Here is a 115,343-nt window from a genome sequence, read left to right as displayed (position 1 = left end):
ATAAGCGGTATGCGCCTGCTCCAAATGGCTTCCCAATGGGCGGAACACCGGTGTCTTCTAGATCCAGCTCATTGACACAAAACCCAATCGTTGTCTCGGTCGGACCATAGTGATTTACGTAACGACAACCTTTTTGGTCCGCCGCGCGTCGCAAACGACTGCGCAGCTCAACAGGAATTGACTCCCCACCGAAGAACACCCAGTGACACTGTGACTGCACCCGAGCAATGCCGTCTTCATCGCCCGTCAGCGCACTGAAGTGACTTGGTGTTAATTTCATAAACTCTATCTGCTGGTCCTGAATAAAGTTTAGGAACAAGTCTCGATCAAGCGACGTCTCTGCACTGGCAACCCGCAACGTTCCGCCCGTTGTCAGCGACATACAGATTGCGGTGTTACCCAAGTCCGTGGCAATTGAACTCAGCACCGCGTAGTTAAGTCCATCAGGAATGTCGAACTGCAGTTTTAGCCCCTGGACATAATGCGAGACATTAGCATGCGTTATAGCAACGCCCTTGGGCTTGCCGGTCGAGCCCGAGGTATAGATCACGTAACACAATGACGTTTCAGGGTCATAGTCAACACCCAGATTCGTGTCACTTAAGGCGCTGATGACGCGCATGGCGTCTAAACTGTCAAGACTGACACAGGGAACCAATCCGGAAATTGCCTTTGCTGTCCCAACGCTAGCAAGGGCGAAGCGAACCTGGGTATCCGAAAAAATGTGCTTAAGGCGCGCTTTCGGCGCGTCCGGGAGGAACGGCACATAAGCCGCACCCAACTTCATGATCGCCAACATCCCAAGGAAACTATCGGCCCGACGCTCGCACGCCAATCCAATAAGATCGCCTTGTTTAACCCCCTTAACTTTGAGAAAGCGTGCTAGTTGGTTAGCTTTTTGATTGGCTTCGTGATAACTCAGCGCAGTCGTCGAATCCGACACCGCTAAGCGCTGCGGCGTGTTGGCAGCGGTCTGTTCAAATGCATCAATCAAGCTATGGTAGCGTTGCTGGGTCGTCCCAATAATCTGACACTGTGGGAGCTTGCGAGTTGCCGGCAATGGAATGTCACGCAACACCGCTCCTTCATCGGCGTCAATTATCGATTGCACAACCAAAATCAGCGCATCCAGCATGCGTGTCATTGTTGTGTCTTTGAACAGCGCGGTATCGAAGTTAAACGCGATACGCAGTTCACTGTCTTCCTCAATGATAGCGATAGTTAAATCATACTTGGCTGATGTATCCGGCTGAGTGATTGGTGTAAGCGCCTCACCGTTTAACTGTAACTGAACCTGATCATTGGTATCCATGGTGAACAGAATTTGGAATAACGGCGAGACACCATTAATACGCTCTGGATTCAATTGCTCAACGAGGTAACTAAAGGGAATTGACTGATGCTGTTGCGCACCAACATTCACTTCCCGGATATGCTTTAGAAAGTCTCCGACGGTTTGGTTCTCGTCGCAGCACGAACGAAGCACCAATGTATTAACAAAAAAGCCAATCAGCGGTTCCACTAGCGGGTTCACCCGATTACTCACTGGAGTTCCAACAATAATGTCTTCGGCATTCGAGAAACGCGACAACACGAGTGTTAACGCAGCATGTAGCAACATAAAGCTGGTCACACCGTGTGCGGCTGCGCGTGACTTGAGCCTCGCGCTTTGTGCAACGTCTAACCGACTGATTATTGTTTGTCCGACTCGATTGGAACGCGTCTTGCGCTCACCATCAATTGGTAACGAATGGTTGAGGGGCATGCCCTCGAGCCGCTGGCACCAATATTGGCGCTGCGTCTCACACTCCGTACTTGCCAGCCAAGCGCGTTGCCAAACGGAATAGTCCAGATACTGAATTTCTAGCTGCGGTAACGACGCTGTACGCGACTCACACAACGCATCGTAGTACTCAATAAATTCGCGGATCAGAATCGCCTCAGACCACCCGTCCGACACAATGTGTGGCATACAAATTGACAATATACGCTTAGATGGAGCGGCCACGTACCGCACACTCAGCATGCGAGCTTGTGCGAAATCGAATTCGTGATAGCCGTGTTCGTTGACACACCTTGTCAGCGTTTGCTCGGTGGCATTCTGCGTTCTATCTAAGTCAATACGCTCTATCTCGAAATGCCAATCGTCCTCAACTGTTTGCAGCACCTCGGTACCGCGATAGACAACGCGCGTCCGCAGCACCTCATGGCGTTGAATAATTGCCTTGAATGCCGCTTCGGCGAGGTCAACATCGAACCCCTTGGAAACCTCAAATGCACCGAAGATATTATAGTGGTAAGATTCACCGGCAAGCTGATCGGTGAGCCACATACGCTCTTGGGCAAATGAGGCTGGATAATAGTGACCGGCGCTGCGTTCAACCCTGGGGATATCACGGGCAGCGTCCGCGTCGACAACCTGGCCTTGTTCTCGGTCTTGCAAGTAATCCAGCAACGCCGCCTTGTGCTCAGCAATACGCGCTTTGATCTCAGCCGACATCACACCATTGGCAGCACGCGCTTTAAGTCTTCCGGACTCGGAATAGAGCTCGATACCCGCATCAGCGGCCTCTTTGAGTATCTGATGAATCAAAACTCCACCTCCTCAATTTCATCCTTAGCAAGTTCCTGCATGGACACCATTGCTGCCTTTTGGCTCGCAATAAGATCAATCTGCGATGCCATAGTTTCGATTGTGCGGTGATCAAAAATGTCGCGGATTGGCAACTCAATGGTGAATGCATTATTAATCGCGCTCACTAGACGCACGCCTAACAAGGAATGTCCGCCAACAGCGAAAAAATCACTCTCAGCAAACAGCGTATCAAGCTCAATGCGCAATAAACTGGCCCACAGCGAAGCGAGTGTCAATTCGGTCTGTGTGCTGGGTGACTTGCCTTGGGTTGCGACTGCTGGAACCAGCTGTAGCAAGCGTTTGCGGTCAACTTTGCCATTGACGTTCAACGGCAAAGCATCGATCACGCAGATAAGATCTGGCACCATATAACTCGGTAACAGGGCCATGAGCCGACGACGAATCGCTTCCTGATCCGGAGCAATTTGACCCGACTGGGGCGTAACAAAACCAACTAATTGCTGCTGATGCTTCGCGGGCGCATGAACAATTACTGCGGCGTCACGCACACCATCAACCCGTCGTAGTGCGGTCCCAATGTCTTCCAATTCAATGCGTAGACCACGAAGTTTAACTTGGTGGTCCTTGCGTCCAAGGTACTCGATTTTCCCGTCCTCAGTGCGCCGCGCTAAATCGCCAGTTAAATAAAGCCGATCATCCAATGACCCAGTCGAGTATGGATTGCGAATAAACACACGATCGGTCAATTCAGGATCATTGATGTAACCATCACCGACGACTGGTCCTGAGACCGCGATCTCCCCAACCACACCAACCGGCACCAAGCCGTGGTTGGAATCCAAGATGTGCACTTTGGCGTTGGCAACTGGCCTCCCGATCGAAACTCTATCTACCGGCTGAGAAATCCGCTCGGTGGTGACATCATCTGAACACTCTGCGGGACCATACGCATTGATCAACGGAATGGCAGGGTATCGATCGAACCAGTCGCGCACCAGATCTGCGGTCAACGCTTCACCAGTCGGCAACACGACTCTGAGTCTAGGTAACGGTACGGGATTACTCAGTACCGCGCGCATCATCGACGGGACGGGCTCCCAAACATCGATATTGCGCGCATTGATGTGTGCCTGCAGGGCATCTGGATCATGCGTAATACAGGTCGGCACAATCTCAGTGCACGCCCCCAGCGTCAATGCCGTTAGAAATTGCCAAACCGAAATATCAAAACATTGGGAGGCGGTTTGTGCAATGGTGTCATGCTTGCTCAAACTCAAAGGGGCGACCTTCGCCAACATATTATTGACCATACCGCGATGGTTCACCATCACCCCCTTGGGCACTCCCGTGGACCCCGACGTGGTGATTACGTACGCCAAATCATTCATCGACCAGGCGATAGCCGGGGCCTGCTTGGTGGTTTGTTGCAGTAATGTGTCCAGCGACACCACCGTATCGAGGTTTGCAATGGCAGGATGTTTTAGCAACTCGGCATCAGTAACAACAATCACGTCGGGCTGCGTCTTTTCAAGCGTCAAGTTGGTGCGCTCTTCTGGGTGATTCGGATCCAACGGCAAGTACGCTGCACCCGAACGAAGAATGCCTGTGATCGCAGTCAATAGTGCTAAATTACGCTCCGAGTAGACTGCCACAATCTGGCCACGACCAACCGCTCGTTGATACAAGTTCAACGCCACTTGCTCACTTTGGGCAGAGAGCTGCTGGTACGTCACGGACTGATCTCGATAGCAGGCTGCCATTCTGTCAGGGTGTGTTGCAGCCGCCTCGACAAACAGTTCTGGCCAGGTCTTGGTTATGAGTTCGGGTTGTGCTGTCGCATTAAACTCCTCAAGCAACGCTACGCGCTCTGAGGCATGCAACATATCAACTTTGCCAACTTCCAAATCCGGGTTTTGACACAATTTCACCAACAGCCGTTCGAAGTGTTTTGCCAATCGCGCAATGGTCGACTCCTTGAACAAATCCGTGGCAAAGTTCCACGTTAACGTCAACCCGGCAGCGTTTTCATGTACGTCTAAACTGAGATCAAATTGCGACGCAATCGAGTCTGGATTAATCACTTCGGTCTCAAGCCCGTCGAGCGCCCAGTTTCCTATATCGTTATTCTCCAAGGTGAGCATGATTTGGAACAAGGGGTTGTATGCTGCAGAGCGCTTGGGCTGCAAAGCATCCACAAGGAGCTCAAACGGCAACTGCTGGTGTGCGTAGGCGTCCAGCGCGTTCTGCTTACACTGGGCCAGCAACTTGGTGAACGTGGTGGTTTCATCAAGTTGCGTTCGGTATACCAAGGTATTGACGAAAAAGCCCACAAGGGATTCGACTTCAGATTGCTCGCGATTCGCCACCGGTGAGCCAATCACGATATCTTCGTCACCGCTGTAGCGATGCAGTAACACACTAAACACCGCCTTCAACACCATAAACAGCGTGAGCTGACGACTCGACAGCAACTGGTACATACTTGCCAGTTTGGACGTTTCGATGTTCGTAACTAACAGCCCGCCGGTATGTGATTGCTGTGGTGGGCGAGCAAAATCAAGCGGCAGATTGTGCACCGCCGGTATCCCCGTTAAATGCGGCAACCAATACTCCATATGCTCATCAACCGCGTCGGCAACCAGTGTGTGACGCTGCCAATATGCATAATCGCGATACTGTACCGGCAGTTCGGTGAGCAGGGGAGTCTGGTCGCTGGCGGCATTATGGTGAGCGTACAATAAGGTTAGCTCACGCATCATAATGCCTTGCGACCATCCATCAGAGGCTATGTGGTGAACCGTCATAATCAACACCGACTCGGCCTGTTCGATTTGCAGAAGCACGCAACGCACCATCAGGTCGCGACTCAGATCAAATGGTTGTTCGACATACTGATTAATTCGCGCGTTGATAGCCTGCGCCTCAACCATGCGCTCGGAGAGAGGCACTACCTGCACCACCTCTGATGGCGGCGCGTTAACCACTTGCACTTGTTCGTCGCCAACTTCATGGTAAGTGGTACGCAGCACAGAATGGCGTGTGAGCAAGTCGATAAATGCGTGATCTAACGCCTCCACATTTAAATCGCCGCGCACACGAATGGCGACACTGGCATTGTACTCACTGCCGCCAGGCTCAAATTGATCAATAAACCAAATACGCTGCTGGGCATAGGACAACGGAATGGATACATCATTGGGTGCGCAATCAATGGTCTGCTGTTCAGCACTATTACTAGATTCAATATAGGCGGCTAACTCGGACAATTCTGGATGCGCAAAGACATGACGAATTTCAATTTCCACCGCCCACGTGGAGCGAATTGCTGCCACCAAGCGCACTGCGCTCAGTGAATGACCACCAATATCAAAAAAATTGGTGGTCGCGCCGATAGTCGACACGTCTAGATTGAGAATGTCAGCCCAAATCCCGGCCAACGCGTGTTGCTGGTCTGACCGCAGGTTCGCAGACACGTTCTCATCCGCCGTCACTACACGCTCCAATTGCAACGCAGCAAGCGCTTTACGATCAATTTTATCCGCTGCATTACGAGGCATTTCGGGCAGACAAAGGATGGCCTCTGGCACCATATGCTGCGGTAACTTGGTGGCGGCAAACTGACGAAGCTCCGCGACCTCAAGCGTCGCACCGGCCTTCGCGGTACAGTAGGCGGTTAACGTTTCATTGGCCTCTTCGCCTTGCAGTATTACCACCACGTCACCGACCGTCGGATACGCGGACAATGTCGCTTCAATCTCTCCTAGTTCCACACGATAGCCTCGAATCTGAACTTGGTGATCAGCTCGACCTAAAAACATCAACTGCCCATTCGTGTTCCAAGCCGCCAAGTCGCCGGTGCGATACATCACTGAGCCATGCACACCCGACGCGTGCGTGAACGGGTTGGCAATAAACTTGCTGGCCGTTTTTTCCTCATCTCCCCAATAACCCAAGCCGACACAGACGCCAGATACACACAACTCACCCGGCACACCAATTGGTAATAGCCTGTTAGTGGAGTCAACCACGTGCAGCGACGTGTTACTGATGGGTCGACCGATGGGTACCGCAGTGGCATCGTCCGGTAAAGCATGTTGTAACACCTGCACAGCCACATCATCCGAAGTCTCGCTAGGACCATACGCGTTCACCATTGGAATGTTGGGAAAACGCTTAAACCAATCGGCAACCAACGACGTTGACACCGCGTCACCGGTCGTCATAATCCAATTCAATGACGCCAGAGCAGCGCATTCGGCTGGGTGCTCGGAGAGTCGATCCAGCAATAGACGAATCACCACTGGCACACATTCGATTAACTCGACTTGTTCAGTTTCAATCACACGCAATAACGCGTCGATGTCCGACAAAGACTCGAAAATCACCGTCTTTCCGCCGGTCAAGACCGGCGCCACAAATTGCCACACAGATATATCTGACGAAGCAGACGCACTCTGCAAAAATGTCAACGGCGTGACGTCGTCGCCAACCATCAGGCCGAGCAAATCCAACATCGCATCAACATGGTGCACCGCACCACCGTGATGTACCACCGCGCCCTTGGGCCGCCCAGTCGAACCGGAGGTGTAAATGAGATAGGCTGGAGCCGCCGCATCATTGTCCTCAGCTTGATACTCATCATCGAGCATCGAATCCGCACGCGCGAGAATGTCATCCATGGAGACACATTGAAGGGGCGAGTAATTGCACGCAAGATGAGCGGTCGACTGATCAATTAATACCAACGATGGCTGCGCATCGTCCAACATAAACCGGATGCGCTGCTCCGGATTTCGCGGATCGAGAGGCACATACACCGCACCCAAACGCCAAATCCCGAGCATTGCGGCAAGAAACTGTGGGCTTCGGTCCGCATAGATTCCAACCAAACTTCCAGCACCAACCCCCTGCTCTTTTAACGCAGCTGCAATTTTGTTAGCGTGATTAGCCAGTTGACGATAGGTGAACTGGATCTCGCCGCCGGACACCGCAATCGCATTCGGTGTCTGCGAACACTGGTCTGCAAATCGCGCTGCGATGGTGTTCGAAAAGGCGTACTCGACGCTGGGCCCTGAGAAATCAGACAGCAGCATGTGCCGTTCACGCGGTGGAATACTGGATACCGAGTCGATGGCGCTGCTTACCGGCAACTCAGTGAACTGCTGCAAGATATGTGCCAACCTAGCGGCCAGCAACTCAACCTCAGCGACAGGCATGAGCGCCTGATGTGCGCTCAAGTACAGCCCCAGCGGTTGTACATCATCAAAGTCAATCATTCGCACATGCAATGCGGCTTGTTCCGTGCCACTGAACAGGTAATGAGCGATTAACTCTTCGCCTTCGAATAAATAGTTGGTTCCGCGATATTCGTAGTTGAATACCACGTCGGTCAACATCGCCCGACCAGGCGGCAGAATCGACTCGTCCCTGAGCAACTGCGCCAACGGAAAGTCCGTGTGGCGATAATTCTGGCGCAATTCCAACCGCACCTGCTCTATTAGCTCAGCGATGCTTAGACTGTGACTTGGATTAAGCCGACACGGAATGTCACCGGCCATGGTACCAAGCATATTCTTTTGATGGTGGTTCTTGCGACGGTGCACCGGCACCGCGATCATCATTGTTTGTTGGTCGTAAACATTGGAAAAATACGTTGCTAAAGCCGCAAGCCCCAAGTGTTGCAGACTTACCCCCAAACGCGACGCCAGCGCGCGCAGCGCTTGCTCAACCTTGGGCTCTAAGTTTAAACGATAGTGATGAGAGGCTTTAGACGGGTGTTGATACGAATCGAATATCAATTCGGGCAACGCAGTTAATTTATCGCGCCAAAACGCCCAATCTTTAGCAAATTTTGGCGATTGCAGGTAGTTGGCGTGACGATCGACCTCGGTGGAAAAATCAGTAATGCGCGCCAACTCCGTTGCATCACCATTACGAGCAACCACGTCATATGCGATACCCAGCAACCGACAAACACTGGCAATCGCGTAGCCATCGGCCAAGATGTGATGACTTTTGAGGACGATCCAACTGACGCCGTCTTGAAAACGATAATGCTGTACCACGAACAACCGCTCGGCCAAGATTTCAAACGGTTGCGTATAAAATGACTGGATACGCGCCCGAGCGCTCTCACGCGCCTGCGCGACCGGCAAGTCGGACATATCCGTGTGCGCAACCTCAACACGCTGCCCAGTACGTAGTGACTGAACACACTCACCTTGATCACCCAGCTGCAGCGTCATGGTCAGTGTATCAACCTTGGCACACAAGAGATCGAGCGCGCGTTGCAGTAGCTCGGGGTCAACGTGCTGACTCGTCTCCAAACTGACGCCAACATTATAAAAGGGCAAATCTGGTTGTCGGCTCTGATCGAAGTAGATCTCCGACTGCATGGATGTCAATCTCTGGAACATAACAATAGGTCACCAGTTAAGCTCACGAGCTCTCTACCAAGCTCGTGAATCAGGTTGGGTAAGAAAATCAAATAGAAGGGCGTCGTATTTAGCCGGTGATCGCCTGACCGATGGTGGTGTTCGCCAAACTGCAATCCTTGAGAATCGAAAGTCCCTGTGCCAACACATCGGACGGGATATTCAACGCAGGTAGTAACTTGACGACCTCACCATACGCCCCGCAGGTTTCAATGATCAACCCGTGACGAAACGCCGTCTCCGAAATCGCGTTTGCAATGTCGGCAGATGGACAAACCAATCCTTGAATCATGCCGCGCCCTCGGCGTTTAAATTCACCGCCGGACATCGCGACGATGCCATCAAGTGCGGTCGTGGTTTGCTCCGTCCGTTGCTTGATCGCTGTCGAAAAAGCATTGTCCTGCCAGTAGCTCAGCGCATGAGAAGCGGTGACAAAGGCAAGATTGTTGCCCCGAAAAGTCCCGTTGTGCTGGCCGGGCTGAAGTGCATCAATTTCGGGATTAATGAGGACCAACGCCATCGGCAACCCATAACCACTAATCGATTTTGAAAGACAAACCAAATCGGGCTGAATGTCGGCCATTTCAAAACTGAAAAAGTCGCCAGTTCGACCACATCCAACTTGGATATCATCCACGATAATCAATGCGCCAACACGCTTTGCGAGTTTCGCCAACGATTGCAACCACTCAGATGACGCTGCATTCACACCACCTTCCGCCTGAATTGTCTCAAGCAAGAATGCGGCTGGGGCATCATATCCACTGCTTGGGTCATCGATCAGGCGCGCAATCAAATCGACCGTATTCACATCTTTGCCGAGATAACCATCAAACGGATAACGATCTACATCCGGTAAGTTACATCCGGCTCCTGCGCGGTTGTAGCTATTGCCGGTGGCGGCGAGTGCACCCAAGGTCATGCCGTGAAAACCATTTGTGAACGCTGCAATGCGCTGGCGCCCGGTCGCCACACGCGCGATTTTCAAGGCCGACTCCACCGCATTCGTACCCGTTGGTCCGGAAAACATTACCTTGTGGGGAAGCTGTCGTGGCCGCAGTACCGAAGACTCAAACAACTCTAAAAACGACTGTTTTGCCGCGGTATGCAAATCCAGACTGTGACTGATGGAACTCAGTGTTAGGTACTCAATAAGCTTGTCACGCATTTCTGGATTATTGTGCCCATAATTCAGCGCCCCGGCGCCAGCAAAGAAATCGATGTATTGCTGACCAGACTCATCCCAAATGTGAGAGCCCTCGGCTTTGTCAAACACCACCGGGAAAGATCGGCAATAGCTTCGTACATTTGATTCTCGGCGGGCGAACACATTATTTATTTCACTTAACATGGTTAACTCTTTTGTAGGTTGGGTAAGCTCAATTGCGTAGGGTAAGAGCATGATTGAGAGAAAATATATCAGCCTAGATTTGGCCGAGTTTTGTCATAGAACAGGATTCCAATGGTCGACTGAGTGGCTCTTGGCTCGACGCTACTGGAATACTGATGCGGATTTGTGTTTGCGCCACTTCGCGCAGACTAAAGCCAAGTCCGTCTACCAATAGACAATCACCTCGATTCAATTGACGCTTAGGAGCATTTGGGCAAAATTGGGATAACGAGACCTGCTCTGAACACATAAGTACCGGTCGACGCCAATCAGGCTGATATTGACTGGTCGGAAGCCAGTCGAACAAACCAATATTTAGCGTCTGCTCGGGCAGAATTCCTTGATGCGTGAACGTGGCGTATAGGCCCGCAGGTACACGATAGATATCTTCCGCTTTGCAACGCTGTGCTGTTTGCGCATCGACTTCAACCGCCGCCATTTTTAAGCCCAACGCCAACTCGGTTAGATCCATAACGTCGCGCGCCACATATGTCGGTGCTCTGGTTGCGGCACTCGTTACACCCAAGGCACGTAACTTTTCACACAGCTGTAATGTGGCATCCCACAAGGTATGCTCGTACTGCGAAGACATATAGCCTTGGGCCAAAGAGCTAAGCAATAATCTTTCCGGCACAATATCGAGAGTTGGTGATACGGTTGCTCGACGCTTTGGTTTGGTGCGAATTGCGGGCGAAATTCGCTGCCCATAAAATTCGTTACGAAACTTGGCTGGCGCGACGCCAAACCATTGCTTAAATGCACGCGTGAAGTTCGCCTGGCTAGAGAAGCCAGAGATGAACGCCAAGTCATTGAGCTTTTCATAGGTACTCACTAATCGCTTTGCCGCTAGAAACAAACGATTCCTGAGCACAAATTCATAGAACGTTTCCCCTAAATACTCGGTAAACAAGGCCTGGAAATGTACTGGCGAATAAAAACTCATTGCCGCGGTTTCTTGCAGCGAGATCGTGTTATCTAGCGAATCGAGCACATGCGATACGGCACCATCCAAACGCCGCCGGTGCCGCATCTTCGTCTGATAATTTGCGTTGCAGCCCACAGTACACCTCCTGCTGGAATCAGTGGTTGCGAACAGGCAAATAACTAAACCTGTGTAAATTTACCTCTGATCAAACGTCAACCAGAGAATGCTTAATCGAAACGAGATTTGTATTTGAAAACTAAAGTAACGGAATTAGATGACACGAATATTAATTTTATTTGACAATTGTCTTATATTTTAGCAGCATCAGGCTAAGCAATTTGAAGAACATTGCTGCTATTGACTTCATCCTCGTCATCCAAGTGAAACGCGGTATGCAGCGCCAACACAGCGCGATCCATCTCGCTTTCATGCACCACCACAGAGATTTTAATCTCCGAGGTGGAAATCATCTTGGTTGTCACCCCTTGATCAACCAGCGTTTCAAGCAGCAGCTGCGCGATTCCGGTGTGTGATCGCATGCCGACGCCAATCACCGAAATTTTAGCTAGATCACTCTCACCTTCTATACGCTCAACGCCGAGCTTTTTACCAACCGAATACACAACCTCGAGGCACAGCCGATAATCTTCCGCAGCGACAGTGAAACTCAAATCAGTCGCACCATGCGCACCCAGGTTTTGAATAATGATGTCTAAATTGATATTTGCCTCGGCGATGGCAGCAAATACCACCTTCAGCGCATTTGGCGAACTCGGAATGCCAAGCAGCGACAGCTTGGCCTCTTTGCGCTGGAATGCAATGCCTGAAACTAAGGGTGATTCCATGTGAGACTCCTTTTCAGTACCCGAAATAATTGTTCCATCTCCCAGTTTGAAAGACGATAAAACGCGCAGTGGGACATGGTGTTTGCGCGCCATTTCAACAGACCGTAATTGCAAAACTTTGGCGCCCATGCTCGATAGTTCCAACATCTCATCATAGGTGATCTGATCTAATCGGCGAACCACGGGCACCACGCGCGGGTCGGTGGTGTAGATTCCATCCACGTCGGTATATATTCGACACTCATCCGCATTCAACGCCGCTGCCAGCGCGACCGCCGTTGTATCCGACCCGCCACGACCGAGCGTGGTGATATTGCCGCCGTCATCCACACCCTGAAAACCAGCGACGACAACGATGTAACCCGCACTGATGTCCGCGCGAATCTTGCTCAACTCGATTTCTCGAATGCGTGCTTTAGAGTAAGTGTCATCCGTCCGAATGCTGACTTGAGGCCCGGTATAGGAGCGAGCTTTTACCCCACGCTCATGCAAGGCCATGCTCAATAACGCGATCGTCACTTGTTCACCGGTCGAGAGCAGCACATCGTTTTCGCGCGGCGCGGGATTGGACGTGATTTGCCGCGCTAGGTTTACCAAGCGGTTCGTCTCGCCACTCATGGCCGAAACCACCACCACGAGGCTCTCCTGACGCTGATGCTTATCCGCCAAGTGATCCGCTACGGCATTGATTCGCTCAACAGTACCTACTGAGGTGCCGCCAAACTTTTCAACAATTAGTCGCATTTGCCCCCCAACGATGGGCGGCAAAACCGAGTCATCACACACATGTATCCAAACATTGCTGTGCTGGGTAAGGCAACAGCATCTCCAAACTGAAAGTGCTGAAAATTATACGAACGACAACTTATTTTTTTATTCCTAGACTAGGAATATTTCGATTCCATCAAATTGGCACTCTTCGCCCCATCGTGTCTGACTGAGCTTGGGTAAGTTTAGGCGTTGTTACCTGCTACGTAGCCTGATGACCAAGCCCATTGAAAATTGTAGCCCCCCAAGTGGCCTGTTACATCCAATACTTCACCGATAAAAAATAAGCCCGGTTGATGGGCGACTTGCATGGTCTGAGACGACAAACCACGTACATCCACGCCACCACGAGTGACTTCGGCGGTGCGATAACCTTCGGTGCCGGAAGGGGTAATTTCCCAGGCATGGCACTGTTCAGCCAAGGTTTGTAAACGCTCAAAACTGATTTCCTGCAGTGGCTTGTCCTGCAAACCTGGCCACCAGTGCGGTGCCAGTGCCTGCACCACGGATTTAGGCAGCCACTGTGATAACACAATCTGGAGTTTTTTTTGTGGTGACTCGCGCTTTGCCCGTGGCAAGGATTCTTGCAGATCGGTGTTTGGCAGCAAGTCGATCGTAACGGCATCGCCGAGATGCCAATAATTCGATAACTGCAACACAGCCGGCCCGCTCAACCCTCGATGAGTGAACAACATGTCTTCAAAAAATGAACGCGTATACGCGGATACACGAACTGGCAGCGCAACACCCGACAGTGATTCGGCCAGTTCATGCCAGACCCCGCTGAGGGTAAATGGAACTAAGGAAGCCTCAGTCTGATTGACCGCCAAACCGAATTGCTGTGCCAGACGGTAACCCAACCCCGTGGCGCCACCCAAGGTCGGTATCGATAAACCGCCTGTTGCCACAATTAGACTTTGACAAGCGAACTGACCTATGTTGGTTGTGACCTCGTACCGCTCATTGTGTGTGACTTCTGTGACATCACAGTTTAAATGCAGCCCCACGTTTACCGCTCGGCACTCATCCAACAACATGTTCAATATCAGTTTTGCAGATTCATCCGCGAACAACTGCCCGTGCGCCTTTTCATGATAGGCAACCCCATGCTTGGCCACCAGACCGATAAAATCCCAATTCGTGTATTGCGCCAGTGCGGACTTGACGAAATGCGGGTTTGGGCAAATAAAGTTGTCCGCACTGACATCAAGGTTGGTGAAGTTGCAGCGCCCTCCACCCGACATCAGAATCTTTTTGCCAAACTTATTACTGACTTCGAGTACGGCTACTCGACGCCCTCGCTGTGCGGCAATGGCCGCAGCAAATAAACCTGCCGCACCACCACCCAACACAACGACATCGACTGTGGTTTGTGTTGCCATGCTGACTCCAACCCCCTTAACGGAACTGTTTATACATCGACAGAACATGCTGCATGATGGGGCGTGAACGCCATGCGGCAACTTGCTCAGCCAAACGCGGCGGCAAGCTCAAGGTATCGCTGATAGGGTGTTGCGGCGGCAGCACATACGGTGCCAATAAGCTGGCGGCACTTAGATCGACCACACTCATTTGGTCGCCACCGAGTAAAAATCTACGCCCATCTGCTAGCAGTGAATCTAACCAGTCTAACTGTTCGGCCACAATATTACTGGACTCAACACCTTGCTCAGGGCCAAGGTCCAATCCGGAGATCATTTTGTTGCGAATCACCGACCATGCCAGCCAAAGCTTAATGCGATCACTGAAACCAACACCTCGCATAAACACGTGCCTTACACTGGATGAGTGCTCCACCAAAGCCTCGGAGTAATAATGCCGGCGAACATGGACACCAATTTTATGGTCAAGACGTTGTTCCATTTCCATCGCCTCAGTGTCATTGCAATTTAGCGAGACACCCGGCGCGGACCTGGCCTCTGCCCATCTCAAAATCCGGTCAGACCCTTGAATGATGTCATCGTCAGTCACGAGATACGGCAACGCGCCCCGTTTTAACCCGTGCTGTTTCGCTATCGCAATATGTTCACCTGGCAAGACCACCACGGCATCATAGTCAATCCCCAAGTACTCCAAGCCCCAGCGGGCTTTTTCGCAATAATGGGAGATAGTAAACAAGTAAAGTCGCGGCGCAGGCATATTCAGTTTTCCAGTCAATCAACGTGCTCGTATTGTGACACAAATGCAACACCGATGGCGGTACCCTCATGCAGCGATAACACGTACAATATTGCTCATGGACTCCATTATTTCTATTCAAGCGCTCTCCAAAGTTTACGACAATGGGTTCGCTGCACTCAATCACATTGACCTAGACATCAAACGTGGCGAGATTTTGGCACTGCTTGGCCCCAATGGCGCCGGGAAGACCACCTTAATCTCGACCATCGCCGGGATCGTTTCGCCATCAAATGGACGCATTTTGGTGGATGGACACGACAATGTCCGCAGCTACCGCGCGGCGCGTCAACAAATCGGGTTAGTGCCACAAGAGCTCACACTCGGTGCGTTCGAAACGGTATTCAATACCGTCAGTTTTACGCGCGGCTTGTTCGGCCTAAAACCAGACCCGGCCCACATCGACCAAATACTCAAAGACTTATCACTCTACGACAAACGACACAACCAGTTGCGTATGCTGTCTGGTGGCATGAAGCGGCGAGTCTTGATCGCCAAAGCCTTGTCGCATGCGCCTAAAATTCTGTTCTTGGATGAGCCGACAGCCGGAGTTGACGTTGAGTTACGTAAGGACATGTGGCGAATCGTAAATCGTCTGCGCGAGTCGGGTGTCACCATTATTTTGACCACACACTACATTGAGGAAGCCGAGGAAATCGCCGACCGTGTGGCGGTAATTCGACGTGGTGAAATTTTGCTGATCGAAGAAAAAGACCAATTAATGCAGAAACTTGGCAAGAAACAACTGATTGTCGAGTTTAAGCAGCCACTGGCTGAGATACCAAACACGCTGGACGGTTATGACATTAGCTTGTCAGAAAATCGCGAAGTATTGACGTACACTTTCGACGCCACCGCCGACGCAACAGGAATCACTAAGCTGCTGTTGCGTTTGAATGAAGCCGGTATGTCGCTAAAAGATGTACGCACAACCCAAAGCTCACTGGAAGACATCTTTGTCGATCTGGTCCATAACGAATCCCCCCCGCCGGAGGAAGTCGCATGAATTTCGCTGCTATTCGAGTCATTTATCGCGCCGAAATGCTGCGTGCGATAAATACGTTGTTCCAAACTCTGGCCTCGCCAGTGATTTCCACGTCGCTGTACTTTATTGTATTTGGTTCCGCAATAGGTTCTCGAATTCAAACCGTTGACGGCGTGCCTTATGGCCTGTTCATCGTACCAGGACTCACGATGCTGACGATTTTGACGCAAAGCGTTTCAAACGCGAGCTTTGGTATCTATTTCCCCAAGTTTAATGGCACGATTTATGAGATCTTGTCAGCGCCGTTGTCGTTTTTTGAAGCGCTTGTTGGGTATGTTGGGGCCGCGGCGACCAAATCCTTTGTGATTGGTATTGTGATTCTATTGACCGCGAGCTTGTTTGTGGATTTACGAATTGAACACCCGATTTGGATGCTCACATTCTTAGTCTTGACCTGCATCAGTTTCAGTTTATTCGGCTTTATCATCGGTCTTTGGGCAGACAGCTTCGAAAAGCTGCAAATCATTCCAATCCTGGTGATCACACCCCTGGTATTTTTAGGTGGTAGCTTTTACTCAATCGATATGCTGCCGCCGATCTGGCAGACCATCTCCCTGTTTAATCCTGTGGTCTATCTGGTGAGCGGTTTTCGCTGGAGCTTCTTTGAAGTATCCGATGTCAACGTCTGGACCAGCCTGACAATGATCTTGGTGTTTCTGGCGATCTGCCTCGTAATCGTATCGTGGATATTTAAAACCGGTTACAAACTCAAAGAGTAAATCAGCTCGCGGACTCCGATACTATCGCGCTCAACCCGCCGCAAAAAAAACGGCCATGACCGGCCGCAGAAAAACCGCTCAAGGTATCGCCATCACGCGCGACGTGGTGGTGTTCAACACCACGCCTGAGGCCAGCGCCTGGACCGAATCCACCACGTCGATGCATGATTCAGTCCAGTTGCTCGACCGTATAACCAGCACGTTGCATCAACTCAATGAGCCCGTCATCACCGGCCATATGCAACACGCCGACCAACATGAATTCGACTTCGGGTGACGCTAACATTTGTTTAATCTCGCTCATCCAACGCTTATTACGCGCCGCCAAAAAGACCTCATACATCGCCGGAAAAGCTTGTTTCATGCGAGCCACACCGATCTCGTTCAGTTTATCCAGATCTCCTTGACGCCAAGCACCAAGCAGATTGGGCCACATGGCTTTAGTCTGCTCTACCTCTTCCAGGCTCGACAGCACCAAGGTATTCGGCTCAAGTTCATTCAAACTGGCAATAAATCCGATCTGCTCGTCAATAGTTTCCAGATCGAGTCGGTCTTTGCCGTCTTTATTCGCACGATGATCAAAGTGCGCGTCAACCCCCGCGGTACCGTCTACCAGACCCAGACGTTGTAGCTCAAGGGTAGTTAAAGTGAGGCTTAACCCAGCTGGCGTCATGGTATCAAATGCCGCTACTGGCAAGCCGCGTTCAGCCAGGAACTCCGTCAGTCTTTGATAGGTCTCTCGAGTCAACACCTGTGACAAGCTGCGTCCATCTTGGTACATCATTACCGGCAAAAATTTAGCTTGCGTATCGAGTGACTTCATCGCCTCGGCATCGGTTTCTAACCAGATATCCTCGGCACCGTCATACGCGGTTTCAAACGCTTTGGGTAATGGGTAGTCATCCTTTGACAATAAATGAATAGTGCCACCAAGATACATATGTTGATCACCGTTGGTGATTTTCCATACAGGCACTTTCGCGTGCGCCGTGTGTATGCCAAAACTCGCAGCCAGGATACCAAGCGCAAATATTATTGGGTGTTTCATTAACGACTCTCTCGTGTTTCGTGTCGCCCATCAATGGCGACTCAGTTTAACATTTTGGGCGCAGTGAACTGCACCAATTCGGCACAGCCTGTGCACAGCTCAGCCCATGATTCCAAATCGCACGCCAGCTGTACAATTCCCGAGGTCGGCACATTCGTCAACGACTCATTCGCCAACCGATTCACCAATTCTGTGATCGCTGGGTTATGTCCTACCACAGCGATGCACTGCGTCGCATCCGGCAAACACTGCAAAACACCCAGCAGCGCAGCCGAATCAAAGGTGTACAAACTCGGCTCGGGCATTAATCGCAAACCGGATGCGTCACTCAAGGCGGCGGCGAGGGAGATCGCACGCGTCGCGGTGCTGGTGTAAATCGCATCAGGTCTGTCTGACAACGAGGTAAAAAATTCTGCCATACGATTTGTGTCGCGCTCACCACGCGCGTTTAACGGTCGATCATGATCCGACAAATTGGGATTGTCCCAGCTCGACTTGGCATGACGGATTAACTGTAACGTTTTCAAATATTCACGCCTCCCACCAAGTCCAGCTGATGTCGTTTCAACACCGACCTAAGCGGCAATACATAGCTCTTACTCGTGTTACCACCAATTAAAATGCCGACAATTTTCGGCGCATCATCGTGATCAGACACCACCAAAGCGCCCGAGTCACCACCAGCTGAAAAAGGCTCAACACCAATGGATTCGACTTCATATAACTGCGGATAATACACTGTTCCCTTAAACACCTGCGAGCTGGTCGGGCCATAGTAACTCACCACGTTATATTCGATGGATTCCGGCTCATTCACAATGCGCGTTATTTCTCCCCGCGTCAGATCGGTTGAGCGCCCCCATTTTTTCACCGTCATGCCTTCTCGAATACGAGCAAAGTTACTTGGCGTGTCATAGGCATCGGCACCCTGTCCCTGCATGGAGGTTAATAAGTTTTGATCCGTTAATTCGAAGAACGCAATATCGCAGTTGTCGGCGATATCGAACACTTGGGGCAGACCTTGACTCATCGACCCGGTTGAGTCATGGAGCCCGATAACAGTGATTTCGTGGTTATCTGGACTGACATCTAAAATGCCGGGCACGACAATGGGCGTGCCAACGCCGGCAGTATTACAGCCGCCGGTCACATGATTACACGAGATGCCCAGCAATTTCGAGGTTTCCTGGTGACGCGCCAATGCCGTTAACGTGCCAGCGTTACGCTGGTTACCCAGCCCCAACGACGAGCCACAGGCGATGCGGTCATTATGTAAATAAACTGGGTTATACGTTCCCTGAACTTGCTGGTCTACTTTGAACGGTTTTAGTACCACGACCTCCAACAGCACATTCTCGCCTTGAAACGCAGAGGCAAAGGTCGCGCTCAATGCTTCTCGCTTACGGCGCGCTATAGGCAAGCGAGTCGCGATCGTATACACCGTGGTCTTGCCGCGCGAGGTGGAAGCTATTTTTACAATTTTGCGGGTCTTAAAGTACGCTGCCTGCTCTGGCGTAAACGGGATACTGTTCGGGTCGCCCGCTAACGACACAGCATCCCGCATGGCGACATCCGCTAAAATGGCATAGCGAATCGCCCAAGCGTATAACGCTTTCAATAAGGTATCATCACGCATTGTGCCTCCCTGAATACGGCGCGGTCATCTAACTGTCCGCTACGGTGAACATGGTGCGCTGCGGATCGTCCACAGCGGTCGAACATACTAACTCATAGACTCCGGGCGACAGCTCCGTAACCACCTCAAAACGGACTTGTTCGACCTGAGCTTGGTCTATCTTAAGTTGAATAGGTGGCATGGCGGGGTACGCATGGCTACCCGCTTCCGAATCCATATCCAATCGCATAATTTGCAAAGTACAGCGTAGGTTTTCGCGTGGCTGTGTGAACGACAAACCAATTTCCACGGTGTCACGCGGTGCGTACTCTGTACGATCAATGCTCAACCCCACGGCGTCTGACGCACCAACCAAAACCGTGTCCGTGGCGGCTTGCGGCACCACATGGGCCGGTGCACCGAGCATTTTGTACAACTCAAAGCGGATTGCACGATCAGTAAATATCGACGTATGGTTTTTTTGCGAGAAACTGTGTGGTACCGAATACAACTGTGCCCCAGTGATCGGCACCGTGCCATCGCCACTGGATTTACTTTGCACTTCTCGCAACTCGCGTCCGTTCCACTCCATTCGGCTAAGTGTGCGATGCGCGCTGCCCAACACAGAAAAGTAACCAATATGATCCGGTCGGTTTGCGAGATCCAACGCTGACCAGAACCGCCGTGCGGTGAGAATATTTTGTTCCGACAACCGGTATGCCGCTACGATCCGCTGGTCAAACGGGTCCAAATTTTTTGCAATTTTATGGCGTAAACCTGCCGAGACGGTCATGCCGGAACCAGCCGCCGCTACCAGTTGGTAGGCCGCGGCGTAGCGAGGGTCATCCACCAATTGTTTAAGCTGGTCTTTTTTGATACCCACATTGTCCGCCAGACCTGCCACCATCTTCAATGCCGAGGCAGCCCCATAATGCGGCGTCCCCATGGTGATCAACTGTGTTATCCGCTCAAACCAAGGGCGCGTCGAATAGTCACCACTTTCGATCAGGTAGCGACAAATCAAGCCGCCCATCGAGTGCGCCAGCAAAACAATTTCATCCTCACTGGTGAGCTGATCGAGTTGTTCGGCAAGCCGCTCTGCCGACACCGCATTGTCTTGCCGCCAATCATAGGCAAAAAGAATCAACCGTTTACCCGTTACCCCATTCAGGGAGTAACCACAGGATTCGAGGTCACGCTGCAAACTACCGTATACGGGGTAAAAGCGTGCAATGTTGGCGATCGGTTTAACTGGCGCAAGATGCGGATCCAACAATGCCTCGGCGCGGAGTGACTTAGTCACAATCTGGGTCAAGGTCGGTGGCCACACCCGCGTATTGGTCTGCTGGTTGCGCAGCTCAGAGCCCATGATGCCGGGAACAAAGACCAGCGTTTTCATTTACGTGATCCCAGCGAACTCGGTCTTCCGGTCGAAATCCCTTTACCGTATGCCATGTTAGATCCTCGCGCTGCGCTTAGTAATGGTCACCCCAATACACACCGCACTAAATACCAACCCCCAGACCAGAGGCATCATCGTATGTGTCGAAAAACCAGTGATACGGTTAACCACCAGTGTCTCACTTACCGCCCCGTTAAGGAATAGTTTATCAACCCACACCAGCAATACTGGTGCGACGAAGGCGAGTAAAAACGGATTGCGTTTTGCGACCTGTGAACAAAGCAAGCACCACGAGATCGTTGGTACCATTGACCACAATACCACCTTACCAAGCGCCAGCAGAGAACGGTCAAAGTAGGACGTCAAATAGGTTGGCGCTTTAGTAGTTAAAAAAATGATGGATACCAGGGACTGAGTGATCAAGATCAGCAACGGAATGGCGACCAGGGCCACGAGCAGCTTGGACGCGATCGTCAGTGAGTCAGACACCGGCAACGAGCGCCAAAACAAAATACTGTTGTCCTGCCGCTCGTTGTACAGACAAGATAAGGTATAAAACACGGACACAATAAACATGGCCATCATGACCACGTAATTCATTGCGTCCAAGGCGCGTGCCATGGCCCCATCAATCACGCTGGTCACGGTGGGGTCAGACTCCATCCAACTTGGCACACTGAACTCGGTGGTCAAGTTCCCGAACATCCATGACATGCGCAGCAATATCGCAAAGCCCAACAGAATTAAGGGAACACGCCACAGATTCTTGTGTTCAAGCACCTCGCGCCAGAGTAAGGCGAGTAATTTCGTAATCATGCCTGACTCCCGGGCGTATTGATCGCCACAAACAGATCTTCAAGACTAGGCGTCACCACTTCGCCTTGGGTGGCCAGTCGCGAATTCACCCCTTCGCCACCCTTGAATATCAGCTCAACTCGGCCAGGCAATTCGCGGCGATGCACCAACTCCAACCCGTCTAATACCGGCGTCTCGCCGGTCGTGACAAGCAGCTTCGTGAAGCGATCTCGAAGCTCTGCCATTTCCAAATCCAAGGTAATGCGACCCTGATTAATAAACACCACCCGCGTGAGAATATTTTCGATCTCATCAACCTGATGCGTGGTGATCAGGATAGAACGCTGTTGATTATAAAAATCCTGCACCAAGCGGTCTTGGAAGTCTCTGCGCACCAGCACATCCAGCCCAATGGTCGGTTCATCCAACACCAGCAAATCGGTGTCGATGGCCAAAATTGTTATCAAATGCAGGCGCGTCTTCATACCTTTGGACAAAGTGTCCACGCGATCGTTCAAGGTAATATTGGTAGCCGACAGCAAAGACATCGCTTTATCGCGATCAAAGCGTGGATGCATGGCGTCGACGAAGATAAACAGATCTCGCACCTTCATCCAGCCTGGCAGTGATGCCACATCCGCAATGTAGCTCATGTGTTCCAACATTGCCGCACGCTGGTGAAACGGGTCGCGACCAAACACTTGCAATGAGCCCGAGTACGCCAACAGTCCCATAACGGCTGCCAGTAGCGTTGATTTTCCAGCGCCATTAGGGCCGATTAATCCGACAATCTCACCACGACCTACGGTTAGGTCGACCGCGTCGAGGGCTTTTTTGGCGCCGTAGCTTTTCGACAAGCCGGTGATTTCTATCATTGGCGCCTGACTCGGACTCTGCATGCGATTTACATCTCCCTGAATTACTAAAGTATCATTCTAAACTGCGACGGAGCGGACAACAAACCCAATCTAGTCAAGATAAGGTTGCAGCAGCTCGGAACAACGCATACGCGCGTCAAGCGTAGACACAAAGGTAAAAACGCCCGTAAGTTTACGCACAATCAACATAAACTCCGGCGGTGGAACGACGAAGCCTTTGACCAGCATACCATCGGAGCCGCGTTTCCCAGCGCGTGTGAGCAACTTGGACTGACGCCAAAGATAGTTGCCTTCATCGCTGACTGCGTGTTTTGGCCACTCATCGGCAGTTTGTGAAAATGGCTCCAGAATGAACTCGCAAAAAGATACGAACGATTGTTTCACTGCCGGCGAATCGTCGGCCCGCAAACAGCGTAACGCGATTAAGCCGTCAATCGTGCCCTGTCGATCTCGACGATGGGCCGACGTGATAGTGGTTCGCAGAGCCTTGCAAAACCGATTGTCCAGCACTTGCACCGCGCCGAAATCCAGCAAGGCTATCCGATCGTTCTCGCCCTCAGGATCAATCATGATTTTGTAATTTCCGAAATTCGGATCCGTTTGCATCAAACCCCAATCAAACACTTCGTGAAAAAAAAGCGCAAGCATGTGTTTAGCCAGTCGATTGCGGCGCGCCTGGCTCAAGCCCTGCACCGCTGGATCAGTCACCTCCACACCAGACAAATACTCCATGGTCAAAACCCGATCCGAACTCCATTTGGGGTAATACGCTGGCACGCAATACCGTGCATCGCTTTTCAACAATCGAGAAAATTTTCCAGCAACACGAAGTTCTCGGGCGTAGTCGACTTCGCTCATCAGGTGTGTATGTAACTCTTTGGTGAGGTCTTGTAATTGCCTGCCTGATTTTACCCACTGTGCCAACGACAACATCTGCATGACATTCCGAAAATCATCTTCGATGGTATCGGCGATACCGGGATACTGAATTTTGACACACAAAGGGCGACGTACTCGCGGTGCGGATGCACGGTGAACTTGCGACAAGGACGCGGCCGCAAGGGGTTGCGGTTCAATTCGCAGGCCCTCTAACCCAGCACCCAATTGTGTGGCCACGGTATCCCAAGCCAAGGGTGGCGTGTTTGCTTCCAATGTATGCAGTGCGTCGGTCACCGGGCGTGGCAAAAGATGCTCACCGTATAAGGCCAGCATTTGCCCAATTTTGACGTAAGCGCCCTTAAGTTCACCAAGTTGCTGCACGAAGCGCTCTGCCTCGCGCTGTAAAGCTTGAGCCTGAAACGCGGCTCGATTCTCTGGCGCCACAAACAAACTTGCCGCTTTTGACGACAACAATCCCAATCCGCCTCGTGCGCCAGCTGCGCCAACCGCGAGACGCCGTCTCAACCCACCTTGCTTAATTTTCTTCACAACGCAATTTGAAGATCAATCACTAACATGGCGCTATTGTACCGCGTCCGAGAAACAGAAAGATGATTGTGACACTAGCGTTGGCGGAATGCCAAGCTGAGTTCGGAAAGGTAAGTCTCATCCATGAGTGAACATTTCCTTGCGATCAGGCTTCGACTCAAAAAGCCTGACAAAAACCACTAACCCAGTGGTAAACCAACAGAAGCCAGACCATGCGCTAAATTCGTCCTTGCGGTCAGGTTTTGGGTGCGCCCCTGGCTCTGTTGCCCCTTCAGTTCCGCTCGATGTTCCGAGCGAACCCCTCTGGACAATCAATGCTTCAACTCACTGAGTGCCCCGACATAGTGATAGTGTCGAGGCTGTTTGTTTTCTCCCACTAAAAAGACAAAAAAAAGCCAAGTTATTTAAACTTGGCTTTTTAACGTTTATCTATCGATCATGAGGGCCACCGGAACCCTCGTCTCCGTCTTCATAAGTCGAATATAGGATGTATGTGCCCTGTGAACCACAACAGCAACATTCACATTTGTCCTCACAGTCTCGTTCGTCTGCATTTGGAATCAGCTTAAACCGAAACACAGTTCGGTCCGCTTTAAAAAAATGAAAGCGCAGCAACAACTTGTCGATCGAACCCGCATTCGACTTATATTTAAACGATAAAGTCAGCTCATCGCACTGCGTTGCTTCAATTTTAACCGTGCCTTCAATCGGCACCAGTTCAAGCTTATTATCACCCTTCTCTCCCCGTACCACGACGGCATCAATGTCTTGTTTATCGCCGATAACAGTGAACGCATCTCCGGCTGATACTTTTCTTCCACGCTCGACATGGTGGACCAACCACGGGTGCTGTTTAACGGCAGATAAATAGGCTGCTGCAATTGTCATTCGATTTGTCTCCTAATCTAGTTAATATTCTGGATGGGGAAATTACATACAGGCGTCGGTATACCCACAATAATCCACTGATACTTCCTTGCCTTCGGGTGTTATGCCCATCAACGACAGCGCGACACCTGCGCGTGCAGCCTTGGGTGGAACTAATAACAAATGGTCACGAGAACCGCTTTTGAACGAGAAGTCACCGCTTTGCCACAACGCATCGCCATTCTCGGCGTTAAGCACTCGAGCCCGGTATTGAGGGTAGATCACCTCCGGCACCCGCAACATAATCGCTGCATAATTGCCGTCCGCGCTTAAATCCATCGCGTTACTGTTGAGTGCGCTGCGAACTGGGTTCACATCGAATCGAACCAGCTCGGCATTAACTGGGGCGTCCCAGACTAGTGCTGACTTGAAGGCCATGGGGGCCATAAGCACCAACAAAGCAGCCATCGCAAACGAGGGCGCTGGGCCGACAAACACTTTTTGCAAGAAAGACCATACCGAGGAGCTAGGCTTAGTGTTTTCCGCTGTACGTACAGCCGAAGCGAATCCCATCGGCACAGCCTGTTCAGCAGTATCTATTGTCGCCAACCCGATACTCAAGGATTGCGCAATTTCGACTTGCTCAGCGACCTCAGGACGACACAGGAAGTATTCCTCAAATTCGTTTGCCTGATCTTCGTTGAGCTGGCCTAAGACATACTGTTGTATGCGTTGTTGTAAATTTTCAGTTGTAATTTTCATGAGTCACCACCTTTGTAACAATGGTGCATACGACGAGTGGCTTCTCCCACCTGGCAGTCACATTTTTGCATTACTTTCTTGCCATAAGGTCTTAAATCGTTCACGAGCGCGGTACAAAACACGGTCAAAATGCGCCGGACTCAGTTCTAATTCGTCACACAAGGTGTGTTTGTCGTCGCCTAGCAGGTAGAAGCGACGCAACAGCTCACGATCTCGATCAACGGTTAACTCCTGCATTAATGCGGCGACGCACTGCCCCAATTGATGGTTAGCGACGGCGGTTTCTGGGGTCAGGCCTGTATCGGCGATCTCGCCAGCCTCATCTTCACTCACGTGTTGGTAGCGGTTTTGCCCACGTTGACGCATGATGAGTTGATTTTTAGCTATCTGGATGATGAATGCGGCAAGCTTTGACTGATCCCGCAGGTCATTGCTACGAATCTTCTGCAGTACCAGCAGCCAAGTGTCTTGCGCGATATCATTCGCCAGATCACGATCACGTGACCGATTAAACAGCATAACGGAGAGGCCGCGCTGGTAACGTTCCACCATCTCGTGTTCAGCGCGCTGATCGCCGCTTAATATGCGTGCCACCAGGTCGCGCGATACCTCAGCTTCGCTGGGTGTTTTTTTAACGTCCATACGCAAGAGTTTGCCAACCGCCTTGAAGTTGGAATCCGGCCCAAAAATACGGATCCCGCCAATCGTTTTCTGTGTTCGAATAAACCGCCAATTGCGCGCGTTGCAGCGCAATTGAAACGGCTAGCCTATCATTTAACAGATGAGAATAAAAACGACTTGTCAGCTCGGCAGTAGCTGCGTCCTGCACTTTCCACAAGGTACCAACAACATTATTGGCCCCCGCTTCAATAAATGCGCGACTCAAGCTCATCAGCCCCTCCCCTGCGACTTCGCGCCCAATCGAGCTTTCACAGGCGCTTAGCACCACCAGACCGGCATGGATCGGCGTACTGCTTATTTCTGGAGTTAGCCAATAGTTCGGTTCGCTCGAGTCTTTTGAAAACACCAATCCTGAGAGCGCTGGTGAGTGGTTGTTCAACAAGCCATGCGTGGCAAAATGTAAGATCGAATACTCATTGGCAATGGCTTTAATAGCCGAGCGCTTGGTCGCCGATGCTGCCATCAGTACCGCGGTGTTGCCCGGCATCAAACTTTGAATCTGCTGAGCCTCTCTCGCTGATTGAGGTAAACGCTCAAAGTTCGCGCCGGACGTCAAATCAATCGGGTCTGCCACCACCAGCAAGCGGGCTTCCGACATTGACGGGCGCTTGGCGGCGCGCTCCTCCAGCGCTTTTAATGCCTGAAACGAGGGCGCATAAGATAACGCAACGCGTGTCAACAGAGGCTTATCCTCTAGACGAGTTCGTAAAGGGCCAAATGCCAGCCCATGGATTGCGCCGTCTGGGATGACGGTTAAATTTTCAACTGCCGGATCCAATTTCTCCAATACCGGTGTCAGTAAAACGCTACCCAACTCTGCCAAGGCCATACGTTGTTGATAGGCGGTCACCTCCTGTCTTAGTGTCGGATGTTGCGAAATTTGCCGCTTCGCCGCGTTTATTTGCTTATCCAACTCATCCGCTGGTGGCAGATTGTGCAAGCTGATACCCTGCTCACCAATTATCCATAACCAACTGCGTTGCTCGCCGAGAAAATAATACGCGATTAACTCTCTTTGACCAATAACAGCCGGAGTTTCAAGATATTCGCCGACATGCAACATAGTAACCTGTTGTTCCAGGTAGTCTTGAATCTCAATTTCAATTTTTTCTAGCTCTGAACTGAGTGCCTGTGTGTTGGTTAGCAAACTAGGTTGTTGGCTGCCAGCGTTACCGTACCAACTCGTTGCGCTCTGTAAGATCTTGTCGTGTATGATTTGACGCGATTGGCGCATTGCAGGCGGGATAAGATCATCTTCACGAACCTGAGCAATAGTCTCCCTTAGTGTTCTGGCTTTAAATGACTCAACCAATCTTAGAGCATCAATGGGCTTTCCTTCGTCTACCAGCAACGCAACATTGAGCTCGAATAGCGATTTCTGTAACGCTAAGTAGCTCCGGCGTAGATCTCTACGACGTACTTTAGGCAAGGTCTGCTCAACGACCTCACGGGCTTCCGTTAGCAGCACACTGGCTAGATCATAAGTTTTTGCTTCGTAGGCATTCAATGCACGATGATAGGCGAACTGAACATAGACGTCGTCACGACCATGCAAACGCACGAAAGGACTGACGCGGGCGGCAAGGTGCTCAGCATCCGCTGTCGCCTTCATCTTAGTCAACAACAAAATGGCCTGGCTAAACCCTTTCGACAGTGACAAGTAATCCTCTGTCTGTGACAGCAACTTTAGGGCGCTCGCATTGTGATTCGATGCCATCACCCAATTTTTTTGAGATATCTCCAGCTCCGCGATTCTGAGGTGCGTTAAACTTTCAATTCTCGCTTGCCCAGTTTTTTTATAGTACGCCAAACCATCAAGAAGTAATTTGCGCGCATCTTCGAACCGCGATTCTGCGACAGCAATCTCACCATCAAGCAATTTCATTCTGGCCACATCTCTCGTATAGCCTAAATCTTGATACTGTTTGTGCGCTCCACGCACTGCATCACGTGCTGCCGTGTAGTCACCGACACGAATCAAACTCTGCGCCCGCTCACGCAACATATCTGCGTAGACGCGCTCATAATTGCGCTGTTCACTCTTTGACAATTTCATGAACCGCTCAAGCGCCTGATCTAAGAACTGGTCCGCTGCATACCTATCCCCCTGCTCTCCGTAGACAATGGCCATATTGTATAGCGCGCGAATTACCGACGTTTTCAGTGAATACTCCTCTGCCAGCAGCTTCTGCTGAGCAGCATAAGCAATCGATTGCGGTAAATTTCCAGCACGCTGATTTACCCAACTCAGATTGCTCAATGCGTAGCTCAACCCGTTGAAACATTGATACTCAGAGTAAATAGTGTAGACCTCCTTGAACATCGCGAGAGCCTGCTCAAATTTCGCTTCGCGCGTGAGACTAATCGCGAGGTAGTTTGCCCCTTTTGCATAAATCACCGGCTCATTTAACTGTTGCGCAATTGCCATACCTTGCCGGAATTTAGCTTGTTGCGCTTCGACACTCTCAATTTTTCGAGCTTGTTCATAGATCGCTTGTACTTTATACATCGAATGTTGATCACCATGTGCGGTGATCAATGATTCGGATAATGCCAAGACCTCGTCATTGTCACGCAGCATATTGGCAAGCTGCAGATTGAGAAACTCCGCATGCCGGGTATGCTGATTAAATGCCGTGGATTCGAGCGCACTTCGAACGATGGTTTGCGCCTGACGGAGCAGCGCCTCGTTTTCCTGATCTGAAGCCTGATCTGCCCGGTGATTCAATTCCCCTACTTTCGAAATCGCATCGAGCATGGCCACTTCTGCCTGCACGGCTGGAGAATTGCTATCCACCCTCAAGGTATTAACGACCACAAGGTATGGGCTGTGTTGATCAATTTTTGCTTCAGCTTCAATATATATTAAGCAATCACGGCACTCCGAAGGACGAATCAACACCATGTCATCAACCGCTTTGTGCGCCGACAAATCAACTTGTTTCACGAGGCTTTGGTCAGTCGAGTCGACTACTCGTACACGATAGTTGGCTGAGCGTTGTGACACAGACACCCAAACAATAGCGTCGCTCTCGATTTGAACTGGAATTTCAAGCGCAGTCGCCAGTCCCACACCACGAAAGGTCTGCTGCATTTCAGTCGCCGTCGCACTGCTAATGCCACCCGAAGATACAGCGACCAACAGAAGCGCACACGCAAGGCACCAATACCGCATAATTGTCTGCATTGGATTGAATTGAATCTAATTGTTGAAGTAGGGTTAGGAGTGAGAGTATCGCTATTTGTAAGCGCCGCGTCCAATATCTCGATGATAAGTCACTAAAATCGCACGGATTCCTAAGCCAGCAATCTACAAGCCACAAATTCGAACTGCTATACTCTGAACCACCGGATTTTTTATTAACCCCAAGGAAACTTTACCGTGAACCCCCCGATTAATGCGTTGAGTGACGACGCAAAAGTGCTGCCTGATCTATTAGGCGAAGTCATCAAAGAGCAAGAAGGCTCCGCTGTTTTTGATTCTGTCGAGTTGCTGCGACAGGGTTTTATTGGGCAGCGCCTGCAACCGGATGCCACCCAAAAGACGGAACTGTTAGCAGCCATCGACACACTGGACTATGAGTCACTGGACCGCGTCATTCATGCGTTCAGTACCTTTTTCCATTTGGCAAACATCTCAGAAGAACATGCGAATCAACAGGCTCGTGCTGAGATTGAGGAGTCAGGGCAAACTTGGCGAAACTCCTTCGCGGATACCATTGGCGGATTCAAACAACGCGGCATGAGCCTACAGGAGGTGTTGGACCTGGTCAGTGACTTGAACTATTACCCAACCTTCACGGCGCATCCAACCGAAGCCAAGCGCCCCATCGTGCTAGAAGCCCTACAGCGAATTCACGCACAATACCAGTCACTGACACAAAAGACCGTGTCTGACAGTGAATTGAGCGAAATTAAGCACAAGCTTAAGGCCATGATTCAAATCTTCTGGAAAACTGAGGCGGTGCGTCCTTCAAAGCCAACCGTCTACGACGAGATCGAGAACTCGCTGTATTACTTTAGAGAGAGCATCTTCGCCTGCTTACCACAGATTTACCGTAATCTGGAAAACGCGATCAAAGACATTTATCCGGAAGCCCGCGGACAATCACTGGAAATTCCTAATATAGTCCGTTTTGGCACTTGGGTTGGTGGCGATCGTGATGGCAACCCCTTCGTCACCCCCGAGATCACGCGTAACGCGCTGCGTCTACAACAAATTGAAGTACTCAAAGAGTATGCACGCCGAGTTGATCATTTGAGTAAGGTGCTCACACACAGTGCAGACCAGATTGAACTCTCCAAGGACTTTATTGATTCGATGCAGCGTGACCAAGTTCGGCTCACTAAGTACTTTGGGGACAAACACATAAAAGAACCGTATCGCCGAAAATTGTCCTTGGTAAAACTGCGCTTGGACAAAACGATCGCGCAAGTGGAAGCTCGGCTTGGCGACGGCAGCCCCTCCTACGACCCCTTGGCATTCAAAAATGAAGCCGAATTTGCGCAGGAACTTGAAGTCGTTAAAGCCTCATTGATTCACCACAATGAGGCTAATCTGACGCGTGGCAGCTTACGCGATCTGATGCGATTGTTGGATTCGTGTGGTTTCTATCTATCGAAAATGGATATCCGCCAAGAGTCAACGCTGCACTCACAGGCAATCCACGAAATCGCTTCCACCTTGGATCAGCCGATCGATTACTACGCGCTGAGTGAGGACGAGCGCCAAGCCTGGTTGACTGAGCAACTGTTGTGCACCGATGCGCTGGACTATGACCGTCGACAAATTACGATTCAGAGCGCCGATATCATCAGCGTATTTGAACTAATGAGCGATATGCGCAAAGAGGTGTCTGAAGATTGCTTTGGCAGTTACATCATCTCAATGACACATGAAGCGAGTCACCTATTAGAAGTCGCGCTATTAGCGAAAATGGCCGGTTTAATCAGTACCGACGCCGACGGCACCGTGCACAGTAAAATACATATTGCACCGCTGTTTGAGACGGTAAAGGACCTTGAGCACGCCGAACCCACGCTGGAAAGCCTATTTAATAACCCGGTGTATCGCCAGCTGCTACGTTTCACAAATGACACTCAAGAAGTCATGCTCGGTTACTCAGACTCCTGTAAAGACGGCGGCATTCTGGCATCGAGTTGGAACTTATATAAAGCGCAGCAAAACATCGTCGCTCTGACCGATCGGCATGGCATTCGCTGCCTGTTGTTTCACGGTCGAGGTGGCACCATCGGTCGTGGCGGCGGCCCAACTCACGAATCGATTCTGAGTCAGCCGAAAGGCACTGTTAAAGGCGGTATCAAGTTCACTGAGCAAGGCGAAGTTTTGTCGTTCAAATACAACTTTAAAGCCACAGCCAGTTACGAACTCACGGTCGGTATTACCGGTCTGATGAAAGCCAGTCTGCCGAATATTGTTGAAGACGATAAACCTGAGTACGTCTCTATGATGGAGAAACTGGTCGGGATCGGTGAACAGGCATACCGCGCGCTGACTGACGACAATGTGGCGACCATGCAGTATTTCTACGAGACCACACCTTCGGCCGAGATCGGGTTGTTAAATATCGGTTCGCGTCCGTCGCACCGAAAAAAGGCAGATTACTCGAAAAAATCGATTCGTGCGATTGGCTGGGTATTCGGCTGGTCACAGTCGCGCCAGAATATCCCCGGCTGGTATGGCCTAGGCAGTGCGCTGACCGACGCCATAGATCAGGGCGGTCTGGAAACGTTGCAGTCGATGCAGTCTGAATGGCGTTACTTTCAGAACCTGATGAGTAACTCACAAATGGTACTATTGAAAACCGACCAGGAAGTCGCCGAAGAGTATTCAAAACTGTGCTCCGACGCGGGCATTGCCGAGCGTACCTTTCACCAGATGAAGCATGAATACGATACCGCGATTGAACAAATCAAAGCCGTCACCGGCGTCGAACAATTGATGGCGGACTTCCCTGAAATTGGACAATCGGTGCGGTGGCGAAACGCCTACCTTGACCCACTGAACTACATTCAGGTTATGTTGCTCGGCCGTCTCGCGAAAGAAGAAGACAGACTGAATTCCCAGTGGCTGAAACCAGTACTGGACAGCATTAATGGTATTGCAACAGGCCTGCGTAATACTGGCTAAGTTAGCTTGGCAGGTCGAGTGTACTGATTTGGAAATTAATTTGTTTTGACTATGAATGCGATAAGACAATTCGCAGCCTCTAAGCTGTTTGATCGTATCATCATCGGGTTGATTTTGTTCACCGCCGCACTGATCGGCGTGGAGGCATTTCCGCAATGGATGAACCCCACGCTCGAGCATTGGTTTAACCTTGCGCACAAAGCTGTATTGGCGGCATTCATTATTGAAGCCGCCATTAAGCTACTCGCTCGTATGCCACGGCCCTGGGAATATTTCAAAAGCGGTTGGAACTGTTTTGACTTCACACTGATTGTGTTGTCTCTGTTGCCGATAGCTGCTGAATTCGCCATGTTAGGTCGAGTGTTGAGACTGCTTCGGGTATTGCGTTTGATCAATGCCTACCCTGAACTGCGCCTAATCGTCGAAACCCTGCTGCGTTCGATCCCATCCATGTTTCATATTACGATCCTGATGGGCTTGCTGTTCTTTATCTATGCAGTGCTCGGGTTTCACTTGTTCCACGAGCACGACCCGACACACTGGCGGGACCTGAGCTACGCAGTACTGACGCTGTTCCGGATCGTGACGCTGGAAGACTGGACCGACGTGATGTACAAGGCCATGGAGTTGTCGCCCTTTTATGCGGCCTACTTCGTCAGTTTTGTAATCATTGGTACGTTTGTGGTGATCAACCTCTTTATTGCGGTAGTGATTAACAACCTAGATGAAGCGAAGTACGCGTACCTGCGCAAACTCGAACATCCAGAGCTACACGATCAGCTGCTGCAAACGTTGGTCAGCACCAAGAGCAGTATTCAGGAGCTTGAGAAGCAACTGCAAACCTTGAAAGATAATGCAGGGACACATTCACAAGCGCCCCAACCCGTAAAAGGTACTGAGTTGGAACGATCAACCTAGTCTCTGCAAAGCTCGCTTATGCAAACCATCCCATTATTCAACCTTAGCCTGGTACTGATTCCCGCTCTGCTGGTAGTCTGGATACTCTGGCGTTGGTCTGCTGAACCGGGCTCAGCCCTTTATGCTCTGGCACGCATGGTGATTCAGCTAATTCTGATTGGTTTTGTGTTGACCTATTTGTTTGCGGCCGAGCATGCCTTAATGGTGGCAGCGATCCTCTCTGTCATGCTACTGGTTTCTGCGTGGATAGCCTTGCGCTCAGTACCTGAACGACGGACTACACTCTATTTCAAAGCTTTGCTGGCAACCGGCGCAGTCAATGTGCTGTTGCTAATTTTAATTACCCAGGCTGTACTCACCAGTGATCCATGGTTTCAACCTAACCAGGTTATCCCATTGGCGGGCATGATTTTTGCCGTTGGTATGAACGCGATCAGCTTATTCGCTGAACGTTTTTATGCGGAACTCGAAAGCAAGGCCAGCACCATCAAAGCACGCAACACAGCCTATCGGGCCACCTTGATTCCCACCTTAAATTCCCTGCTAGCGGTTGGCCTGGTGTCATTGCCAGGCATGATGACTGGTCAAATACTGTCCGGCGTATCCCCCCTGATTGCGGTGCGCTACCAGATCATGATTATGCTTGTGTTGTTTTCATCGTCCGGACTCACCGCGTTCGCTTTCTATTATCTAGCACGCCCAGAATTCTCTGAAGAACAGAACTGAGTTGTTGTTGCGCGCAATGCTTGCCGACGTTCTCAAGCTGTGCAACACTAAAACAACGTTGGGTAGTAAAATCATAATAAGAATCCATCTTCAACCCAGAGCTTGAGTCAGTAGAGCGTCCTTTATGCCAACTAAAACCGCCTTAATCGTCGACGATTCCAAAACGGCACAATTTAAGCTTAAGCGTATATTGCAGGCCTATGAACTGCGTATTGATCTGGCTTACTCAGCTGAAGACGCCTTGAGCTATTTGTCGTATCGCATTCCGGACATTATTTTTATGGATCATTCGATGCGCGGTATGAACGGGCTCGAAGCGGTCAAAATAATTAAAGCCAATCGAGCCACAGCCACGATCCCGGTCGCCATGTACACGGATGAGTCCGGCGATGATTACGTGCAACGTGCCAGAGAGGCCGGCGCAATTGACGTGCTTTCAAAAGCAGTAATGACCGAGAATGACATTGATCGTACGGTTAAGAGCATCGGCGCCACACTTAAATCGTATCAATCACCACCTGTTCAACATCACGAAACCGAAGAAGAAACGCACCCAAGCCAACACACCAGCGACTCCTTATTTCAAGTGCGTGACCAGGTCGCCAAATCACTCGAAATTCATCAAGGGCATGTACGACGAGAAATTCAAGACAATACCCGCGTCATGCTCGGGCGCTTCATGCGCGAGCTGCGGGAGATCAAAGACCAAATCACGCGCGATACAGCCGCCAGCACGCGCCCAACGGACGAGCTCAACAGTCCAACCCTGACAGTCCTACCTCAAGAGCAGTCGGCGGGCACCAAACCGCAGCTCAATTGGCAGCAAATCGCCATTGGCGCGCTCGCAGCCGTCGCGTTAATCAGCTTGATTATCAATTATCAAACGTTTTCAGAAAACAAACGCCTGCAAGCGCAGACTAACAGCTTGATCGAATTGGTAAGTCAATTGGAACCGGGGCTTAGCTCGGACTCAGTCGAAGCCGGTGAGCCGGTGGCAGGAACTAAACCGGGCGCAGAACCGAAAAGCCGCTGATATAAAGTTGTACCAAAGTAGCAAACACCACAGAGTGCGGGCGTAGCAAGCCGTTGAGATGGCGTCAGCACGCCTAGTGAAAATATGCGCTCGCCGGCATTAAGTCCAAAAACTCTTCTTCCGTCAAATACCCATTATCTGGAATTTCCTTGATTACCACGAGTTCGTCAGTGGCACTGGCGTTCTCAATGGTCGTTGTTTTTAAAGCAGCCGCTGATTCGACGCACCCTTGATCAAGCTCAAAGAGCCACCCATAACCCGCTTCATCAAATATTTCACGCACCACTTGTTTTGATCGTGGATTGTCGGTCTCGTTGAATAAACTAAGCAACGCTTTTACCGAAACACCTTCTTGACTGATAACAGCCCCTGCACGCTCAAAGCTCTCCAGTTCACCCAGTTCTACAACCAGGTTTGTCAGTTCATCGGTTACCTTCATGCCGTCTACTCCAGTTTGATTCAAATCATCCCGACCATACGAATGGCACACATCCTGTGATTCCATGCTGCAAAGCTACATGTTAAACATCAGCAGAGAACTGCCTTTAGCCAACCCTGCAAAATTGTTTGGAAATGCTCTAGGTAAAACGTTACTCGTCTCAACCATGAATAACAAGTGGACCATAGTCCAACAGAGATTGGGCTTAATACCCAAACTATGCTAAAAGTGTCGCTTATCTGCTACATAATGCTCTAAGGATACAAAACGACCCTCACCTGGCTTAGGCAGAACAAACCAACGAGATAAGCAGTAGATAAGCACGATGGAGCGGAATACCATAAAATTACCACTCCGTAATCCTTTGATCTTACTTTGTTAACCCCCATTTTATGAGCATGTCTCATCACCCAGCGTCAATGAATGACCAAAGCGGGTAGGTGTTGCCCTCATTACAATAACTACAGGAGTCCCTATGTTTGAAAACCTTCAGTTCATCGCTATTCTGGCGGTTATCGCTTCGGTTATCGTGCTACTAATTGGCCGCAATATTCCCGCGCTGAACCCAGTGCGCGGACTCGCGAAAACCATTATTGTGCCGGCGTTACTGCTATTTATTGCCCTCTTCTGCGTCCAACAAGTACCGGCTGGTCACGTCAAGGTCGCCACCTTATTTGGCGAGGTACAGGACACGGTTTACGAGGAAGGCCTGCATTTTCCGGTCAACCCACTCTATGCGTGGAATGAGTATGACGTGCGTCAAAAGACCTTAAAGTTCGACAAAATGGGTGTGCCGTCACAAGATCAGCTGATCTCCCATTTTGATGTGTCCTTGCAATACCGCTTGATGGGGTCCAAAGCACCTGAAGTGAAGAAAAACACCGGTACCGCGCAGGACGTCGTACAAATTCATGTGGTACCGTATTTTCGTTCACTGATGCGGGAGCAAGGCAAGACAGTTGCCAATGCCGAGGAGTTTTACTCCGAGTCGGTTCAAAACCGCATGCAAGAACACATGATGTCTGCATTGACTCAAAAACTTGAACCCGTTGGCATTCAAATGCAAGGCATACTGATTCGCAACGTCATCTTGCCGCCATTTATAGCCAAAGCGGTGGAAGACAAAAAACGTCGTGAGCAAGAAGCCGAGAAACAGAAAGCCGAACTCAAGCGCTTCAGTACCGAACAGGAGCAAAAAATCGCTACTGCCAACGCCGAGTTTGAAGCTGCCAAATTAGAAGAACAACGTATTCGACTCCTAGCGGATGCTGAGGCGTACAAGATCGAAAAGATCAACCAGGCCGCTCAACAGAGCCCTGCATATATTCAGTTGAAGCAAATCGAAGCGTGGAACGGCATCTTGCCGAAATACGTTGGCGGTGAAAACATGCCCATTTTAGACCTGCGCACCAATTGATACTGAGTGTCAGTTTACGCTTATGGGCAGTGGCACCATTGACGGTGCCAGTGAACCTTAAAACCGGTCGGGACGTCGTTGTTACGACGTCCCGATCTGCTTAACTCATTTTCGCCAGCATTCGCAGTGGCGCATATCGCATTAAGCGACACATAATGGCCCAAGGCCATACTGGCACGTAATAATTTGCACCTTCCTTCTCAATGGCTTTAAGAATCGCCTTACACCCAGTCTCGGTGTCGACGATAAAAGGCACTTTTTTGACTTTCTCGTTGATTTCACTACGAATAAAGCCCGGGTGAATCGTGGTGGCTTTGATCGGCGTGTCGAGTAAATCAATGCGGATGCCCTCGGTCAACGATGTTACTGCCGCTTTAGTCGCCGCATACACCGTCAATGCGCGCCGGAACCCTCGCACCGCACTCATTGAAGAAATTGTGACTAAATGACCGTGATTCTGTTTACGGAAAATCGCCAACGCCGCCTCACATTGCGCTATAGCGGAAACAAAATTGGTGATCGCTGTTTGCTTGTTGGCCTCAAAATACCCCGTTCCGAGACTCGCGCCTTTGCCCATCCCTGCATTCACGATGACACGATCAAGATGCCCGAGGTCCTGTTCAAAAGCGTTAAACACCTCAAACACTTGATCATGATCGTTCACGTCCAACTGGCGCACAGACACAGTCACGTTCGGGTTAGACTCGGCAATCTCAGCCTTTAACGCGTCTAACTTATCGACACGTCGGGCACACAATGCCAGGTTCCGCCCTTGCGCCGCGTACAGTTTCGCCATGGTGTAACCCAGGCCCGAACTGGCCCCGGTAATCAGAATGTTTTGTCGTTTCATAGTTCTCCTTCCGCCTACTCTAGGTGTAAGTTATTAGATGCTTGTTCTCTGCGCCCTCAAAGTGCGTGTGCTCATTCAAGGTTGATAAAAACACGCGGTCAGACGTTGAAACGAGCTTTGTGACCGCACAATTCATCAACGTCCAGTTCATGCGCATAATCTGTTCTGCAGGCACACCCAGCAGATGCTGCGCGACCACCGATATTGGGCCACCGGAGGTAAACACAAAGAGGTTTTTCGCGTTGGTGGATGCGTCAATAACACGTTGTAGTGCAGTCAACACCCGTTGTCGATAGTCCTGCCAACACTCAACATAGTCAGCATCAAACTGGCCACTGGTCCAGCGATCAATGGCAGCATTAAAATCCTGCTCGAACACCTGCTTGGGGTTCGTTTGCGACGCGATGAACTCGGTCATTCCGCCGGCAGTTTTATACTCCGGCCGTAACTGTGCGAGAATATCTTGATGATCATATTCATTCCAACCAGCATCAATGGTTGGATTACTGTCGGCCAAGCGTTGCGCATAGCCAGCCAGACAATTCTCAGCAGTCTGGCGATGACGTAACATGCCCCCCAGAACGACCTGATCAACCTTGGGTACGCGCTGAGATATCGACCTACCCAAATGCGCTGCTTGTTGTTGTCCCAGCTCGGACAGTTGGTCATAATTTTCTTGGCCAAATGAGGCTTGGCCGTGACGAATTAGGTAAATGCTGGCCATTATTGCTCCGCAAGTCTGATGGCTTGACGACACCGATGAATCAAATAATGTACAAACACCCATAGGTGCTTGAACGCTGGGTTCCGAGTTTGTTTGTGGTGATAGCGATAGTAGATCTGCTGCACAATTCCCGCCAAGCGAAACCAGCCGTAGACCTGATAAAAGGTAAAATCGGTCGCGTCCGTGCCAGTTTTATACAAGTAATAGTCGATTAACTCCTGACGTGTCAGCATACCGGGTAAATGCGTAGGCTGACGACGGGTTTTCTGCGCAAAAAAATCATCGTCGGCTTCTACCCAATAGGCCAGACTGTTACCGAGGTCCATTAACGGGTCACCCAGCGTTGCGAGCTCCCAGTCCAACACCCCGATCACACGCGTTGGGTCAGCGGCATCCAGCACCAGATTGTCTAAGCGAAAATCATTATGCGTTAAACAGATTGTCTCTTGTTCCGGCAAGTTCGACTGCAACCAACGCATGACCGATTTTGCGGCCGGTACATTCCAGGTTTTGGCTTTGCTATAACGATGGCTCCAGCCGTCGATCTGGCGTTTAGCATAGCCCTCACCCTTAGCGAAATCTGCCAATCCGGCTTTGGTGTAGTCCACCGCATGCAACTCAATCAAACTGTCAATAGCATGCAGACATAGGGCTCGATTCTGCACCGCGTTCATGGTCAAACCGCGCGGCATATTGGTCCGCGGAATCAGCCCCACGAGTTTTTCCATAACATAAAACTCAGAGCCAATAATGCTTGTATCGTCAGAGTAAGCCAGCATGGCTGGCACATAGGGATACACCGGTTTCAATAAAGCCTGCAAGCGGTACTCACGCCCCATGTCGTGCGCACCTTTGGCTTTGGTACCCGCGGGCGCACGGCGCACAATGAGTTCCCGCTCCGGGTAGCGTAAACAATAGGTCCAATTGGACGCGCCACCAGAGTACTGCGTTACCGATGGTGTGCCGCTCAGACCCTCGATCTGAGATTTAATCCACGGATCTAGCTGACTGAGGTCCAGCTCTTCACCGGGTCGAACTTTACCGGCGCGGTCCAAGCTTTGTAATGCTTCTGTGGTCACGATTTTTTAATAAAATGTTTGGTTCGTTTTTTCACCATAGCTAGGTAGCGCTCAATCGGCAAAAAGCGTTTGAATCGATACGCACTGCGACCCGCCTTATGTGTAATCACCATAAACTTCCGTGCACTGACTTGACGATAAATTTCATTGGCGATCCGATCGGCACTCACACCGGAGCGCTTGATCATCTTGTTCACCGTGGCTTGTGCACCAGGGTCATCGCTACGCAGAGACTCATTCAGATTGGTATCAAAGAACGACGGGCAAACCACGCTCACATGAATCCCCTCATCCGCCAACTCAAGATGGGCGGTCTCAGCAAAACTGACCATCGCGGCCTTGGTCACCGAATAGCTGCCCATACCCGGTGCGGGCGTAATACCCGCTTGTGAAGCAATATTGATAATGTCGCGTTCCGCAGCACGACTATTACGCAGCAACGGCAACATGGCTTTAGTGACACGCACCTGGCCCAGCAGGTTGATGTCCAAAACCCATTGCCATTGCGACAAGCTCTCCGACTCAATCGACCCGGCAGTTGCCACGCCCGCATTGTTTACGAGCATGTCCACCGATTGCCAACGCTCAGATAGCGCTGCCGCCAGCTTATCGACATCCCATTGCTTAGTGATGTCACAGGCCTGATAAAAAGCACTGCCACCTGACTGCGTGATTGTTTCGACGGTTTCATTCCCGCCTTGCTCATTAACATCTGCGACGCAGATTTGTGCACCTTCCGCACTGTAGCGCAGAGCGAGTGCACGGCCGAGACCTGAACCCGCACCGGTTATTACTACTTTTTTCATGTTCGATTCATATGTTTTTTAAGCTCAAGACGCGTGACCATGCCCATGTGAACCTCATCCGGCCCATCGGCAAGGCGCAGTGCACGCACACCAGCGGCAAAATGCGCGAGTGGAAAATCGCCGCTCATACCAGCGCCACCGTGTAATTGTACCGCCATGTTAACGACCTCTTCAGCCATCCGCGGTACCGCGACTTTGATCGCCGAGATCTCGGTCATTGCCTGTTTCACACCAACCGTGTCAATTTTCCATGCGGCATTTAAGGTCAACAAGCGCGCTTGATCAATGGCAATGCGTGCCTGCGCAATACGCTCGCCATTGCCGCCTAATTGCAGAATGGGTTTGCCAAACGCTTCGCGACTCAACCCGCGCTCAATCGCCAACTCAAGTGCTTTTTCGGCCAGACCAATGGTGCGCATACAATGGTGAATACGACCCGGACCAAGACGCCCTTGCGCAATGGCAAAGCCTTTGCCCATGCCCATAATCAAGTTTTCTTTCGGCACACGCACATTGGTCAGATGCATTTCACCATGGCCATACGGCGCATCGTAATCGCCGTAAGCGGTCAGCATACGTTTAATCTCCAAGCCTTCGCTGTCCAACGGCACAATGACCATGGCATGGCGGTTATGGCGATCGTTTTCGGGATTGGACAAGCCCATGAAAATGGTAAATTTAGCATTCGGGTGACCAAGACCAGTACTCCACCACTTTTTACCGTTAACCACAATCTCATCACCATCTTCTTCAATGGTTGCCTGCATATTGGTGGCATCCGACGAGGCAACATCCGGCTCGGTCATACCAAATACCGAGCGAATCTCGCCAGCCAGTAATGGCTTTAACCACGTGTCTTTCTGCGCTTCAGAACCAAAATGGTACAGCACTTCCATATTACCGGTATCCGGCGCATTGCAGTTGAATATCTCAGGGGCAAACAACATTTTGCCCATTTCTTCTGCTAGCGGTGCATATTCAAGCGTGGTCAAGCCGTGAGCCAGTTCGGCATCTGGCAAAAACAAATTCCACAGCCCAGCCTCGCGCGCTTCAACCTTCAGGGCTTCGACTCTTGGGTGTAGCTTCCAGTTGCGCCAATTGCCATCTGGATTCATCTCATGCATATCCTGATAAATCTGGCTTTCGAAAGGCGCAACTCGGTCGCGCATAAATTGTTTTACTCGGGCGATGTAGTCTTGGGCCTTTTGGCTGTGCTCAAAGTTCATACTGGCGTTCCTCAAACGTGATTTATGCACCAAGCATACGCCAAATTAAAATGAACAAGATGAAATATAAAACAGTGTATTATGAATAACATTCAGACTAAATCTACGATTTAACATGCCCAACCTGAAACGCATTCAACAGCTCGACCTCAATTTACTGCGCGTGTTCGAACAGCTTTACCTTGAGCAGAACATGACTCGTGCCGCAGATCAGCTCAATATTACGCCGTCGGCGGTGAGTCACGCGATTCGTCGTCTGCGCGATGTATTGGATGACCCGCTGTTTGTCCGCGCGCAACAGAAAATGGTACCCACACCGGCGTGTCAGCGTATGGCGCCGGCCATCATCGACACACTTAAACGCCTGCATCATATGCTGCAGCAATGGGGCGAGTTTGACCCGAATACCACGGAACAAGCCTTTCGCATTGGCATGCACGATGCCATGGAACCCGCCGTGCTGCCCGCGCTGTCGGCACTGTTTGCTAGGTCTGCACCCAAAGCCAGTCTAGCCTGCGTCAAAATCGATCGGAATAATCTTGCCAAAGAACTCAGTGCTGGGCATATCGATGTCGCGCTGGACGCCGCGGTGCAAGTCAAACCACCGATCTGCCATCACACCTTGTGGACCAGCGAATTCTGTGTGGTGATGCGTACCAACCATCCGCTACGCAATCAACTAACACGCGCCGCGTATCTCGAGGCCAACCACATCAGCGTGTCCAATCGCCCCACCGGTATGACCGGCGAAGACAGCTACTTCCAACATAAAGGATTGCACCGTCGCAGCACCATCCGCTGCCAGAACTACTTCGCAGCCGCCACCATCCTCAAAACCTCAGACCAACTCCTGACCACCACACGCGCCATGGCCCAACACCTGTTGGACGCAGAATTGGTTCTTCAAGACGTGCCCTACGCAATCCCCAAGCTCGTGACGCAACTGTACTGGCACGAAACCACCGAACAGGATGCTGCGCTAATCTGGTTGCGGGGGTTAATTGTGGAGACCGCGAGTAACATATAAACCGCACTTATAGTCTTTAGCAGTGAACAACAGCAACCACGGTTTATTACCAATACAAGCTTTTACCGGTTTATTAAAGAGTCGAAACGAGGTATCTTGTAGCTGGGTGGACAGGGGGCATAACTCCCCACAAGGGCATAGAACTCTAAGCTGGATTAATTGTTATGTTTCGTCCGCACGCATTTCTCGCCATCCTCTCTATTTTTCTTTACTCCGTAATAGCTACATCGGCGGCTCACGCGCAGGCGGCACAGACATGGTATCTAGAAGGAATCACATTCAGCAATGGTGCATACGCGCATGGGTCATTCGATTATGATGCCAGCAGTAATGTCTATTCCAATATCCAAATAATCGTATACGAAAGTCCGTCGCGCGGCACCACTCGGTATGGTGTGCCGAACCCCGCCTCATCGGGAGATGCAAGCACGATGATCCTGGTAGAAGAAGAGCTGACAAACATGGTTGGGGTCGAAGAGCTCGCGCTCAGTTTTGAATCACCACTCACCAATGCAGGCGGGACGATCAATATTGAGCCATACCCTGCGGGCTTCTCGGTCCAGGGTACCTGCAACGACGTCTCATGCAATGGCATTAGTTCACCCTTCGATTTTCCAACTGCCGGACGCGTCACCACCACTGCGCCGATCCCGACGTTGTCGTTGAGCGTCAGCGCTACCTCGATCAGCGAAAATGGCGGTGTCACCAACGCCGTAGTATCTCGCAACGGGTTTGCAGGCAGTTTAACCGTAAACCTCAGTAGCAGCGACCCTGGAGAAGCCACGGTGCCAGCAACCATTGTGATTGCGGATGGCGAGGTAGAGTCGGCACCCTTCAACATTACCGCAGTCGATGACGGCATCTTAGACGGTACGCAATCCGTCACCGTCACAGCCTCAGCAACGGGATACACGGGCGACACCGCCAATATCAGCGTGGTGCCGGAATGTGTTTCGGCTTCAGTGACGAACTTTAATGAGTTCACAAATGCATTGACGTTCTATTCAGCCAGCTGCGATGACGGCGATACCCTTGAAATTGATTTAAACGGTCAAACCATCGTCTACGCTGCCGATACCAGCAGCATCAACAACGCGAGCAGCGCTGTGTTATCTATTTCAAACGGCACGCTTGATGCCAATAGCGAAGGCTATGTGATGCGGGTATACGATGGTCATGTCGAGTTTGAGAATACGCTGCTCACCGGTGGTGCGGGACTTGATGGCGGTGCGATTCAATTGCGCCCGGGCGCAGAAGCCACCTTGGTCAACACCACGGTCACTGGTAATACCTCAGGGTCTGCGGGCGCCATTTTTAATGATCAAGGAACCCTAACGCTCACACACGTCACCATATCCGACAATCAAGTTTCCGCAGTCACTAGCGACCGCGGTGCCGTCTGGAATCGAAGTGCGAGCAATTCTGCCACTTTGAACCTGAACAATTCGATTATTGCCAACACCTACGACCCGAGTGGAACGCCTGTGGCCGACTGTGCGAATGAGGGCGGCTCCGTTAATCTGAGTATGGGGCAATCAAATCTATTAGAGCAGGATAGCCTTGGCTTGTGGTCGTGCAGTCCTAACTCGGCGAAGGTAATTTCAGCAGACCCGAGACTGAGCTCGTTGGCAGATAATGGTGGCAGTTCACGGACCATGGCACCCTACGTAACCAGTCCTGTTCTCGATACTGGCGATAACACCGTAGCTGTCGGATTACTGACCGATCAGCGCGGAACCGGGTTTACGCGTTTGCTAGGCTCACGTCCTGACCTAGGTGCCTTTGAAGGGGCCACTCCAGCACCGGTTCGAACCGTTAACCTGTCGCTCACGGCCAATACGGCAAGCGAAGCTTTAACCAATAGCATCACGGTCACCGCGACCGCATCTGATTTCGTATACGGTGATCAAACGGTAGACTTGACGGTTTCCGGAGTCGGCATCTCGCCAACTGACTATACGCTTAACACCGAGATTGTGATACCGGACGGCCAAACCAGTGGCAGTACCACATTTACCGTATTAAATGATTCGCTCGTTGAAGGTCTTGAGAGCGCCACACTGACGTTGACCAACCCATCCACCGGAGTCTTACTCGGCACCACTGTCTCGCAGAACATTGCGATCAGCGACGATGACTATGCGCAATTCTCCATTGCAACCACATCCAATGCGATAGAACCATCAACACACGGTCTATTTACTGTAAGCAGTACCCATCCATTACCGTCACCAGCGCTAGTCTCGATGACAATCACTGGAACAGCTACTGAAGGGGTCGATTTCGCTACCATAGGGGGAAGCTTTGTTTTTCCAACAGGCACCACAACGGTTACGATTCCGGTCAATGTAATTGCTGACGCCATCGTTGAAGTAAACGAAACAATCATTGTCACTTTGACGAATACAGATAAATCTTTCGCGCTGATTGGTGCCGAAAATTCGGCGACTGTGGTGATCGAAAACGTCCCAGAATCGTTGCAGCTCTCACTGGATGCAGCGTCCATCACAGAGGGCGGATCGGTGACAGGTACAGTTATTCGTGAGAACACCTCTCTAAGCGACGCACTGATTGTTCACCTGTCAAGTAGCCACCCTGACCGCTTGATGGTGTCCGCTACGGTTACGATTCCAGCCAGCCAGGCGTCAACCCAGTTCACGGTTTCAGGTATCGACAATTTGCTTGTGGATGCAGACATCAATGCAACCATAACGGCTGGTGCAACAGGATTTCAAGGCGCAGAGTCGATGCTCGTTTTATTTAATGACGACTTCGACTCAGATAACGACTTATTGTTAGATAGGTTTGATAATTGCCCATATACAGCGAACCCTGACCAATCGGATTTCGAGAGCGATGGCTTGGGCGATGCTTGCGATACCGATGATGATGGCGACGGAATGCCAGACGAATTTGAACTCGCCCATGGCTTAAACCCAAGAAACTCATTTGATCGTGACGCGGACGTGGACCGTGATGGCTTTACCAATTTTCAGGAATACGAGTTTCGCACCGACCCGAACACAGCGGATTCGGATGACAATAATAATGGCATCCCCGACAACGCGGAAAATCGCCCAACGTTCATAACACCGTTAATACAACTTCTGCTATCGTATTGAGTGCGCAGCTAACTCGATTCACCTCGTCTATGGCTTGGGCGCGATGATCTAGACCGGGGAACGGTTTGCTTCACCCGGTCTTAACCGATGTAGGCAGTGATTATTCACGGACAAGCGCTCGAGTGCAGACCATCAGGCTCAAGCGCAACGCTTTCTAATCCGGGCTAGGCACGACACAATCACTGCTTAGTTCGACACGGGTAGAACTTGTGTTGATGCAAATTTTGCTAAAAGCGTCTGGCGTTGCTAATTCCAATACGGAGTTGAAGACTTCCACCCATTTCAAGTTGGGGTTCGGGGTTGACGTAGAAACTTGCCCAGCCAACAGAACCTCACCAACTAGATAACTACCAAATACCTTCCGGTCAAACTGACTACTGACGCCGAATGCATCGATTTTAAACAATGTTCCATTCGTCACAACTTCACTGTCTCGTATCTCCAAGTCTGAGTCATTCTGAGAATCAACAACAATCGTGCTCTCTTTAGCCGTGCCAGTCACTCTCACTTCCGAGTTCCACATCTTAAGACCGGACGATATGTAGGAAAAGAGACCTTTAGCAGTATTGCCGGTGACCACGATTTTACTGTCAACAATGTATAAAGTGGCAGCTGCGGACTCCACGCCGATCACATTGAAGCCTGGCGCCGAAACGAGTAAGTCAACACTATCCAACGTAATTGAATTTATTGGTTGATCAGAACAGATACCACCATAAGGACTTGTTCCAGTGGTGCCGCTACTATTCCGTAAGCTTATGTTTCGAATGGCTGAAAAATCGCCCTCCACGAGCACCAGTGAGCGACCACATGCCGCGCCTGAGTTATTCAAGTTTTTGCCTTCTACGATGGTCGATCCGATACCTGCACCGACTAAGGATACATGGCCAGGTAATCTTAGCGCGCTATCTATGGCATATTCTCCGGGGCCTACGTACACCAGATATGGATTCTTGGGGCCAGCGTCCGAAATGGAATCCAGCGCTTCGCTGATCGAATCATAGTCACCACCGGACTTTGACACCGTGATCAAATTCGTCAGACTGCTCCCGCTCGCCAAACCCAGCTCGCTCTCAGTAAACATCGGAATTACAACCACTTTGTTTTGGGCGTAAACCCTATCACCGAATGACAACAAAAACACGAGTGCAACTGGTAATAACACACTCGCTTTCCTTTTAATTCCAACCTCTATGTTCATTTTTAAATCCTTAGTGAGTAAAAATCGAGTATCTAATCGTACCATTCATTCTCGACAGCGAGAATAAATTAACCATAGACTAAGGTTCTAAAACAAAGCTGTCAACCGTCTAGCAACACTGCCTTCCCTAAACCCAACTAACCCGATGCTCCAGCCACGCATCAATGGCGTCTGCGCTTTGGTCGAGGCCGGTAAACAGTTCGTTAAGGCCGTTTTCCACCAGCTCGATACAGTGTTTTTTATACACAATGAGCTCGTCCATCGACCCCATCTCAAGGTGCTCTAGTAGGCGGCTGAAATATTGGTCGCGCAGACTGCTTATCGGTTGGTCCGTTTTGCCTAACAAGCGCTCCCAAAGCTGTTGTATCCGCCAAAACTGAATCACCTCGGGCAGTTCTTCCAGACCAGATTCTTTCAGCGCATTGGCGAGTAACACGTCGAACTCCATACCCGATGCGCTGAGCCGGCTGCCATGTTTGAGAACCAAGCAGGAAGCCAGGTATTCGGCTTGCATCAAACCGCCGACTCGCAGTTTGCTGTTCATATCGTGCAACGCGGTGTCGTCAATACGGTGCTCACTGATGCGGGCCCACATTTTGAGTGCGTCACGCAGGAATTGAGCTTCGTCTCGAGGACGTGTCAACACGTCGGCTTTAAGCTGATTAATACGCGCACTGATTTCTGGCGCACCGTGGACCACTCTGCTTGGCACCAGCGCAATGTGCTCCCAAGTGTGCGCACGTTCCATATGGTGCGTGGCGTAACTGTCGATGCTCACGGTCGGCGCACCGGACTTGCCGGAGGGCCGAAGCCGAGTATCCAGTTCATACAGAATCCCTTCGCGCATTGGCGTCGAGATGGCGGTTTGCAGTCGACTCACAAACCGTGATGCCTGGTCGAGGCTCGCCGCCTGCTGGTCAAATACGAAGATCAGATCCAGATCTGACATCGGCGACATGCGCCGCATGCCCATTTTACCCATGCCGATAACCGCCACAGGCACGGAATCCAAACCCATATTAACGCGCACGGCTTGCATTGCGAGCTGGATCGAGTGCTCGGCCAGTTGAGTCAACGCAGTTTGAAATTCGATAACCGCAATCTCGCCTTGCAGAAAACGCAAATACAATTGATATAAGTGTTCGTTAACAAAGCGCCGCATGCGTTCAAGCTGGCCTTCGTAACTTTCGGCTTGCAACACATATTCGCTTTCGAACGGTTCAGGGTAACGCCAATCCCCTTGTACGTAGCAATCGATGATATGCGGTGACTGCTTCAACAAAGAGGTCATAGCCGGCGAATACAGTAGCGGCGGTACAATGCTGCGCAACAACGCAGGGGATTCTGCCAGCAAACGGAAGTACTGCTCACCACTCGGCAGAGCACGAAAAAAGTCATGCAATCGGACCACGGTGACACTGGGGTCCTGCCCACTGTGGCTGTTCTGTTCTGCCAAATAATTGGCAATACCACGCGTTAACGGCACCAGACGATGTCGCACTTGATTCGATACGCCATACAGATGGTAACCACTCTCCCAGGCTTCGACGATGCCATCGGCCTGCGCCGACAAGCCTTCTGGCCAAACGATGGGGTCATTATCCTCGGCAGCACGATCTGTAAAGAGTTCGGTGAAGTGACGACTCACCAACTGTCGAACCGCATTCAAGTCAGCAACCAGTGTCGACCAGTCGTGGATGCCTAACAGCGTTAACAGTTGTTGTTGACGAGTACCATCAGACGGAATCAAGTGCGTTTGCTGGTTGCCGAGTAATTGGATGGCATTTTCAATGCGGCGCAGTGTCTGATAGCCGCCGATCAATGCTTCTGCGTCGGCTTCTGGTATCTGATCACACTGCGCCAGTACCCGCAGCGCTTGTACCGTGTTGGTGACACGTAATTCGCGTCGCCGTCCGCCCCAAATCAACTGTAACGCATTCACCTTAAATTCAATCTCGCGAATTCCACCGGTGCCGAGCTTTACGTTGAATCCGCCAATTTCTTCAACGATGGGCTCGCGCCATTGTCGTTGCGAACGCAAAGCCGGATGCTCCAGGTTAATGCGCTGCTTAATCTCTGCTAATTCATCAAGTGCACGATAATCCAGATTTTGTCGCCAAATAAATGGCGTCATGTCGGTCAGAAACTGGGTGCCAATATCGACATCACCGGCAACCACGCGCGCTTTCATCATTGCTAAGCGATGCCAAGGAGAAGCACGATAAAAATAGTATTCTTCGGCAGCATGGCTCGACATCGCCAAGGTGGTAGCAGACGCATTTGGCCGCAGTCGCCAGTCGACACGCCAGACGAAATCATGCGTCTCGCCCTGAGTTAAAATACGCGTCAATTCCTGCAACACTCTGTGGCAAACATAGCTTTTGCCAAGCACTTCGGGGACGGGAACGACGTCGGGGTCAAAATAGCCGACCAGATCCACATCGCTGGAAAAGTTCAGATCGCCCCCTCCGAGTTTGCCCATCCCCAAAATGAACAATCCCGGCACACGCCCGTCAGTCCGCAACGCCACGTCTTGGACCTGCTTGTGTTCATTCGCCACGCGCAACCAAGCCAGTCGAAGCGCGTAGTCGATACTGAGCTCGGCAAATTGAGTCCACCGTCGCCCCCGCTCTTCGGGTGTCTGCCAACCCGCAAGCTCGGCATGTGCCCAGAGCCAACTGAACTCGGACTTTCGTAGCAGCAGCGTCGCCTCTGCCGCGTCTAGCTCGTCCGCTACCGGCGCACGCAACGCGTCGAACACCACCTCTTGTGCGGCTTCCAATACCGACGCATCCTTCGGAGTCGACAGCGCACAGCGCGCCCCTAGGCGGCTCAGGTATGGAGAAGCCGCTACCCTTGCAGCAAGTGACGCCATTTAAGCCTGCTGGCGCGCCTGCATACGTTTAGCCGCGTACCAACACGAAGTCCGGATATGATAGCCATTGTCTTCCGCCCAAGCGAAAGCATGATCGACCAACTGCGCCGCGAGGCCCTGACCGCGATAACTATCCGGCACAAAAGTGCTCCAAAAATCCACTTCGGACGATGCAGAACGATCATCCGAATGACGGTATTTGATGAAGGCACTTTGGCCGTCATCCAAAGGGACAAAAAATAGGTTTTGCTCTGGTTGGTGTTGGATTTGAAACTCTGGCATACACATACTCGATGAAGGGTGATAGCGATAGTCTACGCTAGAAATCGCGTTTTTGGTAACTGTGGTGAACCCAGATTGCAATCAGAAAAAGGCAATTGCAATTGGCCTTTAATGCCGCAGAATATGCCGCATTCCAACTCAGTCAAACAGGGTCACAGTCTGCGTGGGCTCCCAAGCGGGATATTTTTGCATCACATCGGTAAAATCCGAACTCACGAGAATGTGTTCAAACCATGACCTCAGTGCTGGCAACGGTAACGCGTCAAATCGCGTTTTATCCACCAAGGCAAATTGCCGCACGAATGGAAAAATCGCTGCGTCGAGCGCCGACATGGTCGGCGACGCAAGAAAAAACGGGCCCGCGACTGACGCAACCATCGCCTGATTCAACGCGTCCAAAAATGGCTGCGTTTGCTCAAAGTACCATTGTTGATCCGCTTCAGGGAAACGGTCAAAGTACTTGTAGCGATCTAGATAGTGTTTAAACTCGCTGTCGTTACGGGCTACTAATGGATGCGACAGCTCCGCAGAGGACCATTCGCTGCCCGGACGGTCAAGCGCATAACGCATGATATCAAGGCTTTCATCCAGCACCGATCCACCCAAATCAAGCACCGGCACCGTGCCTTTTGGTGACACTTCAAGTAACGCCACCGGTTTGTGTTTTAACACCACCTCGCGCAATTCACACGACAGCTTTGCGTGATGCACGGCCATTCTGGCTCGAATCGCATACGGACAGCGCCGAAACGAGTACAGAATCGGAAGAGACACAATTACTTTTTGGGTTCGTTATAGCCGAATAGTTTACGCTCAATAATCCGCTTGGCCACAATGTCCGGCACACATTTCTCCCAGTCACCTCGGCCCTCAGGGATCTGCTTGATCACTTCACGCGCGGAAATCTGCAGGTTGGCGACGTCACGAATATCCGCCGACACCATGGCACGATTGTGAATCAGATGTTTAAGCAGGTAACTCAGATCGTCACCAACATTCACGCTCTCCAGTGTGATGAGTTTACCCTCGCGAATACTGGGGTAAACATACACATTGGTGTTATCCGAGAACAACTTACCGAACGCCTCGAGAATACCGCCCTCAAGCCCTTCATAGTACTCTTCGGCAAATAGATAATCGAAGTCGAGCACACTGAGCACAATACCAATACGGTTTTTGGTGTAGCGCCGTATCCAGGAACGCAGACGGAAAAAGCGTAGGTAGTCGGAAATCAAGACTGAAAATCCAAGCTCATTCAATAAATCCACGCGCGCCAAGAAGTCCGAGTCCGCATCCTCGCCCTTCCCCGACAGCTCATTCATGGTAATCTCAGCGACCACAATAATCTTGTCTTCTTCGACGCCTTCCTCCTGAGCAAACGCTTTTATGGCCACATCTTTCATGTCCATATGAACTTTTGTAGGTGGCTTAAACGATCCGCGGATGACGACAGTATCTTTCTTCCGTAATGCTGATGCCGGAACGATCGATTCACCATTCGGTTCAAACATGACCGCACGACAAGACCAACTATGGATCAAATGCAGGTTCATCAAGCGGTTTTCAACTTGGGCAAAATCCGGACCTGAGAAATGAATCAAATCAATCTCAATACGCTTGTCATGCCCCATGCCATCTTGCAAATTATCGATAATTTGCTTCGGATTATCAGCGTGATAGTACGCGCCATGAACAAGATTAACACCCAAAATACCGAGCGCTTCTGACTGCTCGCGATTGGTGTCGTCTAGCATACGCACGTGCAGAATAATCTCGCTCGGTTCCGCGTTTGGCGTGAGTTGTCGACGCACACCAATCCAGCCATGACATTCGTTGCGTTGACTGTAACTGCGTGCCGTCACGGTTGCAGCATAGGCGAAGAAACTGCTTTCGGCGCCGCGTGATTCATCTAAGCGCCGCACCAGCAAATCGTACTCATGCTGCATCATTTGTTCGCAGCGCTCACGACTAACATACCGCCCTGCCTTGCCATACACATCATCGCTGACCTGCATGTCATAAGCCGACATAGTTTTGGCAACGGTACCCGCCGCCGCACCGGCACTGAAAAACTGGCGTGCGGTTTCTTGTCCGGCACCGATCTCAACGATAGTGCCGTAAATCTGGTTGTCCAGATTTACCTGCAATGCTTTCTCTTGCGTTAACTTGCGATTTTTACGATTTTCTAAATTGATTTCTGTCATTTTCAAGGAACTCATTTACAACAGCGGAACGCTCAACACGGGATTAATTGAACGTCAACAACACAACAGCATGCGCCTCTACCCCTTCCTGACGCCCAGCGAAGCCCAGCTTTTCAGTGGTGGTGGCCTTAATATTCACACGATTCAAATCGGTTTCCAGGTCACGGGCAATGTTGTCGCGCATTGTACCAAGAAAGGGCGACAACTTTGGCGCTTGTGCGACGATTGTCGCATCGAGATTACCAATATGCGCACCCTGCTGATGCATCAGCGTTACCACGTGACGCAGCAGCTCACGACTGTCGGCACCAGCGTAGGCGGCATCGGTATCTGGAAAATGCTGACCAATATCACCCAATCCAAACGCCCCTAATATGGCATCACAAATAGCATGCAGTAAAACATCAGCATCAGAATGACCAAGTAAGCCCAAGTCATGTGGCACGTCCACACCACCCAGAATTAATTTGCGGCCTTCCACCAGACGGTGAACATCGTAACCATGCCCAATTCTCATCTCACTTGTCCCATCCACTTCAATTAACTGTTTACCTCAGCATTGCTCAGCCAAAATCGCGCCAGCGCTAAGTCTTCAGGTGTGGTCACCTTGAGGTTGCGCGCATCACCTTCGACCAATAGTGGTGCGTATCCGGCCCATTCCACGGCGGATGACTCATCGGTCACACTTACCTTTGCCGCCAGTGCAGCTTGCAGGCTCCGATATAGAAGACCAAAGCGAAACATCTGCGGCGTCTGCGCTTGCCACACCTGTGTTCGGTCGATCGTGGCAGCTATTCGGTCAGCCCGCTCTTCAGCCTGCTTTAAGGTATCTTTGGCACGTATCGCCACAATACCACCAACGGCATGATTTGCCACCTGCACCATCAAGTGCCGGAGATCCTGAGCGCCAAAGCAAGGGCGCGCGGCATCGTGCACCAACACCCAATCGTCATCGGCGGCACGTGCTTGCAAGGCAGCAAGGCCATTCAATACGCTCTGAGCTCTGGTCAGACCACCCTGCGTGGTGATCAGCTTGCGCATGCCCTGGGTGTTTAAGCTGTGCTCAACTTGCGGCCAAGTTGCATCGCCCGGTGAAACCGCGACCACCACGCCATCAATGTCATTGGCAATTAAAAATGGTGTCAATGCATGTTCAATCACTGTTCGGTCGTTAATGCGTAGATATTGTTTGGGCACAACACTCTGCATCCGCGAACCGATTCCTGCGGCTGGAACAACACACCAATAACGAGCCATCGTTAACCTGCCGTATACGTACTAAGGTAGTCATCGATTATCCGATGACACTGGTCGACACGCACGCCAGTGAGCGGCCAATTATTGTCCACCGTGATATCCGCCACCGTCTCGTACAACGGAAGACGTTCACAATACAAACGTGCCATAGGGTGTTGCGGCAGTTTCGCCAACCCGCGGTTATGTACATTCGAAACCCGTCGTAACAGGGTCGGCAAATTGATGCGTAGATATACGCGCACGCCACCATTGCCCAGGTGCCTCATCGCCGACTTACTGTAGACTGCACTGCCCCCTGTGGCGATCACCGTCCGTGTGCAATCCAAAGCAAGCAGCACGCGCTCCTCGACCTGTCGGAGATAACGCACACCACGCAAATTGACAATCGCCTGAATTGGCAAGTTTTGATCTGCCTCGATGAGCTTATCGGTGTCCAAGAAGTTCAGCCCTCGTCGTTTTGCCAAGCGTTTACCTAAGGTACTCTTGCCGCTGCCCGGCATGCCGATCAGGACAATATTGCCATTATGTCTCATCGCCATCCGCCGAGGATTTAAGGGCCTCGGGTGGAATACGAGAATCGGTTACCCAATCAAGGTGCATGTCTTCACTTTCAAAACTGTTGCCATCTTTATCGACAAAAAAGCGGCCAAACGCCACCGAGTTCTTGACGATACTGGCCGAACCGATCCGTGTGTATTCAAAAATAATACTTTTGGAAATACGAGCATTCTCACGAATATGACAACCATGGCCGATCCAGGTTGGGCCAACGATCATGGCCCCTGGCTCAACACGAGTACCACTGCCGATGTACACCGGGCCTTGAATCTCACATTGGTCCCACTCAATACTGGTATTTAGACCAACCCAGACGCCTGGACGAACCTGCGTGCCCGGCATCGGAATCGTGCGTAATTCCCCTTTCATGATCTTTTGATTAGCTTCCCAGTAGTCACTGATACGGCCGATGTCAATCCAGTTAAACGGCAGGTCAATAGCGTGAAACGGCAAACCCGCTTCAACGATTTTAGGAAACAGGTCACCACCAATATCATAGGTTTCGCCAGCAGGGATCAGGTCGAGCACTTCCGGTTCGAAAATATAGATACCGGTATTCACTTTGTTTGACAGCGCTTCTTCCACACTTGGTTTCTCTTGGAACGATGTGATCTGGCCATTCTCGTCCGACACCACAACACCGTAAGCAGAAACCTCTTCCGGCTCGACCGCCAGCGTGCAAATACTCGCCACTGCGCCGCTACGCCAGTGCTCTCGCACTGCCTTGGTCAGATCCAGGTCGATCAAGGCATCTCCGCAAACCACCAAGAACGTGTCATCAAAGAAACCGCCAAACTCTTGGATGCGCTTAATACCGCCAGCGGAACCGACCGCTTCGGAGACGATTTCAGCATCTTCAATATGGCCTTCAAATGAATAGCCTATTTGGACGCCAAGTCGCTCACCATGGCCGAAATAGCTTTCGATTTTCTCTGGCAAATGGCTGACGTTAATCATAATCTCATCAAAGCCATGGCGAGCCAGCTCTTCAATCAAATATTCCATTACCGGCTTACCAACGATTGGAATCATTGGCTTAGGCATTTCATTGGTCAAGGGACGAACGCGGGTACCTTTACCCGCCGCCAGAATCATTGCTTTCATCAGTATCCGTACGCAGTCACGCAGTTAAATATGTGGATATTCTAGCGGGTTTCTATGACGATTGGCAGCGTCTTGACCAGCGGCTCGGGTCTGGCTGACATGAATACCACTCCATGCGGTGATAAAGAACGCGGTGTGAGCCTAGCTGTCCAACCGGCCTAACCGGTAGCCTAACGCTGCACCTTGTGAAACAGATCCAATGTTTCAGTGCTTCGTAGCCCACACGCCAGTTTCTGTGAGTTAACAACTCGGCAAAATTCGACATCTGCATCGAACTTCATGCCTTTGAGAACATCATAGCGTGTCGACGCGCGATAGCCTCGCCGTATGCCACACTCCGCACGTTGTGACGTGATCAACAGCTCGCCCTCGTTGTCGGCAAATGTGAAAGCTTGCTTACAAAGCAACCCGCGTGACTTTCTGGAACTCCCAACAACACTTTCTGAGTAGAATAAAAAGCGCCCTCGTGAATCCCTATCGCCAACAAAGCAAATTTGCAAATATGATCGGTTCTTTTCGTTTACCTGCCCCAAGTAGCAATCTGACGCAAGGTAAGGCTGCGGGCGATTGGCACAGGCCGAAGCACTGACAATCAACCCCACGATAACCACGATCCGGCTGATCATATTAATTCGGTGCACTCCTTAGGCAGTGACTAACTCCTTCAATCGGCTTTACCCATCAACTCAGTGAGTTTTTTCATCAAGTCAGGATCGCTAAATACCTTTGTGTAACCACTCTCCTCCATGCGTTTTTGCGACAATTCAATCACACCACAGGTATCGTTGGCTTGCAGCATCTCCCTGTCTGGAAGCGGTGCGGGCGCATCGAGCAGCGTCTTTAGATCATTGAATTCACGTTGCGCGAAGGCCTCGTATTCATCCAAATACTTTTCTGCGGCCTCCTTTCCAACAATACGCTCGATTTCTCCCAAATAACATGACATCGCGTCACGCATCGGCGCATCCCAAGTTGGGTCTGGCAGCAACTCTGCCAACTCAGGCGCCTGCGCTTCAAACAACGCGCGTGTCTTGTCCGAAATAGTCGTGGTGGCGCTTTCTAATCGATCAAGTTGGGAGTCCGCATACGCATTACACGCAGCCGTGAAAACACAGACCGCTACAGCTACTCGAGTTAGGTGATGTTTCATGTCCTGTCCTTAGTTTTACGTTTTGAGTTGAAAGTTCAAAGATCCGAGTCGCCTAGTTTAAATTGTTTGCTCCCTCGTTTCAAAATAAGGCAATGACGTCTTACCGACAAAAACCATAGACTTGACGAAACGCGACCGCTATCATGACAAGACTTACATTTGTAAGTGTAAACGCAAATATCCCCCCAGTTTGCATTAATAAAAACCACAGAAATGAGGCCAACAATGAAGAATCCTACTCTTCTGACGGCAATCCTGGGGAGCGTTCTGGCGTTTAGCGCCCCCGTGATTACTGCCAACGAGCTGTCCACAACCGAGACCCTGCAATTGCTCGAGCAGGAAAAATCCACCACGAATATCTATCGCGCGTATTACCCATCGCAGGCGCTAGCCCGCAAGGCAAGCATCACCTTTCACGGCCAGCTACTGGAGACCAATTCAGAAGGCGGGTTTCTGGTTCTGCAACTCGACCCTGATGATATTGAGCAGCTAGAGCACTTCGGATTCAAAGTTCAACATGCATCGAGCTACATCAAACGACGCGCACTGGAACTCGAATCTAGCCAACAACGAATGCGAAATTTGCAATCCTTTCGATCGGATCCGCCAGATGCTGGCCGCGCGACCACCGATGTATCGATTCAGGCGATTCCAGGCTACCCATGTTACGAAACAGTCGAGGACACGTTCACAGCTGCGCAAAACTTAGTCAGCACGTATCCGCAGCTGGCAGAATGGATTGATGTCGGCAACTCCTGGGAAAAAACCGTCGGTCTGGGTGGTTATGATATTTGGGTGTTGAAACTAACCAATCAAACCACCGTCGGCGACAAACCGATATTGTTCGCCAACAGTGCAATTCACGCCCGTGAGTACACCACCGCCCCACTTAATCTGGATTTTGCACGCTGGTTACTCGAAGGCTACGGCAATGATGCCGACGCCACATGGATACTGAATCACCACGAAGTCCACCTAATGCTGCAAACCAATCCAGATGGACGAAAATTTGCCGAGTCCGGCTTGTCCTGGCGCAAAAACACCAATCAAAATTTTTGCAGCCCTACCAGCAATAACCGAGGCGTAGACCTCAACCGCAACTTCACGTTTAGCTGGAACAGCACAAATGGCAACGGCTCCAGCGGCAACCAGTGTTCATTAACCTACCGCGGACCACAAGCGGGTTCAGAGCCCGAGATTCAGGCGATAGAAGGGTATATCCGAAGTTTGTGGCCCGATCGCCGCGGCCCGAATCGCAACGATGCGGCCCCCTCTGATACCAGCGGTATTCATATCGACATTCACAGTTACAGCGAGTTGGTACTGTGGCCGTGGGGCGACGTGAATCAAGCTGCACCGAATGGTTCCGCACTGCGGACACTGGGTCGAAAATTTGCTTTCTTTAACGGTTACACACCACAACAATCCATCGGCTTGTACCCGACAGATGGCACCAGTGACAGCGTGAGTTATGGTGAACTTGGGGTCGCTGCCTACACCTTCGAACTAGGCACGAGCTTTTTTCAGGCATGCAACACGTACGAGAACACCATCTTACCTGACAATCTTCCTGCGCTAATATACGCGGCCAAGGTCGTGCGTACACCGTACTTAACGCCCTCTGGTCCCGACAGCATCAACCTCGGACTCAGCAATAATGCGGCTAACGGCGGCGTGCTAGCAGGTACCCCGGTGGTGCTCACGGCGACCGCCACGGACACCCGGTTTAACAACAGTAACGGCAGCGAGAGCACACAAGCAATTAACGCTGCCGAGTATTATATTGATCTCGCCCCATGGGAAGCCGGTGCATCGGCCATCACATTGAGCGCAAGCGACGGTAACTTCAACCAAACAACCGAGAGCATTTCCGGCACCATCAACACCAGCGGTTTGAGCAACGGGCAACACATTGTGTACGTGCGCAGCCGCGATTCCGCTGGCAACTGGGGCGCCGTATCTGCCATCTTTCTAAACATCACCGATACCCCACCGCCAAGTTGTAGTTATGAGGACAACTTCACAGCGTCGACCGGCTGGTCAAACTCACCAAGCGCCACCTGCAGCACGGGCACCTTCATTCGCGGCAACCCGAATCAAATCACCAACGGCGGCGTGGTAACACAAGTCGGTGGTGATGCTGGCGCGGATGGCTTTGCATTATTCACTGCCAGTAACTCATCTGCCGGCGTAAACGACGTGGACGGCGGTGTGTGCATTGCTACCTCACCGTCGATTGCGGTCAGCGACGCATCCACCCTGTCATTCGACTGGTTCCATGGCCAGCGCGATACCGGTGACGACAGCTCTGGCGACTACTTTCGGATTGAGTACTCAACCGATGGCGGCAGCAACTTCAACTCGATCGTGAACATCGGCGACAGTCGCACTCAGGCACAATGGGCAACGGCCTCCGCCACCATTCCAGCAGGTTCAAATGTGGTACTCAGAATCAGTGCCAGCGACGGACCGAGTGCTGGCGACTTGGTAGAAGGCGGAATCGACTCTGTCTCAATTTGTCCTGACTAACACAGTAGATCGCTGAGGTCTGGTTCACGGATTGAGCCAGACCTATTTTAGAAGGATTTATGCAGCAAGCGCATTCCAAACGAGCTATAAACTGCGCTGAGATACCCCACTCGGCACGACCGTTTTTTGACGATACCAGCAACATTATAGTCGAGACCAATTATCAGCAGCGTCCTGCACTGGCGACTCATGCTTCCAAAATACCTCTTTGTTAATACAGGCTTGGACCGCACGGATCAAGCGCGGCTACCCGCTGTCTTTGGCAGTGCATGTACAACGCGCTACCGCCGCACGGCAATTTTTTAACCTTATCTAAGAAAATCTTAAACCAAAGAAAATATTACATGTAACACCATTGACAGATTTACATGTAATATATATTCTATTTACATGAAGAGAAAAACATCAGCAGACTATCAGCGAGAATACCGCAAAAGATTGCGAGAACAGGGCCTGGTTAAAAAAGAAGTCTGGATACTTCCAGAGAATGGCACTCAGCTAAACAAGGTTGAGAAAATGCTTCGCTATTCTCAGCTGAACGGCAGCACAGGATTAGACATAGGAGAACAAAAAAACATGAACAATAGCGTCGCACACCGCTGGACAACAGAAAGCCTTTTTACCGCCTTAAAAGATCGCCCCACATTCAGCAACGGCAGCTGCTCAATTGAGATCATTGATGGCATCGACTCGTCAATAGTAATCGCCATGCACGAATACGGAGATCTACCAATTTTCATCACAGCAGGTGGCGATCAGATACTGGCTGAGGCGGTTCTGTTCTCGGCCGACGATGTCAAAGACACCGCCAAATTCAACGAGTATGTGTTAAAGACACACAAGTATTTACCGCTCTCGACAATTAGCCTTGACCACGATGAAACACATGGTGACTACTACCACATGTTCGGCGCACTCAGCGCCACATCCAGCATTAATGACGTCGTGCACGAGATTGAAGTCCTTGCGGAAAACGTTATCCAAGCAACTGAAGCATTCAGAGCATTCTTAAAAATTTAACCTGCCAGGACGGCACTGAACTGACAACCATAGATCGGAGTCCACAATGAATATTTGGTCCAAAATGATAACTGCCCTTCGAGGTGGTGTGAACGAAGCTGGTGAAGCAATTGTCGACGCGCAAGCGCTACGAATTCTTGACCAGGAGATTAGAGATGCATCAGAGGAGCTGAACAAGTCCAAGGACGGACTGGCATCGCTTATTGCTCAGCAAAAGCTAGCTGAGGAGCGCGCATCATCGTTAAAAGCCGATATTAAGAAGCACGAAGGTTTTATTGAAAGCGCGCTCGAAAAAGGTGATGAGTCGTTGGCCGTCGAAATTGCAGAGCGTGTCGCCAATTTCGAAGATCGTCTCGAAGCGGAATCTGAAGCAGGCAAGCAATATAAGTCTCAAGCAGACGCCTTGAGAGACTCGATGAAAAATGCAGAACACCAGATTAAACAACTGAAACAGCAGACCGAGACTATCAAGGCAACAGAGGCCGTTCAGCGCGCGCAACGCGTGGTCGCAGAACGCCATAATGGTAGCAATTCCAAGCTTCGCACTGCACTCGATTCACTTGAGCGAATTCAGGAGAAGCAAAAACTGAATGCAGCGAAAATGAGCGCTGCGGCAGAAATGGCAGAAGAATCATCGAATTCATCGCTGGATCAAAAACTTCGCGACGCAGGTATCACCAGCGAGAATTCAGCGGATCAAGTACTGCAGCGCATCAAAGCTAAACAAAAGAAAAAGTAGTCATTCAGTTTGAAAATACCAGCCATGAATTGGCACGCCATTGATATAGTCTAGTGCCAAGCTCCCCGGGGTTTTCAGAAATGTGTTAAAACACCGACGAAAACCCCAATCCTGCGAAACTGGAGGATAGATGTTCGCGATATTTTTACATGAAAGCATGGACCCGTTTCATCAAACGGTGACTTCTTTCCCAACTGTGATATACACCTTTTTGTTGATCATCTGCCTACTCTACTGGATCGTGGCTGTATTGGGCATGGTCGATCTCGACATTTTGGATCTCGACTACGATGGCGATGTTGACGCTGCCGACTCAGCACAAGCACAAACGGGCATTGCCGGACTCTTGCTTAAGTTTGGTCTAGGTGGTGTTCCTCTCACCATCACACTCAGCATTATCTCACTGATTGGATGGATACTTTGCTACTACTCAAGCTATTTCGCGGGGCAGATTGTTCCAACCAAGCTACTAAATTTCATTGCTTGCATCGCCATTTTTTTTATTGCCACTTACCTCTCGGTTCTGACCACCGCACAGGTAATCAAGCCGATTAGAAAGCTGTTCGCCAAACTCGACATTGATGAAACTAAACATATTATCGGACAACAGGCCGTGGTGCGCTCTTCGGTGGTGAACCAACAACGTGGTGAAGCCTATATGAGCGATGGAGGTGCTGGCATCTTGCTCAATGTACGCGCAACCGGTGATGAGGAATTTCAAAAAGGCGATGAGGTCGTTGTGATTGAAAAACTAAGCAATACCAACTTATATCGCGTCATCGCCAAATCTGAATTTAATGGTGAGTAACTCACTAAACACTCAAATCAACTAACAAAGGGAATACGTCATGGCAGACCTCACCGTCTACTCGCCACTTCTGATCGGGGTTGGCATCTTTATTGTCTTTATTCTTGGCATGCTCATGCTTATCAAGAAGTTTTACATCAAAGTGGAACAAGGCACCGCGCTTATTATCAATACACTCCGCGCCAAGCCCAAGGTGACTTTCACCGGCGGCATGGTTTTACCCATCATCCATATGAGGGAGTTGATGAAAATCTCCCTCATCACCCTCGAGGTGGATCGTCGCGGCAAAGACGGCTTGATTTGTAAAGATAATATGCGCGCCGATATCACGGTTGCCTTCTATCTACGCGTCAATGAGACTGAAGAAGACGTTTTACGCGTCGCCAAAAGCGTCGGCACACAACGCGCCTCTGATACCAATGCGGTATACGACTTATTCGCTGCTAAATTTTCCGAAGCGCTTAAGACAGTGGGCAAGAAAGTCGACTTTGAGGAGCTATTTGAAGACCGACAACGCTTTCGTGACGCCATCGTAGACGCCATTGGAAGCGACCTCAACGGCTACTCTCTCGAAGACGTGGCGATTGACTACCTTGAACAAACCCCAAAATCAGCACTCGATCCACACAATATTTTGGATTCACAGGGCATCAAGAAAATTACTGAACTCACTGCCACCCAAAACATTCAAACCAATATCTTCGAGAAAGACGAAGAATTGGCTATTACTAAGAAAAATGTAGAGGCTCGTGAAGCCATGCTGGAACTTGAGCGCCAACAAGCAGATGCCGAGGCCAAACAAGCACGGGAAGTGGCGACAGTCATCGCCCGAGAGGAAGCTGAAACTCTGAAGATTCAAGAAGAAGAACGACTCAAAGCAGAAACCGCCTCTATCGAAGTCGCGCGCGATCTAGCAATTCAAACCGAGAACCAACAGCGTGAAATTGAAATAGCCAATGAAAATCGCCAGCGCGCGGTTGCGATCGAAGTCGAAAAAGTCGACCGCACCAAACGCATGGAGCGGGTCCACAGTGACCGCGAAGTCGAGCTGACCCGCATCGAAGCCGACAAAGACGTTGAACGTGAGAAGAAAGCCATCGCCGATATTATTCGCGAACGCGTCGCGGTTGATAAGACCGTTGCAATCGAGGAAGAGAAGATCAACGAAGTACGCGAAGTTTCTGAGGCTGATCGCGCCAAGCAAGTTCAAGTGAAAGCCGCTGAAGCGCTAGCCGAAGAAGAAAAGGTGCGAGAAGTGAAAGCAGCTGAAGCAGCCGAGACTGCTGCCAAACACAAATCGGTAGAGATCACTACGCTCGCCAGCGCCAATCTGGAAGCCGCAGATAAAGACGCCAATGCTAAAATCCGACTGGCAGAAGGCATTAAGGCACAGGAAGCCGCCCAAGGTCTAGCGCAGGCCGAGGTTATTCGTGCTACGGGCGATTCAGAAGCCGAAGTGATTCGCAAGAAAGGCGAGTCCGAAGCCGCTGCCAAATTACAAGTGGGCACCTCAGAAGCCGAAGTCACACTGCGACAATTTAAAGCCGAGGCCGAAGGTTTGACCGACAAGTTCACCGCCATGAATGCAATGAGCGAGGACGCGCGATCTCATGAAGAGTTCCGCATGACGCTTGAAACCGCGCTCAAAGAAACATTGGCCTCTATAGAAGCCGGTAAACTGATATCGCAAGAGAATGCTGAAGTGCTAGCCACGGCCTTGCGCGAAGCAAAAATCGACATCGTCGGTGGTGAAGAGCACTTCTTCGACACCTTCGCCAAGTCACTATCGATGGGCAAAGCGATCGACGGCCTCACTAATAAGAGCGATACCATCCAAAACCTATTGGGGCAACTCTCTCAGTTTATGCCCAAACCTGACGAAGTTCAGTAGTTATCTGATGATGGAGCGCCGAAGCCAGCTTCACAGGCTTCGGCGACTGCCCGCGACCAACCTGAAGGAGAAATGTTAATGAACAACTCAACTGATTCCGCTCGCGACCATGTTGAAATGGCATTAAAGGCGGCTGAAGCATTTGCCAATGACGGCAAACTTGATGCCAGAGAACTTACAGCGATTATTGATATCGCAGAACGTGATAGCGTGATTGACCAGGAAGAAATTCGTGTACTGCGAAACATTATCGCGCGGCTTGAACCGGCTGAAGTCACGCCTGCGCTACGCGCCAAACTGGCTGAACTATTCGACAAAGTAAACAATCAAGGCTAACCGCAAAGGGATTCAAGCATGCCGCAGACCGATACACAAGTTGTCGACAATGCCGTCGCACAAGCCGGTGCGTACGACATAATTCGCAAGCGTCTAACCGAACAAGGTCACACGCTTAGCACGCTGACACAAACTCTGAATAACGAACGCTTATCCGAGTTCGGCGGCGTTCAGTTCAACGCCATTGGACGCACACGCATCCGCACTGAGAATAACTGCATCGCACGAGACATCGTTCAGGTCGGCGACCAGCTATTGTTCGGCTACAACGTATTTATCGGACTTAAAAAGGACACGCGTGTAAATGATGTCTTCGCGCTGTTTACGTTTGATCGCCAGGCAGATCAACTGGAACTGGTTGAAAGCGACATCACCCAGTCCTTTTTGTTCGAAGCGCGCTTTAAAAGCGATTTTGAAGAACTTTATCGTTATTACAAAGAGGCACGATTAGTTCAGCTGATCAATAAAAATGGCAAGCTTCTGGCTGGCTTCCAAGTTGGGGAACGCGAGAACGACCTGCGAGTTTTCAGGTGGTCTATCTCACCTGACGGCAAACAGCTAGACTACATCGACAATCGCGGCGAGCGAGACATACAGCTACCGAATCAATACGACTTTGAGTGGATCGAAACCAATCGCGATCACTTTGTGCACGGCAAACATCCGCACGTCAACATTGCTGACACAGTTTTCGTCGAAACCATTGGTGGCGACTTAACGATCAAAATCGAGAACAATACAGAAGACGGTCTCGGGATATATTCCGAGCCGGTAGACGAACCCAACCAATCTCTCGACGATGGCCAAATCAATTATGCGCTGGTAGGACATTTGGTCCTGCTAGCGATTACGCCGTACAAAGAAACGACAACCCGCTACTTGGTGTATAACACCTTAACTGAAAATGTCGACCGCATCGACGCCATTGGTGACTCCTGCATTCAACTGCCAGAGGACCACGGCATTATCTTCCCAGGTGGCTACTATCTGGAAACGGGGGACACCAAGTCGTTTCCTGGCGACATTGATGGGTTGCGATTCAAGCGGGTCATTCGCTCACCGAATGGCGAAGACGTGCTGTTCGTATTCTACGAAGACGTGGCGGGCAAGGTCGCCCTATTCAGTTACAACTTAATCACCAAGTCCCTACAAAACCCAATCTTTAGCAACGGCTATGCGCTGTACGATGATGGAACCTTAATCGTCTTCTCTGCGGAACAGGAGCCAACACGAGTTCACCCCATGCAGGTTTGGCAAACTTCGTACATCAGTGACGAGTACGCGAGCCAACAACCCGAGAGCACCAGCGAACTGGGGCGCATTGGCAACTCGGAGCTGGTGCGTGGAATTTCAGACTTATATTCCATCAACCAGCTAATTCAGAGCGATGAAGTCTCGATGCGTCATTACGAAGAACTCAATGCCGTAAGCAAGAAAATCTTTGACCAACACTATTGGCTGGACGACACACGCCATTCAGACATCGCAAAAAATTTGCGCCAGATTGCAGAGACTGCAGAACTGGTAATCGATGAATTCGAAAAAGTCCAAAGCATTCAGAAGCAGTCATCTCAGGCGCTTAAAGAGGCCAAAGCACAACAGCGCTCATTACTCACACGCATCGCCACAACGACATGGGAAACCGCGTCACAGTTTATTAGCGCGATCGCGGACATTCGCAAACAACGTGGTCACATCGCGACCATTCGCGAGTACCGATACATTAATCAGGATGACCTCGCGCAAATGGATGCTGAACTGGTTGAGGCAGAACAGACATTGGGAGCCAGCACTGTTGATTTTCTTGGCCGTGAATCAGCACTGACCACCTACACGGAACGCACCACTGAATTTGCAGCGGCAATCGAAAACGCAGAGACAAACGCGGATATCCGCCCGGTCCTCACCGACATCGATGACACTACCGCGCAACTGGACTTGTTATCTGAACTGGTCACTACACTCAAGATTGACGATACGACACTACGAACCCGAATTGTCGATGGAATTTCAGAAGTTTACGCCAATTTAAATCAAACTAAGGCCAAAGGTTCGCAAAAACAGAAAGGTCTGGGTTCGGAAGAAGCCACCGCCCAGTTTTCAGCCCAGTTTAAACTGTTCTCACAAAGTATTACCAATGCGTTGGGCATTGCTGACACACCGGAAAGATGTGACGAACAACTTGCCAAATTACTGGTGCAACTCGAGGACCTCGAAAGCCAATTCAGTGGTTTTGAACAATTCTTAGCGGACATTTTAGAAAAGCGCGAAGCGCTGTACGATGCCTTCGAAGCTCACAAACAAAGCCTAATGGAGGCTAGACAACGTCGCGCTCAAACTTTGGCCGACTCCGCAGCGCGCATACTCACAAGCATCGAAAAACGATCGCTCAGATTGACCGAGATTGATGAGCTCAATACCTATTTCGCGTCGGATGCGCTGGTACTCAAATCGACAGAAATCGTGGGACAACTGCGTGAATTGGATGCCGACGTCGCTGCTGACGATATCGCGTCTCGATTTAAGGGGTTGAAAGAACAAGCAATCCGAACATTGCGCGATAAAACAGATATTTTTGAAGATGGCGGCAAAGTCATCAAACTGGGCCCTAAGCATAGATTCAGTGTCAATCAACAAGAACTCGATCTGACCATCATTCCTAAGGAAGACCGCCTTACATTCCATCTTATCGGGACCGACTACTACGAACCCGTCGCAGATGAGCGCTTGCACCAAAGCCAACAATTTTGGGCGATGTCTCAGGAATCCGAAACCAACACAGTCTACCGCGCAGAATATCTGAGCTATCTAATTCTCGAAACTGCACAAAGTGGCAATGGCGAGTTATCAATGCAGCAACTCCTAGTGGACGCCCAAGACTTAGGGGCACTTACTAAAATCGCAAGAGACTTCTCAACGCCATTGTATAAACATGGCTATCAGAAAGGGATTCATGACCACGATGCTGCGCGCATTTTACACGCCATACTTCCTGCGATCGATGCAGCGGGGACCTTGATATACGAACCGGAAGCGCGCGGTATTGCGCAACTATTTTGGGCATCAGTCGCTCAGATTCACCCTGATGACGGTGAAACAAAAAGACAAAATTGGCAGCAAAGAGCACAATCGGCGGCGCGCTTACACCACCTATTTAATGACAATTCTGCCCTTGCACAACTGTCCGCTGAGCTTGCTGGAGAAATCGATTCGTTCTTAGCATCACACCCAATCAAGTTGACGCAAACCAGCACCAACCGAGTCAGTGCATACCTAGTTGATGAACTCGCACTTGGAAACAAGGGATTTGCTCAGAGTCAGCACGCCAAGTCGTTGATCGACGACTGCCAGCATGTACTTGATTCCGATTCACGGCACGCACTCGAAGAATCATTACAAACCCTTGCAACTGAACCAGCCCAGCAATGGGCGCTCGCGAAGCATTGGCTTGAGGCTGTTGCGCGCAATCAAGGCGACAAAACGACACTTCGGTTTGTACCGGAAGCAGCTGCCAACTTAGTCGCAAAACTGGAGCTGCGTCCATGTTCCGAAAAACTACAACTTCAGGTCGACGACCTACTCGGAGACCATACGCGCATTGACGGGCAGTCACTTAAATTCAGTATCGATGAGTACATGCAACGATTGGCGCACCATCACCAACACGTGGTACCTGAATATTTGGCGTATCTTGAATCACGTAGCGCGCTGATGAAGCGCGAGCGAGCGAGACTGAAACTGAACTCATTCAAAGCTAAACCCCTTAGCTCGTTCGTGCGCAACCGTCTCGTGAATGAGTCTTACTTGCCTATTATTGGCGACAATCTGGCCAAGCAGATGGGGGCGGTCGGCGACAGCAAACGCACCGACTTGATGGGCTTACTGATGATGATTTCACCGCCCGGATACGGCAAAACCACTCTGATGGAATATGTCGCAAACCGTCTGGGTTTAATCTTCATGAAAATCAACTGCCCTGCGCTTGGACATGATGTTACGTCACTTGATCCAGAGCAGGCCCCTAACTCTACCGCCCGTCAAGAGTTAGAGAAAATAAACCTCGCTTTCGAGATGGGTAACAACGTTATGTTGTACCTTGATGACATCCAGCATACCCATCCTGAGTTTCTGCAAAAATACATTTCACTATGTGATGGAACACGCCGAATCGAAGGCGTGTGGCGCGGCGAAACCAAAACCTACGACATGCGGGGTAAAAAGTTCTGTGTGGTTATGGCTGGTAACCCTTACACCGAATCCGGTGAAGTATTTAAGGTTCCAGACATGCTTGCAAATCGTGCTGACATATACAACTTAGGGGACATCTTAGGCGGCATGGAAGCACAGTTTGCATTGAGTTATATCGAAAATGCATTGACATCAAATCCAGTTTTAGCCCCACTTGCCACGCGTGATATGAACGATCTGTATAAGCTTGTGGGCATTGCTCAGGGACAAAATATTGCCACCACCGAGCTGAGTCACCAATACAGCGCAGCTGAAATAAATGAAATCACCAACGTGCTGCAAAAATTATTCGTAATCCAAGAACTCATTTTAAAAGTCAATCAGCAGTACATTAAGTCGGCCGCCCAAGCCGATCGTTATCGCACAGAACCGCCTTTCAAACTCCAAGGTAGTTATCGAAACATGAATAAGATGGCAGAGAAGGTGTCTGCCGTAATGAACGACGCCGAAATACTACAGCTAATGGAAGATCACTATCAAGGCGAAGCACAACTGTTAACCAACGGCACTGAGGAAAACCTGCTTAAACTGGCCGAGTTACGCGGCAATATGACCGAAGATCAAGCGCGCCGCTGGGAGCAAATTAAAGAGGACTTTCGTCGGACCAAATCTCTGGGTGGCGACGATGCCGACGCAGGTACTCGTATCGCGAATCAGGTGATGGATCTGGTTAAAGGCGTGGGCTTGTTAAAAACTTCGTTGGAAACCTCTTCCCAGTCTCATTTGGAAGCACAAGCGGCACAACAGACGACACTCATCTCGAGCTTGTCCAAGCAACAAGGCAAAGAAACCAAGGAACGGCTATCGGCACTTATTCACTCGATGGATCAAATTGGCAAATCATTGCGCGAACAACCTTCGCCGGTGGTCGAAGTCGTCAATACACCATCGCCCAAAATCGTCAGCACTTTGGATGCTCTCGCCAGCGCCATGGAAAACAGCATTCAACCATTAATTCTGAGCATGGAGAAAAAAATGGACATCGATCTGCGTACCCTAGAACGAATCCAGGAGTTGACCAGCAAAATCGAAGTCGCGCGCAAACATGCTTCGGAAACAACACGTAGACGAGAAAGTGGCAAGAAGAATGAGGGCTAGGCTAGGCATGCATACCACCATCGAACCACGAGGGCTGCAATCAACAAAATGCCAGTTGTGCATACTAAAGGACGAATCACGGACCTTAGATTACGCGACTAATAGTTGGTATAAAACTCGTTTTATACCCTCAAATCAACTCAAGTAGACTCATCGCGCAGGCCTGAATATTTAAACTACAATTGAGCGAGAGTACGATCATCTCTGATTATACTCACACCGGACTAACTGCATTGGTTACTGTCCTTTTTGGGAAAGCCTTCGCCAATAGCCTGAGCCCGTGCGGCTAGCTCATAGGCCTCGCTCGCGGTCACCTTGATTTTTTGGCCCTGCACTAACGGCACCATTGCGCTCAAAAGTTCATCGATCGCGGACTTGTGATTACGTATCGGTGCTCGTTGTGACTCACAAAAAGTCACATTTTTAGGGTCGAGCTTTACCGAAAGATCAATAAGCGAATAAGCTTGCTCGAGTAGGTCAATGTCAACTATGACGCCTTCACTAGAGACCGCGGTAGCCATTTTATCGCCCGCCTCGCGAATCAATGCGGAGGAAGCCAACATAAACTCATGTCGAGATGGAAAAAAAGCCACTATTGCTGAGTAAAGCCGGCTCTGTAAATCGAATATATTCTGTCTAGCCTTTTGCTGCACGTCACGCTTTGAACGATCCTGATTGAGTAAGTCCTGTAGCTGTTGCTCCTGAGTGAGCCCGAGCAAGAGGTCGTGGATCATAAACGTTTGTTTTACTTCATGCATTTTCGCTTCGATTACCGGCGCAATGGCGGCACTGGAGGCACGAACCTGATCATCTATAGCGGCCGCCACATGCGCTATCTGTTTTTGCATTTGCTCAGGAGCCGGTGTCGTTCGAGGTCGAAAACCCTCGGCCCGACGCCGATACACAGTGGTAGCTGCCAGTATTTGACCGAAACGAACAAACAGCTCGGTTCGATCACTTTTTGGATCGCCATCACTTATATAGCCGCTGGGAACACCATTCCATGCTGACGTGTTTGTGATCGAGGTGGTCGACTGCATTTCAGCTAGCTGACCGGATAAAACACCGGCGTCTGACTCATTCGACTCAGCTCCGCACCCAGCAATTAAAGTCGCCATCGTGAGCAAAACAATATTAACGATTTTCATAGGTCTTTCCAGGTTATAAACAAAATGCAAGAACATGATTGTTAACCGCCTTCACGACAAAACACGCATCCTCAGCCGGCGCTTCATACGCGCCAATGTCGCACTCATCACCTAAGGGACGTTCCACGCCGCGCTGATCTGCACGATAATCACCCAGGCTAAGTGCTAATTCAGCTCCGCTTCCACGACAGCCGGTATGATAGTAGATAACAGCAAAGGGAAAGCCGACACTAACTTTGAACGGCAAGCCCGCATCAATTGCCGGGCTATTGGCAGCCAGCGCGTGCGTCATGGTGTTACCCCCATTATCTTGCAGTGGCCCAATGATCGATCTCAGCGCAGTACTGTGGTAGTCACTGGTGAGCAACTGATTGTCGTTGCCAACAAAGAGCGGGCTGTTAGTGGCATCACCATAGCTGAGCGCATTGGTTCCCAAAATATTATGGGACAAATCCATTAATTGCGCGTCACCAGGACTGATAAACACAACTTCAGCACCTTCTGCTGCCGAGTTCCCCGCGATAATCGTGTTTCGAATTATGACGGAATTCCCTTGACTTTGCCCGGTCACGAACGGGGTAAACAGCGTGATACCACCACCAATTGACAGCGCTGTGTTCTCAGTGATCGTAGAATTAAAAATCGAGAGTTGTGCATTCGGCGCAGCACCAAGCGAAACACCTGCGCCTTCTGTCGCCGAATTGCCTGAAACGGTCGAATCCAATATGGTTACACTACTATTCGCAGCAAGGCCGATCGCACCGCCACTCTGTCCGGCGGAATTGCCTTGTAATAGGCTATTGCGGATCACGGCGTCACCACTTTGAACCCAAATGGCACCACCGTAGCTTGCGGCACTCCCGGTGATTTCGACATTAGTCATTGATAGTTCACCCGCCACGCGAATAGTGCCGCCGTCAAACCCACCGCTTTGCCTCCAATCCTGCAATGATAAATTTTCCAGCTGTAAGTCGCCATTGTAAGCGACGGTAAACAAACGTATCGAATCCGCACTGAGTGTCCTGGCGATCTCTAACAATCTGTCGCCAGGACCGACTATGCGAATCTCCGACTCGATTTCGGGCGTTGCTGAACTGCCTCGACTAGGGTGGCTATACGCCATTGCTGATAGTTCATAACGGCTAAAAAAAGGCGAAAATAGAATGGTGTCGAGCCCATCAGTGCCCGCCGCACAACCGCCAACCGCTGAGTCCGTGTTCGCGGAGTTAATTGCATCCACTAAATCACAACCGGGCGCACCGGGCAGTGCGACCACATGAATCGTTGCAGCTAACGTGTTCGAGGTAGTTACCAGCAGACCTAGCGTAAGCGACACGGCGATAAGCAGACCGTGCATTAATGACAAGTTACGCTGGGCAGTAATATATTGACCGGTGGTATTCATTCGTCTCTCCCGATCAATCAGGCCGACGCATCACCCAGTTTTGGGTGTCCACTTTGCTGTTGCATGCATGGATAGTCACCAAGTCATCTTCGCCACGGTTTTTGTTACCGCCAATATCAAGACACTTTCGGGTATGCAGATTGATAACGTTGAAGTCGTTATCTACCCGCCACAGCTGATCCCAATGGTCCGAGCAATTCACGATGCTGACGATGCCGCCATTGTAGTTTTCACTTGCACTTTTAACATTCAAGCACGTGTTTGTGAGTGGCTGCCTGATCCGTAAATAACGCCCTTTGATCTCAAAAGACCAGACTTGGAACGGTTTTTTATAGTCACACTCGCTTACCCGTGCTTCTTGGTAGACTTTTTTGGGGCCGGCGGTCAAACATAAACGCCCCTGTTTGCCATTCGCCAGTTTAGATGGAAACTTATGCGTTTGAAGCCTTGCGAGCGCATTGACGGAGTATTGTCCATTCCCATCTTCGATCTTTAAGGTCAGCGTTAATGGCGCATGGCTTTGGCCATGTAAGTAATCCGTAAACTGCCCTTCAATTTTAAGCCCTTGCGTATTCAACAAGTTCACCTCGTCACCGTCGATGACGCTGCTAACAATTGCATCAATATTGCTAATCGTGAAACGCCCGGCACTATCCGTTCTGGTGGCGTAGCTCTTTAGTGAATACAGTCGGGAATCTTTAACCGACACATCTCGCGCAAAGATGGTTGGTCGCACAATGGTAAAATCCTCGAACTGTAAAGAGATATTGCGCAAAATAACGTCACACTCGAAGCCATTACTGCAGTTGAAACGGTCGTAGTCAATCGACCCTTCTGCTGTGGTATTAGCGTAGCGCCACGCGGCAAATTTTGCGCCAACTCTAATTTCTGAGTCGACCAGCACGGAACGAGAATTAGTGATTGAGTTAACACCCAACAATTGGCCTGTATCATCATTCAATAGCGTGACATCATCCGCCGCACCAATTACGAGCATATCTGTGCGGCCGACAACGTCGCCATCGCCCTCGTCCGTCCAGCCTGATAACTGGCAAGTCTCTGACTCGATCGCACTCGACTCTCTGGCCTCGAAATATGGATCACCTCGGTACCCTGGGTACATCATCTCGAAGTTTTCCCTGTTGGTGCGCACAAGCACTTCACACGCCGCTGGAAGCAACTCGGTATTGGGCGGCCCGTTGCTACATACTTTTTGAGTTTCGAGTAACTCCGCAGAATTTGGACCCATCTCTGGATCTCTGTAATCAAGCAATACAAAGCACTCAACTTCGTAAACTTGACCTTGAATATCCGCTGGCCCTATGCCTGTGTGATCTACAGAGCACGCACTGATTAGCGTGCATAACGCGAGTATTGATACTAACTTTAACTGTGAAGTAGGGTACATTTTGATTGTCTTCGTTAAGGGGTAAATTTAGGCCGCTAAAACCACGACATAAACGATAATGCGACACCTTACGTGACAAACCGAACCGTAAACAACTGGCCAAATAGCCATGCCTATCTAATTCGTGCGATTCTCAGGAAGTTAGTGGCCGGCTTTATTCCCCTTGTACGCGAACCGATACTTTCAACTGTGGCAGGATCAATCTAACACTGTCGCTTCAGCTGAGTTCCAGCCAAATATCACTGCCAAGAGACAAACCATGACAACGTTAAAAAAGCAAACCACGGCTAAAATTGAAGCTGGGCGCCAAGCCAACCCTGAGTTCATGAAAAAAGTCGATGATATTATCGATCAAGCGAAACGCTTCCAACAAGGCAGTAACGCTATTGAGGTTGGTGCAAAGGCACCAGAATTTGTGCTGCCTGACCAACAGAATAAGTCGACCATATTGGTCGATATGCTAGCCAAGGGGCCAGTGGTCGTCACTTTTTATCGAGGTAGTTGGTGTCCTTATTGCAACCTGCAACTAAGAGCCTTGCAAGCACGGACAGCCGACATTCAGGCGCTAGGGGCCGAGCTCATTGCGATCAGTCCGCAAGTGCCAGACGGATCAATGACGCAAGACGAAATAAGCGCGATGAATTTCATCGTATTGTCTGATCAAGATGCCATCGTCGCCGCACAGTATGGCGTTGCCTGGCGTGTTCCCGACTTTCTACTTGAACACATGCGGGTAGACCGTCAGCTCGACCTCGAACAACTCAATAATGGGAATGCCCATGTATTGCCAATCCCGGCCACCTTTGTCATAAACCGTGATGGCACGATCACTTGGCGTTACGTTGACGTGGATTATCGAACACGCTCAGAGCCGGATGATATTATTGAGGCACTACGCGCTTTAGCTTAAGACGGTTGCTCTTGGCAACACGTCGAGATACCGGCAGCATGTAGTTTGGCCTCGGTTTATTTGCTACAGTGACTCTAATTATCCGTAGCATGTCAAAAGCAACGCACACCTTACAGCGGTAAAGACACGCACTATCGGACAACCCGTCGACCTTGATCAGGAGTTAAAAAGAATGCGTTATATGAGTTTGATCTGTGTTTTCTTACTGGGCCTAAACGGCGCATCGGCATCAGACCCATCGTTTTCAAAGGGCCCGGTGTTTTTAAACTACGGAAGCACCATCACCATCGAAGGTGGCTTGGCGACCCCTCAAGAAGAACACTTTAAAGTTGTGTTCGACGTGGCAAAAAGCGCTGAGAACAATGTCGTGAACCGCCAATTTGATAGCATTGCTCGTTTTATAAACATGCACGTCCGAGCCGGCGTGCCACGCGAGCACATAGCCGTTGCGCTCGTGGTGCATGGAAAAGCATCGTTCGACGTTCTTCAAAGTGACGCTTATCAAGCCAAGTTTGATCACAATAATGCCAGCGCTGAGTTGGTTTCTGAACTGCTGGCTAACGACGTAGCAATATTTTTATGTGGTCAATCGGCGAGCTATTTAGGCATCGATCGCACGCAATTAATTGACGGCGTTCAGATGTCACTGTCTGCGATGACGGCCAATGCATTACTGCAACAACAGGGCTACACACTCAACCCGTTTTGACCTGCCACATTCAACACTGCGTGGGAACACACCATGCCCAAAAGGCAGAGCACTAAATAATGAACCCCCTTTCTCATCTCAGTTTGATTCCGATCTAAGGATTCTTCGCTCCGCTCAGAATGACGGATCTTGTGGCTGCTCTTGCTTGATGGAATAGATATTGACAGAGACTAGTTTAATCTAACCCAAGCTGTCGTTAGCCGAGGCCTGATTGAATGGAACTCTGGGCTCATCTTCTCCTTATTTATAGCGCTATAAAGGTTCCAACTTACTTGAGTCTGATACATTAAACTAGTCCCCCTTTTAACTACGATAAGACGACTTCACGTTGACACTTAATTCCCAAACGTGGTTCCTTGTATCAAGTAGCCGCTAAACGAGACGTTAACCGAGGCCCCTGTCGTCGAGACATCACCGTTATATGCCAACATACTCTCACCGCCGTGCAGTACCAGATAGGGCGTTGACATACTCATATGGTTTAGTCGTCCCAGTTGAAACCTTAGCCTGTGAGACGGCTGCGCAGGAAAAACCCCGCCACCATCGCGCCCGTAGCTGATACTCGCAGTTCTGTCGCTTTCGAACAGCGCATTACCAACCACGAACATGTCAGTTATCATCAGCATATGCCCCTGCGGCACCGGGATCACGGGTTGCCTAGTATCTGAACGATAACAAGTCACGTTGTCCGATTCAGACGCGTTTTTTGATAAGACGACTTCTCGACAGTAAACCGGAATCGCGCCCACACCCGTCGGACTTGAATCAAACAACGGAACGACAACAACCTTATTCTGAGCACTGGCCATTGTTGACAACATGAGCATGCAAATAGTGGTGAAACAGTTAACAAATTGCCGCATTTGATGAGACCCTCAAATTATTGACTTTCATTAGGCATCTAGGGTATCACTCGCCTGCCTCAAGCTGTTATCACTAACATGAATAAATAAAACACCTCATCAAATGCCTGCAAATCGGCCGAGACTGAATTGATGGCGACTGTGTAAAAGAGCATCCCAACAGAGAGCCCTGCAGAATACTCACCGCAAAGGGGCTGTGTGCGAACTGAGAGAGTTTTCGCCACAACCTCCAGAAATGGAGACAATGTACCAACCACCATCGAAGTTGCGCAGCGTTATCCCCATAAATCAGGATATACGGCGTACGATTACATAGCGCTAAAGATCAGGTATAAGTATCTACCTGCCATCATCACTGTCGTCATCCGCTAAGTACAGTGCGATCAGAAAAATAGAGACAAACAGCAGACCGGATAGCGTACTGGATTTGACCAAGCTGTCTGCCCAAGGAATGACATCGCGGATGGCGGACTGCGACAAGGCGTTTCTAAGCACACTACCAATCCAGAAAACTGCACTGATCAGGAAGGCAAATAGTAGCCTGGAACGCCAAGCCAATGCGGTAATCCGAGTCATGGTATCGCTAAGTTCAAGTTAAAGATCACTTTAACACACTGCCAAGATCACACATAAAAACTCACCACACGACACTTAGCCGCGCGGTGAGAATGGCCATACAGTTCGACTAGTGCTCGACCGCTTTCTGAAACACCAGCTCATCGTCTTTGACACCGATATGCACGACATCACCGGGTCCGAATTCTCCGCCCAGTAGGCGTTGTGCCAGCGGATTTTCGATTAGCGTTTGAATACTGCGCTTAAGTGGTCGCGCGCCGTAGACCGGATCAAACCCGGCTTGCCCGACTAGGTCGAGTGCGGCGTCTGAGATATCCAGTTTGACGTTTTGCTGGGCCAAGCGGCTGCGCAAAATGTCGACCTGAATCGTCGAGATGGCACGCACGTGGGCCTGATCCAAGCTGTGAAATACCACGATGTCGTCTACTCGGTTGATGAACTCGGGGCGGAAATGCGCGCGGACGCTTTCCATCACCTCGGCTTTCATCGACTCGTAGTCGCCATCGTGTTCGTGCACACGTTGAGAACCAAGATTGGACGTCATCACAATGACGCAGTTTTTGAAATCAACTGTGCGGCCTTGTCCATCCGTTAAACGTCCGTCATCCAGCACTTGCAGCAGAATATTGAACACATCAGGATGCGCTTTTTCGACTTCGTCCAACAGGATCACAGAGTACGGTTTGCGCCGCACCGCTTCGGTCAAATAGCCGCCCTCCTCATAGCCAACGTAGCCTGGCGGTGCGCCGATCAGCCTTGCCACGGAGTGCTTCTCCATAAATTCCGACATATCGATACGTACCATGGCGTCATCGGTGTCAAACATGAACTCAGCCAGCGCCTTGGTCAGTTCTGTTTTACCGACCCCAGTGGGGCCTAAGAACAGGAATGATCCAGACGGTCGATTCGGGTCAGACAGGCCTGCACGGGAACGACGCAGCGCATCCGCCACAGCCGTGATGGCTTGATCCTGACCAATAACACGCTGATGTAGCTTGTTTTCAATCGTCAGCAGCTTCTCACGTTCGCCTTGCAGCATCTTCGCCACCGGAATACCGGTCCAACTGGCGACCACCTCGGCGATTTCCTCATCAGTCACATTGCTGCGCAGAAGCTGGTTGGGCTTACCGTTGTTTTCGTTACTTTGTGCCTTAGCAAGCTGCGCTTCCAATTCCGGGATCACCGCATACTGCAACTCCGACATCTTGGCCAAGTTACCGGCACGCTGTGCGACGTCCATCTCCAGTCGAGCGGCTTCTAGCTCTTCCTTAATGTGCTGCGCACCATGCACGGCGGATTTCTCAGCCATCCAAATTTCGTTCAACTCGCCGAACTCTTTTTCCAGCTCATCGATTTCGGCCTGCAAATCCTTCAAACGTTTTTTCGAGGCCTCGTCGCTTTCTTTGCTCAGTGCTTCACGCTCGATCTTGCGACGAATGATTTGCCGTTCGAGTTTATCCATTGCTTCCGGTTTGGAGTCAATTTCCATACGAATGCGACTCGCCGCCTCATCGATCAAATCAATGGCCTTGTCTGGTAAGTTACGGTCGGTGATGTAACGATGCGACAACGTTGCTGCCGACACAATGGCCGGATCGGTGATGTCGACACCGTGATGGACTTCGTATTTTTCCTTCAATCCACGCAGAATCGCAATGGTGTCTTCCACCGATGGCTCGTCCACCACGATCTTCTGGAATCGACGTTCCAGCGCTGCGTCTTTTTCAATGTATTGGCGATATTCGTCTAAGGTGGTCGCGCCGACGCAGTGCAATTCACCGCGAGCGAGGGCTGGCTTAAGCATGTTACCGGCGTCCATTGCGCCTTCGGCCTTACCGGCACCAACCATGGTGTGCAATTCATCAATAAACAGAATGACCTGGCCTTCCTGTTTGGACAAGTCCTTAAGCACCGCCTTTAAGCGCTCTTCGAACTCACCACGAAACTTCGCGCCAGCGATCAGGGCACCCAAATCCAAAGCCAGCAAACGCTTGTTTTTGATCCCTTCAGGCACCTCGCCATTGATAATCCGTTGCGCCAGGCCTTCAACGATCGCGGTTTTACCAACCCCGGGCTCACCAATCAGTACCGGATTGTTTTTGGTACGACGTTGCAATACCTGAATTGTGCGACGAATCTCGTCATCACGTCCGATCACCGGGTCCAATTTGCCGCGCTCAGCGCGCTCAGTCATGTCAATGGTGTATTTTTCCAGCGCTTGCAGTGTGTCTTCCGCATTGGCGTCGTCAACGTTGGCACCACCGCGGACGTCGTTCACGGCTTTCTCTAGCGCTTCTTTGGTGGCACCAGCTTCGCGCAGCAGCACGCCGGCTTTGTCTTTGTCGCGAATCAGTGCGAGCAAAAACAAATCACTGGAGATAAACGAGTCACCTCGCTCCTGAGCCAGCTTATCGGCGACATTGATGATGCGCGCTGTTTGCTGAGACAAATGTACCTCACCAGCCTGCCCTTGTACTTGTGGCAGATCAGCCAAGGCTTTATTCAATAAATCACTCAGGGCACGATCTTGCACACCGACGCGCGCCAACAACGGTCGAACACTGCCGCCATCTTGCTGAAACATCGCCGCCAGCACGTGGACCGGCTCGATGAATTGGTGGTCTTTCCCCACCGCCAGACTTTGCGCGTCAGCCAACGCAAGCTGGAACTTTGAAGTTAGTTTATCCATTCTCATGGGACACCTCGATTAGGTAAAATTTTTCTACCATTAATTTGGGGGGGATTCGTTGAAAAACAAGCTGCGCCATTTTTTCTTGCAGTCGGTTTCTGTTATTCTGACAAGGTAAAAGTCACCTATTTCTGCAACGAGGCCTCCTTCATGTCACACCCTCTTCCGGACCGAAAAGTTATCAAACGATTGGTCAAATACGCGCTCCAAGAGGACATCGGCAGCGGTGATTTGACTGCGCGTCTTACGCCGAAGAAAAGCGAGATTGATGGCAAAATCATTACCCGTGAGCTGGGCGTCGTGTGCGGCACCGCCTGGGTTGATGAAGTGTTTCGAAAGGTTGGCAAACGCCATAAAACCAAAATCGAAATCGACTGGAAAGTACAAGACGGTGATCAAGTCGAACCGAATCAAACTTTGTGCCGGTTCGAAGGCTTCGCGCACCCTATTTTGTCTGGCGAACGCACCGCATTGAATATCCTGCAAACCTTGTCTGGAACGGCAACCATTACGCGTCAATACGCGGACGCCATCGCGCACACTAAAGCGCGACTATTGGATACGCGCAAAACGCTGCCAATGATGCGAGAAGCACAAAAATACGCCGTGCTCTGCGGCGGCGGTGTCAATCACCGAATGGGGTTGTACGATGGCATTATCATCAAAGAGAACCACCTGCGCAGTGGTAAAAGCCTGGAGCGCATCGTTGCCGATGCCATCGCTTCAATGCCTTCAGGCACGCTGGTGGAGCTTGAAGTCGAAACCATAGAAGAGCTGGAACGCGGACTGCACGCTGGTGCTAAACGCATTATGCTGGACGACTTCACCTTGGACGACATGCGTGAAGCTGTGGCATTGACTGGCGATCAGGCTGACCTGGAAGCCTCAGGCGGGGTCACACTGGATACGATCGCCAAGATTGCAGAGACTGGCGTGGATTACATCTCCTCGGGCTCGATCACCAAACACGTCCGCGCATTAGATTTGTCTATGTTATTTGATTACCGTTGAGGTATTCAGGTACTCACTTTAGCGTTGTCGCCGTGCGACTCCGAACACTGCACGGCTTGATTCTGTTGTTGTTCTGCGGACTGCTCACCGCATGCGGTCCATCACAACCCGACAGCATCATTTATCCCGCTAAACGCATCGTGACGATGGACGCCTCACGATCTGAAGCTACGGCGGTACTGGTAGAAGACGGCCTGATCACTGGAGTTGGCTCGGTTGCCGACTTACGCGCAGTAAAACCACAGGCACAACTTGACGACAGTTTTGCGCAACACATAATTTACCCTGGGTTCATCGACCCGCATGTCCACATGCTATTGGGCGCGTTGATTTATTCACGCCCATTTACCCCACCCTGGGATATGCAGACGCCACAGGGTATCGTGAAAGGCCTGGCAGACAAATCAGCGCTACTGGCCCGTCTTAAGGAGCTCGACGCCCAGTTAAGCAATAAAAACACACCTCTCATCACGTATGGCTACCATAACTTGATTCACGGTGAGATAACGCGTCATGACCTGGACACCGTATCGTCCCAACGCCCCATCCTGCTCTGGCACTATTCCGCACATGACTTCTACCTCAATTCCGCCGCGCTGGAATGGGCTAAGGTAGATGCGAACCTGAGCGCACGCTATGTCGGTGTGGAGCTGGACTCGAATGGCGAACTCACGGGCCGGCTTTACGAGGACGCACCAAAATACCTGTTTGAGAAACTCGCGTTCCAACTACTCACACCCGGCAATGTTCGTCGTGGATTTAATGGTTTTGAGCGGCTGCTGGCCGATGGTGGTGTGACCACCGTAGCGGAGCTGGGTTATGGCTTGTTTGGGCGTCGGCTTGAAGATCTTTACTATCTGCTTGAGTACACTGACGACGATCCGTACCGTCTCTACCTGGTGCCGGAATTTCGTGCCTTTCAACAAGTCTACGGGGATGACACGGTGACCGCAGTTGCGGCACTCGCTGAAGAAGAACCCGACCGTGGAAAACCACAGGTGTTGCGACAAATAAAATTTTTCACAGACGGTGCGTTTTACTCTCAGACCATGCGCCTCGATCCTCCTGGTTACCTAGCAGCGAACACAGAACACCAGCTCGGACTCTGGGTGACACCGGAACCCATGTTGGCGGAGGAGATTCAACCCTTTTGGGATGCCGGTTTTGGGATCCGAATTCATTCCAATGGCGACGCTGCGCAAACCGCTACCCTGAATGCGATGACCTCGGTACGCGCAAATAACCCCTCTGTCTCAAACCGGTTTGTGATTGAACACGCAGGGTTGGTGTTGCCGACACAAATTGAACGCCTTCAAACGCTCGATGGCGGTGTGTCGGCAGCAAGCCATTACGTTTATTACATGGGGGACAGCTATCAAACCGCCTTGGGCGAGCGTACCACCCATATTACCCCTTTGGCGTCACTCAAACGCAGTGGGATACCAACCACACTGCATTCCGATGCCCCGCTTGCACCGCCTTCTCCTTTGCGGGCAGCCGCCGTACATACCACGCGTGAAACGCGTGCAGGACACATCTCGAACGCATCAGAAGCATTGACGCCCTACGCGGCATTACAAGCAATCACGATTGATGCAGCGTGGGCATTGGGCAAAGAAGCCGAAATCGGCTCAATCGAGATCGGTAAACGGGCGGATTTCACTATCTTGGGCGAAGACCCGCTGCAACGTAACGCAAAAGAATGGAGTGAAATTGAAGTCTGGGGCGTGGTGATTGATGGAATCAAGTATCCACGCGCCACAAACCTGAGTACGGAGTAGACATCGACAATCGCATAAAAAAAGCCCGCAGGGTAGACACCATGCGGGCTTTTTAAAATTATGCGAGAAAATCTTAGTTGAGTTTCTCTTTAATGCGCGCAGCACGACCGGTGCGCTCACGCAAGTAGTACAACTTGGCGCGGCGTACTGCACCACGACGTTTTACCGTCACTGAGTCGATCATCGGGCTATGTGTTTGGAATACACGCTCAACGCCTTCGCCGTAAGAAATTTTTCGTACTGTAAAAGCTGAGTGCAGACCACGATTACGCTTGGCAATCACCACACCTTCATACGCCTGCAGACGCTCACGGTTGCCTTCTTTAATTTTCACTTGAACCACAACCGTATCACCTGGGCCAAACTCAGGGATATTTGGGTTCAGCTGTTCGCTGTTGATCTCATCAATAATGTTAGTCATCTTCGTCTCCGGCGATACTGTTTGACGCGTTATTGCTCAAAGGAAGTATCGTCTAAATTACGCTTAAATTCATCCAACAAACGGTGTTGCTCATCTGTCAGCTCTAATTCTTCCAGCAGTTCCGGGCGACGTAACCAAGTACGCCCCAAAGCCTGCTGCATTCGCCATCGTTCGATGGCTTGATGATCGCCGCTAAGCAATACATCAGGGACACTCATTGCCGAGTCCGACCCGTGTTCAGGTTCAAACAATCTCGGCTTTGTATAATGCGGGCAGTCCAACAGACCATTCACAAATGAGTCCTGTACGGCCGATTCCGCATTACCCAAACTGTCTGGTAATAGTCGCGCAATGGCGTCAATCATCACCATGGCGGGTAGTTCACCGCCCGATAATACAAAGTCGCCGATCGACCATTCTTCATCGACGTACAACGCCAGCACGCGTTCGTCGACGCCTTCGTACCGACCCGCTAAAAATATCAGCGAGTCAGTCTGCGCAAACTCGGTCGCGGCCTGGTGGTCAAACCGCCGCCCTTGCGGACTCAGGTAAATCACCTTGGCACCGGGCCTGGCAGCGTGTTTAGCCGCATCCAGCACACGACACATCGGCTCTGGTTTCATCACCATGCCGGGGCCGCCGCCATAAGGCCGGTCATCGACCGTGCGGTGCCGATCGTCAGCGTAGTCTCTGGGGTTGTGTACGGTTAGCGACAACACGCGTTGTTGAATCGCTCGCCCAATCACACCCTGCTCAGTTAATACGCTGAACATTTCAGGAAAAATCGATATAACGTGACAATCCACTTTTATCCACCTTTCCGATTAAAAAACATCGCCTCACCAGCTTTCGCTGACCAGCACGAATCTCATTATCCGGGAGCTTACTCCGGCAAATCTCTTACTCCAGTAAATAACTGGGATCCCAGTCCACCGTCATGGTTCCGGCATCTAAGTCGACGCCCAACACCACCTGATCGATGTACGGGATCAATACATCGGGTTGACCCGACTGGCTATTTTTACACACCAGCACATCGTTAGCGCCGGTCTCTAAAATTGAGTCGATCGCTCCAATGTCACCATCGCTATTACGTACTTGGAGTCCAACCAACTGGTGCCAGTAAAACTCGCCGGCGGGCAATTCAGGCAAATCACGTTGATGCACAAATATTTTGTACCCGTTCAGACTCATTGCCTGGTCGCGATCGGTAATGCCTTCAAGCTGCGCTACGATACCCTGACCTTGTTCGCGACACTGACGTATCTCAATCGCTTCGGGGTCACCACCTTGTCGCGGCGGTTGCAAATACCAAGTTTTGTAATGAGCAATGTCAGCACGGTGTCGAGTGTATGAGTGAAGTTTAATCCACCCTTTAACGCCCCAAACGCCGACGACCTTGCCTAGTTCGACATACATCTAGAAGAAAACCGAGATGCAAAGACTGCGAACAGCCGTCGAATTACTCTGCAGAATCTTCCGCAGTTTCTTCTGTAGCGGCATCAGCAGCTTCGGCTGCTTTTTTCGCTTCTGCTTCCGCTTCAGCGGCGACTTTTACAGCTTTCGCCTCCGCAGCCTCAGAAGCCGCTTTTTTCGCTTCGGCAGCGGCGGCAAGTTTGGCTTTTTCAGCTTCGATCGCCTCAGGCCCTTTGCTGAACTCTTTCAGCAGACTTGCAACACGATCAGAAGGCTGCGCGCCTTTACCAACCCAGTACTCAACACGCTCAGTGTCGATACGCAAACGCTCTTCGCCACCGACGGCACGCGGGTTAAAGAAACCAACACGCTCGATAAAACGGCCGCGTGGTGAACGACGTGAGTCAGCAACCATAATGCCGTAAAATGGACGTTTTTTGGCGCCGCCACGTGCTAAACGAATTGTTACCATAATTAAATGCTCTTTTGTCTTTATAAATGCTCGCCGACCAACCGGACGCATCCAGAGTTCAGCCAGCAAATGTTAAACTTTTCGATTGAGCAGGATTAACACCGGGTTAACCCTGACAAGGCGCGCGATTTTAGCCCTTAAAGCAAGGAAAGAAAAGGGCTTTGCAGCAAAATCGGTAAATTTATCAGTCAAAGCCCGTTTTTAACGCCATTCTCGCCGCAGTGCGACTATAACAGACTGAAAATAATACAAAAAGCACCTAAATATGCGTCAGGCGCTTGTGTTCATGGGGGCTGGCCAATAAAATTCGCGGCCATCAGGCGGTTAAGCCGCTACTCCCGAAATTCATCCGGACTTTCCCATGTTTGAAAACTCCGCTGCATTAAGAAGCAGCATGAAAAACGACGTTTTGTCGGGCCTCACCGTGGCTTTGGCTCTGGTTCCTGAGGCAGTCGCCTTTGCTTTGATCGCTGGTGTCGAACCCTTGGTCGGCTTATACGCGGCGTTTATGGTTGGCTTAATCACCTCAATCTTTGGGGGCCGACCGGGCATGATTTCCGGTGCGACCGGCGCAATGGCAGTCGTCATGGTGGCCCTGGTTGCGGATCACGGCGTTGAGTACCTCTTTGCCGCCGTGGTATTGACTGGTCTAATCCAATTACTGGCTGGTGTGCTGCGGATCGCACGATTTATTCGCCTTGTCCCACACCCGGTGATGCTGGGTTTTGTCAACGGACTTGCGATTGTCATCTTTTTGGCACAATTATCACAGTTTGGCGAACCCGGTGGCACTGGCTGGGCGGCTGGGACCTTCCTCGAAGGTAGTATTCTCGACGTTGCTTGGCTGCCATCAGCCCAACTTACTGTCATGCTGGGATTGATTGCGCTGACCATGTCGATCATTCACTTTCTACCGAAGCTGACGACCGCAATCCCATCGTCTCTGGTAGCAATTTTGGTGGTTTCTCTATTGGTGGTTGGGCTCCAGGTTGACACCAAAGTGGTCGGAGACATCGCTTCGATCGCCGGTGGCTTCCCGAGTTTCCACATACCGAGCGTTCCATTTAGCTTTGAAACCTTAACGATCATCTTGCCCTACGCGGTGGTCTTGGCCGCCATTGGCCTAATCGAATCATTGCTGACACTGCGCCTGATCGATGAGATTACGGAAACTCGCGGCAACGGAAACCGTGAGTGTCTCGGTCAAGGTCTGGCGAATACACTCACCGGCCTGTTTGGCGGTATGGGTGGCTGTGCCATGATTGGACAAAGCATGATCAACGTAAACTCCGGAGGCCGAGGACGCTTGTCCGGTATCACGGCGGCGATTTCGCTTTTAGCGTTTATCCTATTTGCTTCGTCGCTCATTGAGCAGATACCGATTGCTGCCTTGGTTGGCGTGATGTTTATCGTGGTTATTGGCACCTTTGAATGGAGTAGTTTTCGCATTATTCGGCGGGTACCACGTCAAGATGCCTTTGTTTTGATCACCGTGTCTGCGGTCACGGTCTTCACCGATTTGGCCGTTGCAGTGATTGTTGGTGTGATTATTTCTGCGCTGGTGTTTGCTTGGAATCATGCCAAGGAAGTTCGCGTTGAAAAACGCGAAAATCGCTACGGCTCTCACTATTACACTGTACACGGCCCGCTATTCTTTGGGTCCACCGCGAGCTTTTCGGAGCAGTTTACTCCGCGTGATGACAATACGGATGTGATCATCGATTTCGCGGATTCACGCGTGGTCGATCACTCCGGCATTGAAGCGATCGACGCCCTCGCCATGCGCTACAAAAAGAACAATCGCACCTTGCATTTAATCCATCTCAGCCGCGAATGTAAGAAACTGTTGAAAAAAGCCGGTGACATGGTGGAAGTCAATGTGGTTGAAGACCCCGATTACTTTGTGGCCATTGAAGATGCTGACTGGGGCGACGAGCCCATGGTTAATTAATCCAGCATACGCCTAAGTACATCGTTTATGATGAGGCCTGTTGTTAACCAACGCAGGCTTCATCATGACGTTAAAAAAAGGGCTTACCTACCTTCTCATTGGATACGTCGTCTTCGTATTCGTTCAGTCGCTGGTCTTTAAGTTTGCTGGATCAGAACAAACTACGATCATCTTCACTACGATCGCAGCATGGATGCACGACATCGGCTTAGGCGTGATTGCCCCTATGTTTGCAAATTTTGGTGGCTACGCAGTTGGTGGCGTAGAACTGATTGCCAGTGGCTTGCTGGTCTTCCCGACAACGCGCCGACTGGGTGCTTTAATCGGACTGGTTGTGATCTCAGGTGCGATCTTCTTTCACCTTGGGACACCACTTGGCATTGATCGCACCATAAACGCCGCAGGTGACACCGACGGTGGCGCCCTGTTTTATATGGCCTGCGGAGTGTGGATCAGTTGTTTTCTGATCTTTGTACTCAGCAGCGACCCCAAGAAACGGCAGACTGCATAGTGTATTTTCGAGCACAATTCTGAATTTCACCCGACCGGGTGAGGCGCATACGACAAGCCTTGCCTATTATTACGTCAACAGCGAGGCTTCAGGATGAAGCACCACAACAGAGACGTTGACTCGCTGTTACTAGCCGCAGCTAATGGGGTCGGTCGGGAATGGAAGCCCAGCCGGCCCCTGCCCTTTCCGGCAACGCTTATTAGCGTTGAGTCCGAAAACCCAACACATCAAGCGTTGCACGCATAATTTGCGTCCTAAAACGGCATCCCGCCACCGCCGCCCGGAGGGAATTTACCCCCCATACCAGGCATCCCCCCCATGCCTCGCATCATTTTCATCATCTTGCCTTTACTGCCCATCTTCTTCATCATTTTCTGCATCTGCGTAAATTGCTTCAGCGTTTTATTGACGTCCTGGATCTGAGTACCTGAGCCTAACGCTATACGCTTTTTGCGACTGCCCTTGATGAGCGCTGGAAACTGACGCTCTTTCGGTGTCATCGAATTGATAATGGCGACACTTTTATTCATATCGCCCATCACGCCCCCCATGGCACCGGCTGGCAGATTTAAATTACCCATGCCAGGCAGCTTGCCCATCAGGCTTTCAATGCCACCCATGTTATTCATTTGTGCAACCTGGTCACGATAGTCTTCCAGATCGAAGCCTTTGCCTTTCTTGAGCTTTTTGACCAGCTTTTCAGCCTTTTCTTTGTCAACTTTTTGCTCAGCCTCTTCGATCAAGGTCATCACATCGCCCATTCCGAGAATGCGCGATGCGATACGATCAGGGTGGAAGGCTTCGATGCCGTCTATTTTTTCGCCGATACCCAAAAACTTAATCGGCTTGCCGGTAACCTCTCGGATCGACAGCGCTGCACCACCACGCGCGTCGCCATCGGTTTTGGTTAAGATGACACCCGTCAACGGTAAGGCTTCATCGAACGCTTTGGCTGACACCACCGCATCCTGGCCCGTCATGCTGTCAACCACAAAGAGGGTTTCGACCGGATTCGCTGCTGCGTGGACGGCCTTGATCTCCTGCATCAACTGCTGGTCGACGTGCAGTCGACCCGCAGTATCCACGATCAACACATCCATGACCGCATTTTTTGCCGCTAACTTGGCGCCATTGACGATATCAACTGGATTCTGGTCAGCCGAACTCGGGTGATAGGTCACGTCGATCGATTCGGCCAAGGTTTTCAGCTGCAGGATCGCAGCGGGACGGTACACGTCCGCGCTCACCACCATGACACGTTTCCCTTCTCTGTGTTTGAGTAAATTCGCCAGTTTACCGACCGTGGTGGTCTTACCCGCACCTTGCAGACCCGCAACCAGAATTACCGCCGGTGGCGTTTGTGCCAAATTCAGTGCGTCATTGGCGGCACCCATTAATTCGACCAGCTCATCCTGAACGATCTTGATAACCATCTGGCCAGGATTCAGACTCTTGGATACATCTGTACCAATGGCTTTTGCTTTAACCTTGCCGATAAAAGACTTTACCACCGGCAGGGAGACATCCGCTTCGAGTAACGCGATTCGGACTTCGCGCATGGCATCAGAAATATTTTCTTCCGTCAGTCGGGCTTGGCCGCGTAATTTTTTGAGCGTACCTTGTAAACGATCACCGAGTTGTTCAAACATAGTTATTCATTGGCTTCAGAAACAGGTGTGATATTCTACTCGCACTGATTCAAAATCTCACCCTAACAACCGAGTTTTACGCAGCGATATGCCCATAACATTGCAAATAAGTGTCGCAATGGCGTTGTATCTGGTCGCCACCCTGCTCATTGTGATGCACATTCGCAACACCGTGTCCGGTAACAACGCACCACCAAGAAAAACCTACATCCGGGCGGCATTCGCGTTTGGCACCCTAGCCTGTTTACTGCACATCGCTGCCGCTTGGCAATTGAGTCAAACTGGTACCGCGTTCAATTTTGGGCTCCATAGCATGACCACCGTGGTCAGCGCTGTGGTGGTCGGCATTTTTTTACTGGGTAGCACGGCCTTACCGATCCGACGCCTAGGTGTCTTAGTGTTCCCGCTGACCATTGCCTCGTTGCTATTCACCCTGCTGTGGGACGATGCACCGCTGATTATGCGCAACACCAGCACCACCTTTCGACTCCACCTACTGGTGTCGATCTGTGCTTACGCCATGCTGGCACTGGCTGCGGTACAAGCACTGCTGTACAGTTATCAAGAGCGTCAGATCAAACACCGCGCCAGCCCTCGCATGTTAATGGCCTTGCCGCCATTGCAAACTATGGAAGTCTTACTGTTTCGCTTAGCCGGGATGGGTTTCGTGTTACTCACCCTCACCCTGGCGAGCGGCGCTATATTCAGCCAACAAATTTTTGGCAATCCATTCATCTTCAAGCACCATACCATTCTGGCGATGCTCGGATGGTTGGTATTTGCGACACTACTGTACCGTCGAGTTCGCCACGGCATGCGTGGTTCACAAGCGGTACTATGGACCGTTGGTGGCTTCCTTTTAATACAATTAGGTTATTTCGGTACTAAAATCGTGTCAGAAAGCCTAAGCGTGCAGTAAACTAGCGCCGGCGTCGCTGGGCAGCCCCGTGACGCGTCTACTATCGTCAACCTTAAGAATAGATATCTCGTGAAGATCAAACGCAATCCGACACGCGAAGTTGCCATCGGAAAACGCTTTATTGGCAACCACCATCCGATTCTAGTACAAAGCATGTGCGCCACGCGCACACAAGACATTGCTGCGACGGTCGAACAAACCAATGCGTTGCACGCGCGCAAAGCCGGTGTTGTCCGCATTGCTGTAGACAACAAAGCCGATGCCAGAGCACTGGCTGAAATTCGTAAAGAAACCGACGCGATCCTGTCGGTTGACCTGCAAGAAAATTACCGAATGGCAGAATTGGTTGCCCCGCATGTGGACAAGATCCGCTACAACCCTGGACACCTGTTTCATCACGAGCGCGCAAAAACCTGGCAGGAAAAAGTCCGTTATCTTGCCAATATCGCTGGTGATAATGATTGTGCAATGCGGGTAGGAGTTAACTGCGGCTCCGTTGACCCGGACAAACTTGAAAAATACGATCCACGCGACTCCGTATCGCCAATGTTGGACTCGGCATTGGAACATTGCGAATACCTGGACTCGATTGGCTTTACACGTTACTGCGTTTCATTGAAAGATTCGGATCCGCAGAAAGTTATTACCGCTAATATTCGCTTTGCCGAGGCTCGCCCCGATGTGCCGTTACACTTAGGTGTGACCGAGGCTGGCATGCCGCCGATGGGTATCATCAAAACTCGAATTGCCTTTGAGCAGCTGATTAGCCGCGGCATCGGCGACACCGTGCGTGTGTCACTGACACTACCGAATAAGATCAAAGCAGACGAAGTCGATGCAGGCCACGAAATAATTGATGACATTTATGCCGGACGCGTCCGTAGTGTTGTTGCCTTTGACCCAGACAAATTAAATATCATCAGCTGCCCAAGCTGCTCGCGCGTTGAAAACGAGGCGTTCATTGAGCTGGCACAAGATGTCAAAGAGATGACCGCGTACGCAGAAGAGCATAAAATCACCATCGCCGTAATGGGTTGCCGTGTGAACGGGCCAGGCGAAACAGACGATGCAGACCTAGGCTTGTGGTGTGGGCCGCGCCAAGTAAACCTAAAGCGGCGCGGGGAAAAGTTGGGGGCGTATGGTTACGATACCATTCTCGACAAACTCAAAGTCGAACTGGATTCCCTGATTGCACAAAAATCTCAGATCTAACCAGCAATCCACTCGGCAGGCTTCGACTCCCAAGCCTGCCGTGTTTACAAGGGACTAAGAGCGTGTTGCGTTAAACGTACCGCTCAAGGTTACGTCAAAATCCAACCCGCCTGAATTACATTTTCCATCACCCGAGACCGTTCCGGATACGGTGGTCCCATCGACCGTTCCGGTCACGCCCACAGTGCCCTGACAGTCGTCCTCAGTGATCGGCAAATTGCCACTGAATGACCCATCGTTGTTCAGACCAACCGTAAACGTCTCGTCAGGGTCATCACCATCAAACCGAATTCTTGCATCCTCAGTCACCGTCACGGTGATCGGGAACGAGTCGGTTTCTCGAATGCCCAACGCTTCAGCAGTGACCTCCAAAGTACCCCTATAAACACCAACAAATGTGGATGGCACATCGGTACCCGGTAGAGTTGGGGTTACCATGCCTCCGGAATCACTGTCGCCGTCATCACAAGCGGCTACAAACAACAGCGCAAACAGAACGAGAAGTCTTTTCATAATAATTGGGTTTTATAGTCAGATTGATCGGTTTTAGGCATACGCCACCGGTCTCAAGATTAACAAATTCTGCCACACGCCATAAGGCAAAACGGGTTACTTTTCAGAGCGTTAATAAAATAAGTTCAACATCACCAGCATGACGGTCAGAAACAACACAGTCATGCCCAAACCGGCACGCATAAAATCCACGACCTTATAACTGGCCGGTCCCATGATCAGTGCATTTACTTGGTGCGTCGGAATGAGAAAGGAGTTGGATGTAGCCAGTGCAACAGTCAGTGCGAACACAGCGGGATTGGCACCTACCCCCAACGCGATTTGAATTGCCAATGGCACCAACAGTACAGTTGCACCAACATTCGACATGACCAAGGTAAACACGGTCGCGATGATGGCGAGAAACAATTGGATCACCCAGACCGGCAAACCATCCATCACTGTAAGCGCCAAGGATGCCAGGTACGCGGCAGCACCAGACTGCTGCATGGCTAGGCCAAGCGGAATCAGACAGGCCAGTAAAAACACAGTCTGCCAAGATACGGCATTATAGGCCTCCTCCATATCTAAAACGCGGCCAAGCACCATACCGACGGCACCGACCATCAGCGACAGTGCTAACGGTAGATCACTAAACAATACCAAACTAATCGCAATTAAAAACGCCACTGAAGCATTGCGCAGTTTATTGGTCCGAAACTCCTCTTTCGGGAAGTCTGTCACCACCGCAAAGCGTTTGTCTTTTGCGACCTGGATCATGTCCTGCCAGCGGCTGTGAACCACCATGGTGTCTCCGGCCTGCAACTTAAGGCTCGATAACGCATCATCAATCACGGTGTCGATGCGAAATACCGCCAACACACGCATACCAAAGCGCTTACGAATATCACACTCTGAGATCGTTTTGCCGATCAGATCAGAGTCTGGCGGAATAACAATTTCGGCAATCCCCGCGGTAGTCGGGTTCAGGGCTTCTGCAAACTCATTGAGAAACGGGCTAATTTCCAGTTGATGCGCTTCGGCATAATCTTGAATCTCCTGACGCGCCCCCATAATGGCCAGCAACGCGCCGGATGGAATCAGTGCATCCTGAGGTGGAATGATTTGCGTTGACTCTGTCGTCTTGATCCCCAAAATCCAACCCGAGCGTCCGTGCCCCTGCACCTCACCCAAACGCAAGCCTGCCAGGTCACTATCTTCGGTCACACGGACTTCAAAAATACGCCCGTCAATTCCGTACACGTCACGGTAGTGTTGCAAATTCTCGGTGGTTAGCGTCTGTTTTTCAGCCATCGGCAGGATTTTCTTGCCGAATAATAGGAAATAAGTAATGCCACTCATTACCAGCGCAAACCCCACTGGGGTCACCGAGAATAAGTCGAACTGCTCCATGGGAATGGCGTTGTCCGGAAAATGTAAATTGGCGCTTTCAATCAAATCGTTAAGCAGAATTAACGGGCTCGACCCAACCATGGTCATGGTGCCGCCAAGAATGGCGCAAAACCCCATGGGCATCAGTAAGCGTGACAACGGGATCGCTGTCCGACGCGAGATCCGACTGGCTACCGGCAGGAACAAGGCGGCCGCACCGATGTTTTGCATGAAGCTGGAAATATAAGCGACGCACATGGAAAGCACGAACATGATGCGCGACTCAGTTTTACCCGCGCGTTTTAATATTTGCGCAGCCATAACGCCCATCACACCGGTTTTATCGAGACCTGCCCCGATAATCATCACCGCGATAATTGACATCACCGCATTACTCGAAAAGCCTTCAAACAGCTGATAGGTTGGAATCAATCCACCATTAAAGGCTTCTACCTGCGAGGATAGACCGAGCAAAACCAACACCAGCAAGGCGGCGACATCGACTCGCACCACCTCAAAAACAAACAGAGTCACAGCAAAAACCAAAATTCCCAGAACGGCTATTATTTCGGGCGTCAGCGCGACTTCTAACATCTTGTTTGTTTTATGATAATTGGCTGGTTAGTGTTCCGAGTATTCTATCATAGCGCAGGCGTAACATACGTGCCCTTCTACATCACTGATGCGAATAGGAAACGTTTTTAGAAAATGCAAGCGCAGAAAGAAAATTTATCGCTTGAAACCATGTGCGATGTTGCTCTTATAATGAAGCCTCACTAACAGCAACTAGACACTTTATGCAGCTTGACCCTCATGCGATGTGGGCACTCGGCCTCACCGTCTTCGCACTTATTCTGTTTACACGCGAACGAATTCCCTTGGAAACGTCAAGCCTCATGGTGGTTGTGATTCTCGCCATCAGTTTTCAGGTATTCCCGTATCAGAACAGCGCCGGACAAACGCTGCGACCAGTGATGTTTTTTGCCGGGTTCGCACATGAAGCACTGGTTGCTGTGTGCGGATTAATGGTCGCGGGCTATGCCTTGGTCCGCACTGGTGCGCTGGATCCAATCGGGCGCGGCCTTGCAAAACTGTGGTCGTTCAGCCCTATGTTATCGGTACTGATCACGCTTCTGGTCTCCGCGTTATTGAGCGCCGTGGTGAATAACACGCCGATCGTGGTGTTATTGCTACCGATAATGCTGAATGTCGCGATTCGAACTAAAAACTCACCGTCCGGCATCCTGATGCCCATGGGGTTGGCAACCTTGTTAGGCGGCATGACGACGACCATCGGCACCTCTACCAATCTATTGGTAGTAAGTGTAGCGTCGGATATGGGGTTAGAAGAAATTGGCATGTTCGATTTCTTTATGCCGGCAGCGCTGGCTGGGTTGATCGGCATCGTTTATCTGTGGTTGATCGCCCCAAAACTGTTACCTAACCGTACCCCCAACCTTGAGAATAGCGGACCGCGTATTTTCACCGCGCACCTGCATGTTAAGTCTGGCTCTTTCGCTGACGGCAAGACGCTGACCGAGATTATTGAAAAAACCGAAGGTGCTATTCAGGTCTCAGGTATTCGCCGCTCGGAGAACACATTCACCGTTCCGTTACCCGATGCGAAAATCCGTGCAGGCGACCGACTGCTGGTGCGAGACACTCCAACGCAACTCAAAGAATATGAACGCGTACTCGGTGCAACGCTGTATTCCAAAGGGCATGAAGTCAGTGATGACAACCCGCTATCAGAAGACTCACAACACCTTGCTGAACTGGTGATTGACCGTGGCTCACCAATGATCCACCGCACGCTGAACGAGGTACACTTTTCGGACGTGTATCAACTGGTCACATTGGCAATTCACCGCAAAGGTAAGGTGCTCGAAAACATGCCGCAAGGGATAGCAAAAACTCCGTTGCGACTGGGGGACATTCTGTTAGTCCAGGGCTCCAACGAGAGTATCGAAGAGGTTAAGAACCGCGGTCACTTTCTGGTGTTAGACGCAACAACAGAGCTGCCCTCAACCAAATACGCAGGGCGAGCCGTGATTATTATGGGGCTCACGATTCTTGCGGCAGCTCTTGGCCTAGTGCCAATAGCCATCAGCGCGGTGGCTGGGGCACTCGCCATGGTCCTCACCAACTGCTTAAAATGGCAGGATATTCAGCGCGCACTGAGTGCACAAGTCATTCTGATTGTTGTGGCCAGCTTGGCACTTGGTACCGCCTTGACCCAAACCGGAGCCACAGTCTGGGTGGCGCACGAGTTTGTGAGCATCACCGCAGGCATGTCTGACCGGGTCATTTTCTCCGGCTTGATGTTATTGATGGCAATACTCACCAACATCGTCTCCAACAATGCAGCCGCAGTCATCGGCACTCCGATTGCGATCAGTATTGCAACCCAACTCGGTCTGCCACCCGAGGCGTTTGTGTTGGCCGTGCTGTTCGGTGCAAACATGAGTTTTGCTACCCCCATGGCCTATCAAACCAATTTATTGGTGATGAACGCAGGCGGGTATACCTTTATGGACTTTGTGAAAGCGGGCGTACCGTTAACCATTATTATGCTGGTGGCGATCAGCCTGATTGTCCCTATGATGTACGGTTTCTAATTATGCTGTCGAGTGGCTGGGCGCCATCGCCTCGAATCATCTGCCATAGTTCACGTAGGCGCTGCCTTGCTGCATCACCTGCTGGACGACTGTTACTCCACGCGACATGAGAAGCCGTCGTCGCATTCTGATCCAACGTGATACCCCACATCCCGGTTATCTGATTTGGGATCAAGGAGTAGCGTATATCAATGATCCGATTCGGGTTTTGAGGGTCGATCCCAAGGTGCTGGTTTGAAAACCAGGCGAAGCGAGCGACATCCAGAGCTTGCTGACTTTCCCGCTCCAACCAGGGAAAGTGTTGGTTGAGATCGAGTCTCGGCGCTGAGACTCCCACATAGACTTCCGGCTTAGCCAGCACCCGAACGGCATCCACGTAATAACTGTCGCCATGCCGATACACACTCTTCCAAACGATCAGATTACCAAAACTCGGTTTTACACCGAGCTGAACCGGTGCGTGCCCACGACTTGCTGCGAGCGCACGCGCGGCGTCCAAAGCACGATGTTCCTGCACCGCACCGACACCAAGATACCCCAGCGCATACACCATGGCGAATAGTGCAGCATGGTGGGAACGGCGCAGTACCGCAACCAATATGATCGTCAATAGCGGCAAGGTAAATAAGGGGTCCACAACAGACACGCTGTTCCAGGCAATACGTGCATCACTGAACGGCCAGAACAACTGGGTGCCATAAGTCGTGCACGCGTCCAAGACTGCGTGGGTCGCGTAGCCGGCAAAACAGAACCGATAAATAGCACCAAAACTGAGTTCGCTACGCCGTCGCCAATGTCGAAACACGCCAGCGAAAATAAGCGCACAGATCAGTGCACCGACAGGAATAAACACCAGTGCGTGTGTGAAGTGACGGTGATATTCCAGAAACAATAATGGGTCGGTGTCGGACTTGATTAATACATCTAAATCCGCTGCCATACCGGAGCAAAAGCCGAGCCCAGCGGCAATCATTTTTTGACTACGCTTAGCCACCAGCTGCGAAGCGGTGATCCCGACCACGCCTTGTGTTAACGGGTCCATTAGCTAATCCATTTCCACAATTTGCACCTGCATGCCGTCCATTGCTTCAGTCATGGGTATTTGACATGAGAGTCGTGAGCGCTCGGCGTCATACGCCTCAGTGGTCATCAACAACATTTCTTCATCTTCTTCAACGGGCGGTAACTTGAGCTGATCGGCGTTCCGTATATGCACGTGACAGGTCGCACAGGAACACGCACCTCCGCACATAGCCAGTATTTCGTCGTAATCGTTTTCCCGCAACAACTCCATCAGGCTCCAGCCAGGGTTAATTTCAACTTCACGCGTCTGGCCTTGCATGTCCGTTACTGTTATCTGTTTCATTGTCTTATATTTACTCACTTATTCATGTACTGCAGCGTTTTTGCAACTGCTGTGTCGCTCAGCATGCGTTATACTCGCTGTCGTTGCTGCTATGTGGCCTTCGTTTTGTAACATACCTTGATTTGAAAAATCCAGTTAGACAAATATTATGCCTGCTTACAATGCTTTCTATGCCCAGTCCGGCGGCGTCACACCCGTCATTAACGCTTCTGCCGCAGGTGTAATTCAAACCGCTGCACAATACCCTGAACACATCAAGAAAGTGTATGCCGGGCAAGATGGTATTCTCGGCGCACTACAGGAAGAGCTGATTGATACCAGCCTCGAAGCGCCGGCTGATATTGAGGCGTTAAAGTACACGCCCTCGGGCGCATTCGGTTCATGCCGCTATAAACTCAAGTCACTGGAAGAACATCGTGCTGAGTACGAGCGATTGATCGCGGTATTCAAAGCTCATGATATCCGCTATTTTTTTTACAACGGCGGCGGCGACTCTCAGGACACGGCTTACAAGGTATCTCAGTTATCCGAGTCCATGGACTTCCCAATCACTTGTATTGGCGTGCCCAAGACAATCGACAATGACCTACCGTTTACCGATTGCTCGCCAGGCTTTGGCTCAGTCGCTAAGTACGTCGCTGTCTCAATCCTTGAAGCGTCGATGGACGTTGCCTCGATGAGCTCCACCTCAACCAAGGTGTTCGTGATGGAGGTCATGGGCCGACATGCTGGGTGGATTGCTGCTGCAGCCGGCTTGGCTGCCGATCAACGCGAATTAGGGCCAGATATCATTCTGTTTCCGGAGATTGAATTCAATCAAACGGATTTTTTGCAAAAAGTCGACGAAACGGTCAAACGAAAAGGCCATTGCAGCATCGTTGTGTCTGAAGGCGCGAAATATCCGGACGGTCGGTTCCTAGCCGATTCAGGTGTCAAAGACGCTTTCGGCCACGCTCAACTTGGCGGCGTTGCACCCGTGGTCACCAACATGATCAAACAAGGGTTGGGGCACAAATGCCACTGGGCGGTGTGTGACTACTTGCAACGCGCAGCCCGCCACATTGGCTCAAAAACGGACGTAGAACAAGCCTATGCATTGGGTAAAGCGGCGGTTGACCTTGCCGTTCAGGGCGCCAATGCCGTGATGCCAACCATCGTGCGAACCAGTAACGGTCCCTACCAGTGGACCCTTGGGCATGCGCCACTGGCAGATGTCGCGAACGTCGAAGAAAAGCTACCGAGAGACTATATTTCCGACGACGGCTTTTTCATCACAGAGTCGGCACGCGCATACCTATCGCCGCTGATTCAAGGCGAAGATTACCCGCCTTACACACGAGGCCTACCAAATTACGTCATCTTGCGTAAACAGAAAGTAGGTAAAAAACTGCCGGACTTCAAATTGAGTTGATATCGACGCTACAGGGGATCATGGTCGCGCAGAAACGCAATAGGCACGTGAAAGTTAATTAACGTGAAACGTGACTGGCTAGCCAATAGGGTGAGCGACAACGTTGATGTAAACGCACAGAACCCCATGATCAAAGCTCAGCGAGAAAGGCGTTGATGCCGCGCAAACAACGCTTATGGGATTGGGCACCCGCCCGGTCCTACGCGGAAGACACCTTCACAGCCGCTCTCACCACCACCTAAGGTCGGCCCCAGAGTTACATCTCGGACGTCGCCATAGCAGACCAAAGCAGGCTTTTCATACGGCTTCTTAGATGTGTGCTTTTCCACCTGAAAAGCCCCTACCCCAGTATCTAAGACCCGGTTATTTTTCGTTTTCATAAGGATTCGTTATTGTTGTCAATCTGCCCCAACTCGCAGAGCATCCGATTGTAACACACTGATTTCCAATAATCATAGTAAGCACAACGCCACCTCAGCAAGTTATTTTTACTATTTTCCGGCGTCAAATCGTCAAAAAAAGCTGGGCGAACAATACCTTGCCATTGCCGAGGTGAATCATCAAACCAGTCATACCGCTCAAAGTCACGCTGAATGCCAGCGTCAATCACCGTGTTAAAGCTGGTCTTATTGTTCCTTCCGAGTATCGGATCCGGCAATGTATCGTGAAAGGCTCGCTTAACAATAGGCCGTTTAACGCCCTGAAAATAAAGCTGATCACTCGGCACTGAGAGCATAAATTCACACAGCTCACGATCGCGATAGGGATAACGCCGCTCGATATCAAACTTGGCTTCCATGACGCGCCCGTAAGCCATGTCTTCGCCGGCAAAATGATCCATCACCACCTGCCACTGTTCGGGTCTAGCCCTACCTCGGCTTTCATCCGCCAACCAGTGGGACTGCGATTGTTGCGCAGCGCATTGCTTGGCGATATCTGGCTGTAAACTCGGGTGCGCGTTATAACGTTGTCGCTTACGCCACGACGACACGCGAGCCACCCAGGGAATTGGTAATAGAAGATAGTATTTCACCACCAACCATGATTCTGGTACCGCGCGCCATAGGCGCCGGAATTCGGACCAAGCATCACGCCAACGTCCTTGCTTAGACAAATCGTACAAGAGCCCGTGCGTGGATTCATACAACAAATCCCCATGAATACCGGTGAGTAACACACGTACCCCCTGAGCCCGAGCGCGACGAAAGGTCTCTTGCTGAAACTCGGAATAGGGCGTCCCCACCGGGAGTGTTGGATTCAAAAACATCGTATCATCAAACCCGGGCCATTGATGATCACACACTATCTCGTGTTGAGTGAGGTTGAAATTCCGACAGACGGCTTGAGAGTAATGCCGCTCATCGGCTTCCGGATACACATCGAACACCCAAGAGTACGCATCAACACCTTCGACCGATTCCTCAGCCGCACACACTGTCATCGGTACGGAGTCTAACCCACCGCTTAACATAGTGCCGACCCGACCCACGGAACGCATACGGCGCCGGGTTGCCTGTGTCAGCAAGCGTCGAAATTCACCTGCATAATCAACATCAGTCCAGCCATTAAACTTCAAATCTGGCGCCTGATAAAAACGCTTGAGGCTGTGCATTCCTGGCGCAACTAACGCGCACTGTCCCGGCCGCAATACTGAGACCGATGCAATCACGCTCGTCGGCTTCACATCCATTTCCCCCACGAGCAAACGGCCGACCTTCGCTTCATTGAATTCAAACGGAACAACACCATATGCAATTAGACACGCCTCAGATGTGGAGATCAAAAACAACTCGTCATCGAGATAGTAAAATAAGCAACGGCCACCCATCGCATCGCGTGCAGCCAGCACACGCTGCTGTTGCTGATCAAACCAGACGAATACAAAAGGGCCGATCACCTCGTTAATACCGTGCTCACCAAATGCTTGCAGGTACGCAAAGAGTAGCTGCGCGTCACTTGTGTTCTCAGCGCCTACATCTGGCAACTCCTTGAGCAAGCGTTCACGATTGTCGATCCGCCCGTGGAAAGCGAAGTATTGTTGAGATGTGTGATCAAAGAGAGGCTGACGTTCCCCTACTTCCTCGGGCACATCCCAGCGAGACTGATAACCCATCGCAAAGTGTGTGTCACAAATTAGTCGACTGGCATCCGGCCCATAAGCTTCTAATGCCGTCATCATGCGCTCAGCACGCGATGGATCGACTAATTGCCCCTGACGATTCAGGGCGAAAAAAAAAGCGCTCATAACCGGAGTCTACCAGCTACGAGCGCCTTCGCATTAGGGTTTTATGGCACAGCCACCAACAGCTTAACCTTAAAAGCGTAATTCAACTCCTACTGAGGCGGTGCGATCTTTATTTGGACGCGCACCGTAAGGCTGACGGCCAAGGATATCGCGTTCGTCGGTCACATTCTCAATTCGACTAAACAACTTCAAATTATCCTGCACATAGTACTGCGCCGCAAAGTCCAAATTAGTTGCGGAATCGGTTTTTTCGAAGACGCCACAGCTTGCGCGCGTGCACACCGCATCGACTCTTCCGAGATTAGCACTGAGCTGCCACTTTGCGGCATCCAAAGAAATCGATAACTGGAGTTGATGCTCAGGAATATAAGGAATCGGGTCACCGGCATCCACATCACCAAAGAAATCGGTATCGGCAATACTGGTATCGAATTGACCATCGATGTAAGTGTACGCAACTTGGGTATTTAGGCTCAAATCATCAGACAGTAGGAACTGTTTTGAACCGAACACTTCGACCCCGCGCACCGTAGCGGCATCACCGTTAAACGCATCGCCGATTTCACAGTCGGCGCCTGATGATGCGGTGCACTCACCTAACAAGTTGCTGTAATCACTCTGAAAACCAATTATTTCAAACGCAGTCGAGTCGTTCTTGAAGCGAAAACCAAACTCGGCATTAACCGCTTCCTCTTCGCGTACGCCGGGTGAATTGCTAGGTGCCGTAAAACCTTTATGGACGCCTGCCACTAAGGACAAATTGTTATTCAAGCGATAGATCGCGCCCAAACCCGGTAAAAATACTGAGGTGTGGTTCTCGCGTGCGTCACGGAAACTACGCTGCGCACCATCACGAAAGCGTGTACGCGACTGATCAATTGATTCGTAGCGAAACCCGGGGGTTAACGTCCATTGTCCAAATTCAATGCGATCGTAAACATGCAATGCAATGGCTTCCGCCTGCTGAATTCGGTTGCCGGCATTACCCAGTTCACCCAAGTCATTCAGAACCAGCTTACCGTTAATTTGTTGGTATGTATCGTTTTGTTGCAGTCGATCTTCCTCGTCCTCGTGATAACGCAAACCGACTTCCACCTCATGACTGACGTCGCCAACCAGCAGTTTCCAGTCCAGTTTGGTTTGCAGCCCACGGGAGTAATACTCACGAGCGTTTGAACGCAACTGGATACTGCCGAACGCAGTATCCACACTACCGTTTAGAATGGCATTCAATTGTGTTGCGGAGACGCCGTTGAGGTCACTGCCCGTATTAACCGCACCGATCACATTCGACCAACTTGTGCCCGAATAATCCTGCGCCGTCATACTTCCGTCCAAGTCAATGCCTTCCGTTTTAAACCAATCACGTTCATGCGTATTGTTGTACGCAGTGGCTGCTAACGACAGCGATTCAGAGATCTCAAAGCGGTACTGGAAAATTGCCTGCTCATGGGCGGTTTCAATGTTATCCAATTCAGACAAACTATAACGACGGTCCGGGTTGGCGCGAAAGTCAACGTCGGTTAGCCCCAGGTAACTCTGATTCGAGTCCTGATCCGCTTTTTGTAATTTCAGCTCAACGGAGTGACGGCTATCGGCCGGGGCATAGGCCAGCTTGACCATATAATCAGTCACATCTAAACCGCTATCGGCGTCTGATTTATCGATTACCTGAAAACCGTCTGACTGCCACTGCTGTACTTCTAGCAAGTATCCGACGCCATTGTCCAGCGTGTCGCCATACTGTGCTAACAAACGCGCGGTGCTGTCTTGGCCATACTCGAGCATGACCATACCACCCGCTTGTGTCGGGATTGCCGTTGACACCATGTTTAATGCGCCACCAATGGTGTATGGGCCTTGTGTAATCGCGGCGGGGCCTTTGACAACTTCAAACGCCTGCATGCGACCGGCGGTCGGAAAATAATATGCCGACGGCGCAGAATATGGCGCTGGTGCGATCAGAACGTTGTCTTCTAGCAAGGTGATACGGCCACTTCGCTCCGTCGCCACACCACGAATGCTGATGTTGGGGCGTAAACCATATCCGTCTTCGATTTGGATAGAAACACCGGGAATAGAGCGCGTAATCCGCTGGATATCAGCGTACTCAAATTTGTCAAGTTCAGCGGCATCTACTAGATGAGCCGAACCCGTGATATTGTCGATATCGGCACGACTGCCAATTGTCAGCACTTCATCCAGTGGCACATCTGCTTCTGCCGCCATTGCGGTGGCGCAGACCTGCCCCATCGTTACCGCCACGCACAGTGCACGCGCGAACAGATTCTTTGTTTGCAGCATAAAATCCAGTCCCTACTATGGGTATTGTTTGGGTAACCGGAATATACTGATGTTGAACTAGGTCTTCAATGGCAAATGAGAATCTATCTCATTTTTGTTTGTAGTTTTATTGTCAGGCAGCTTTCACTTGCGTCGCATCCGTTGATAGTTCCGAATTGCTATGTCTTGCCCGCAACAATTGACCCAGCTGGATGTGTCCTAGCTCTGGCGCAAACTCGGTTCCCCGCCACGCGGTATGCCCACGAATAAACACATACGGCACCACCTCATCAGAGCGATTCACCAGTTGCGGGTGCTGAAACTCGTCGCGAAATACGCGTACAACATTGGCTTCGCCGTCGTAATCTACCAGTTGCTTAGGATCCACCAGAATTAGGTCAGCAATATCGCCTGTATAGATCGTGCCGCGTTCCACGTTGAACACGTCAGCTGCGTCTTTCGTGAGCCGCTTCACCATATAAGAGACATCTTGCTCGCCACCTTCAGCCGCCAGTTTTAAGCTCCGTAGATTGACATCATAAAACGCCATATTCGTGAGATGCGCACCGCTGTCATTGAAACCAGGCAATAGGGTTGGATCCATGAGTAGGCGCCGCACTGTTTTCATGTCGCGATTGGCGGTAATGGTGTACCAGGAAATCTTGGTGTCAAAACTGCGCAGTACTTGCAACATGAAATCAGCTTCATCGCTGACCCAATAAAAATCCTGTTCAACCAAGCTCTGTTCTTCGGCAGTGAGTGCGCGTGGTTCAACGCCACGCTTGATCTCAAGGACGCGCTCAAACAGTGCCTGAAACGTTTGACCTTGCCAAGTTGCCAGCGGGCAGACGTCCACGGTCATATTGCGAAAGTCTCGATCGAAGGCGTAATCCTCGAGCCTTAACCAGCGTTTTAACCGCGCTAAATTGAAGCCGGTTTTGCCTTTCAACCACATCGCGCGGAACTGTTTAATGTAATCCGGGTCGCGCAAAATTTTTTGGCGTGCGGCAACGTCTTCTAGATCAGTCTCATTGAGCGCACGGAGTTCTGGTATTTCTTCGGCTAAAGGCGTGACCGCACCATCCGACCACGTTTTGAACGGGGCACCCAAAGCCTGCATGTAAAAGTCACCACGAAAAAAGCGGGAATTAATTAGTTTGGTCAACAACCGTGTTAACTTGATAATGTTTCGGTTTGACGCCACATCGAGCGCCGCGACAACCGTGGTCTTCAATGGTTTGCCGTGTAAGCGTCCAGATGACAACAAAAAGGTTTTAAACACCTCCAGTGGACGATCCTTTGGCGGTGTGGCTTGCCAGACCGCGCCAGCATTCCGCACTTCTTGTGTGAGACGTTTTATTTCACCGTATTTAGCAAATTGAGTTGGAATCGTCTTGTGACAATTCGGTTGATTGGCCAAATAATGGAACGGTAATGCGTCGGTAGAAAAGCCCGCAAACCCCTGCGTTAACCCATCACGCAATAATTGCGACATGGTGTCGAGCTCAGCCTGAGTCGGATCACGCTCAACACTGGCCGCAAACCCCATGGCTTCGATCCTCAGCATAGAATGAGGAATCATTGTGACCACATTAGGGCCTAAGTTTAAGCCCTCCAGATGCGTGAGATAGTCAGCACTAGTACTCCAATCCACGCGATCAGCACACGCTTTCAGCACTGATTTTGGCATATTTTCGACCCGCGCATAACAATCCACAATCGGGTCATAACTGTCTTTACGTTGACTACCGAATGCCAAGCCGAGACTACAATTTGAAATAACCACGGTGGTGGTGCCATGACGCGTTGACTCCGGCAGGCCGGGCGCAACCTCTAGTTCCAAATCATAGTGTGTGTGGATGTCAAACAATCCAGGCATAGCCCACAAACCGGTTGCATCAATTACATCGGTCGCTAGGTCTACAGGAAGGCGATGACCGCGTGCAACAATTCGACCATCTTTGATGCCGATGTCTTCTGTGACTGGTGGCTCACCGTTATTAAACACGCGCGCGTTTTGAATTAGAGTGTCGAATTTCATTGATCTATTACGTTGCTGAGTTGGTTGAAGTATGCCGTCAGCATCGAAGCGCCGACCTCGATAACCTGCTCTGGCGGCAACGTGTTTTGGTCGAAGACCTGTCGATGCACGATCCCCTCTCCCATGGCGAAAAGGTTATGCGTGACAATTTCCGGTGATGGCAAATTGAAAGTCTGTACGAACAGCCGTATGTGATTGCGCAGTGCATCTTCGCCCTCGCGCATAATCACGCCAAGCTCCGCATCCACACTGCGGCGTTGTTCAAGCACCTGATGCAGTTCTGGTTTATTGGCGTGATACGCATACACAAACTCAAGGGCGCGCACAAACAATTGGTGCAGTCGCTGCGCACTCAGCGTATCTGATTCGGTGAGTGAAAATGGCGGCAGATGGTCACGGATCAACTCTAGGCCACGACGGGCAATTTCTCGCAAGATATCGTTTTTATTTTCAAAATACTGATAAAAGGTGCCAACAGCGACCTTAGCATCTGCGGCGATGGACTTGGCGGTCGTCTCGTCGAAACCCCGAGTAGCAAACTCCCGTTCCGCTGCATCGAGCAATGCCTCACGCTTACGTATTGCGCGTGCCTGAGTTGGCATGGGTTTCACAATCTATACTCCGAACGTTATGATCAATTGCTGGTGATCGCCAAGTCTGTTCTAAATTGAACTTGACGTCAAGTTCGATTTAGAACAGACTGAGTTGACGAATCAAACCGACTGATATCAGACCATGGTCTCGACGACAACCACAGCACCCTCATTTATCAATACTCGTGTACAACAGTGGTACCAGCGAGGTAGGTTGCGTGACCTTCACGGCAAGTCAATTTTCACTATTGATGAAGGTTCCGAATTCGATACGGCCGTGGTTTTGATACACGGATTCCCAACCTCGTCTATGGACTGGGAGCCGATATGGCCTGCTCTGAGTCGGCAGTTTCGCACCGTAACGTTGGACATGTGGGGTTTTGGCTTCTCCGATAAACCCAACACACGTTGCTATTCCATCCATCAGCAAGCCGACTTATTTGAGGCGCTAATCAGCGAACTTGGCATCCATCGCTACCACGTGATTGCGCATGATTATGGCGTATCCGTTGCGCAGGAGCTGCTTGCGCGCCATACCCCAAGCCATACAAGCCAGTGGTTATCCCTGTGTTTGCTCAACGGCGGTCTATTTCCAGAGGCACATCACCCCATTCTAATCCAAAAATTGATGCTCAGTCCGCTCGGCAAATACATCAATTACCTGACAGGATTCAAACAGTTTTCTAAGTCATTTTCATCGGTTTTCGGTGCCGGAAGTCAGCCGAGTGAACAAGAATTACAAGAGTTTTGGGAGGCGATTAACTTTAATGAAGGACGTCATGTATTCCATAACTTGATCACATACATGAATGACCGACGAACTCACCGCGAACGCTGGGTCTCAGCGTTGCAGAACGCGCCCGTGCCAATTGCCTTGATCAACGGCTCGGTCGATCCGGTTTCCGGAGCCCATCTGGTAAAACGATACAAAGAACTCGACTGTCGTTTGGATTATTTAGCTGAGCTGCCCACCACCGGTCACTACCCTCAGGTCGAAGCGCCGCAAACTGTGCTGGATGCGTATCAGTCGTTTTTATCAGAGCTTGGTGCGTCGAAGGAAACAATCACCAGACCGTTAGCCTGACCACCTCCATCTGCACTCACACTACCCTGCTCCACAGTGCCAGTACCACCGGCACCGCCGCCACCGAGCGTACCGTCAACGCTAGATCCTGCGCCACCGCCGTAAATACCCCCACCACCGCCGCCGCTACCAACGTCGAACGATTGCGGGCCGTCGCCACCACGCGTGCCGATACCGTGTTTGACCTTACCTGGCGACATACCTCTACCATTGGTACCAAAGGAACCACCTGCGCCACCCCGCCCAATCACGCCGCCATTACCAACACCGCTACCACCACCGCCACCGCCGGCAACCACCAGAATTTCATCTCCCCGGATGCGAATTACGCCGCTGGCGCCACCGCCACCGCCGCCACCGCCAGCCTTCCCTGAAGCAGCTGTTCCGCCCTCAAACCCTGGGGCGGAGCAGCCGCCTTTGCCGCCATCCGGCAGCTCGCCATCCATGCCACGAACGCCAACAAAAACATCCAGTGACTCACCTGGACTGACGTTGATGTTCGAGACAGCGGTGCCTCCCTCACCACCGTTGTTCAGGAGAATTCCAAACCCATTCCCTGACCCTCCTGAAGCACCAACAGCGAAAATCCGTACTTCGCTGACACCCTCTGGTATGACAAATATTTCGGACTTGGTGAACGTCAAGCTGACGCGTTCGACAGCCGAATCGTGATCAAGGTGTGGCAATTTCGCCATGGGTACAGAATCAATCTCGCTGCTTGGAATCAACTCACGTTTCACGCTTGATCACCTTCTTTTGATTTGAATGAGAAAAGTGTAGGCTTATCCCACCACGCTGTATGTAGCACAATTAGACTAGTGGTATGATTAGCACAGCAAAGCACCCGACTAACCACCGCTAGGCTACCCAACACCACTACTGAATGGGAATACAAAATGCTAGGCACCCACATATTACTGGTCGACGACCACACGCTGTTTCGAACTGGTATGCAGATGATCTTGACGCAAGTCGGTGGCGCTCGTGGGGTCTCAGAAGCCAGCTCAGTTCGCGAGGCTTTTGATTTTGATGAGTCCAGCGTTGACCTCATTCTCTTAGACATCCATCTTCCAGGGCTGAACGGCATTGACGGCATAAAACCAATGCGCGAGAAGTTTGCTGGCGTACCGATTATCATCCTATCAGCGAGTTCCGAGCTAGCATCGATCCGCCAAGCAAAAGAACTGGGGGCAGCCGGTTTTCTGAATAAAGCCGCATTAGCTGAGGAGATAGTTAACTCGATTACCCATGTCCTAGGTGGCGGCCAGTGTTTTCCGGCAGGTGTTGATAGTCAACCTGCCCCAGCAATGCATACTGGCGGCCATACGCTGACGCCGAGACAAACCGAGGTGTTAATCTACCTTTGCGAGGGTAAACCAAACAAACTGATCGCACGAGAACTCGACATGTCTGAGAACACCGTTCGCGTACACGTCTCAGCCATACTCTCAGCGCTTGGCGCTAAAAATCGTTCCGAGGCGATTCTGATCGCACAACGTGAAGGCATCACGAACTAACCTGGTTGTACGCATAGAACGATGAGACCCTCTGCGTCGGTTGCCAAGAAAACAGTTCTACGTGAGCAATTAAAGCAACTTCACAGCAACCTTCTGCCTCAGATAGCGGCGTACACCTTAGTTGTGGCCCTAGTGGCCTTTTTACTCTATCGTTGGTCGCAGGACATCCGCGTGATTATCTGGGCCTTAGTGGTATTTATCATCAATGGGTTCGGGCTTGCGCGCGCGGTAATCTTTCGCGACGATGTGCTGGATGAACCACTGAGAATTGGTGTATCCGAAACCGTCATGGCAACCATCAATGGTGTCTTGTTTGCGTTTTTGCCGCTGATGGTTGTGCCTGAAGCGACCGCCGAAATCACCATGTGGATCGTCTTCGCTAGCACCGCCTTGGCCGCCGCTAGCATATCGATGCAATCAAGCTGGCTTCCCGTCTTTCTGGGGTTTAACTGCACTCAGATGGGCGCATTAGCCTATAGCCTATCACTACGAGAAGAAGCGATTTATCAAGGGCTCGCATTGGGCGTCCTCATTCTGCTTGTGGCGCTGTCGTTATTTGCCTTTAATCTTCAACGCGCTATCCAGAATGCAATCATCTTGCGATTCGAGAACAATGGCCTAATCCACAAGCTTCGCTCCGCACTAACACAGACTGCAGAAGCGAATCGTGCAAAATCCGTGTTTCTGGCGTCCGCCAGCCATGATCTGCGACAACCACTGCATGCACTTGGTCTACTAACAGAAACCCTGGGCGGAACCGATCTCAATGAGAACCAACAACTGGTACAGACGCACATGATGTCGGCAGTGGAATCGACCAGAACGATGCTCGACTCGCTGCTAAATATTTCAAAACTTGATGCCGGAGCTATTTCTGCGGAGCCTCGGCCGTTTTTAGTACAATCAATTTTTACCAAACTTGAGGCTGAACTGGCACCAACAGCGGATGAAAATAATTTGATCTATCGAACGCGGGAAACCATCGCAGCAGCGCATTCAGATCCGTTTATTGTCGAGCTTATCCTACGCAATTTGATTGCGAACGCCATTCGATACACTCAACAAGGAGGCCTTTTGGTAGGCTGTCGACGAAGACCAGCAGATCTGCTGATGATCGAGGTTTGGGATACGGGCGTTGGGATGCAGCCGGACCAGCTCGACGACATTTTCCGTGAATTTAAACAGTTAGACAACCCGGAACGGGACGCACAAAAAGGGTTTGGACTCGGTCTGGCTATTGCTCAAGGGCTGGCCAAGACAATCGACAGCGAGATACGAGTACGGTCAAAACCGGGGAAAGGCACAGTCTTCCGTTTTGCGATACCGGCATCCGACGCTGAAATAATTGCAGATCTACCCAACGCAACTTCCATGCATGAGTTTATGGGCAAGCGCGTACTGATTATTGATGACGATCAACGCATTCGCATTTCAATGCGTAGCTTGTTGGAAACATGGGGATGTGAGTGTATTGATGCCGAGTCCGCGCAAGAAGCCATTGCATCACTTAACGGTACCTCGGTGGACCTGATGCTGGTCGATTACCGCCTGCGTGAAGGTAAAACCGGGCGCGATGCGATACACGTACTACGCGCAACATCGCAACAATCTGTGCCAGCCATCATTATCACCGGCGACACCGGCAAGGAGCGAATCAAGGAAGCGCAGTCAGTTGACGCACTGCTGTTGCACAAACCCGCTTCTGCCAGTCAACTACAACGTATGATGCGGTCACTGCTCTAACAGCTAAGCGCAAACCGGCGTGCACTCACTGCTTTAATTTTGGCCTTGAGTTTGATCCTCGCCCGGCACGTCAGCTGGGTTATCAAGTTCAGTTGCTGCTGAGTTCTCAATCGGCAAAGACTCGGTTGTTTCAACCCGAGGTGTCCGAGCCCGCACCACTTCAGCGGCTTCAATGTCGGCCAGCATCAAGTTCTTAATCACTGGCACCGGCGCATTACCATAACTCAAAAACTTATTGTGGAACTCGCGCAAGTCAAACCGATCACCCAATCTCTCCTTCAGCTGCTCACGAAACGCCATGATTTCAGAATACCCGGCGAAGTAGCTGGTTAGTTGCACCTGTGACACGGTTGCGCGACGCCATTTTCCCTCTGCTTCGGTGCGTTCCTGAAACGCTTCATTCATCAGCAAGTCCAATGCCTCTTCCTGTTCCATGCCAAGCACCTGGATGCTGTAATCTAGAATGGTGTTAACCACAACACGCAGATTCCATTTGCTGTACATCAGCCACATTTCAGGTTCATCGTTAGCGTATCCCGCTTCGAGCATCATGCGCTCTGAGTAAACAGCCCAGCCTTCCACCATCGCGCCATTGCCGAAAATCGACTTGATTTTACTCGGCGATTTATTCGCATGCATCAATTGGGTGTAGTGCCCGGGTATGGCCTCATGGATATTCAGAATCTGTAATATCCAGTGGTTGTACTCACGCAAATAACTCTCTGCCTGCGCCTCCGTATAATCGTCCAGTGGCGAGACGTTGTAATAAGTATTCGCCGTTGCATCATAAGGACCAGGTGCATTTACCGACGCCCCCGCAAACCCGCGTTGATACTCTGGCGTCAAACGCACTACCAGTGGTCGCGTTGGATCAGAATCAAGCAGTTGGTGCTCATCAACAAAAGCTTGAAGAACAGGAATTTGCCGGCGCACTTCATCAACAAAATTTTCTCGGGCAACATGTTTTAGCGAGAGCTGATCGATTAATTGTTTCACGGCCACCAGCCGGTCTTCTGGAATCGCTTGCTCTGCGAAGTAGTTTGGCCAGAGCTGCTCGGTGATTTCGATCATTTGCGTATGCAAATTTTGCTTAGCGTCCAACGCAAGCTGGTACAGCTCGGCCGCAGTGTAGCCAGAGGCGATATCGTGCTTGAACTTCTTTTCGTACAGTTCCGCACCGATTCGAAAACTCCGTGCCTCACCACTAGCTTTCAGTTCTGCCTCTTTGGCTTCCAACCACTCCAAATAACCCTGTACCGCGGTTACAGCGTCCGCAAGACGCGCGTCGAGAGCCGACGCGCCTACTTCGTCAATCGTCCCTGCGTCCTTGGCAATGGTGACTTTCGCTGGAATCTGAGATTTGAACATACCTAAAGCGCCTTTGGTCTGCTGAATCGCGAGCCCTAGATGCGGCAGCGTCGGCGTCTTTAGGTTCGCTTTGGCTGCATCGTAATACGCAGGCACATTCTGCAAACGATTGGAGATCGCCGCCAAGCGCTCCTCGAGCGGCGCATATTCGGTTGTCAGAATGACACCAAAGCTACCGGCGGGATTGTATTGCGCAGGATTCCACTCGTAGCTGCGAAAGACATCAAAATACCAGAGGCTAGACTTTATTTTACCTTCGATGATTGCCAGGTCAGTGGCGTTCGCGGCGTTCAAACGATTCGCGTTAAAACTTTTGAGCGCCTGTAGTTCACGTACAAAAAATGCGCGTCTTCGGCCACGCAGTTCACCATCGGGTACGAGGAGCTGATCGGCATGCTTGTAGTACCCCACATACACTCCATAACTCGGGTTCAATGCCCACAAACTCTCCAGAAAGTGATTTTTGAAGGCTTCAAACGCTTCGTTCTGGTCTAGGCTAACTTCGGGTGCCGGCCGCTCAACTGCCACTGGCTCGATCACTTTTTGCTGAGGTTCAGTCGGTTGCAATTCGGCGGACGCATCGATTTTTTCGTTATTACACCCAGCTAGGTAGATAGGTAGTGTCAGAGCAAGGTAGAGGTAGGTTTTCAAGGGCAGTCTCCGAACTATTGTTGTATCCCCTGACTATAAACAAATATTGAATGCTGCTCTAGCATTGTCTTACTCCAATGAAAAATTTAATCCTGTCGTCAATGAGTGGTGAGGTTAAGCGAGATGAAGGAAACGGAAAGCTGTTTTACGCCATTGCGGAAAGCGAGCAAATGTTCGAAAATACGAGGTATTTATAACAGCGTTATTTTGTTGCGCGTTTACGAGAACCCAGAAATCATATGTCAAACCCATACCCAAATTTATTCAGCCCTTTAGACCTTGGTTTTACGACTCTTAAAAACCGCGCCATCATGGGCTCAATGCATACTGGGCTCGAAGATCGTGCAAAAGATTTCCCCAAACTTGCCGCCTATTTCCGAGAGCGCGCCAAAGGCGGTGTGGGGTTGATGGTAACGGGCGGCTTCGCACCCAATGTTCAAGGCTGGTTATCACCGTTTGGCAGCAAGTTAAGTAAGCCGTCAGAGGTGAAGCGACACCGTCAGGTGACGGATGCAGTGCACGAAGAAGGGGGAAAAATATGCTTACAGATACTCCATGCTGGGCGTTATGGTTACAGTCCCTTATGTGTTTCTGCGTCGAACCTAAAATCACCAATTTCACCGTTTAAACCGCGCGCACTCAGTACTAAAGGGGTTTACAACACCATAAAAGATTACGCGACGAGTGCGTATCTGGCGCAACAAGCTGGTTACGACGGTGTCGAGATAATGGGGTCTGAAGGCTACTTCATTAACCAATTTTTAGTTACTCGTACGAACAAGCGTACCGACGAGTGGGGCGGCACATATGAAAACCGGATGCGTTTACCGGTCGAAATCGTTAAAGCGGTTCGCGAACGTGTCGGGTCTAATTTCATTATTATCTATCGACTTTCCATGTTGGATCTAGTCGAGCAAGGGAGCACCTGGAATGAAGTCGTAACGCTTGGCAAAGCGATCGAGGCGGCCGGCGCAACCATTATTAATACCGGTATTGGCTGGCACGAAGCACGTGTCCCCACCATTGCAACCAATGTGCCCCGCGCGGCTTTTGCTTGGGTAACGCAACGTATGAAACAGGAAGTTTCAATTCCGGTCGTTGCGACAAACCGTATCAACGACCCGGTGGTTGCCGAATCGATTGTTGCTGATGGGATCGCTGATATGGTCTCTATGGCACGCCCCTTCCTCGCTGATCCCGAGTTCATGAACAAAGCAGCCGCCGGCAAGACACACCTAATTAACACGTGTATTGCATGCAATCAGGCATGCCTTGACCATACTTTTTCAGGTAAGCGATCAACCTGTCTCGTCAATCCCAGAGCCTGTTATGAAACCGAACTAAACGTCACACCGACTAAGCAGGCAAAGCGCCTCGCCGTCGTTGGCGCTGGTCCGGCGGGTCTTTCTGCAGCAACCACACTGGCGGAACGGGGTCATACAGTCGAGTTGTTCGACAAGGCGGACCAGATTGGTGGTCAATTCAATTTAGCGAAACAGATTCCTGGTAAAGAAGAATTCCACGAGACGATTCGCTATTTTAACAATCTATTGCTCGAGACCGGTGTTAATCTGCGTTTGGGAGAAGAGTTTACAACGAACACAGGTATTGATGAATCCTTTGATGAGGTAATTATCGCCTGCGGTATCAAACCACGAGACCTTGATATCCCCGGCATAGACAACGCTAAAGTGCTTTCTTATATTGAAGCCATTCAAGCCCCTGACCGGATCGGGAATCGAGTCGCCATTATTGGCGCCGGCGGGATTGGATTTGATGTCGCTGAATTACTCTGTCACCAGTCATCGGATGGCATTACGTCCGTATCCGAATTCAATCGCGAATGGGGCGTAGATGAAGAATATAACGTCCCAGGTGCATACACGGTCTCAGAGCCTAGCGCACCAGCAAGACAAGTAACTCTCATGCAACGTAAACCTGAAAAATTAGGGAAAACGCTCGGGAAAACTACCGGATGGATTCACCGAGCATCCCTCGCAAAGAAAAACGTAACGATGTTGGCTGGAGTAGAGTATCTCGAAATCAATGAAGATGGCGTGCTTTATCGGACTGGTTCTAATGCCCCTCAACTTCTGGCATGCGACAGTGTGGTCGTCTGTGCGGGCCAACTTTCACAGAACGAACTCTATGCACAATTACACGCGTCGAACATTCCATGTCATTTAATAGGCGGAGCTCGCCAAGCAGGTGAACTTGATGCCAAACGCGCTATTCGCGAAGGGTTTGTGTTAGCTAGTGAGCTTTGACCAAGATGCCTAGAAATTGAACGTCTATCGCTATAAAAAACCGCAAAAAATAACAATATTTACACGACATGATGCTGTTGCGCTGCCCACTTTTATGCCGGAGCGCTCGCATTCTTGTTTTGTTCTTTTACCGTCACGGCAATACCAAACCCTTCGCATCGTACCTGCTAGGATAATTTCAGAGCCGCAATGCTCACGCGCTGAGAGAGCTCGTTAGTCAATCGTGGTTTTCACAGTGAAACTATCGCAATGCGTTCGGATGATGGCGATCCACAATTTATATCTAATCAGCTGTGTTTGGCGTAGTTTGCCAAAACCTACTGCGTCATTTAAATACGCTAGTTGGACTTGACTCCTGGGGTAGAGATTTTCCATCGCTGAAACGTGAGAAGCAGTAGGCTGAAGAACACTATCTATCCCCTTAGCGTTGCTACCTCTTTAGAAGACCGCAAACAAAAAAACTAAAAAATACACGCTAAAAAACTATTGCTTACCGCAATGTCGACCAGTTGGTGAACAACCTAGCCGCACCTACTCTACGCCACAGACATTGCCAAAGGGTAGTCTGAATAGAAAGGACTGATTTACGCGTACACTTATCACAAGCGCTAAGCTCGTTGTATTGCCCCGACAATGCACTCAATTAGACAACTGATTTTACGACCCAACGTAATACTCCGCCGCAATTTCATTCTATTTGTACGCTTCTAACCGTCAAGCCGTTCAATGGCTGAGCCTAAATGTTTTCTCCGAGCGTGACCGCATTAGCGGTAATATCCTGCTAGATTCGATAGTTCATGGCCGTACCAGTTTATCGTCACCACCCGCTAGAGGTTAATGGTATGAATTTTCTTGCATGCTAATCCAAAGTACGAGCAGAGCTACAGCAATCGATAAAACTGAGTTTCGAATACCCATAAAAAAAGCCCTGTAAGAACTAACTTACAGGGCTTTTTAATTTAAATCTGGCGATGTCCTACTCTCACACGGGTAATCCCGCACTACCATCGGCGCTAACTGGTTTCACTTCTGAGTTCGAGATGGGATCAGGTGGTTCACAGTCGCTATTGTCGCCAGAAAACCGTTCGAAGAACGTCCTAAGCAAACAGCTGCGGATCTTCTTCTTTACTTTTCAGAGCATCGTATCGCTACGCAACTCGGTATCTGGGCTTGTCTCGGCTATTGCCAATAAAATTAGTAGTTGTTAAGAGGTGGGTTTATAACAATAACCACACTTTTTTGTATCACTTTCTTGATATGTAATCATACTCGCTCATTCAATCAACCTACTTACCAATCATATGATTGGGAGCAGTAAACTTCGTTCGCTAATAAATATCATATTAAATTACTTAACCAATATCACTTTCTAGTTTCAGTGTTTACCAAGGTAAACGACCAAACCTTTTGGGTGTTATATGGTCAAGCCTCACGGGCAATTAGTACAAGTTAGCTTAACGCCTTTCAACGCTTCCACACCTTGCCTATCAACGTCGTAGTCTTCGACGACCCTTCAGGAATATCAAGTATTCAGTGAGACCTTATCTTGGGAGGGGCTTCCCGCTTAGATGCTTTCAGCGGTTATCCCGTCCGTACATAGCTACCCAACAATGCCTCTGGCGAGACAATTGGAACACCAGGGGTACGTCCACTCCGGTCCTCTCGTACTAGGAGCAGCTTCCCTCAAGTCTCAGGCGCCCACGGCAGATAGGGACCAAACTGTCTCACGACGTTCTAAACCCAGCTCGCGTACCTCTTTAAATGGCGAACAGCCATACCCTTGGGACCGGCTACAGCCCCAGGATGAGATGAGCCGACATCGAGGTGCCAAACACCCCCGTCGATGTGAACTCTTGGGGGGTATCAGCCTGTTATCCCCGGCGTACCTTTTATCCGTTGAGCGATGGCCCTTCCATACAGAACCACCGGATCACTAAGACCTACTTTCGTACCTGCTCGACATGTCCGTCTCGCAGTCAAGCACTCTTTTGCCTTTACACTAACCATACGATTTCCGACCGTATTTA

The 115,343-nt window shown here is 50.7% G+C and carries 87 protein-coding genes and 2 rRNA genes (2 of these 89 cut by a window edge); 30 read left to right on the top strand and 59 right to left on the bottom strand.

Going from position 1 to position 115,343, the window contains the following annotated elements:
- The 7 genes from IE055_RS08895 to IE055_RS08865 form a co-directional block, all read right to left on the bottom strand.
- Nucleotides 1-2,593, bottom strand: the beginning of a protein-coding gene (locus tag IE055_RS08895; RefSeq protein ID WP_189399914.1) for a non-ribosomal peptide synthetase. 4,793 nt of this gene lie to the left of the window's left edge; only the first 2,593 of its 7,386 coding nucleotides appear in the window; the start codon lies at nucleotides 2,591-2,593; its stop codon lies off the left edge, out of view.
- Entirely contained in the window at nucleotides 2,590-9,012 is a 6,423-nt protein-coding gene (locus IE055_RS08890; protein WP_189399912.1) for a non-ribosomal peptide synthetase, read from the bottom strand. Before IE055_RS08890 ends, IE055_RS08895 begins: the two co-directional genes overlap by 4 nt.
- 88 nt (nucleotides 9,013-9,100) lie before the next feature.
- Nucleotides 9,101-10,381, bottom strand: coding sequence for a diaminobutyrate--2-oxoglutarate transaminase (gene ectB / locus IE055_RS08885; RefSeq protein WP_189399910.1), 1,281 nt, complete (start codon nucleotides 10,379-10,381; stop codon nucleotides 9,101-9,103).
- 73 nt (nucleotides 10,382-10,454) lie between these two features.
- The gene (locus IE055_RS08880; protein ID WP_189399908.1) at nucleotides 10,455-11,480 is read right to left on the bottom strand and encodes a helix-turn-helix domain-containing protein; all 1,026 of its coding nucleotides are present in this window, start codon (nucleotides 11,478-11,480) and stop codon (nucleotides 10,455-10,457) included.
- A gap of 194 nt (nucleotides 11,481-11,674) precedes the next feature.
- Nucleotides 11,675-12,934 carry an aspartate kinase gene (locus IE055_RS08875; protein ID WP_189399906.1) on the bottom strand — a complete coding sequence of 420 codons (1,260 nt, stop codon included), beginning with the start codon at nucleotides 12,932-12,934 and terminating at the stop codon, nucleotides 11,675-11,677.
- 209 nt (nucleotides 12,935-13,143) lie between these two features.
- Complete coding sequence (locus IE055_RS08870; RefSeq protein ID WP_373299184.1) at nucleotides 13,144-14,388, bottom strand: BaiN/RdsA family NAD(P)/FAD-dependent oxidoreductase; 1,245 nt, start codon at nucleotides 14,386-14,388, stop codon at nucleotides 13,144-13,146.
- Nucleotides 14,357-15,097 carry a glutathione S-transferase gene (locus IE055_RS08865; protein WP_189399902.1) on the bottom strand — a complete coding sequence of 247 codons (741 nt, stop codon included), beginning with the start codon at nucleotides 15,095-15,097 and terminating at the stop codon, nucleotides 14,357-14,359. The genes IE055_RS08870 and IE055_RS08865 overlap by 32 nt, the downstream gene beginning before the upstream one ends.
- Before the next feature lie 97 nt (nucleotides 15,098-15,194).
- Here IE055_RS08865 and IE055_RS08860 point away from each other — a divergent pair, with 97 nt between their 5' ends.
- Nucleotides 15,195-16,142, top strand: coding sequence for an ABC transporter ATP-binding protein (locus IE055_RS08860; RefSeq protein WP_189399900.1), 948 nt, complete (start codon nucleotides 15,195-15,197; stop codon nucleotides 16,140-16,142).
- On the top strand, nucleotides 16,139-16,900 hold the full coding sequence (locus IE055_RS08855; protein WP_189399898.1) for an ABC transporter permease: 762 nt from the start codon (nucleotides 16,139-16,141) through the stop codon (nucleotides 16,898-16,900). The genes IE055_RS08860 and IE055_RS08855 overlap by 4 nt, the downstream gene beginning before the upstream one ends.
- Before the next feature lie 169 nt (nucleotides 16,901-17,069).
- Here IE055_RS08855 and IE055_RS08850 read toward each other — a convergent pair whose 3' ends face one another.
- From IE055_RS08850 to IE055_RS08800, 11 genes are all read right to left on the bottom strand, one after another.
- The gene (locus tag IE055_RS08850) at nucleotides 17,070-17,948 is read right to left on the bottom strand and encodes a TraB/GumN family protein (RefSeq protein ID WP_189399896.1); all 879 of its coding nucleotides are present in this window, start codon (nucleotides 17,946-17,948) and stop codon (nucleotides 17,070-17,072) included.
- Between the two features lie 41 nt (nucleotides 17,949-17,989).
- Nucleotides 17,990-18,475, bottom strand: a complete 486-nt coding sequence (locus IE055_RS08845) for a SixA phosphatase family protein (protein ID WP_189399894.1) — start codon at nucleotides 18,473-18,475, stop codon at nucleotides 17,990-17,992.
- Nucleotides 18,472-19,584 carry a chymotrypsin family serine protease gene (locus IE055_RS08840; protein ID WP_189399893.1) on the bottom strand — a complete coding sequence of 371 codons (1,113 nt, stop codon included), beginning with the start codon at nucleotides 19,582-19,584 and terminating at the stop codon, nucleotides 18,472-18,474. Before IE055_RS08840 ends, IE055_RS08845 begins: the two co-directional genes overlap by 4 nt.
- Before the next feature lie 28 nt (nucleotides 19,585-19,612).
- Complete coding sequence (locus IE055_RS08835) at nucleotides 19,613-20,962, bottom strand: esterase/lipase family protein (protein WP_189399891.1); 1,350 nt, start codon at nucleotides 20,960-20,962, stop codon at nucleotides 19,613-19,615.
- A gap of 57 nt (nucleotides 20,963-21,019) precedes the next feature.
- Nucleotides 21,020-21,781: a hypothetical protein gene (locus tag IE055_RS08830; RefSeq protein WP_189399889.1), complete on the bottom strand. Its 762-nt coding sequence runs from the start codon at nucleotides 21,779-21,781 to the stop codon at nucleotides 21,020-21,022.
- Complete coding sequence (locus tag IE055_RS08825; protein ID WP_229794211.1) at nucleotides 21,778-22,659, bottom strand: ABC transporter ATP-binding protein; 882 nt, start codon at nucleotides 22,657-22,659, stop codon at nucleotides 21,778-21,780. The genes IE055_RS08830 and IE055_RS08825 overlap by 4 nt, the downstream gene beginning before the upstream one ends.
- 69 nt (nucleotides 22,660-22,728) lie before the next feature.
- Nucleotides 22,729-24,066: an ABC1 kinase family protein gene (locus tag IE055_RS08820; RefSeq protein WP_189399885.1), complete on the bottom strand. Its 1,338-nt coding sequence runs from the start codon at nucleotides 24,064-24,066 to the stop codon at nucleotides 22,729-22,731.
- A gap of 429 nt (nucleotides 24,067-24,495) precedes the next feature.
- Nucleotides 24,496-24,954: a hypothetical protein gene (locus IE055_RS08815; protein WP_189399883.1), complete on the bottom strand. Its 459-nt coding sequence runs from the start codon at nucleotides 24,952-24,954 to the stop codon at nucleotides 24,496-24,498.
- Nucleotides 24,955-24,996: 42 nt separating this feature from the next.
- On the bottom strand, nucleotides 24,997-25,695 hold the full coding sequence (locus IE055_RS08810; protein ID WP_189399881.1) for an anti-sigma factor family protein: 699 nt from the start codon (nucleotides 25,693-25,695) through the stop codon (nucleotides 24,997-24,999).
- Between the two features lie 57 nt (nucleotides 25,696-25,752).
- A complete protein-coding gene (locus IE055_RS08805; protein ID WP_189399880.1) occupies nucleotides 25,753-26,337 on the bottom strand; it encodes an RNA polymerase sigma factor in 585 nt (194 codons plus the stop codon).
- Nucleotides 26,327-29,551: a CHAT domain-containing tetratricopeptide repeat protein gene (locus IE055_RS08800; RefSeq protein ID WP_189399878.1), complete on the bottom strand. Its 3,225-nt coding sequence runs from the start codon at nucleotides 29,549-29,551 to the stop codon at nucleotides 26,327-26,329. The genes IE055_RS08805 and IE055_RS08800 overlap by 11 nt, the downstream gene beginning before the upstream one ends.
- 207 nt (nucleotides 29,552-29,758) lie before the next feature.
- On the opposite strand from IE055_RS08800, the gene ppc reads away from it, so the two are divergent.
- The 4 genes from ppc to IE055_RS08780 all read left to right on the top strand — a co-directional run bounded on the left by ppc (nucleotide 29,759) and on the right by IE055_RS08780 (nucleotide 35,204).
- Nucleotides 29,759-32,527, top strand: coding sequence for a phosphoenolpyruvate carboxylase (gene ppc, locus IE055_RS08795; RefSeq protein ID WP_189399876.1), 2,769 nt, complete (start codon nucleotides 29,759-29,761; stop codon nucleotides 32,525-32,527).
- Between the two features lie 51 nt (nucleotides 32,528-32,578).
- Nucleotides 32,579-33,445 (top strand): ion transporter, encoded by an 867-nt coding sequence (locus IE055_RS08790; RefSeq protein WP_229794210.1) that lies wholly within the window; start codon nucleotides 32,579-32,581, stop codon nucleotides 33,443-33,445.
- A gap of 18 nt (nucleotides 33,446-33,463) precedes the next feature.
- Nucleotides 33,464-34,171: an ABC transporter permease gene (locus IE055_RS08785; protein WP_189399874.1), complete on the top strand. Its 708-nt coding sequence runs from the start codon at nucleotides 33,464-33,466 to the stop codon at nucleotides 34,169-34,171.
- Between the two features lie 124 nt (nucleotides 34,172-34,295).
- Nucleotides 34,296-35,204: a response regulator gene (locus tag IE055_RS08780; protein ID WP_189399872.1), complete on the top strand. Its 909-nt coding sequence runs from the start codon at nucleotides 34,296-34,298 to the stop codon at nucleotides 35,202-35,204.
- Nucleotides 35,205-35,277: 73 nt separating this feature from the next.
- Here IE055_RS08780 and IE055_RS08775 read toward each other — a convergent pair whose 3' ends face one another.
- The gene (locus IE055_RS08775) at nucleotides 35,278-35,643 is read right to left on the bottom strand and encodes a hypothetical protein (protein WP_189399870.1); all 366 of its coding nucleotides are present in this window, start codon (nucleotides 35,641-35,643) and stop codon (nucleotides 35,278-35,280) included.
- 475 nt (nucleotides 35,644-36,118) lie between these two features.
- On the opposite strand from IE055_RS08775, the gene IE055_RS08770 reads away from it, so the two are divergent.
- Nucleotides 36,119-37,060, top strand: coding sequence for a prohibitin family protein (locus IE055_RS08770; RefSeq protein ID WP_189399868.1), 942 nt, complete (start codon nucleotides 36,119-36,121; stop codon nucleotides 37,058-37,060).
- A 100-nt stretch (nucleotides 37,061-37,160) separates the two neighbouring features.
- Here the strand turns inward: IE055_RS08770 and IE055_RS08765 are convergent, their stop codons facing one another.
- Genes IE055_RS08765 through IE055_RS08745 form a run of 5 tightly spaced genes read right to left on the bottom strand, consistent with a single transcriptional unit; the run spans nucleotide 37,161 to nucleotide 41,745 of the window.
- The gene (locus IE055_RS08765; RefSeq protein WP_189399867.1) at nucleotides 37,161-37,910 is read right to left on the bottom strand and encodes an SDR family oxidoreductase; all 750 of its coding nucleotides are present in this window, start codon (nucleotides 37,908-37,910) and stop codon (nucleotides 37,161-37,163) included.
- A gap of 19 nt (nucleotides 37,911-37,929) precedes the next feature.
- Nucleotides 37,930-38,634: a histidine phosphatase family protein gene (locus tag IE055_RS08760; protein WP_189399865.1), complete on the bottom strand. Its 705-nt coding sequence runs from the start codon at nucleotides 38,632-38,634 to the stop codon at nucleotides 37,930-37,932.
- The gene (locus tag IE055_RS08755) at nucleotides 38,634-39,713 is read right to left on the bottom strand and encodes a phosphotransferase family protein (RefSeq protein WP_229794209.1); all 1,080 of its coding nucleotides are present in this window, start codon (nucleotides 39,711-39,713) and stop codon (nucleotides 38,634-38,636) included. Before IE055_RS08755 ends, IE055_RS08760 begins: the two co-directional genes overlap by 1 nt.
- Nucleotides 39,710-40,519, bottom strand: a complete 810-nt coding sequence (locus IE055_RS08750) for an SDR family oxidoreductase (RefSeq protein WP_189399863.1) — start codon at nucleotides 40,517-40,519, stop codon at nucleotides 39,710-39,712. The genes IE055_RS08755 and IE055_RS08750 overlap by 4 nt, the downstream gene beginning before the upstream one ends.
- Nucleotides 40,516-41,745 carry an acyl-CoA dehydrogenase family protein gene (locus tag IE055_RS08745; RefSeq protein ID WP_189399861.1) on the bottom strand — a complete coding sequence of 410 codons (1,230 nt, stop codon included), beginning with the start codon at nucleotides 41,743-41,745 and terminating at the stop codon, nucleotides 40,516-40,518. The genes IE055_RS08750 and IE055_RS08745 overlap by 4 nt, the downstream gene beginning before the upstream one ends.
- A gap of 115 nt (nucleotides 41,746-41,860) precedes the next feature.
- On the opposite strand from IE055_RS08745, the gene IE055_RS08740 reads away from it, so the two are divergent.
- On the top strand, nucleotides 41,861-42,772 hold the full coding sequence (locus IE055_RS08740) for a LysR family transcriptional regulator (protein WP_189399858.1): 912 nt from the start codon (nucleotides 41,861-41,863) through the stop codon (nucleotides 42,770-42,772).
- A gap of 164 nt (nucleotides 42,773-42,936) precedes the next feature.
- A complete protein-coding gene (locus IE055_RS08735; protein WP_189399857.1) occupies nucleotides 42,937-45,894 on the top strand; it encodes a Calx-beta domain-containing protein in 2,958 nt (985 codons plus the stop codon).
- A gap of 154 nt (nucleotides 45,895-46,048) precedes the next feature.
- On the opposite strand, the gene IE055_RS08730 is transcribed toward IE055_RS08735, so the two are convergent.
- From IE055_RS08730 to IE055_RS08680, 11 genes are all read right to left on the bottom strand, one after another.
- Nucleotides 46,049-47,059 carry a pectinesterase family protein gene (locus tag IE055_RS08730; protein WP_189399855.1) on the bottom strand — a complete coding sequence of 337 codons (1,011 nt, stop codon included), beginning with the start codon at nucleotides 47,057-47,059 and terminating at the stop codon, nucleotides 46,049-46,051.
- A gap of 163 nt (nucleotides 47,060-47,222) precedes the next feature.
- Nucleotides 47,223-49,970, bottom strand: coding sequence for a [protein-PII] uridylyltransferase family protein (locus IE055_RS08725; RefSeq protein ID WP_189399853.1), 2,748 nt, complete (start codon nucleotides 49,968-49,970; stop codon nucleotides 47,223-47,225).
- The gene (locus tag IE055_RS08720; protein WP_189399851.1) at nucleotides 49,971-50,252 is read right to left on the bottom strand and encodes a GNAT family N-acetyltransferase; all 282 of its coding nucleotides are present in this window, start codon (nucleotides 50,250-50,252) and stop codon (nucleotides 49,971-49,973) included. It abuts the gene before it with no gap.
- Between the two features lie 138 nt (nucleotides 50,253-50,390).
- A complete protein-coding gene (locus tag IE055_RS08715) occupies nucleotides 50,391-51,026 on the bottom strand; it encodes a glutathione S-transferase N-terminal domain-containing protein (protein ID WP_189399847.1) in 636 nt (211 codons plus the stop codon).
- Nucleotides 51,027-51,028: 2 nt separating this feature from the next.
- Nucleotides 51,029-52,456: a TonB-dependent receptor gene (locus IE055_RS08710; RefSeq protein ID WP_189399846.1), complete on the bottom strand. Its 1,428-nt coding sequence runs from the start codon at nucleotides 52,454-52,456 to the stop codon at nucleotides 51,029-51,031.
- A gap of 43 nt (nucleotides 52,457-52,499) precedes the next feature.
- Entirely contained in the window at nucleotides 52,500-52,973 is a 474-nt protein-coding gene (gene ispF / locus IE055_RS08705) for a 2-C-methyl-D-erythritol 2,4-cyclodiphosphate synthase (protein ID WP_189399845.1), read from the bottom strand.
- 23 nt (nucleotides 52,974-52,996) lie between these two features.
- Nucleotides 52,997-53,713 (bottom strand): 2-C-methyl-D-erythritol 4-phosphate cytidylyltransferase, encoded by a 717-nt coding sequence (ispD, locus tag IE055_RS08700; RefSeq protein ID WP_189399844.1) that lies wholly within the window; start codon nucleotides 53,711-53,713, stop codon nucleotides 52,997-52,999.
- A 2-nt stretch (nucleotides 53,714-53,715) separates the two neighbouring features.
- Nucleotides 53,716-54,246, bottom strand: a complete 531-nt coding sequence (locus IE055_RS08695; protein ID WP_189399843.1) for a shikimate kinase — start codon at nucleotides 54,244-54,246, stop codon at nucleotides 53,716-53,718.
- Nucleotides 54,236-55,375, bottom strand: coding sequence for a nucleotidyltransferase family protein (locus IE055_RS08690; protein ID WP_189399842.1), 1,140 nt, complete (start codon nucleotides 55,373-55,375; stop codon nucleotides 54,236-54,238). The genes IE055_RS08695 and IE055_RS08690 overlap by 11 nt, the downstream gene beginning before the upstream one ends.
- Before the next feature lie 170 nt (nucleotides 55,376-55,545).
- Nucleotides 55,546-56,001: a hypothetical protein gene (locus tag IE055_RS08685; protein WP_189399840.1), complete on the bottom strand. Its 456-nt coding sequence runs from the start codon at nucleotides 55,999-56,001 to the stop codon at nucleotides 55,546-55,548.
- Between the two features lie 38 nt (nucleotides 56,002-56,039).
- Nucleotides 56,040-56,525 (bottom strand): hypothetical protein, encoded by a 486-nt coding sequence (locus IE055_RS08680; protein ID WP_189399839.1) that lies wholly within the window; start codon nucleotides 56,523-56,525, stop codon nucleotides 56,040-56,042.
- A 225-nt stretch (nucleotides 56,526-56,750) separates the two neighbouring features.
- On the opposite strand from IE055_RS08680, the gene IE055_RS08675 reads away from it, so the two are divergent.
- From IE055_RS08675 to IE055_RS08645, 7 genes are all read left to right on the top strand, one after another.
- On the top strand, nucleotides 56,751-59,054 hold the full coding sequence (locus tag IE055_RS08675) for a M14 family metallopeptidase (RefSeq protein WP_189399838.1): 2,304 nt from the start codon (nucleotides 56,751-56,753) through the stop codon (nucleotides 59,052-59,054).
- Nucleotides 59,055-59,444: 390 nt separating this feature from the next.
- The gene (locus IE055_RS08670; protein ID WP_189399836.1) at nucleotides 59,445-60,074 is read left to right on the top strand and encodes a YjfI family protein; all 630 of its coding nucleotides are present in this window, start codon (nucleotides 59,445-59,447) and stop codon (nucleotides 60,072-60,074) included.
- Between the two features lie 46 nt (nucleotides 60,075-60,120).
- The gene (locus tag IE055_RS08665) at nucleotides 60,121-60,813 is read left to right on the top strand and encodes a PspA/IM30 family protein (protein WP_189399834.1); all 693 of its coding nucleotides are present in this window, start codon (nucleotides 60,121-60,123) and stop codon (nucleotides 60,811-60,813) included.
- Between the two features lie 130 nt (nucleotides 60,814-60,943).
- Nucleotides 60,944-61,621, top strand: coding sequence for an OB-fold-containig protein (locus IE055_RS08660; protein ID WP_189399832.1), 678 nt, complete (start codon nucleotides 60,944-60,946; stop codon nucleotides 61,619-61,621).
- A 40-nt stretch (nucleotides 61,622-61,661) separates the two neighbouring features.
- A complete protein-coding gene (locus IE055_RS08655) occupies nucleotides 61,662-63,512 on the top strand; it encodes a flotillin family protein (RefSeq protein WP_189399830.1) in 1,851 nt (616 codons plus the stop codon).
- 78 nt (nucleotides 63,513-63,590) lie between these two features.
- The gene (locus IE055_RS08650) at nucleotides 63,591-63,848 is read left to right on the top strand and encodes a hypothetical protein (protein ID WP_229794208.1); all 258 of its coding nucleotides are present in this window, start codon (nucleotides 63,591-63,593) and stop codon (nucleotides 63,846-63,848) included.
- Nucleotides 63,849-63,866: 18 nt separating this feature from the next.
- The gene (locus IE055_RS08645) at nucleotides 63,867-69,194 is read left to right on the top strand and encodes a DNA repair ATPase (RefSeq protein ID WP_189399828.1); all 5,328 of its coding nucleotides are present in this window, start codon (nucleotides 63,867-63,869) and stop codon (nucleotides 69,192-69,194) included.
- Between the two features lie 224 nt (nucleotides 69,195-69,418).
- On the opposite strand, the gene IE055_RS08640 is transcribed toward IE055_RS08645, so the two are convergent.
- From IE055_RS08640 to IE055_RS08630, 3 genes are read right to left on the bottom strand one after another with little or no spacing between them, the layout of a single operon-like run.
- On the bottom strand, nucleotides 69,419-70,342 hold the full coding sequence (locus IE055_RS08640) for a hypothetical protein (RefSeq protein ID WP_189399826.1): 924 nt from the start codon (nucleotides 70,340-70,342) through the stop codon (nucleotides 69,419-69,421).
- Nucleotides 70,343-70,355: 13 nt separating this feature from the next.
- On the bottom strand, nucleotides 70,356-71,747 hold the full coding sequence (locus IE055_RS08635; RefSeq protein WP_189399824.1) for a choice-of-anchor Q domain-containing protein: 1,392 nt from the start codon (nucleotides 71,745-71,747) through the stop codon (nucleotides 70,356-70,358).
- A 13-nt stretch (nucleotides 71,748-71,760) separates the two neighbouring features.
- Nucleotides 71,761-72,996 (bottom strand): RICIN domain-containing protein, encoded by a 1,236-nt coding sequence (locus IE055_RS08630; RefSeq protein ID WP_189399822.1) that lies wholly within the window; start codon nucleotides 72,994-72,996, stop codon nucleotides 71,761-71,763.
- 418 nt (nucleotides 72,997-73,414) lie between these two features.
- On the opposite strand from IE055_RS08630, the gene IE055_RS08625 reads away from it, so the two are divergent.
- Together IE055_RS08625 and IE055_RS08620 are read left to right on the top strand one after the other, a co-directional pair.
- Nucleotides 73,415-74,065, top strand: coding sequence for a peroxiredoxin-like family protein (locus tag IE055_RS08625; protein WP_189399820.1), 651 nt, complete (start codon nucleotides 73,415-73,417; stop codon nucleotides 74,063-74,065).
- Between the two features lie 172 nt (nucleotides 74,066-74,237).
- Nucleotides 74,238-74,774, top strand: a complete 537-nt coding sequence (locus IE055_RS08620; protein WP_189399818.1) for a DsrE family protein — start codon at nucleotides 74,238-74,240, stop codon at nucleotides 74,772-74,774.
- Nucleotides 74,775-75,109: 335 nt separating this feature from the next.
- Here the strand turns inward: IE055_RS08620 and IE055_RS08615 are convergent, their stop codons facing one another.
- The 3 genes from IE055_RS08615 to clpB all read right to left on the bottom strand — a co-directional run bounded on the left by IE055_RS08615 (nucleotide 75,110) and on the right by clpB (nucleotide 78,902).
- Entirely contained in the window at nucleotides 75,110-75,595 is a 486-nt protein-coding gene (locus IE055_RS08615) for a hypothetical protein (RefSeq protein WP_189399816.1), read from the bottom strand.
- A gap of 381 nt (nucleotides 75,596-75,976) precedes the next feature.
- Nucleotides 75,977-76,213 (bottom strand): hypothetical protein, encoded by a 237-nt coding sequence (locus IE055_RS08610; RefSeq protein WP_189399814.1) that lies wholly within the window; start codon nucleotides 76,211-76,213, stop codon nucleotides 75,977-75,979.
- A 109-nt stretch (nucleotides 76,214-76,322) separates the two neighbouring features.
- Nucleotides 76,323-78,902, bottom strand: a complete 2,580-nt coding sequence (gene clpB, locus IE055_RS08605) for an ATP-dependent chaperone ClpB (RefSeq protein ID WP_189400326.1) — start codon at nucleotides 78,900-78,902, stop codon at nucleotides 76,323-76,325.
- Between the two features lie 150 nt (nucleotides 78,903-79,052).
- On the opposite strand from clpB, the gene nadC reads away from it, so the two are divergent.
- On the top strand, nucleotides 79,053-79,913 hold the full coding sequence (gene nadC / locus IE055_RS08600) for a carboxylating nicotinate-nucleotide diphosphorylase (protein ID WP_189399812.1): 861 nt from the start codon (nucleotides 79,053-79,055) through the stop codon (nucleotides 79,911-79,913).
- Between the two features lie 32 nt (nucleotides 79,914-79,945).
- On the top strand, nucleotides 79,946-81,694 hold the full coding sequence (locus IE055_RS08595) for an amidohydrolase (RefSeq protein WP_189399810.1): 1,749 nt from the start codon (nucleotides 79,946-79,948) through the stop codon (nucleotides 81,692-81,694).
- A 73-nt stretch (nucleotides 81,695-81,767) separates the two neighbouring features.
- On the opposite strand, the gene rplS is transcribed toward IE055_RS08595, so the two are convergent.
- From rplS to rpsP, 4 genes are all read right to left on the bottom strand, one after another.
- A complete protein-coding gene (gene rplS / locus IE055_RS08590; RefSeq protein WP_189399809.1) occupies nucleotides 81,768-82,115 on the bottom strand; it encodes a 50S ribosomal protein L19 in 348 nt (115 codons plus the stop codon).
- A 29-nt stretch (nucleotides 82,116-82,144) separates the two neighbouring features.
- Nucleotides 82,145-82,921 carry a tRNA (guanosine(37)-N1)-methyltransferase TrmD gene (trmD, locus tag IE055_RS08585; RefSeq protein WP_189399808.1) on the bottom strand — a complete coding sequence of 259 codons (777 nt, stop codon included), beginning with the start codon at nucleotides 82,919-82,921 and terminating at the stop codon, nucleotides 82,145-82,147.
- Nucleotides 82,922-83,015: 94 nt separating this feature from the next.
- Nucleotides 83,016-83,534 carry a ribosome maturation factor RimM gene (gene rimM, locus IE055_RS08580; protein WP_189399806.1) on the bottom strand — a complete coding sequence of 173 codons (519 nt, stop codon included), beginning with the start codon at nucleotides 83,532-83,534 and terminating at the stop codon, nucleotides 83,016-83,018.
- Between the two features lie 43 nt (nucleotides 83,535-83,577).
- The gene (rpsP, locus tag IE055_RS18080; protein WP_373299183.1) at nucleotides 83,578-84,003 is read right to left on the bottom strand and encodes a 30S ribosomal protein S16; all 426 of its coding nucleotides are present in this window, start codon (nucleotides 84,001-84,003) and stop codon (nucleotides 83,578-83,580) included.
- A 361-nt stretch (nucleotides 84,004-84,364) separates the two neighbouring features.
- Between rpsP and IE055_RS08570 the strand changes: the two genes are divergently transcribed.
- Together IE055_RS08570 and IE055_RS08565 are read left to right on the top strand one after the other, a co-directional pair.
- Nucleotides 84,365-85,954 carry a SulP family inorganic anion transporter gene (locus IE055_RS08570; RefSeq protein ID WP_189399804.1) on the top strand — a complete coding sequence of 530 codons (1,590 nt, stop codon included), beginning with the start codon at nucleotides 84,365-84,367 and terminating at the stop codon, nucleotides 85,952-85,954.
- 64 nt (nucleotides 85,955-86,018) lie between these two features.
- Nucleotides 86,019-86,465, top strand: coding sequence for a hypothetical protein (locus IE055_RS08565; protein ID WP_189399802.1), 447 nt, complete (start codon nucleotides 86,019-86,021; stop codon nucleotides 86,463-86,465).
- Nucleotides 86,466-86,719: 254 nt separating this feature from the next.
- On the opposite strand, the gene ffh is transcribed toward IE055_RS08565, so the two are convergent.
- On the bottom strand, nucleotides 86,720-88,114 hold the full coding sequence (ffh, locus tag IE055_RS08560) for a signal recognition particle protein (protein ID WP_189399800.1): 1,395 nt from the start codon (nucleotides 88,112-88,114) through the stop codon (nucleotides 86,720-86,722).
- A gap of 88 nt (nucleotides 88,115-88,202) precedes the next feature.
- Here ffh and IE055_RS08555 point away from each other — a divergent pair, with 88 nt between their 5' ends.
- Complete coding sequence (locus IE055_RS08555) at nucleotides 88,203-89,033, top strand: cytochrome C assembly family protein (protein WP_189399799.1); 831 nt, start codon at nucleotides 88,203-88,205, stop codon at nucleotides 89,031-89,033.
- A gap of 69 nt (nucleotides 89,034-89,102) precedes the next feature.
- Complete coding sequence (locus IE055_RS08550; protein ID WP_189399797.1) at nucleotides 89,103-90,245, top strand: flavodoxin/ferredoxin-dependent (E)-4-hydroxy-3-methylbut-2-enyl-diphosphate synthase; 1,143 nt, start codon at nucleotides 89,103-89,105, stop codon at nucleotides 90,243-90,245.
- A 54-nt stretch (nucleotides 90,246-90,299) separates the two neighbouring features.
- Here the strand turns inward: IE055_RS08550 and IE055_RS08545 are convergent, their stop codons facing one another.
- Nucleotides 90,300-90,758 (bottom strand): hypothetical protein, encoded by a 459-nt coding sequence (locus IE055_RS08545; RefSeq protein ID WP_189399795.1) that lies wholly within the window; start codon nucleotides 90,756-90,758, stop codon nucleotides 90,300-90,302.
- Between the two features lie 111 nt (nucleotides 90,759-90,869).
- Entirely contained in the window at nucleotides 90,870-92,723 is a 1,854-nt protein-coding gene (locus IE055_RS08540; RefSeq protein ID WP_189399792.1) for an SLC13 family permease, read from the bottom strand.
- Between the two features lie 203 nt (nucleotides 92,724-92,926).
- Here IE055_RS08540 and IE055_RS08535 point away from each other — a divergent pair, with 203 nt between their 5' ends.
- On the top strand, nucleotides 92,927-94,747 hold the full coding sequence (locus tag IE055_RS08535; protein ID WP_189399790.1) for an SLC13 family permease: 1,821 nt from the start codon (nucleotides 92,927-92,929) through the stop codon (nucleotides 94,745-94,747).
- Here the strand turns inward: IE055_RS08535 and IE055_RS08530 are convergent.
- Nucleotides 94,728-95,789, bottom strand: coding sequence for a metal-dependent hydrolase (locus IE055_RS08530; protein ID WP_189399788.1), 1,062 nt, complete (start codon nucleotides 95,787-95,789; stop codon nucleotides 94,728-94,730). The two genes, IE055_RS08535 and IE055_RS08530, sit on opposite strands and share 20 nt — an antisense overlap.
- 3 nt (nucleotides 95,790-95,792) lie before the next feature.
- The gene (locus tag IE055_RS08525) at nucleotides 95,793-96,113 is read right to left on the bottom strand and encodes a 2Fe-2S iron-sulfur cluster-binding protein (RefSeq protein ID WP_189399786.1); all 321 of its coding nucleotides are present in this window, start codon (nucleotides 96,111-96,113) and stop codon (nucleotides 95,793-95,795) included.
- A 148-nt stretch (nucleotides 96,114-96,261) separates the two neighbouring features.
- Here IE055_RS08525 and IE055_RS08520 point away from each other — a divergent pair, with 148 nt between their 5' ends.
- The gene (locus IE055_RS08520; protein ID WP_189399784.1) at nucleotides 96,262-97,524 is read left to right on the top strand and encodes a 6-phosphofructokinase; all 1,263 of its coding nucleotides are present in this window, start codon (nucleotides 96,262-96,264) and stop codon (nucleotides 97,522-97,524) included.
- A 173-nt stretch (nucleotides 97,525-97,697) separates the two neighbouring features.
- On the opposite strand, the gene IE055_RS08515 is transcribed toward IE055_RS08520, so the two are convergent.
- The 5 genes from IE055_RS08515 to IE055_RS08495 form a co-directional block, all read right to left on the bottom strand.
- A complete protein-coding gene (locus IE055_RS08515; protein WP_189399782.1) occupies nucleotides 97,698-97,904 on the bottom strand; it encodes a lasso RiPP family leader peptide-containing protein in 207 nt (68 codons plus the stop codon).
- Complete coding sequence (locus IE055_RS08510; RefSeq protein ID WP_189399780.1) at nucleotides 97,901-99,769, bottom strand: asparagine synthetase B family protein; 1,869 nt, start codon at nucleotides 99,767-99,769, stop codon at nucleotides 97,901-97,903. Before IE055_RS08510 ends, IE055_RS08515 begins: the two co-directional genes overlap by 4 nt.
- A 69-nt stretch (nucleotides 99,770-99,838) precedes the next feature.
- Nucleotides 99,839-102,073, bottom strand: coding sequence for a TonB-dependent receptor family protein (locus tag IE055_RS08505; protein WP_229794205.1), 2,235 nt, complete (start codon nucleotides 102,071-102,073; stop codon nucleotides 99,839-99,841).
- Nucleotides 102,074-102,185: 112 nt separating this feature from the next.
- Nucleotides 102,186-104,093 carry an N-acyl-D-amino-acid deacylase family protein gene (locus IE055_RS08500; RefSeq protein ID WP_189399778.1) on the bottom strand — a complete coding sequence of 636 codons (1,908 nt, stop codon included), beginning with the start codon at nucleotides 104,091-104,093 and terminating at the stop codon, nucleotides 102,186-102,188.
- On the bottom strand, nucleotides 104,090-104,695 hold the full coding sequence (locus tag IE055_RS08495) for a TetR/AcrR family transcriptional regulator (RefSeq protein WP_229794233.1): 606 nt from the start codon (nucleotides 104,693-104,695) through the stop codon (nucleotides 104,090-104,092). Before IE055_RS08495 ends, IE055_RS08500 begins: the two co-directional genes overlap by 4 nt.
- A 133-nt stretch (nucleotides 104,696-104,828) precedes the next feature.
- On the opposite strand from IE055_RS08495, the gene IE055_RS08490 reads away from it, so the two are divergent.
- The gene (locus IE055_RS08490) at nucleotides 104,829-105,770 is read left to right on the top strand and encodes an alpha/beta fold hydrolase (RefSeq protein WP_189399775.1); all 942 of its coding nucleotides are present in this window, start codon (nucleotides 104,829-104,831) and stop codon (nucleotides 105,768-105,770) included.
- Here IE055_RS08490 and IE055_RS17950 read toward each other — a convergent pair.
- Nucleotides 105,710-106,510 carry a hypothetical protein gene (locus IE055_RS17950; protein ID WP_189399773.1) on the bottom strand — a complete coding sequence of 267 codons (801 nt, stop codon included), beginning with the start codon at nucleotides 106,508-106,510 and terminating at the stop codon, nucleotides 105,710-105,712. The two genes, IE055_RS08490 and IE055_RS17950, sit on opposite strands and share 61 nt — an antisense overlap.
- A 156-nt stretch (nucleotides 106,511-106,666) precedes the next feature.
- Between IE055_RS17950 and IE055_RS08480 the strand changes: the two genes are divergently transcribed.
- Both IE055_RS08480 and IE055_RS08475 read left to right on the top strand, forming a co-directional pair.
- The gene (locus IE055_RS08480) at nucleotides 106,667-107,287 is read left to right on the top strand and encodes a response regulator transcription factor (RefSeq protein ID WP_189399771.1); all 621 of its coding nucleotides are present in this window, start codon (nucleotides 106,667-106,669) and stop codon (nucleotides 107,285-107,287) included.
- A 21-nt stretch (nucleotides 107,288-107,308) separates the two neighbouring features.
- Nucleotides 107,309-109,030 carry an ATP-binding response regulator gene (locus tag IE055_RS08475; protein ID WP_189399768.1) on the top strand — a complete coding sequence of 574 codons (1,722 nt, stop codon included), beginning with the start codon at nucleotides 107,309-107,311 and terminating at the stop codon, nucleotides 109,028-109,030.
- 33 nt (nucleotides 109,031-109,063) lie between these two features.
- Here the strand turns inward: IE055_RS08475 and IE055_RS08470 are convergent, their stop codons facing one another.
- Complete coding sequence (locus IE055_RS08470) at nucleotides 109,064-111,049, bottom strand: DUF885 domain-containing protein (RefSeq protein ID WP_189399766.1); 1,986 nt, start codon at nucleotides 111,047-111,049, stop codon at nucleotides 109,064-109,066.
- Between the two features lie 239 nt (nucleotides 111,050-111,288).
- On the opposite strand from IE055_RS08470, the gene IE055_RS08465 reads away from it, so the two are divergent.
- Nucleotides 111,289-113,316 (top strand): NADPH-dependent 2,4-dienoyl-CoA reductase, encoded by a 2,028-nt coding sequence (locus IE055_RS08465; RefSeq protein ID WP_189399764.1) that lies wholly within the window; start codon nucleotides 111,289-111,291, stop codon nucleotides 113,314-113,316.
- Nucleotides 113,317-114,279: 963 nt separating this feature from the next.
- Here the strand turns inward: IE055_RS08465 and rrf are convergent.
- Nucleotides 114,280-114,394 (bottom strand): 5S ribosomal RNA (gene rrf / locus IE055_RS08460).
- 340 nt (nucleotides 114,395-114,734) lie between these two features.
- Nucleotides 114,735-115,343: ribosomal RNA gene (locus IE055_RS08455) — 23S ribosomal RNA — on the bottom strand; it runs 2,272 nt beyond the window's last position.

The organism is Arenicella chitinivorans, from assembly GCF_014651515.1.
GTDB lineage: Bacteria > Pseudomonadota > Gammaproteobacteria > Arenicellales > Arenicellaceae > Arenicella > Arenicella chitinivorans.
The sequence above is the reverse complement of the archived record's forward strand: the minus strand, read 5'-3'. Positions and strand labels throughout refer to the sequence as shown.

Excerpts from the sequence above, each read along its gene's own strand:
- IE055_RS08745 (WP_189399861.1), bottom strand. The coding sequence starts at position 41,745 with ATGAACTTTGAGCACAGCCAAAAGGCCCAAGACTACATCGCCCGAGTA.
- IE055_RS08610 (WP_189399814.1), bottom strand. The coding sequence starts at position 76,213 with ATGACTCGGATTACCGCATTGGCTTGGCGTTCCAGGCTACTATTTGCC.
- IE055_RS08850 (WP_189399896.1), bottom strand. The coding sequence starts at position 17,948 with ATGAAACACCCAATAATATTTGCGCTTGGTATCCTGGCTGCGAGTTTT.
- ffh (WP_189399800.1), bottom strand. The coding sequence starts at position 88,114 with ATGTTTGAACAACTCGGTGATCGTTTACAAGGTACGCTCAAAAAATTA.
- IE055_RS08685 (WP_189399840.1), bottom strand. The coding sequence starts at position 56,001 with ATGATCAGCCGGATCGTGGTTATCGTGGGGTTGATTGTCAGTGCTTCG.
- IE055_RS08840 (WP_189399893.1), bottom strand. The coding sequence starts at position 19,584 with ATGCGTGATGATACCTTATTGAAAGCGTTATACGCTTGGGCGATTCGC.
- nadC (WP_189399812.1), top strand. The coding sequence starts at position 79,053 with ATGTCACACCCTCTTCCGGACCGAAAAGTTATCAAACGATTGGTCAAA.
- IE055_RS08785 (WP_189399874.1), top strand. The coding sequence starts at position 33,464 with ATGCAAACCATCCCATTATTCAACCTTAGCCTGGTACTGATTCCCGCT.
- IE055_RS08775 (WP_189399870.1), bottom strand. The coding sequence starts at position 35,643 with ATGAAGGTAACCGATGAACTGACAAACCTGGTTGTAGAACTGGGTGAA.
- IE055_RS08810 (WP_189399881.1), bottom strand. The coding sequence starts at position 25,695 with ATGAAAATTACAACTGAAAATTTACAACAACGCATACAACAGTATGTC.
- IE055_RS08555 (WP_189399799.1), top strand. The coding sequence starts at position 88,203 with ATGCCCATAACATTGCAAATAAGTGTCGCAATGGCGTTGTATCTGGTC.
- IE055_RS08870 (WP_373299184.1), bottom strand. The coding sequence starts at position 14,388 with ATGTTCTGTCGATGTATAAACAGTTCCGTTAAGGGGGTTGGAGTCAGC.
- IE055_RS08510 (WP_189399780.1), bottom strand. The coding sequence starts at position 99,769 with ATGAGCGCTTTTTTTTTCGCCCTGAATCGTCAGGGGCAATTAGTCGAT.
- IE055_RS08720 (WP_189399851.1), bottom strand. The coding sequence starts at position 50,252 with ATGCCAGAGTTTCAAATCCAACACCAACCAGAGCAAAACCTATTTTTT.
- IE055_RS08505 (WP_229794205.1), bottom strand. The coding sequence starts at position 102,073 with ATGCTGCAAACAAAGAATCTGTTCGCGCGTGCACTGTGCGTGGCGGTA.
- IE055_RS08540 (WP_189399792.1), bottom strand. The coding sequence starts at position 92,723 with ATGTTAGAAGTCGCGCTGACGCCCGAAATAATAGCCGTTCTGGGAATT.
- IE055_RS08490 (WP_189399775.1), top strand. The coding sequence starts at position 104,829 with ATGGTCTCGACGACAACCACAGCACCCTCATTTATCAATACTCGTGTA.
- IE055_RS08545 (WP_189399795.1), bottom strand. The coding sequence starts at position 90,758 with ATGAAAAGACTTCTCGTTCTGTTTGCGCTGTTGTTTGTAGCCGCTTGT.
- IE055_RS08765 (WP_189399867.1), bottom strand. The coding sequence starts at position 37,910 with ATGAAACGACAAAACATTCTGATTACCGGGGCCAGTTCGGGCCTGGGT.
- IE055_RS08675 (WP_189399838.1), top strand. The coding sequence starts at position 56,751 with ATGAAGAATCCTACTCTTCTGACGGCAATCCTGGGGAGCGTTCTGGCG.
- IE055_RS08515 (WP_189399782.1), bottom strand. The coding sequence starts at position 97,904 with ATGAAAACGAAAAATAACCGGGTCTTAGATACTGGGGTAGGGGCTTTT.
- IE055_RS08890 (WP_189399912.1), bottom strand. The coding sequence starts at position 9,012 with ATGTTCCAGAGATTGACATCCATGCAGTCGGAGATCTACTTCGATCAG.
- IE055_RS08760 (WP_189399865.1), bottom strand. The coding sequence starts at position 38,634 with ATGGCCAGCATTTACCTAATTCGTCACGGCCAAGCCTCATTTGGCCAA.
- IE055_RS08655 (WP_189399830.1), top strand. The coding sequence starts at position 61,662 with ATGGCAGACCTCACCGTCTACTCGCCACTTCTGATCGGGGTTGGCATC.
- IE055_RS08835 (WP_189399891.1), bottom strand. The coding sequence starts at position 20,962 with ATGAAAACGCTGGTCTTTGTTCCCGGCATCATGGGCTCTGAGCTGCGC.
- IE055_RS08875 (WP_189399906.1), bottom strand. The coding sequence starts at position 12,934 with ATGCGACTAATTGTTGAAAAGTTTGGCGGCACCTCAGTAGGTACTGTT.
- IE055_RS08500 (WP_189399778.1), bottom strand. The coding sequence starts at position 104,093 with ATGAAATTCGACACTCTAATTCAAAACGCGCGCGTGTTTAATAACGGT.
- IE055_RS08680 (WP_189399839.1), bottom strand. The coding sequence starts at position 56,525 with ATGAAACATCACCTAACTCGAGTAGCTGTAGCGGTCTGTGTTTTCACG.
- IE055_RS08480 (WP_189399771.1), top strand. The coding sequence starts at position 106,667 with ATGCTAGGCACCCACATATTACTGGTCGACGACCACACGCTGTTTCGA.
- IE055_RS08670 (WP_189399836.1), top strand. The coding sequence starts at position 59,445 with ATGAAGAGAAAAACATCAGCAGACTATCAGCGAGAATACCGCAAAAGA.
- clpB (WP_189400326.1), bottom strand. The coding sequence starts at position 78,902 with ATGGATAAACTAACTTCAAAGTTCCAGCTTGCGTTGGCTGACGCGCAA.
- IE055_RS08615 (WP_189399816.1), bottom strand. The coding sequence starts at position 75,595 with ATGTTGTCAACAATGGCCAGTGCTCAGAATAAGGTTGTTGTCGTTCCG.
- IE055_RS08645 (WP_189399828.1), top strand. The coding sequence starts at position 63,867 with ATGCCGCAGACCGATACACAAGTTGTCGACAATGCCGTCGCACAAGCC.
- IE055_RS08790 (WP_229794210.1), top strand. The coding sequence starts at position 32,579 with ATGAATGCGATAAGACAATTCGCAGCCTCTAAGCTGTTTGATCGTATC.
- IE055_RS08495 (WP_229794233.1), bottom strand. The coding sequence starts at position 104,695 with ATGCCAACTCAGGCACGCGCAATACGTAAGCGTGAGGCATTGCTCGAT.
- IE055_RS08855 (WP_189399898.1), top strand. The coding sequence starts at position 16,139 with ATGAATTTCGCTGCTATTCGAGTCATTTATCGCGCCGAAATGCTGCGT.
- IE055_RS08735 (WP_189399857.1), top strand. The coding sequence starts at position 42,937 with ATGTTTCGTCCGCACGCATTTCTCGCCATCCTCTCTATTTTTCTTTAC.
- IE055_RS08475 (WP_189399768.1), top strand. The coding sequence starts at position 107,309 with ATGAGACCCTCTGCGTCGGTTGCCAAGAAAACAGTTCTACGTGAGCAA.
- rplS (WP_189399809.1), bottom strand. The coding sequence starts at position 82,115 with ATGACTAACATTATTGATGAGATCAACAGCGAACAGCTGAACCCAAAT.
- IE055_RS08830 (WP_189399889.1), bottom strand. The coding sequence starts at position 21,781 with ATGATTACGAAATTACTCGCCTTACTCTGGCGCGAGGTGCTTGAACAC.
- IE055_RS08770 (WP_189399868.1), top strand. The coding sequence starts at position 36,119 with ATGTTTGAAAACCTTCAGTTCATCGCTATTCTGGCGGTTATCGCTTCG.
- IE055_RS08740 (WP_189399858.1), top strand. The coding sequence starts at position 41,861 with ATGCCCAACCTGAAACGCATTCAACAGCTCGACCTCAATTTACTGCGC.
- ispD (WP_189399844.1), bottom strand. The coding sequence starts at position 53,713 with ATGGCTCGTTATTGGTGTGTTGTTCCAGCCGCAGGAATCGGTTCGCGG.
- IE055_RS08665 (WP_189399834.1), top strand. The coding sequence starts at position 60,121 with ATGAATATTTGGTCCAAAATGATAACTGCCCTTCGAGGTGGTGTGAAC.
- IE055_RS08710 (WP_189399846.1), bottom strand. The coding sequence starts at position 52,456 with ATGACAGAAATCAATTTAGAAAATCGTAAAAATCGCAAGTTAACGCAA.
- rimM (WP_189399806.1), bottom strand. The coding sequence starts at position 83,534 with ATGTATGTCGAACTAGGCAAGGTCGTCGGCGTTTGGGGCGTTAAAGGG.
- IE055_RS08570 (WP_189399804.1), top strand. The coding sequence starts at position 84,365 with ATGTTTGAAAACTCCGCTGCATTAAGAAGCAGCATGAAAAACGACGTT.
- IE055_RS08565 (WP_189399802.1), top strand. The coding sequence starts at position 86,019 with ATGACGTTAAAAAAAGGGCTTACCTACCTTCTCATTGGATACGTCGTC.
- IE055_RS08690 (WP_189399842.1), bottom strand. The coding sequence starts at position 55,375 with ATGAAAGCAATGATTCTGGCGGCGGGTAAAGGTACCCGCGTTCGTCCC.
- IE055_RS08465 (WP_189399764.1), top strand. The coding sequence starts at position 111,289 with ATGTCAAACCCATACCCAAATTTATTCAGCCCTTTAGACCTTGGTTTT.
- IE055_RS08815 (WP_189399883.1), bottom strand. The coding sequence starts at position 24,954 with ATGACAATTGCAGCAGCCTATTTATCTGCCGTTAAACAGCACCCGTGG.
- IE055_RS08630 (WP_189399822.1), bottom strand. The coding sequence starts at position 72,996 with ATGGGTCCAAATTCTGCGGAGTTACTCGAAACTCAAAAAGTATGTAGC.
- IE055_RS08750 (WP_189399863.1), bottom strand. The coding sequence starts at position 40,519 with ATGAAAAAAGTAGTAATAACCGGTGCGGGTTCAGGTCTCGGCCGTGCA.
- IE055_RS08530 (WP_189399788.1), bottom strand. The coding sequence starts at position 95,789 with ATGGACCCGTTAACACAAGGCGTGGTCGGGATCACCGCTTCGCAGCTG.
- IE055_RS08805 (WP_189399880.1), bottom strand. The coding sequence starts at position 26,337 with ATGGACGTTAAAAAAACACCCAGCGAAGCTGAGGTATCGCGCGACCTG.
- IE055_RS08780 (WP_189399872.1), top strand. The coding sequence starts at position 34,296 with ATGCCAACTAAAACCGCCTTAATCGTCGACGATTCCAAAACGGCACAA.
- IE055_RS08620 (WP_189399818.1), top strand. The coding sequence starts at position 74,238 with ATGCGTTATATGAGTTTGATCTGTGTTTTCTTACTGGGCCTAAACGGC.
- ispF (WP_189399845.1), bottom strand. The coding sequence starts at position 52,973 with ATGAGAATTGGGCATGGTTACGATGTTCACCGTCTGGTGGAAGGCCGC.
- IE055_RS08535 (WP_189399790.1), top strand. The coding sequence starts at position 92,927 with ATGCAGCTTGACCCTCATGCGATGTGGGCACTCGGCCTCACCGTCTTC.
- IE055_RS08640 (WP_189399826.1), bottom strand. The coding sequence starts at position 70,342 with ATGAAAATCGTTAATATTGTTTTGCTCACGATGGCGACTTTAATTGCT.
- rpsP (WP_373299183.1), bottom strand. The coding sequence starts at position 84,003 with ATGGTAACAATTCGTTTAGCACGTGGCGGCGCCAAAAAACGTCCATTT.
- IE055_RS08725 (WP_189399853.1), bottom strand. The coding sequence starts at position 49,970 with ATGGCGTCACTTGCTGCAAGGGTAGCGGCTTCTCCATACCTGAGCCGC.
- IE055_RS08865 (WP_189399902.1), bottom strand. The coding sequence starts at position 15,097 with ATGCCTGCGCCGCGACTTTACTTGTTTACTATCTCCCATTATTGCGAA.
- IE055_RS08635 (WP_189399824.1), bottom strand. The coding sequence starts at position 71,747 with ATGAATACCACCGGTCAATATATTACTGCCCAGCGTAACTTGTCATTA.
- IE055_RS08520 (WP_189399784.1), top strand. The coding sequence starts at position 96,262 with ATGCCTGCTTACAATGCTTTCTATGCCCAGTCCGGCGGCGTCACACCC.
- IE055_RS08695 (WP_189399843.1), bottom strand. The coding sequence starts at position 54,246 with ATGAGACATAATGGCAATATTGTCCTGATCGGCATGCCGGGCAGCGGC.
- ectB (WP_189399910.1), bottom strand. The coding sequence starts at position 10,381 with ATGTTAAGTGAAATAAATAATGTGTTCGCCCGCCGAGAATCAAATGTA.
- IE055_RS08525 (WP_189399786.1), bottom strand. The coding sequence starts at position 96,113 with ATGAAACAGATAACAGTAACGGACATGCAAGGCCAGACGCGTGAAGTT.
- IE055_RS08825 (WP_229794211.1), bottom strand. The coding sequence starts at position 22,659 with ATGCAGAGTCCGAGTCAGGCGCCAATGATAGAAATCACCGGCTTGTCG.
- IE055_RS08860 (WP_189399900.1), top strand. The coding sequence starts at position 15,195 with ATGGACTCCATTATTTCTATTCAAGCGCTCTCCAAAGTTTACGACAAT.
- IE055_RS08650 (WP_229794208.1), top strand. The coding sequence starts at position 63,591 with ATGAACAACTCAACTGATTCCGCTCGCGACCATGTTGAAATGGCATTA.
- IE055_RS08660 (WP_189399832.1), top strand. The coding sequence starts at position 60,944 with ATGTTCGCGATATTTTTACATGAAAGCATGGACCCGTTTCATCAAACG.
- IE055_RS08800 (WP_189399878.1), bottom strand. The coding sequence starts at position 29,551 with ATGCGGTATTGGTGCCTTGCGTGTGCGCTTCTGTTGGTCGCTGTATCT.
- IE055_RS08625 (WP_189399820.1), top strand. The coding sequence starts at position 73,415 with ATGACAACGTTAAAAAAGCAAACCACGGCTAAAATTGAAGCTGGGCGC.